At 72.0% G+C, this 91,613-nt stretch carries 72 protein-coding genes (1 of these 72 only partly in view); 45 read left to right on the top strand and 27 right to left on the bottom strand.

Going from position 1 to position 91,613, the window contains the following annotated elements; translation table 11 throughout:
• Positions 1–827: the 5' end (the start) of a beta-galactosidase gene (locus Pta02_RS27190; protein ID WP_203877787.1), read on the bottom strand. Its footprint begins 1,039 nt before the window's first position; 827 of the gene's 1,866 nt are visible here — the first part of the coding sequence; its start codon is at positions 825–827; its stop codon lies beyond the left edge, outside the window.
• Positions 828–1,095: 268 nt separating this feature from the next.
• Between Pta02_RS27190 and Pta02_RS41445 the strand changes: the two genes are divergently transcribed.
• The 10 genes from Pta02_RS41445 to Pta02_RS27240 all read left to right on the top strand — a co-directional run bounded on the left by Pta02_RS41445 (position 1,096) and on the right by Pta02_RS27240 (position 14,819).
• Positions 1,096–3,486 (top strand): glycosyl hydrolase family 95 catalytic domain-containing protein, encoded by a 2,391-nt coding sequence (locus Pta02_RS41445; protein WP_373872418.1) that lies wholly within the window; start codon positions 1,096–1,098, stop codon positions 3,484–3,486.
• 15 nt (positions 3,487–3,501) lie between these two features.
• Positions 3,502–5,829, top strand: a complete 2,328-nt coding sequence (locus tag Pta02_RS27200; protein ID WP_203877788.1) for a TIM-barrel domain-containing protein — start codon at positions 3,502–3,504, stop codon at positions 5,827–5,829.
• Positions 5,830–5,878: 49 nt separating this feature from the next.
• Positions 5,879–7,186, top strand: coding sequence for an ABC transporter substrate-binding protein (locus Pta02_RS27205; protein WP_203877789.1), 1,308 nt, complete (start codon positions 5,879–5,881; stop codon positions 7,184–7,186).
• A 26-nt stretch (positions 7,187–7,212) separates the two neighbouring features.
• Positions 7,213–8,157 carry a carbohydrate ABC transporter permease gene (locus Pta02_RS27210; RefSeq protein ID WP_203877790.1) on the top strand — a complete coding sequence of 315 codons (945 nt, stop codon included), beginning with the start codon at positions 7,213–7,215 and terminating at the stop codon, positions 8,155–8,157.
• Positions 8,154–8,969 carry a carbohydrate ABC transporter permease gene (locus Pta02_RS27215; protein WP_203877791.1) on the top strand — a complete coding sequence of 272 codons (816 nt, stop codon included), beginning with the start codon at positions 8,154–8,156 and terminating at the stop codon, positions 8,967–8,969. The genes Pta02_RS27210 and Pta02_RS27215 overlap by 4 nt, the downstream gene beginning before the upstream one ends.
• A 45-nt stretch (positions 8,970–9,014) precedes the next feature.
• Positions 9,015–11,939, top strand: a complete 2,925-nt coding sequence (locus Pta02_RS27220; RefSeq protein ID WP_203877792.1) for a glycoside hydrolase family 3 protein — start codon at positions 9,015–9,017, stop codon at positions 11,937–11,939.
• Positions 11,940–12,125: 186 nt separating this feature from the next.
• A complete protein-coding gene (locus tag Pta02_RS27225; protein WP_203877793.1) occupies positions 12,126–12,572 on the top strand; it encodes an Hsp20/alpha crystallin family protein in 447 nt (148 codons plus the stop codon).
• Positions 12,573–12,693: 121 nt separating this feature from the next.
• Positions 12,694–13,008 (top strand): MerR family transcriptional regulator, encoded by a 315-nt coding sequence (locus Pta02_RS27230; protein WP_203877851.1) that lies wholly within the window; start codon positions 12,694–12,696, stop codon positions 13,006–13,008.
• 120 nt (positions 13,009–13,128) lie between these two features.
• Complete coding sequence (locus Pta02_RS27235) at positions 13,129–13,947, top strand: hypothetical protein (protein ID WP_203877794.1); 819 nt, start codon at positions 13,129–13,131, stop codon at positions 13,945–13,947.
• On the top strand, positions 13,944–14,819 hold the full coding sequence (locus tag Pta02_RS27240) for a DUF3037 domain-containing protein (RefSeq protein WP_203877795.1): 876 nt from the start codon (positions 13,944–13,946) through the stop codon (positions 14,817–14,819). Before Pta02_RS27235 ends, Pta02_RS27240 begins: the two co-directional genes overlap by 4 nt.
• Positions 14,820–14,901: 82 nt before the next feature.
• Here the strand turns inward: Pta02_RS27240 and Pta02_RS27245 are convergent, their stop codons facing one another.
• The 3 genes from Pta02_RS27245 to Pta02_RS27255 form a co-directional block, all read right to left on the bottom strand.
• Positions 14,902–15,798 carry a carbohydrate ABC transporter permease gene (locus Pta02_RS27245; RefSeq protein ID WP_203877796.1) on the bottom strand — a complete coding sequence of 299 codons (897 nt, stop codon included), beginning with the start codon at positions 15,796–15,798 and terminating at the stop codon, positions 14,902–14,904.
• A complete protein-coding gene (locus Pta02_RS27250; RefSeq protein ID WP_239131268.1) occupies positions 15,795–16,724 on the bottom strand; it encodes an ABC transporter permease in 930 nt (309 codons plus the stop codon). The genes Pta02_RS27245 and Pta02_RS27250 overlap by 4 nt, the downstream gene beginning before the upstream one ends.
• 178 nt (positions 16,725–16,902) lie before the next feature.
• The gene (locus Pta02_RS27255) at positions 16,903–18,579 is read right to left on the bottom strand and encodes a type 2 periplasmic-binding domain-containing protein (RefSeq protein ID WP_239131258.1); all 1,677 of its coding nucleotides are present in this window, start codon (positions 18,577–18,579) and stop codon (positions 16,903–16,905) included.
• 210 nt (positions 18,580–18,789) lie between these two features.
• Between Pta02_RS27255 and Pta02_RS27260 the strand changes: the two genes are divergently transcribed.
• From Pta02_RS27260 to Pta02_RS27270, 3 genes are all read left to right on the top strand, one after another.
• Entirely contained in the window at positions 18,790–19,995 is a 1,206-nt protein-coding gene (locus Pta02_RS27260; protein ID WP_203877798.1) for an ROK family transcriptional regulator, read from the top strand.
• A gap of 303 nt (positions 19,996–20,298) precedes the next feature.
• Complete coding sequence (locus Pta02_RS27265; protein WP_203877799.1) at positions 20,299–23,118, top strand: glycoside hydrolase family 3 protein; 2,820 nt, start codon at positions 20,299–20,301, stop codon at positions 23,116–23,118.
• A complete protein-coding gene (locus tag Pta02_RS27270) occupies positions 23,115–24,134 on the top strand; it encodes a LacI family DNA-binding transcriptional regulator (protein ID WP_203877800.1) in 1,020 nt (339 codons plus the stop codon). Before Pta02_RS27265 ends, Pta02_RS27270 begins: the two co-directional genes overlap by 4 nt.
• Before the next feature lie 169 nt (positions 24,135–24,303).
• On the opposite strand, the gene Pta02_RS27275 is transcribed toward Pta02_RS27270, so the two are convergent.
• From Pta02_RS27275 to Pta02_RS27285, 3 genes are all read right to left on the bottom strand, one after another.
• A complete protein-coding gene (locus Pta02_RS27275; protein WP_239131259.1) occupies positions 24,304–25,677 on the bottom strand; it encodes a hypothetical protein in 1,374 nt (457 codons plus the stop codon).
• 137 nt (positions 25,678–25,814) lie between these two features.
• Positions 25,815–27,578, bottom strand: coding sequence for an acetyl/propionyl/methylcrotonyl-CoA carboxylase subunit alpha (locus tag Pta02_RS27280; protein ID WP_203877801.1), 1,764 nt, complete (start codon positions 27,576–27,578; stop codon positions 25,815–25,817).
• Positions 27,579–27,670: 92 nt separating this feature from the next.
• Positions 27,671–28,405, bottom strand: a complete 735-nt coding sequence (locus Pta02_RS27285; RefSeq protein WP_203877802.1) for an SDR family NAD(P)-dependent oxidoreductase — start codon at positions 28,403–28,405, stop codon at positions 27,671–27,673.
• Between the two features lie 109 nt (positions 28,406–28,514).
• Here Pta02_RS27285 and Pta02_RS27290 point away from each other — a divergent pair, with 109 nt between their 5' ends.
• Positions 28,515–28,835, top strand: coding sequence for a WXG100 family type VII secretion target (locus tag Pta02_RS27290; protein ID WP_373872419.1), 321 nt, complete (start codon positions 28,515–28,517; stop codon positions 28,833–28,835).
• Positions 28,836–28,924: 89 nt separating this feature from the next.
• On the opposite strand, the gene Pta02_RS27295 is transcribed toward Pta02_RS27290, so the two are convergent.
• A complete protein-coding gene (locus tag Pta02_RS27295; protein ID WP_203877804.1) occupies positions 28,925–33,889 on the bottom strand; it encodes an FtsK/SpoIIIE domain-containing protein in 4,965 nt (1,654 codons plus the stop codon).
• Positions 33,890–34,036: 147 nt separating this feature from the next.
• On the bottom strand, positions 34,037–34,399 hold the full coding sequence (locus Pta02_RS27300) for a hypothetical protein (RefSeq protein WP_203877805.1): 363 nt from the start codon (positions 34,397–34,399) through the stop codon (positions 34,037–34,039).
• Positions 34,400–34,730: 331 nt separating this feature from the next.
• Here Pta02_RS27300 and Pta02_RS27305 point away from each other — a divergent pair, with 331 nt between their 5' ends.
• From Pta02_RS27305 to Pta02_RS27365, 13 genes are all read left to right on the top strand, one after another.
• Positions 34,731–35,423, top strand: coding sequence for a hypothetical protein (locus Pta02_RS27305; RefSeq protein ID WP_239131260.1), 693 nt, complete (start codon positions 34,731–34,733; stop codon positions 35,421–35,423).
• Position 35,424: 1 nt separating this feature from the next.
• Positions 35,425–36,198 carry a CpaE/TadZ family protein gene (locus Pta02_RS27310; protein WP_203877807.1) on the top strand — a complete coding sequence of 258 codons (774 nt, stop codon included), beginning with the start codon at positions 35,425–35,427 and terminating at the stop codon, positions 36,196–36,198.
• 31 nt (positions 36,199–36,229) lie between these two features.
• Positions 36,230–37,531: a TadA family conjugal transfer-associated ATPase gene (locus Pta02_RS27315; protein ID WP_203877808.1), complete on the top strand. Its 1,302-nt coding sequence runs from the start codon at positions 36,230–36,232 to the stop codon at positions 37,529–37,531.
• 109 nt (positions 37,532–37,640) lie between these two features.
• The gene (locus Pta02_RS27320) at positions 37,641–38,537 is read left to right on the top strand and encodes a type II secretion system F family protein (protein ID WP_203877809.1); all 897 of its coding nucleotides are present in this window, start codon (positions 37,641–37,643) and stop codon (positions 38,535–38,537) included.
• A gap of 94 nt (positions 38,538–38,631) precedes the next feature.
• Positions 38,632–39,567, top strand: a complete 936-nt coding sequence (locus tag Pta02_RS27325) for a type II secretion system F family protein (protein ID WP_203877810.1) — start codon at positions 38,632–38,634, stop codon at positions 39,565–39,567.
• 2 nt (positions 39,568–39,569) lie between these two features.
• Positions 39,570–39,815, top strand: a complete 246-nt coding sequence (locus Pta02_RS27330) for a Flp family type IVb pilin (protein WP_203877811.1) — start codon at positions 39,570–39,572, stop codon at positions 39,813–39,815.
• Positions 39,799–40,305: a TadE/TadG family type IV pilus assembly protein gene (locus Pta02_RS27335; RefSeq protein ID WP_239131261.1), complete on the top strand. Its 507-nt coding sequence runs from the start codon at positions 39,799–39,801 to the stop codon at positions 40,303–40,305. Before Pta02_RS27330 ends, Pta02_RS27335 begins: the two co-directional genes overlap by 17 nt.
• Positions 40,306–40,478: 173 nt before the next feature.
• Positions 40,479–40,877 carry a TadE/TadG family type IV pilus assembly protein gene (locus Pta02_RS27340; protein WP_203877812.1) on the top strand — a complete coding sequence of 133 codons (399 nt, stop codon included), beginning with the start codon at positions 40,479–40,481 and terminating at the stop codon, positions 40,875–40,877.
• 113 nt (positions 40,878–40,990) lie between these two features.
• Positions 40,991–41,389 (top strand): Rv3654c family TadE-like protein, encoded by a 399-nt coding sequence (locus Pta02_RS27345; RefSeq protein WP_203877813.1) that lies wholly within the window; start codon positions 40,991–40,993, stop codon positions 41,387–41,389.
• Between the two features lie 96 nt (positions 41,390–41,485).
• Positions 41,486–44,431 carry a hypothetical protein gene (locus tag Pta02_RS27350; RefSeq protein WP_203877814.1) on the top strand — a complete coding sequence of 982 codons (2,946 nt, stop codon included), beginning with the start codon at positions 41,486–41,488 and terminating at the stop codon, positions 44,429–44,431.
• A 77-nt stretch (positions 44,432–44,508) separates the two neighbouring features.
• Positions 44,509–45,180 carry a hypothetical protein gene (locus tag Pta02_RS27355; protein ID WP_203877815.1) on the top strand — a complete coding sequence of 224 codons (672 nt, stop codon included), beginning with the start codon at positions 44,509–44,511 and terminating at the stop codon, positions 45,178–45,180.
• Complete coding sequence (locus Pta02_RS27360; protein WP_239131262.1) at positions 45,177–46,151, top strand: hypothetical protein; 975 nt, start codon at positions 45,177–45,179, stop codon at positions 46,149–46,151. The genes Pta02_RS27355 and Pta02_RS27360 overlap by 4 nt, the downstream gene beginning before the upstream one ends.
• A 131-nt stretch (positions 46,152–46,282) precedes the next feature.
• A complete protein-coding gene (locus tag Pta02_RS27365) occupies positions 46,283–47,107 on the top strand; it encodes an NmrA family NAD(P)-binding protein (protein WP_203877817.1) in 825 nt (274 codons plus the stop codon).
• A gap of 121 nt (positions 47,108–47,228) precedes the next feature.
• On the opposite strand, the gene Pta02_RS27370 is transcribed toward Pta02_RS27365, so the two are convergent.
• The 5 genes from Pta02_RS27370 to Pta02_RS27390 all read right to left on the bottom strand — a co-directional run bounded on the left by Pta02_RS27370 (position 47,229) and on the right by Pta02_RS27390 (position 52,457).
• Positions 47,229–47,729: a methylated-DNA--[protein]-cysteine S-methyltransferase gene (locus Pta02_RS27370; RefSeq protein WP_203877818.1), complete on the bottom strand. Its 501-nt coding sequence runs from the start codon at positions 47,727–47,729 to the stop codon at positions 47,229–47,231.
• Positions 47,730–47,856: 127 nt separating this feature from the next.
• A complete protein-coding gene (locus Pta02_RS27375; protein ID WP_203877819.1) occupies positions 47,857–49,446 on the bottom strand; it encodes a DNA-3-methyladenine glycosylase 2 family protein in 1,590 nt (529 codons plus the stop codon).
• Positions 49,447–49,529: 83 nt separating this feature from the next.
• Entirely contained in the window at positions 49,530–50,471 is a 942-nt protein-coding gene (locus Pta02_RS27380) for an NYN domain-containing protein (protein ID WP_203877820.1), read from the bottom strand.
• A gap of 101 nt (positions 50,472–50,572) precedes the next feature.
• On the bottom strand, positions 50,573–50,770 hold the full coding sequence (locus Pta02_RS42355) for an acyl-CoA carboxylase subunit epsilon (RefSeq protein ID WP_203877821.1): 198 nt from the start codon (positions 50,768–50,770) through the stop codon (positions 50,573–50,575).
• 73 nt (positions 50,771–50,843) lie between these two features.
• Positions 50,844–52,457: an acyl-CoA carboxylase subunit beta gene (locus Pta02_RS27390; protein WP_203877855.1), complete on the bottom strand. Its 1,614-nt coding sequence runs from the start codon at positions 52,455–52,457 to the stop codon at positions 50,844–50,846.
• A gap of 210 nt (positions 52,458–52,667) precedes the next feature.
• Here Pta02_RS27390 and Pta02_RS27395 point away from each other — a divergent pair, with 210 nt between their 5' ends.
• From Pta02_RS27395 to Pta02_RS27405, 3 genes are all read left to right on the top strand, one after another.
• On the top strand, positions 52,668–53,447 hold the full coding sequence (locus tag Pta02_RS27395; RefSeq protein WP_203877822.1) for an ABC transporter ATP-binding protein: 780 nt from the start codon (positions 52,668–52,670) through the stop codon (positions 53,445–53,447).
• Positions 53,423–55,036 (top strand): hypothetical protein, encoded by a 1,614-nt coding sequence (locus Pta02_RS27400; protein ID WP_203877823.1) that lies wholly within the window; start codon positions 53,423–53,425, stop codon positions 55,034–55,036. Before Pta02_RS27395 ends, Pta02_RS27400 begins: the two co-directional genes overlap by 25 nt.
• Before the next feature lie 76 nt (positions 55,037–55,112).
• Positions 55,113–57,752 carry a phosphoenolpyruvate carboxylase gene (locus Pta02_RS27405; protein ID WP_203877824.1) on the top strand — a complete coding sequence of 880 codons (2,640 nt, stop codon included), beginning with the start codon at positions 55,113–55,115 and terminating at the stop codon, positions 57,750–57,752.
• Between the two features lie 103 nt (positions 57,753–57,855).
• On the opposite strand, the gene Pta02_RS42030 is transcribed toward Pta02_RS27405, so the two are convergent.
• Entirely contained in the window at positions 57,856–58,311 is a 456-nt protein-coding gene (locus Pta02_RS42030) for a helix-turn-helix domain-containing protein (RefSeq protein ID WP_203877825.1), read from the bottom strand.
• Between the two features lie 65 nt (positions 58,312–58,376).
• Between Pta02_RS42030 and Pta02_RS27415 the strand changes: the two genes are divergently transcribed.
• Entirely contained in the window at positions 58,377–59,642 is a 1,266-nt protein-coding gene (locus tag Pta02_RS27415) for an MFS transporter (protein WP_203877826.1), read from the top strand.
• Positions 59,643–59,766: 124 nt separating this feature from the next.
• Here Pta02_RS27415 and Pta02_RS27420 read toward each other — a convergent pair whose 3' ends face one another.
• Entirely contained in the window at positions 59,767–61,242 is a 1,476-nt protein-coding gene (locus tag Pta02_RS27420) for a hypothetical protein (protein ID WP_239131264.1), read from the bottom strand.
• Between the two features lie 150 nt (positions 61,243–61,392).
• On the opposite strand from Pta02_RS27420, the gene Pta02_RS27425 reads away from it, so the two are divergent.
• Both Pta02_RS27425 and Pta02_RS42035 read left to right on the top strand, forming a co-directional pair.
• Positions 61,393–62,049 carry a response regulator transcription factor gene (locus Pta02_RS27425; RefSeq protein ID WP_203877827.1) on the top strand — a complete coding sequence of 219 codons (657 nt, stop codon included), beginning with the start codon at positions 61,393–61,395 and terminating at the stop codon, positions 62,047–62,049.
• Entirely contained in the window at positions 62,046–63,200 is a 1,155-nt protein-coding gene (locus tag Pta02_RS42035) for a sensor histidine kinase (protein ID WP_203877828.1), read from the top strand. Before Pta02_RS27425 ends, Pta02_RS42035 begins: the two co-directional genes overlap by 4 nt.
• A 113-nt stretch (positions 63,201–63,313) precedes the next feature.
• Here the strand turns inward: Pta02_RS42035 and Pta02_RS27435 are convergent, their stop codons facing one another.
• The 3 genes from Pta02_RS27435 to Pta02_RS27445 all read right to left on the bottom strand — a co-directional run bounded on the left by Pta02_RS27435 (position 63,314) and on the right by Pta02_RS27445 (position 66,469).
• Positions 63,314–64,798 (bottom strand): MFS transporter, encoded by a 1,485-nt coding sequence (locus Pta02_RS27435; protein ID WP_203877829.1) that lies wholly within the window; start codon positions 64,796–64,798, stop codon positions 63,314–63,316.
• A gap of 331 nt (positions 64,799–65,129) precedes the next feature.
• Positions 65,130–66,284 carry an epoxide hydrolase family protein gene (locus Pta02_RS27440; RefSeq protein WP_203877830.1) on the bottom strand — a complete coding sequence of 385 codons (1,155 nt, stop codon included), beginning with the start codon at positions 66,282–66,284 and terminating at the stop codon, positions 65,130–65,132.
• 17 nt (positions 66,285–66,301) lie between these two features.
• The gene (locus Pta02_RS27445; RefSeq protein WP_203877831.1) at positions 66,302–66,469 is read right to left on the bottom strand and encodes a hypothetical protein; all 168 of its coding nucleotides are present in this window, start codon (positions 66,467–66,469) and stop codon (positions 66,302–66,304) included.
• 101 nt (positions 66,470–66,570) lie between these two features.
• Here Pta02_RS27445 and Pta02_RS27450 point away from each other — a divergent pair, with 101 nt between their 5' ends.
• Positions 66,571–68,085: a glycosyl hydrolase family 18 protein gene (locus Pta02_RS27450; RefSeq protein WP_239131265.1), complete on the top strand. Its 1,515-nt coding sequence runs from the start codon at positions 66,571–66,573 to the stop codon at positions 68,083–68,085.
• A 46-nt stretch (positions 68,086–68,131) separates the two neighbouring features.
• On the opposite strand, the gene fdhD is transcribed toward Pta02_RS27450, so the two are convergent.
• The gene (fdhD, locus tag Pta02_RS27455; protein WP_203877857.1) at positions 68,132–68,968 is read right to left on the bottom strand and encodes a formate dehydrogenase accessory sulfurtransferase FdhD; all 837 of its coding nucleotides are present in this window, start codon (positions 68,966–68,968) and stop codon (positions 68,132–68,134) included.
• A 59-nt stretch (positions 68,969–69,027) separates the two neighbouring features.
• Complete coding sequence (locus tag Pta02_RS27460) at positions 69,028–71,244, bottom strand: FdhF/YdeP family oxidoreductase (protein WP_203877833.1); 2,217 nt, start codon at positions 71,242–71,244, stop codon at positions 69,028–69,030.
• A 134-nt stretch (positions 71,245–71,378) separates the two neighbouring features.
• Between Pta02_RS27460 and Pta02_RS27465 the strand changes: the two genes are divergently transcribed.
• The 7 genes from Pta02_RS27465 to Pta02_RS27495 all read left to right on the top strand — a co-directional run bounded on the left by Pta02_RS27465 (position 71,379) and on the right by Pta02_RS27495 (position 77,064).
• A complete protein-coding gene (locus tag Pta02_RS27465) occupies positions 71,379–72,203 on the top strand; it encodes a biotin--[acetyl-CoA-carboxylase] ligase (RefSeq protein WP_203877834.1) in 825 nt (274 codons plus the stop codon).
• An 81-nt stretch (positions 72,204–72,284) separates the two neighbouring features.
• The gene (locus Pta02_RS27470) at positions 72,285–72,809 is read left to right on the top strand and encodes a PH domain-containing protein (RefSeq protein ID WP_203877835.1); all 525 of its coding nucleotides are present in this window, start codon (positions 72,285–72,287) and stop codon (positions 72,807–72,809) included.
• Positions 72,810–72,996: 187 nt separating this feature from the next.
• Positions 72,997–74,007 carry an adenylate/guanylate cyclase domain-containing protein gene (locus tag Pta02_RS27475; RefSeq protein ID WP_239131266.1) on the top strand — a complete coding sequence of 337 codons (1,011 nt, stop codon included), beginning with the start codon at positions 72,997–72,999 and terminating at the stop codon, positions 74,005–74,007.
• Positions 74,008–74,189: 182 nt separating this feature from the next.
• A complete protein-coding gene (locus Pta02_RS27480) occupies positions 74,190–74,369 on the top strand; it encodes a (2Fe-2S)-binding protein (protein WP_203877836.1) in 180 nt (59 codons plus the stop codon).
• A 14-nt stretch (positions 74,370–74,383) separates the two neighbouring features.
• Positions 74,384–74,866, top strand: a complete 483-nt coding sequence (gene bfr / locus Pta02_RS27485; RefSeq protein ID WP_203877837.1) for a bacterioferritin — start codon at positions 74,384–74,386, stop codon at positions 74,864–74,866.
• Between the two features lie 248 nt (positions 74,867–75,114).
• Positions 75,115–75,783 (top strand): response regulator transcription factor, encoded by a 669-nt coding sequence (locus tag Pta02_RS27490; RefSeq protein WP_012888073.1) that lies wholly within the window; start codon positions 75,115–75,117, stop codon positions 75,781–75,783.
• A gap of 3 nt (positions 75,784–75,786) precedes the next feature.
• Positions 75,787–77,064 carry an ATP-binding protein gene (locus Pta02_RS27495; RefSeq protein WP_203877838.1) on the top strand — a complete coding sequence of 426 codons (1,278 nt, stop codon included), beginning with the start codon at positions 75,787–75,789 and terminating at the stop codon, positions 77,062–77,064.
• Positions 77,065–77,135: 71 nt separating this feature from the next.
• On the opposite strand, the gene Pta02_RS27500 is transcribed toward Pta02_RS27495, so the two are convergent.
• Positions 77,136–77,615 (bottom strand): GtrA family protein, encoded by a 480-nt coding sequence (locus Pta02_RS27500; protein WP_203877839.1) that lies wholly within the window; start codon positions 77,613–77,615, stop codon positions 77,136–77,138.
• A gap of 362 nt (positions 77,616–77,977) precedes the next feature.
• Here Pta02_RS27500 and Pta02_RS27505 point away from each other — a divergent pair, with 362 nt between their 5' ends.
• From Pta02_RS27505 to purE, 3 genes are all read left to right on the top strand, one after another.
• Entirely contained in the window at positions 77,978–78,868 is an 891-nt protein-coding gene (locus Pta02_RS27505) for a DUF8094 domain-containing protein (RefSeq protein ID WP_203877840.1), read from the top strand.
• Positions 78,869–79,016: 148 nt separating this feature from the next.
• On the top strand, positions 79,017–80,174 hold the full coding sequence (locus Pta02_RS27510; RefSeq protein WP_275423617.1) for a 5-(carboxyamino)imidazole ribonucleotide synthase: 1,158 nt from the start codon (positions 79,017–79,019) through the stop codon (positions 80,172–80,174).
• 68 nt (positions 80,175–80,242) lie between these two features.
• Entirely contained in the window at positions 80,243–80,746 is a 504-nt protein-coding gene (gene purE / locus Pta02_RS27515) for a 5-(carboxyamino)imidazole ribonucleotide mutase (RefSeq protein WP_203877841.1), read from the top strand.
• 415 nt (positions 80,747–81,161) lie between these two features.
• Here purE and Pta02_RS27520 read toward each other — a convergent pair whose 3' ends face one another.
• Positions 81,162–82,481, bottom strand: a complete 1,320-nt coding sequence (locus Pta02_RS27520; protein ID WP_203877842.1) for a UDP-glucose dehydrogenase family protein — start codon at positions 82,479–82,481, stop codon at positions 81,162–81,164.
• Positions 82,482–82,809: 328 nt separating this feature from the next.
• Here Pta02_RS27520 and Pta02_RS27525 point away from each other — a divergent pair, with 328 nt between their 5' ends.
• Positions 82,810–83,973, top strand: coding sequence for an acyl-CoA dehydrogenase family protein (locus Pta02_RS27525; protein ID WP_203877843.1), 1,164 nt, complete (start codon positions 82,810–82,812; stop codon positions 83,971–83,973).
• Between the two features lie 147 nt (positions 83,974–84,120).
• Here Pta02_RS27525 and Pta02_RS27530 read toward each other — a convergent pair whose 3' ends face one another.
• The 4 genes from Pta02_RS27530 to Pta02_RS27545 all read right to left on the bottom strand — a co-directional run bounded on the left by Pta02_RS27530 (position 84,121) and on the right by Pta02_RS27545 (position 91,451).
• A complete protein-coding gene (locus tag Pta02_RS27530; RefSeq protein ID WP_203877844.1) occupies positions 84,121–87,387 on the bottom strand; it encodes a chemotaxis protein CheB in 3,267 nt (1,088 codons plus the stop codon).
• Positions 87,388–87,720: 333 nt separating this feature from the next.
• Positions 87,721–88,992 carry an RNA polymerase sigma factor gene (locus Pta02_RS27535; RefSeq protein ID WP_203877845.1) on the bottom strand — a complete coding sequence of 424 codons (1,272 nt, stop codon included), beginning with the start codon at positions 88,990–88,992 and terminating at the stop codon, positions 87,721–87,723.
• A 119-nt stretch (positions 88,993–89,111) separates the two neighbouring features.
• Complete coding sequence (locus Pta02_RS27540) at positions 89,112–89,465, bottom strand: YciI family protein (RefSeq protein ID WP_203877846.1); 354 nt, start codon at positions 89,463–89,465, stop codon at positions 89,112–89,114.
• A 120-nt stretch (positions 89,466–89,585) separates the two neighbouring features.
• The gene (locus tag Pta02_RS27545; RefSeq protein WP_203877847.1) at positions 89,586–91,451 is read right to left on the bottom strand and encodes a serine/threonine-protein kinase; all 1,866 of its coding nucleotides are present in this window, start codon (positions 91,449–91,451) and stop codon (positions 89,586–89,588) included.
• Between the last annotated feature and the right edge of the window lie 162 nt (positions 91,452–91,613).

Consider the following 91,613-nt stretch of genomic DNA (forward strand, 5'->3'; position numbering starts at 1 on the left):
TCGGACGGATAGTGGTCGATCGCGACCAGGTCCACCTCCCGCGCCCACTTCCACTGGTCGACCGGGACCCAGTCGCCGAAGACGAAGTTGGTGGTGACGGGGACGTCGGGGGTGAGCTCGCGCAGGATCGCCTTCTGCTCGCGGAAGCAGCCGAGCATCTCCTCGGAGAGGAACCGGCGCAAGTCCAGGACCTGGGCGGGGTTGGGCAGGTACTGGGTGGCGCGGGGCGGCATGACCTGCTCCCACGCCGAGTAGTGCTGGCTCCAGAACGAGGTCGTCCAGGCGTCGTTCAGCGCCTCCAGCGTTCCGTGCCTGCCGCGCAGCCACGTCCTGAAGGCGGCGGCGACGTGGTCGCAGTGGCACCAGGTGCCGTACTCGTTGTGCACGTGCCACATGGCCAGCGCCGGATGGCCGCGGTAACGCTCGGCGAGCACGCGGGCGATGCGGGCGGAGGCCTCGCGGTAGGCTGGGGCGCTGACGCAGTAGGTGTCGCGGCTGCCGTGGCTCAGGCGGGTGCCGTCGGCGGTGACGGTGAGCGCGTCGGGGTGGGCCAGGGAGAACCAGGGCGGCGGGGACGCGGTGGGCGTGGCCAGGTTGACCCCGACGCCGCCCTCGTGGAGCAGGTCGAGCACGCGGTCCAGCCAGCCGAAGTCGTAGGAACCCTCGACGGGTTCGAGCCGCGCCCAGGAGAAGACGCCGACGCTGACCAGGTTGACCCCGGCCTCCCGCATCAGCGCGACGTCCTCCCGCCAGACCTCCTCCGGCCACTGCTCGGGGTTGTAGTCCCCGCCGTAACACAACCCGTCGAGCCCTTTCGGCCAGCGCACTCTGGTTCCTTTGTTCGGATGGAATCTAAACTAATTATCCATGGACAACGGATTCGTCTCAAGGGCCGCGACCGGAGACTGGGAACGGGCCCTGATCACCGGCAACGGCCGCCAGGGAGCCCTGGTGTACGGCGGCCCCACCCGAGATCTCGACGGTGTCACGGCTCCGGACAGCCTGGATCGTGACGGTGTCACGGGTTCCGAAGGTTCTGGCGGTCGCGATGGTGTCATGGGCCCCGGAGGCCTCGGAGGCCCCGGTGAGCTTCGGGTGACGCTCTCGCATGAACGCCTGTTCCTGCCGGTCACCGAGCCACTGCCGCCCCCGCACACCGCGGCCGTCCTGCAGGAGTTGCGGGCCCTGCTGTACGGCGGGCGCTCCGGCGAGGCGGCCGGCAGGGTCGTCGAACTGGCGACCGGCGAGCACCCCGGCTACGCCGGCACCCGCTGGATCGACCCCCTCATCCCCTCGGCGACCCTCGCCTTCACCCCTCACTTCTCCCTCCCCGCAACGAGTCCCATCGTCCCCCCGTCGCCCTCCGCCAGCCCCACCCCGTCCCCCTCCAACGCCCCGCCGTCGCTCCCCGACATCTCGCGCCTCCGTACGGCGGGCGGGTATCTGCGGAGTTGCGACTTCGCGAGCGGCCTGGTGACCCAGGAGTGGGGCGGGGTCCGGCAGGAGGTGTTCGTCTCCCGGCCGGCCGATGCGGTGGTGATCCGATGGTCGGGGGGCGAGGGCTTGCTGCGGCTGGTCCCGATCGAGGAGGAGCCGCCGGTTCCCATCCGGTTCACCACGACCGTGGCGCCCGGCCGCTTGGTCCTGAACGCGGAGTTCGAGGCGCGGTGGCCGGGGGCGATCACGGGTTACACGGTCGAGTGCCGAGCGGTCGGCACCGCCGAAACGGGATCCGGCGGGCTCCTGATGGGCGACGACGCCCTCATCCTCGCCCGAACGGTGATCCGCGGCAGCCGGCCGGATCCTTTGGAGGAGATCCCCGCCGACTTCGACCTTCTCCTCCGCGAACACACGGCCGTCCACGGTGACCTGTTCTCCCGCTCCTCCCTCCGGCTCGGCCGCCGTACACCGGCGCCGCCCACCGCCGTACGGCATCCCGCCGTACCGGCGCCGTGGGAAAACCCGTGGGCACCGGGGAGGCGGGCGGGAGGTGGCGCGTTCGGGCGCGGTGGTGCGGAGGCACCGGCCGGAGGCGTGCGAAGCGGTGATGGCGCGGGGGTGCCGGGTGGGGGCGATGGGGCGTCGGGGTGGGGGGAGGCGGGGGTCGGGCGGTTGTTCGGGGCGGGGCGGTATGCGGTGATCTCCAGCTCGGGGGAGTCGCCGCCGACGTTGCAGGGGGTCTGGAGCGGGACGTACGACCCGCCGTGGCGCAGCGGGTTCACCATGGACGGGAATCTGGCCTCGGCGGTGGCGGGGCTGGCGGTCACCGGGACGCCGGAACTGGCGACGGCGGTGTTCGATCTGGCGGACGCCATGGTGGAGGACTTCAGGGAGAACGCCCGCAGGTTGTACGGCTGCCGCGGGATCCTGGTCCCGGCGCACATGTCCACCCACGGCCTGCACAACCACTTCGGGCCGGTCTGGTGCCTGACCTTCTGGACGGCCGGGGCGGGCTGGCTGGCCCGGCTCTACCACGACCACTACGCGCACACCGGGGACACGGACTTCCTGCGCGAGCGGGCGCTGCCGTTCATGACCGAGGCGGCCGTCTTCTACGAGGACTTCCTCACCGGGGACGGCGACTTCGTCCCGTCGTACTCACCGGAGAACACCCCGGCGGGCGGCGACTCCCAGGCGTGCGTCAACGCGACCATGGACGTCGCGGTCGCCAGGGACCTGCTCCGCAACCTCGTGCACGCCTGCGAGGTGCTGGACCTCGACCACGGCCGGTGGGGGCGGTTGCTGGACCGGTTGCCGGGCTACCGGATCGCGCCGACCGGAGAGCTGGCCGAGTGGATCGGCGCGAGGAGGGGCGCGGCCGGGCATCCGGAACACGCCGCGGGCGGAGAGCCCGCAGGAGCGGTGGAGGACAACCACGCCCACCGCCACGCCTCGCACCTCTACCCGCTCTGGTACGAACGGGACCCGGCCTTCGACGACCCCCGGCTGGAGGCGGCCGCGGCGCTCGCGGTCCGGCGGCGGCTGGAGTGGTGGCGGGGGTCGGACAGCGACGAGATGGCCTTCGGGCTCGTCCAGCTGGGGCTGGCGGCGGCGGCGCTGGGGCTGGCCGGGGAGGCGCACGAGGCGCTGACGCTGCTGGCCACCCGCTACTGGTGCGCCGACAACCTGGTCTCCACCCACAACCGGGACGCGATCTTCAATGTGGACGTCTGCGGCGGACTGCCCGCCCTGGTGGCCGCGATGCTCGTCCGCTCCTCGCTGCCGCCCTCCGGATACGGGCGGGTCGACCTGCTGCCCGCCCTCCCGCAGGCGTGGCCGTACGGCGAGGCGAGAGGGCTGGTCGTGCGCGGCGGGGCCGTCGAGCGGCTGACCTGGGAACCCGGGCGGGTCGAGGCCGTGGTCAGGGCGTGGCGGCCATTGCTGGTCACGTGCGGTCTCCAGCGCGCCCGGGTGCCCGCGGGGGAAACGCTCCCATTGACGTTTGTTGGTTTGGACGCAAAACTAATTCAGGAACTGGAAGCCTGAAGCGCTGGAGCCCCCATGCCGTACCGTCCTCCTCTGATCGCGCACGAGTACTTCGTCGCGGACCCGCCGGAACTGCCCGTGCGCTCGCACGGCGAGGGCGGTCTGTCGGCGCTGACGGCGGCGGAGCCGGTGGCGGCCGACGAGGCGGGGGTGACGCTGAAGGCCTCGACCTCGGCGGGCGAGACCCTCGTGGTCCAGGTCGGTGTGGCGGGCGAGGGGGTGATCCGGGTCCGGCTCGGCCAGGACGCGGACGCCCGGACCCGGTCGGACCGGGCCATCTCCATGGTCACGCCGGGCACCTTCGCCGGGGCGCGGGTGGAGAGCCTGGCGGCCCCGGGAGACGGCGTGCTCACCGCGGAGGTCGCCGGAGGCGGAGGCGTGCTCCGCGCGGACGGCGGCGTTCCCGGTGCCATCGTGGTCGACGCGGGGCCGCTCCGTGCGGAGATCACTCTTTCCCCCTGGCACCTGAGGTTCACCGACGCCTCCGGGGCGACCGTGCTGGAGCAGGATCCGGGCCACACCGACATCAGCGGCCGCCTGCGCACGCTCCCGTTCGGCCGGTCCCTGGCCGGCGGCGAGGTGGCCGGTTACCACGAGAGCTTCGCCGCCCCCGCCGACGAGGCGTTCGCCGGGTTCGGCGAGTCGTTCACCCCGCTGGACAAGCGCGGCCAGCGGCCGGTCATGTGGAACTTCGACGCCTTCGGCGCCGAGTCCCAGCGGGCCTACAAGAACGTGCCGTTCTATCTGTCCAGCCGGGGATACGGCGTGCTGGTGGACAGCGGGACGCCGGTCGAGTTCGACGTGTGCCAGTCCACCCACAGCTGCGTGCAGATCGTCGTCCCGGACGACCTGATCGACTACTACGTGATCGCCGGGCCGACCCCGCCGGAGGTGCTCGACCGGTTCGACCGGCTGACCTGCCGGCCCCTGCTCCCGCCGAAGTGGGCGTTCGGCACCTGGATCTCCTCGGGGTTCTTCGTCGACACCCAGGAGCGGGTGATGAACCGGGCGCGCACCATCCGTGAGCGCGGCATCCCCTGCGACGTGCTCCACCTGGACACCTACTGGCAGACCGACGGGCACTGGTCCGACCTGCGCTGGGACGAGGCCGGCTTCCCCGACCCGGCCGGGATGCTGGCCGAGCTGAAGGAGATGGGCTTCAAGGTCTGCCTCTGGATGAACCCGTACGTCTCCCACCTGAGCCCGGCCTTCCCCGCCGCCGCCGAAGCCGGATATTTCCTGAAGAAGCAGGACGGCGAGGTCTACGTGGCCGACTCCTGGCACGGCTCCTACCCGGCCTGCGGCATCGTCGACTTCACCAACCCGGACGCCGCCGAGTGGTTCCGCGGGCTGCTGCGCCCGCTGCTGGAGCAGGGCGTGCAGGTCTTCAAGACCGACTTCGCCGAGGGCGTGCCGCACGACGCGGTCGCCTTCAACGGGATGACCGGCACCGACCTGCACAACGTCTACACGCTGCTGTTCAACGACGTGGTCGCGGAGGTGACCCGCGAGGTCGCCGGGCACGGCATGGTCTGGGCCCGCTCCTCCTTCCTGGGCGGGCAGCGGCACTCGGCCCAGTGGAGCGGCGACACCTACACCAGTTACCCCGCGATGGGCAGCACGCTGCGCGGCGGCCTCTCCCACGGCCTGTCGGGCATCCCGTTCTGGAGCCACGACGCCGGCGGCTTCACCGGCCGTCCCACCGACGACCTGTACGTCCGCTGGACCCAGTTCGGCGCGTTCTCCCCGCTGCTGCGGCTGCACGGCACCACCAGCCGGGAGCCGTGGGAGTTCCCCGAGGTGGAGGCCGAGGCCGTGGCCGCGCTGAAGCTGCGCTACCGGCTCATGCCGTACCTCTACACCGCCGCCGCCGAGGCCGCGCGCACCGGTGCGCCGATGATGCGGGCGCTGTGCGTGGACCACCCGGACGACCCGGTCGCCTGGCAGGCCGACCTGGAGTACCTGCTCGGCCGCGACCTGCTGGTGGCCCCGATGACCTCCCCGGACGGCGTGCGGCGGGTCTATCTCCCGGCGGGTGACTGGGTGGACCACTGGACCGGCGAGGTGCTCGCAGGCGGGCGGTACGTCACGGTGCGCACGCCGCTGGACCGCATCCCCCTGTTCGTACGGCACGGCGCGCTCATCCCGGTCCTGGCGGAGCCGGGCGGCACGGTCGGCGACGGGCCCTTCGGAGAGATCACCCTGCTCGGCTACGGAACGGTCACGGGCACCGCCGTGATCGCCGACGTCGACGGGAGCAGCACGGTCACCGTGACTGAGGACGGCGTCCGGGTGGACGGTCCCGCCCGGATCACGGGTGTCGAGCGGGCCGGCGGCCGCTGACCGGCCCTTGAAGGAAAGCTCGGGGGACTCCCCACAGGAAGAGAGAACGATGTCCAAGGTGAGAACCGGTGTGGCCGCACTGGCCATGCTCGCGGCGCTGGCCGCCTGCGGGAGCACCGAGCCCGAGGCGGGCGGTCAGGCCGCCTCCGACGGCCCCCGCGTGCTGAAGCTGTGGCACTACGAGAGCGCCGACGGCGCGATGGGCAAGGCCTGGGCCGAGGCGATCAAGCAGTTCGAGTCCTCGCACCCCGGGGTCGAGGTCCAGTTCGAGGAGAAGGCGTTCGAGCAGATCCGCCAGTCGGCGGGCATGATCCTCAACTCGGACGAGGCCCCGGACGTGATGGAGTACAACAAGGGCAACGCCACCGCCGGTCTGCTGTCCAAGCAGGGGCTGCTGACCGACCTGACGCCCGAGGTCGCCAAGCGCGGCTGGGACAAGCTGCTCAGCCCGTCGCTGCAGACCACTGCGAAGTATGACGACCGGGGCATCATGGGCGCCGGCAAGTGGTTCGGTGTGCCGAACTACGCCGAGTACGTGATGGTCTACTACAACGAGGACCTGTTCGAGAAGCACAAGGTCGAGGTCCCGACGACGTTCGACGGGTTCACCGCCGCCATGGACGAGTTCGTCAAGGCCGGGGTGACCCCGCTGGCGGTCGGCGGCGCCGAGTACCCGGCCCAGCAGATCTTCTACCAGCTCGCCCTGTCCAAGGCGCAGCGCCCGTGGGTGGACGGCTTCCAGCTCTACAAGGGCAAGGTCGACTTCCACGGCCCCGAGTTCACCTACGCGGCCGAGACCGTGGCCGACTGGGTGAAGAAGGGCTACATCGCCAAGGACTCGGCCGCCCTCAAGGCCGAGGACATGGGCGTGTCCTTCATCGGCGGCAAGTACCCGATCGTGGTCACCGGCTCGTGGTGGTACGGCCGGTTCGCCTCCGAGATCAAGGACTTCGAGTGGGGCTCGTTCCTGTGGCCCGGCAACACCATGAGCGCCGGGTCGAGCGGCAACATCTGGGTCGTCCCCGAGAACGCCGAGAACAAGGACCTGGCCTACGACTTCATCGACATCACGATGAAGAAGGAGATCCAGAACCTGCTCGGCAACTCCGGCGGCGTCCCGGTGGCGGCCGACCCCGCCGCGATCACCGACGAGAAGAGCAAGGAGCTCATCGAGAACTTCACCAAGCTCTCGGCGGGTGACGGCCTGGCCTTCTATCCCGACTGGCCCGCGCCCGGCTACTACGACGTGCTCGTGGCCGGGGTGCAGAACCTGATCAACGGCAGCAAGACGCCCTCCGCGGTGCTGGACGAGATCGCCGGGCCGTACGAGGAGAACCTCGCCGACATCGGCAACTGACCCGGCGACCGACCCCGGAGGCAAAGATGGCAGTGCACGCTCCGGCCGTGCGGCCGAAGGCGGTCCGCGGGCCGGAGCCGCGCCCCCGGCGCCGCCGTACCGGCGGCTACTGGGTGTTCCTGCTGCCCAGCGCGGTGCTGTTCACCGCGGTGATCCTGGTGCCGTTCCTGATGAACATCGGGATCTCCTTCACCCGGTGGCAGGGGATCGGCGACCCGCGATGGCTCGGGATCGACAACTACACGCGGCTGTTCGCCGACGAGCGGTTCTGGGCCTCCTTCCGCAACAACCTCGCGCTGATCGTCGCCATGGCGATCGTGCCCACGATCGTCGGGCTGGTCCTGGCGGCGACCCTGTTCGACTACGTGGGCAGGAAGTTCGGCCCCCGTACGGCCGGCACGCTGCGAGCCGCCTACTACCTGCCGCAGGTGCTGCCGGTCGCGATCGCCGGCATCGTCTGGGGATGGATCATGCATCCCCGGTACGGCGCGCTGAACGCCTTCCTGGGGCTGTTCGGCGCGGAACCGCGCAGCTGGCTGGGCGACCCCGGCTGGGCGCTGCCGAGCGTGATGCTGATCATGGTGTGGTTCCAGATCGGCTATCCCGTGGTCATCTTCATGGCGGGACTGCAGCGGGTGGACCCGGCCCTGTACGAGGCGGCGGAGATGGACGGGGCGTCGTGGTGGCGGCGGTTCCGGCACATCACGATCCCGCAGATCCGCCCGGAGATCTACGTGGTCCTGCTGACCTGCACGATCGCCGCGCTCAAGGTCTTCGGCCCGATCTTCGTGCTGACCCGCGGCGGCCCCGGCGGAGCCACGCTCGTGCCGTCGTACTTCAGCTACCAGAACTTCTTCGAGAAGGCCAACGTCGGGTACGGCGCCGCGATCGCGACCGTCCTCACCCTGGTGATCATCGTGGTCACGGCGTTCTTCCTGCGGATCCAGGACAACGAGGACGGGCAATCATGATCCGGAAGTACTCGGTCCTGGTCTCGCTGGCCGTGCTGGCCGTCGTGATGCTGGTGCCGTTCGCCATCGTCACCCTCAACGCGCTGCGCTCCCCGCAGGACTACTCCGCCAACGGACCGCTGAGCCTGCCCGACGGCCTCTACCTCGACGGGATCGTGGAGTTCTGGAACCGGGTCGACTTCGGCGGGAAGCTGTGGAACAGCCTGCTGATCAGCGGCTCGGTGGCGGTGCTCGCGGTGATCCTGTCGGTGCTCAACGCCTACGCGCTCGGCATCGGCCGGGTGCGCGGCCGGGTCTGGATCATGGTCGTCTTCCTGGTGGCCAACACGCTGCCGCAGGAGGCGCTGGTCTATCCGCTGTACTACCTGTCGAAGCAGGCCGGGCTCTACGACAGCCGGCTCGGGGTGATCATCATCTTCACGGTGATCCAGAGCGCGTTCGGCACCTACCTGCTCGCCTCGGTCCTCGGCCGTTTCCCGCACGAGATCCTGGAGGCCGCCGCGATCGACGGGGCGGGCAAGTGGCGGGCGCTGTGGCGGATCGTGGTCCCGATCAGCCGCCCGACGCTCTCCGTACTGCTGATCTTCTTCTTCATCTGGACCTGGAACGAGTTCTTCCTGCCGCTGATCTTCCTGATCTCCAACGAGAACCAGACCGTCCCCGTCGCGCTGGGCGTGCTCCAGGGGGACAAGATGATGGACGCCACCATGTCGAGCGCCTCGGCGCTGCTCGGCATCCTGCCCGCGGTCGTCTTCTTCCTGATCTTCCAGCGCACCCTGACCCGCGGCGTGACCGTGGGCGCGATCAAGTAGCGACCAGGTTCTGAAGCGCTTCGAATCCCTGACCTTGGAGGCGCAATGCCCTTTCGCAAGCCCGCCGCGGCGGCGGCCGTATTCGCCCTGACCCTGGGGTTGTGCGCGGCACCGGCGCACGCGGACCCGCAGTATCCCTTCCGTGACCCGGCCCTCCCTCTCCGGCAGCGGATCGACGACCTGCTGGGCCGGCTGACCCCGGCCGAGAAGGTCTCCTGGCTCCACCAGTACCAGCCCGCGGTGGAGCGGCTCGGCATCGGGCTGTTCAAGACCGGGACCGAGGCGCTGCACGGCGTCGCGTGGTCCACCGACATCGACAACGGCGGCGGCGTCGTCACCGCGCGCGGCACGGTCTTCCCGCAGGCGATCGGCCTGGCCAGCACCTGGGACCCGGACCTGGTCGAGAAGGTCGGCTCCGTCGTCGGCGACGAGGCACGCGGCTATCACGCGGAGAACCCCCGGCTGTGGGGCCTGCAGCTGTGGGCGCCGGTGGTCAACCTGCTGCGCGACCCGCGCTGGGGCCGCAACGAGGAGGGCTACTCCGAGGACCCGCTGCTGACCGGGGCGATCTCCACCGCGTACGGCCGGGGCATCCAGGGCGACGACCCCGACCACCTCAAGGCCGCCCCGGTGCTCAAGCACTACATGGCCAACAACAACGAGGTCCGCCGCGACACCACCAACTCCAGCCTGCGGCCGCGGGTCATGAACGAGTACGAGATCCCGGCGTTCAAGACCGCGATCTCGGCCGACGCCGCCACCGGCGTGATGACCTCCTACAACCTCGTCAACGGCCGCCCGGCCACGGTCACCGACCTCAACTCAAGCATCCGCAGGTGGACGGACCGGACGCTGTTCACCGTCTCCGACGCCGGCGGGCCCAACAACCTGACCGGCTCGCAGCGGTACTTCGCCACCAAGCCCGAGGCCGCCGCGGCGATGATCAAGGCCGGGGTCGACAGCTTCACCGTGGACGACACCAACGGCGCCCCGACCGTCGCCTCGGTCAACGCCGCCCTCGACCAGGGCCTGCTCACCGAGGCCGACATCGACCGTACGGTGCGCAACATCCTGGGCGTGCGCTTCCGGCTGGGCGAGTTCGACCCGGACGGCGGGCCGTACGGGAAGATCGCCAAGGCGGTGGTGGACAGCCCCGGGCACCGCGCGCTGAACCGGCGCACCGCCGCCGAGGCGATGGTGCTGCTCAAGAACTCCCGCGGGGCCCTGCCGCTCGACCCGGCCGAGAAGGTCGCGGTCATCGGCCCGCTGGCCAGGACCCTGTACACCGACTGGTACTCCGGCAAGCTGCCCTACCAGGTCACCCCGCTCGACGGGATCAGGGAGCGGGCCGCGGGCACGGTCGACACCGAGGGCGCCGATCGGATCGCGCTCAAGGCCGACGGGAGGTACCTGACCGCCGGGACCGGCGCGGGCGCCGACCTGAAGCTCTCCGGGACCGCGGCCGGCGAGACCGGGCAGTTCGACGTCTTCGACTGGGGCGAGGGCGTCGTGACGCTGCGCAGCGTCGCCAACGGCAAGTACGTCAGCCGCGCCAACTGGTCCACCCTGGTCAACGACCAGGACCAGCCCACCGGCTGGTTCGTCCAGGAGCAGTTCAAGCTGGAGGCGCAGGCCGACGGCACGACGCTGCTGCGCTACGCCGGCTACGAGACCGCCGAGCCGTGGTTCGGCCCGGACGTCTACGTGAGGGCCGCCGCCGACGGCACGCTCTCGCTGGGCACCGCCGCCGAGGCCACCCGGTTCACCAAGGAGACCGTGCGCAGCGGGATCGACGAGGCCGTCGCGGCGGCCGAGAGCGCCGACGTGGCGGTGGTCGTGGTCGGCAGCATGCCGTTCATCAACGGCCGCGAGGCCCACGACCGCACCGACCTGAACCTCGCCGCGGGCCAGCGGGCCCTGGTCGAGGCCGTGCGCGAGGCCAACCCCGACACCGTGGTGGTCCTGGAGAACAGCTACCCGACGACGATCGACGCGCTGCAGGAGAAGGTCCCGGCGATCCTGTGGACCACCCACGCGGGCGCCGAGACCGGCCACGCCCTGGCCGACATCCTGTACGGCACCGCCAACCCGGCCGGGCGCCTGACCCAGACCTGGCCCCGCGCCGGGGCGGAGCTCCCCGACATCCTCGACTACGACATCATCAAGACCGGCTCGACGTACCTGTACTCGAAGGACCGGCCGCTGTACGCCTTCGGCCACGGCCTGAGCTACACCACCTTCGGCTACCAGGGGCTGCGCGCGGTACGCGACGGCGACGGCCACCGGGTGAGCGTGAAGGTGACCAACACCGGCCCGCGCGCCGGTGACGAGGTCGTGCAGCTCTACACCCACCAGCACTCCTCCCGGGTGAGGCAGCCGGTCAGGCAGCTGCGCGGCTTCGAGCGGGTGAGCCTCGCGCCGGGCGAGTCGAAGACGGTGACGTTCACCCTGAAGACCGCCGACCTGGCGCTGTGGGACGTGACCCGGGGCCGCTTCGCGGTCGAGCCGTCCACCCACGACGTGCTCGTCGGCTCGGCCTCCGACCGCATCCGTCAGCGCACCACGATCCGGGTGGACGGCGAGGCCGTCCCCGCCCGCGACCTGGCGAAGGTCACCCGGGCCGCCGACTTCGACGATCACTCCGGCGCCGAGCTGGTCGACGAGACGAAGGCGAGCGGGGACGCGGTGGCGCTGTCCTCCGGCGAGTGGCTCGCCTTCTCCGGCGCCGACCTCGGCCGCGGCGCGACCGGCGTGACGCTGGGCGTGGCCACGACCGCCGCCTCCTCCGTCGAGGTCCGCCTCGGCTCTGCGCGGGGACGGCTGCTCGGCACGGTCACGGTGCCCGCCACCGGCGGCGTCTACCGGTGGGGTACGGCCACCGCCGCGTTGTCCGGGGCGTCCGGCAGGCAGGACGTCTATCTCGTCGCCCGGGGCGAGCTGCGGATCAAGGACCTGGTCCTGACCCGCTGACCTCCCGCCCCCGCCGTACGGCCCGCGTCCCGTCCACCCGGGGCGCGGGCCGTACGGCGTCCGGGCCCGAAAAAATCTCAGGAGGGAGGTTGCATCTTCCGGTGGCGATAACTTATAACTCTATTAAGAGGTTTTCGAGAAGGCAGGCATGAGGAAACCTGCCTGGTACAACGGAGGTGGTTACCGATGCTGCTGACGTCGATCGACCCGTTCGTCCAGGAGTTCGACCGTCAGTTCGACCGGCTCACGCGGCAGGCCCTCGGGTGGCGTGAGGGCAGCGCGGGTTCGGCCATGCCTCTGGACGGCGTCCGCCGCAAGGACGACGTCCTCCTCAAGTTCGACCTGCCCGGCGCCGACCCCGACTCGATCGAGGTCACCGTCGACCGCGGGGTGCTGTCGGTGAGCGCCCGCCGCGAGGAGGAGTACGGCGAGGACGAGCGCGTGTTCGTCCGCGAGCGCCAGATGGGCACCTTCACCCGCCGGGTCTACCTGTCCGAGCACCTCGACAGCGAGAAGATCGACGCCGCGTACTCCAACGGCGTCCTCGCGGTGCGCATCCCGGTGATCGAGAAGGCGAAGCCCCGCAAGATCGAGATCCAGAAGTCGTCCGGCCAGAAGTCGATCGGCGTCTGACGGAGCCGCGACGGGGTGGGCGCCGCGATCACCGGTGCCCACCCCGCCGGCGTTCCGCCGGCCCCCGCTCGGGCCCGCGCCCGGGAAGTTCCGCCGGTCCGCGCCGGGAAAGAGAGTGACCATGGTCCGCCTGCCCTTCGACGACGAGCACGCGCCGCTGTACTCCGTGGGCCAGGTGGCCGAGATGCTCCAGGTCCAGCAGGCGTTCCTGCGCCGCCTCGACGAGCACGACGTCGTCCGCCCCTCCCGCTCCTCCGGCGGGCAGCGCCGCTACAGCCGCCACGAGATCGGCGCGGTCCAGGACGCCGTCCAGCTCATCGGCGAGGGCATGAGCCTCGTCGCGGTCCGCCGCATCTTCGAACTGGAGGCGCAGGTCCGCGAGCTGAAGGCCGAACTCGCCCGCGAACGCGCCGCCCGCCATCCCCGGAAAGAGTGACCGGCGGCCTCGTGACGACACCTTCGGTAGGCCTTATCCGTGATCTACTTCTTCATATTCGAGACACCTTGGATGTCCTGCTCTACGGTTTTCCTGGCATAGCTGCAGGTGCGAGGCAAGGTGGTCGTGTTGGTTGGGTTGGCCGACTGGTCACATACGATTCAAGGACGAACTGACCATTTCGACGGACTGACCGTGACCGCTCTGATCCCGTCGGTCAGCCACTCGTTCGCGAGTCCCATTCAGGTGATTGCCAGCGACGGAAGACGCTACTTCGTCAAGCGACTGGAAGCGTGCCCGAACGATGAGGCCCGAGCCTCTTTGGCCATCGAGTTCATCGTGTCCGGCGTCGGCGGGTTGATCGGTGCGCCGGTCTGTCCGACCAGCCTCATCCGGATTCCGGAGGAGCTCGCCGAGTGGCCATTGAATGGAGGAGTCCTCAAGGCTGGCCTGGCGCATGCAAGTCTGGCGTTGGAGCATGTGGAAGAGCGGCGGCAGGCTCTATCGTTGCGGGAAAGGGATGACAATAGGCGTCGTCATGTCGGAATTTATGCACTTTACGACTGGTGCTTTGGCGACGATGCGCAGTGGTTGTATGACCGAGACGACGACTACAGTATCTATAGCTTTGATCACGGTGTGTACTTCCCCCCGAACAGCGGGTGCTGGAGACCGGCTCTGTTGGAGCAGTCGGTCGACGTGCCGAACGAGTTGCCTGACGGGTCCGATGGGGTGAGCCTGGAGGCGGTTGAGGAGATAGCCGGTGCGCTTGAGAAAATCTCTCGCGGTGCTCTTGCCGACATCCTGTGCGGTGTCCCGGCTTCCTGGCCGGTGAACGATAGGGAACTGGAAGCTCTGGGCTGGTTCCTCGAACGTAGGGCGCCTGCCGTCGCCGGGCGAGTGCGGATGCTCCTTGAAAGGAGGTCGGAGGTCATATGAGCCGATACGTTTATGCGATCGTTCGTTGCCTTCCCGAGCCGCGGACGGGGGAGTTCATGAACGTCGGGGCGATCGCCGGTGATCCGGTCACCGGCGACTGGTCCGTGCGTCAGCTCAGCGCGTTCGATCGCGTGCGCAGGTTCGCCGGCACTTCCGCCATGCAGGTGGCGACCAACTTCCTGCTCCGGGTGGACGCTGAGATCGACCGCAACCGCAGCGACCTGGAAGAGGGCGGGGATCCGCTCACCGAAGCGTGGTTGCGTCAGATGCATCATGACCACCGGAACATCGTCCAACTCAGCCCCCCCGCACCGATCCTGGCAGAGAGCGCGGAACAGGCGCTTGACCTCATCTTCAGCCAGCTCATCATCGATCCTGTCGCTGAGCGTCAGCCCCGGCCGGTGGGTAAACACCTGCTCGTCAGCAGGCTTCGGGAGGCTTATCGAAGTGCGGCGATCGCCGACTACCTGGTCCGGCCTCGGGCGGAGGTGCTCGTCGGCGAGCGTGTCCGCTCCATCGTGGATTTCGCCATCGCCAACGGCACCGCCGTCCAGTTGACGCAGGCGTGGTCGTTCCGCCGGGCACAGATCGACAACTTGTCGACGGAGGTCAAAGCATGGGGATACGCGTTGGAACGTCTCCGCAGCGGTGAGAGCGCACGGGTCATCGACGCCAACGATCAGATCAGTGAGATCAGCGAAGGCGTGGATCTCCAAGTGGTCGTCGTTCCACCGGAGACCGCTGAGCAACGCAACGCTTTTGAGGAGGCGCAGCAGGTTTTCTCGAACCTTCGCGCCGACGTTCACTCACTGGAAGACGTGCAGACCGTCGCTGATCGAGCCGTCGACTTGGTGAGCCGCCTCAGGGCGTAGCTTGGAAACGGGTCTGCCCCGGGAGGCCGCCGGAACGGCGGTGGCTACACCGGGGCTTACGACGTCGAGGCTACCGGCCCCGTCAGCCCTTGACGGCGCCGATGATGACGCCCTTGGTGAAGTGGCGCTGGACGAACGGGTAGATGAACAGCACCGGCAGCAGCGCGAGCACCACGATGGCCATCTGGATCGCCAGGTTGGGCGGGAGCGCGCCGGCGGACGAGGTGTCCACCGCGGCGCCCAGGGTGAGCGACTGGCCCTGCTGGACGTACTGGCGCATCACCAGCTGGAGCGGCCACTTGGCGTTGTCGTTCAGGTAGAGGATCGCGTTGAAGAAGGCGTTCCAGTAGCCCACGGCGTAGAACAGGCCGATGACCGCGATGACGCCCTTGGACATGGGCAGCACGATCCGGGTCAGGATGCGGAACTCGCTCGCCCCGTCGATGCGGGCGCTGTCGGGCACCTCCTCCGGGATGTTCATGAAGAAGGCCCGCATCACCACGAGGTTGAATGCGTTGATCGCGCCCGGCAGGATCAGCGACCAGTAGCTGTCGATCATGCCGAGCGACTTGACCAGCAGGTAGCTGGGGATCATGCCCGGGGTGAACAGGAACGTCAGCAGGATCATGAACAGCAGCGGCCGGTGGAACAGCGAGCCCGGCCGGGACAGTCCGTAGGCCGCGAGCACCGTGCAGACCAGGCTCACCGCCGTGCCCACCGCGGTGATGCCGAGGCTCACCAGCACGGACTGGGTGACCACGCCACCGGAGAACAGCTCCCGGTAGGCGGCGAGAGAGAACCCGTCGGGCACCACCACCAGGCCGCCGGCCTCGTTCACCGCGTCGGCGGGGGACAGGCTGGTGAGCGTCACGATGTAGATCGGGAAGAGGACGACGAGCGCGATGAGGGACAGGGTCAGGCCCTTGGTCAGCCTGCCCGGCAGGCTGGGCCGCTCCTCCCAGACGGGGCGTGTACTCATGATTTCTTGTAGATTCCCTGTTCGCCGAACCGGTGGGCGACCTTGTTGGCCACGAGGATGAGGACCAGGCCGACGACGCCCTTGACCAGACCGGCCGCGGCGCCGTAGCTCCACTCCCCGGTGACGAGCGTGCGCCAGAAGATGAAGGTGTCCAGCACTTCGGCGGCCTCCCGGCCCACCGCGTCACGCTGGAGGAAGAACTGCTCGAAGCCGACGTTGAGCGCGTCGCCGAGGCGGAGGATCAGCAGCAGCACGATGACCGGGCGCAGTCCGGGCAGGGTGATGTGCCACATCCGCCGCCACCGGTTGGCGCCGTCCACCGCCGCCGCCTCGTAGAGGTTCGGGCTGATCGCCGCCAGCGCGGCCAGGAAGATGATCGTCCCCCAGCCGGCGTCCTTCCACACGGACTCCGCCGTCACCAGCAGCAGGAAGGTGTCCGGGTTGGTCATGATGTCGATGCCGTCGTAGCCGTTGGCCCGGAGCGTCTGGGAGATCAGGCCCGCGCCGCCGAGGATCTGCTGGAACAGCGTGACGACCAGCACCCAGGAGAAGAAGTGCGGCATGTAGACGATGCTCTGGACGAACAGCCGGACCCTGGGGCTCATCACGCTGTCGAGCAGGATCGCCAGGAAGATCGGGATGGGGAAGTAGAAGACCAGCTGGAACGCCGTGATGGTGAGCGTGTTCAGTGTGGCGTCCCAGAAGCTCTGGTCGGTGAGCAGCCACTGGAAGTTGGCGAAGCCGATCCAGGGGCTCTCCGCGATCCCGACGTGGGGGGAGTAGTCCTGGAAGGCGATCACGTTGCCGAGCAGCGGGACGTAGTGGAACAGCGCCAGCAGCCCGACCGCGGGCAGGGTCATCAGCAGCAGCTGCCAGTCGCGCAGCAGCCGCTGCCGCAGCGGGCGGGGACGGGCCCTGCCACCGATCCGGGGCTTGCCGCCGGCTCGGACCTTGTCACTGCTCCGGGTCTGGTCACTGCTCCGGATCTTGTCACCGGTCCGGGCTTTGTCGCCGGTACGGCGGGCGGGGGGCGTGGGCGGGGCGGCGGTGCCGGCCCCGGCGGGCGAGGTCAGGTCGCCCGCCGGGACGTTGCTGGTGCGGTTCTCAGGCACGGCCGTTGTCCTGCAGCACCTTCATGTAGAACTCGCGGCTCTCGTCGCCGCCGTCCTTGCGCCACTCGTCGACGACCTGCTTCAGCTCACTGAGCGGGCGGCGGCCGCGGACGACGTCCTGGATCTTGTCCTCGGTGGGCTGCTCCAGGGCGGCGTACTTGGCGGGCCGCTGGATCCGGATGCCCTCGTGCGGGTTGGGCGCCCAGTGGTTGGCGGCCTCGTTGTACCAGGTGGCCGCGGTCTCCACGTACTTGGGGAGCTCGCTCTCGGTGATCGCGTCGGGTCGGCCGCTGAGGAAGAAGTAGGTCGGCGGGGCCTCCTTGAGACCGAGGTCGGTCTTCTTGGGGGCGCCGACCTCGTTCTTGGTGAAGTGCTTGCCCTCGACGCCGTAGACGGACAGCATGTTCTCCTGCGTGCCGAACGGCGCGGCCAGGTAGTTCAGCAGGGACAGGATCTCCTCGGTCTTCTCCTTGCCCAGGCCCTTCTTGATGAAGGTGTACTGCCCCGGCTCCTCGCTCTTGTGGTAGCCGGGAGCACCCCCGTCGTGGCCGAAGTGCGGCAGCGCCTCGATCCAGAAGTCGGGCTTGGTGGGGAGCATCTGCTCCAGCATCTCCTTCCAGCCGCCGAAGCCGTCCTGGGTGATGACGATCTGGCCGGCCTTGAAGAGCTCCTTGGCGTTGGCGCCCTTGCTGCTGACGATGTCGGGGTGGATCAGCTTGTCCTCGTAGAGCTTGCGCATGAAGGCGATCGACGCCTCGAACTCCGGCGTCTCGTACCGGTGGAGCAGCTTGCCGCCGGACAGGACCCACTCCTTGGGGGAGCGGAAGAGCTGGTAGGCCATCAGCTTGATGTCGCCGAAGGCCCAGCGCTTCTTCTTGGGGTCGGTGATCTCCTTGCCCAGCGCGAGCATCTCGTCGGCGGTCTTGGGGGCGGTCCAGCCGTTGGCGTCGAACATGTCCTTGCGGTAGAGGAGGATCACGCCCATCGGGAAGGTGTAGCTGCCGGGGATGCCGATCAGCTTGCCGTTGAAGACCCCCCACTCCCAGGCGTCGGTGGCGATGTTGGCCAGCAGCGGGTACTTCTTGGCGGCGTCGCCCTGCAGGTGGGGGGTGAGGTCCTCGAAGAGCTGGTCCACGGCCTCGCCGAACTGGGGGATCTGGTTGACGGTCCAGCTCGGGATCATCGTGATGTCGACGACGTCGCCGCCGGCGATGACCGCGTTCATCTTCTCGATGATCGTCATGCCGTCGAGGATGTTGAACTCGATGGTCGCGCCGAGGTCGGCGTTGACGGCGTCGAAGTAGGAGTTCTTGCCCAGCGGCGGCGGGAGCGGGCCCCACAGCGGGGTCATCGCCTTGTAGTGGCCGTCCTTGCCGGGCTTGGCGGTGATCGCGTCGACGAGGGTGGCGGGGTATTTCGTGAAGCCTCCGGGCGCGCCGTTCTGCCCGACGATGTCGGCGGTGACGCCCGCGTAGGGGATGTGGGTCGGCGTCAGCGAGGTCAGCTTGTCGAGGGCGGCCGCGGTGGCGCCGCCGGAGCCGGGCCGGGGGCCGGCCGGGGTGGAGCAGCCGGTCAGCAGGCCGCCGCCCGCGACGGCGACCGCGCTGAGCCCGACCAGGCCGAGGAAGCCCCGGCGGCTGGTAACCGCGCCCTCTGGAGAGTTGTTCACGGCGCGTTCCCTTCGTAGGTCTTGGATCGGGGGTGTCGGTTGAGGACGGCTCGCGATAGAGTTAGTTCGTCTTTCGACCAAACAAATTAGTCGAGGGCGACTCCCGCCACAAGGGCCCGCCGATCGCGGGTGCCGGGGCGGGTGGGGCATGATGGGGCCAGCCGGGGGCGTCCGCGGACATCACCTGGGCCGATCAGGACGGGATTGACCTTGATCACATCTACGACGAACCCGCAACCGGCAGACTTCGCCGACGTCCGGGCCACCAACCTCGCCGTGGTGCTGAGGTTCGTGCGTGAGCACGCGCCGTGTTCCCGTGCGGACATCGCGGCCTCCACCGGGCTCAACAAGGCGACCGTGTCGAGTCTGGTCGCCGACCTCATCGACCGCCGCCTGGTCCGCGAGACCGGGCTGACCGAGAACCGGGTCGGCCGTCCCGCCACGATGCTCGTGCTGGACGGCTCGCCGTACGCCGCGATCGGCGTCGAGATCAACGTCGACTACGTCACCGCGGTGGCGGTGGACCTGTCGGGGGAGCGGCTGCTGTCCTGGCGGCGCTCGTTCTCCGGGGCGACCAGCTCGGTCAGTCAGGCCGTCGTGGCCGTGGCGGGGCTGGTGCGCCGGGTGACGAACCGGATGGCCAAGGAGGAGCGCCAGGTCCTCGGCGTGACCGTGGGCGTGCCCGGTCTGGTCGGCACCGACGGCACGGTGCTCATCGCGCCCAACCTCGGCTGGCGTGACGCCGACCTGGCGGGCGACCTCACCAAGGCACTGCGCGACCCGGGCTTCGGGGTGCAGATCGACAACGACGCCAACCTCGCCGCGCTGGCCGAGCACCGCTTCGGGCCGCAGGCCGGTGCGGCGAACCTGGTCTACCTGACCGGCGAGATCGGGGTCGGCGCCGGGATCATCCTGGACGGCCGGCTGCGCCGGGGCGCCCGGGGATACGGCGGCGAGATCGGCCACATCCAGCTCGACCCGCTGGGCGCCGAGTGCCGGTGCGGGCGGCTGGGCTGCCTGGAGGCCGTCGCCGGGATCGGCGCGGTGCTCCAGCACGCCGCGCTCTCGCCGGCCGAGGTCGAGATCGAGATCGAGGAGGTGGTACGGCTGGCCCGCTCGGGTGAGCGCCGCACCCTCGACCTGCTCGCCGCGGTGGGGCACAACCTGGGCAAGGGCGTGTCCGTGATCGCCAACCTGCTCAACCCCGAGGTCGTCATCCTGGGCGGCTACTACGTGCCGCTGGCGCCGTGGCTGCTGCCCGCGGTCGGCGAGGAGATGCGCGGGCGCACCATCGCGCCGGACGGCGGGGGGTGCCGGGTCGTGGCCTCCACGCTGGGGTACGGCGCGGCGGCTCTGGGCGGCGCGGCCCGGGTGCTCGACACGGTCGACTCCGGCCGCCTGCCGCGTCCCTCCTGAGCCCGTCGTCCTGAATCTTTCATCCGGCCGCCGGGATGATCCGCTCCGGCCGGGACCCGCCGCGTCCCGCGCCGTCAGCCCCGGGCCTCCCCTCCCGGCAGGCGCCGCGGATCGGTGATCCGTTGATTGCCCGGCGGCTCTTGACCTGAGCCTCACAGCCGGGCACCCTTCAGGGAAGCTCCGTTCGAAACACGTGTGTAACGAGCGGAGCTTTCCTGGACCGACTATCGAAGCGCTTCGACAAGGAGCGCCGCCCGCCCCATTGTCGAAGCGCTTCGACGCTCTCAGAGGGATGGTCCCCCCATGAACGAACCGTTCCGCGACCCGGAGCTCCCGCTCCCCGCCCGCATCGCCGACCTGCTGGGCAGGCTGACGGCACAGGAGAAGATCGGGCTGCTCCACCAGTACCAGGCCCCGGTCGAGCGCCTCGGCGTGGGCGTGTTCCGGACCGGCACCGAGGCCCTGCACGGCCTGGCCTGGCTGGGGCCGGCCACGGTCTTCCCGCAGGCCGTCGGGCTGGCCAGCACCTGGGACCCCGAGCTGGTCCGCCGGGTCGGCGAGGCGACGAGCGAGGAGGTCCTGGCCTTCCACCACAAGGACCCCTCCGGCGCCGGGCGGAACGTGTGGGCGCCGGTGGTCAACCCGCTGCGCGACCCCCGCTGGGGACGCAACGAGGAGGGCTACTCCGAGGACCCGTGGCTGACCGGCGTCATGGCCACGGCGTACGCCTCCGGCCTTCGTGGGAGCGATCCCACGGTGCTGAAGACGGCCCCAACCCTCAAGCACTTCCTCGGTTACAACAACGAGACCGACCGCTGCGTCACCTCCAGCAACCTGCCGCCCCGGGTGCTGCACGAGTACGAACTGCCCGCCTACCGGGCCGCCCTGGAGCACGGGGCGGCCGTGGCCGTGATGCCCTCCTACAACCTGGTCAACGGCCGCCCGGCGCACCTGAGCCCGCTCATCAACGAGGTCCTGCGGGAGTGGGCCTCCGGCGACCTCCTGGTGGTCAGCGACGCCTACGCCCCGGGCAACTTCACCGGCCTGCAGGCCTACTACGACGACGCCGCCGAGGCCTACGCCCACGCGATCAAGGCGGGACTGGACAGCTTCACCCAGGACGACGACCGCACCGAGGCCACGCTCGGGCACATCCGCGAGGCGCTGGAGCGCGGCCTGCTCACCGGGGAGGACCTCGACACGGCCGTACGGCACGCGCTGTCGATCCGCTTCCGGCTCGGCGAGTTCGACCCCGCGACGCCGTACGACGACGTGACCGAGGCCGTGGTCAACTGCCCCGAGCACCAGGACCTGGCCCGCGAGGCCGCCCGGCGCTCGATCGTGCTCCTGGAGAACGACGGCGTCCTCCCGCTGTCCGGCGTGCGGCGGGTCGCGGTCATCGGACAGCTCGGCGACACCCTCATGGAGGACTGGTACTCCGGCACGCTGCCCTACGCCGTCACCGCCCGCGCCGGGATCGCCGAGCGGTGCGAGACCGTCTTCTGCGAGGCGGTGGACCGCGTCGCCCTGTCGGTCGAGGGCGGGCACGTCGTGGCCGATCCCGGCGGCGGGCCCCTCGGGATCGGCGCGGAGCCCGGCCTGTTCGACCTGTTCGACTGGGGCGGCGGCTCCTACGCCCTGCGGGCGGCGGCGACCGGCCGCTACCTGTCGGTCGACGACGACGGCGTGCTCGTCAACGACCAGCCGGGACCCAACGGCTGGGAGGTGCGCCAGACCTTCCGGCTGGAGGACCGGCCGCGCGGCACCCTGGCCCTGCGCCACATCTCCACCGGGCGCTACGTCGGACTGCGACTCCCGGCGGCGGGCGCGGACGGCGTCGCGCCGGACGCCTCCGGCGCGGTCCTGCGGCTGGTGGACGACGCGGACGCGGCGGTCTGGCTGAGCGTGGAGGTGGTCGTGAGCGGCGCGGAGAGCGCCGCCTCCCTGGCGGCGGGCGCGGACGCGGCGATCGTCGTGGTCGGCGACCACCCCCTGGTCAACGGGCGCGAGACCGAGGACCGGCTCGACCTCGCGCTGCCCCCGGCGCAGGAGGCCGTGGTCAGGGCGGTGCACGCGGCCAACCCGAAGACCGTCATGGTGATCAGCAGCGGTTATCCGGTGACCTGGTCGGCCGAGGGACTGCCCGCGGTGCTGTGGTCCTCGCACGGCGGCCAGGAGTACGGCCACGCGCTGGCCGAGGTGCTCTTCGGCGACGCCGACCCCGAGGGACGCCTCACCCAGACCTGGTACCGCTCGGCCTGCGAGCTGCCCGACCTCCTCGACTACGACATCATCGCCTCCGACGCCACCTACCAGTACTACCGCGGCGCCCCGCTGCACCCCTTCGGCCACGGGCTGTCCTACACGACCTTCGACTACGCGGACCTGGCCGTGTCGGTGGAGGGCGGCAGGGTCACCGCCTCGGCCACCGTGCGCAACACCGGCTCCCGGCCCGGCGTGGAGGTCGTCCAGCTCTACACCCACCAGCAGCGCTCCCGGGTCAAGCAGCCCCTGCGCCGTCTGCGGGGCTTCGCCAAGGTACGGCTGGCGCCCGGCGAGAGCGAGACGGTGAGCTGGACCCTCGACACGCGCGAGCTGGCCTTCTGGGACGTGACCCGCAACCGGTTCGTGGTCGAGGACGCGCCCCACAAGATCATGATCGGCCGTTCCGCCCGGGACATCCGCCTGTGCGCGCCGTTCCACGTCGAGGGCGAGACCATCCCGCCCCGCGACGCGTTCGCCGGTCGGGTCGGGGCGGCCGACCACGACGAGTACGACGGGGTGGAGCTGGTGGACGCCTCCCGGGTCTCCGGCGACGCGGTGCGCTCGGCCGCGGAGGGGGCCTGGATCCTGTTCCGCGAGGTCGACTTCGGGCCGGGCGCGGCCGCCTGCGCGGTCGAGGCCACCAGCACCGAGGGCGGTGTGCTGACCCTGCGCCTGGACGACCCCCTGTACGGCCCCGCCGTCGCGGCCATCCCCGTCCCCCGCGCCGGACGCTACGACCTCGCCCCGGTCCGCGCCGCGCTTGCGGAGACCTCCGGAGTCCACGATCTTTATGTGGTGTTCGAGAACGCCGGAATGACCGTCTCCCTCCTCGTCTTCGAGCCGGCGGAGGCCGCATGAGTGGCCGGGCCGTGACGATCACGGAGGTCGCCAGGCACGCAGGGGTGGCCGTGAGCACCGTGTCGTACGTGCTCAGCGGGAAGCGCGCGATCTCCGCCGACACCCGGCGGCGGGTGCTGGACAGCGTGCGGACGCTGGGCTACCATCCCAACGCCGGGGCCAGGGCGCTGGCCAGCCGGCGGGCGAACGTCATCGCGCTGGTGCTGCCGCTGCGTGTCGGAATGCACGTCCCGGTGCTGATGCAGTTCGCCACCTCCGTGGTCACCGCCGCGCGGCAGTACGACCACGACGTCCTGCTCCTCACCGCGGACGAGGGGCCCGACGGGATCCGCAGAGCCGCCGCCAGCGCGCTGGTGGACGGGCTGGTGCTCATGGACGTCGAGCTCCACGACACCAGGGTGCCGCTGCTGCGCGATCTCGCCGAGCCGAGCGTGCTCATCGGCTTCCCGGCCGACACGGCCGGGCTGACCTGCGTGGACCTCGACTTCGCCCGGGCCGGTGCGCTCTGCGTGGAGCACCTGGCCCAGCACGGGCACCGGGAGGTGGCGCTGCTGGGCGCCCCCGCGGTGGTCTACGAACGAGGCACCGGCTTCGCCAGCCGGACCTGGGAGGGCTTCACCGAGGCGGCGGCCGCGCACGGCCTGACGGGGGTCGCGTTGCCCTGCGAGGAGACCTTCGAGCAGGTGGCCGCCGCGGTCGGCGAGCTGCTCGACGCCCGCCCCGGCCTGACCGCGCTGGTGGTGCACAACGAGGCTGCGGTCAACCACGTGCTCGGGGCGCTGCGCCAGCACGGCAGGCGGGTCCCGCAGGACATCGAGGTGGTCGCGATCTGCCCCGACGACATCGCGGAACGCTCCAGCCCGGCGCTGACCTCCGTGCTGATCCCCGCCGAGGAGGTCGGCCGCCAGGCGGTGCGGCTGCTGATGGACAAGCTCGAAGGCCGCACCGTGCCGGAGGGCACGCTGCTCCGGCCCCGCCTGACCGTCCGCGACAGCACGGCGGCCTCCGGGCGCTGACCGGGCCGGGGAAGACGGCGCCGGCCGGGAGTCCGTGGCGGGGCGCCGCCGACCGGGGAGGCGCGGGCGGATGCGGTGGGAGAGCGAAGGCGGGAAAGCGAAGGCGGGCACGCCCCGGAAGGGACGTGCCCGCCTTCAGCGGGCTTCCGGCCGTGGTGACCCGTGGTGACTACCAGTCGCCTCCGCCGAAGTCTCCGCCACCGAAGTCGCCTCCGCCGAAGTCACCCCAGCCGCCTCCGCCGAAGTCGCCGCCGCCCATGTCGCCACCGGCGTCGGACACGCCCTCCTCGTAGCCGGCGCCGTAGCCCATGCCGTAGCCGCCCATGCCCCAGCCGCCCATCATGCTGCCGAGCATGGTGCCGACGAGCATGCCGGTCATCACGTCGCCGAAGCCGCCGTAGTAGCCGTAGGCGTAGGGCTGGTAGGCCGGGCCCGCCTCGTAGTACGGGCGGGACTGGCCGTTGACCATGACCTGGCGCGACTGCGGCTCGAAGCCGCGCTCGACGGCCTCGGCGTCGGCCGCGCAGGCCGGGACGTCGCGCACCGCGCCGCCGGGCGGGGCCCAGCGCACGTCGCGGGCCGAGGGGCCGTGCTGCGGGTTGAAGAAGCACGGCGGGCGCCGCTCGGGCAGCGGCTCCTTGTTGACGCGCGCCCGCACGCAGGCCAGCGCGTAGCGGCCCTCTTCCAGCGCGGTGGTCACGTTGCGCAGGTCGTCGGGCTGCTTGGCCGCGGTGAGCTCCGTCTTGGCCCGCTCGTAGGCGTCCAGCGCGCGGGTCCAGTCCTCCTGGTGGTCACCGCCGTCGGTCAGCATCTTGACGTCCATGTCCAGCTCGGTGATCTCCTCGCCGAGCTTCGTGACGTCCTCGTCGACGGTCTGCTTGACCGCGGCCAGCTCGGCGGCCTCGCGCGCCAGCCGGTCCTTCTTCTTCTTGCGGGAGTAGAGGAACAGGCCCGTGCCGCCGGCCAGGGCCAGCACCAGGATGCCGACCAGCACGCCCACGCTGGAACCGCCCGAGGAGCCGGAGCCCGAGGAGCCCGAGTCCGAGATGGGGCGGCCGTTGGCGACGTCGTCGGCCAGCCGGACGAAGGTGGCGGCGCCCGCGGTCATGTTGGGCTCGTTGCTCGCCTTCCGGTAGGCCTGGTCCAGCTCCCGCTTCCAGCCCGAGACGCTGGGCCGGTAGAGCAGCTGCTTGCCGCCGTTGACGACCACGACGACGTTGTCTCCGCCGATCTGGTCGTTCAGCGTCTTGAGGAATGTCGAGGCCTCGGAGCTGTTCTTGAGCGACCCCGCGGGCAGGACGGCGAGGTAGACGTTCGAGGTCTCCCCGGCCGCCGCGCGCATGGCGTCCACGGCGCCCTGCGGCGCACCGACCGAGGAGTCGTAGTAGAAGTGGTCACCGCTCTGCAGCTGAGAGGCGATGGGACCGGGATCGGGAGCCGCGGCGTTCGCCGCGGGCGCGAGCATGAAGACGGCCAGCAGCCCGGCGAAGGTCGCGATGATCGCGGCACCGAGACGACCTGGCATGGTTTGTTTGGTGGTCACGGCAAAAAGCCTCCTTCGTCCGATTAGGACGAATGAGCGGACATGGGAGTTCCCTACTACCCGACCGTATCCCCTCAACCCTCGAATTGGCTGCCCAGCTCGGTCATCCGGGTGGAACATTCACCGCGCGCCGGTGCTCATGCGTCCTTGATGTCACAGATCACCGCACCGGCGCTGACGCTCTGGCCGACCGCCGCCGTCAGGCCGGTGACCGTGCCCGCCTTGTGCGCGGTCAGCGGCTGCTCCATCTTCATCGCCTCCAGGACGACGATGGTGTCCCCGGCCGCGACGGCGTCACCGTCGGAGGCGATGACCTTCACGATCGTGCCCTGCATCGGGCTGACCAGCGCGTCCCCGCCGGCCGCGGCCTTCTTCGCCCCTCCGCCGCGCCGCCGGGGCGCCGCCGCGGTGGCGGTGCGGGCCGGGCCCGCCGTACCGAATCCGGCGGGCAGGACGACCTCCAGCCGCTTGCCGCCGACCTCGACCGTGACCCGCTCGCGCTCGACGGGTTCCTCCGCCTGCCCGGCCTCCCCGGAGTAGGGGGCGATCGTGTTGTCGAACTCGGTCTCGATCCACCGGGTGTGCACGGAGAACGGCTCGTTCTCACCGGCCGGGGCGAAGGCCGGGTCCTCGACGATCACCCGGTGGAAGGGCAGCACGGTCGGCATGCCGTCGACCTCGAACTCGGCCAGCGCGCGCCGGGCGCGCTCCAGGGCCTGGCGCCGGGTGGCCCCGGTCACGACGAGCTTGGCGACCAGCGAGTCGAACTCCTGCGGCACGGTCATGCCGGTCTCGTAACCGGCGTCCAGCCGTACGCCGGGGCCGGAGGGCGTGGTCATGCGGGTGATCGTGCCCGGCGCCGGCAGGAAGCCGCGCCCGGCGTCCTCGGCGTTGATCCGGAACTCCAGGGAATGGCCGCGCAGCACCGGGTCGCCGTAGCCGAGCTCCTCGCCCTCGGCGATCCGGAACATCTCGCGGACCAGGTCGATCCCGGCGACCTCCTCGGTGACCGGGTGCTCGACCTGCAGGCGGGTGTTGACCTCCAGGAAGGAGATCGTGCCGTCCTGGCCGACGAGGAACTCGCAGGTGCCCGCGCCGACGTAGCCGGCCTCCTTCAGGATCGCCTTGGAGCTGTCGTAGAGCAGCTCCCGCTGGGCGTCGGACAGGAACGGGGCGGGGGCCTCCTCCACCAGCTTCTGGTGGCGGCGCTGCAGGGAGCAGTCGCGGGTGGAGACGACCACCACGTTGCCGTGCGCGTCGGCCAGGCACTGGGTCTCCACGTGCCGGGGCCGGTCCAGGTAGCGCTCGACGAAGCACTCGCCCCGGCCGAAGGCGGTGACGGCCTCGCGGACGGCCGACTCGTACAGGTCGGGGATCTCCTCCAGGGTGCGGGCGACCTTCAGGCCGCGCCCGCCGCCGCCGTACGCCGCCTTGATCGCGATGGGCAGGCCGTGCTCGGCGGCGAAGGCGACGACCTCCTCGGCGCCCGACACGGGATCCTCGGTGCCGGCCACCAGCGGCGCGCCGACCCTCTGCGCGATGTGCCGGGCCTGGACCTTGTCGCCGAGCGCGATGATCGCGGAGGGCGGCGGGCCGATCCAGGTCAGGCCGGCGTCGATCACGGCCTGGGCGAACTCCGCGTTCTCGGCGAGGAAGCCGTAGCCGGGGTGGACCGCGTCGGCCCCGGTCTCCGCGGCGACCCGCAGCAGCCTGGCGATGTCGAGGTAGGTCTCGGCCGGCGTCCGGCCCGCCAGGGCGTGCGCCTCGTCCGCGACGCGGACGTGGAGGGCGTCCAGGTCCTGGTCGGAATAGACCGCGACGCTGGCCAGCCCGGCGTCCTTGCAGGCGCGGGCGATCCGCACGGCGATCTCACCACGGTTGGCGATAAGGACCTTCTGCACCGACGTGGATCCCTTCAATACGGCGAACGTGGGGGCTGGCGGGCCTCCACCGGAGTGTAAGCGTCATCTGATCACCAGGTCTCCCTGGGGGTCTACCTGCCCAGGTAGGCGCCTCCATTGACATGGACGACCTGTCCGGTGAGGTGGCGGGCCTCGGGGGAGGAGAGGAACCTGACGGTCTGGGCCACGTCGTCGGGCGTGCCGGCGCGGCCGTTCCTGGTGCTCTCGACCCGGCGCCGCACGCCCTCCTCGGTGAGTCGGCCCCGGAAGAACCCGGTGTCCACGATCAGGCCGGGGGAGACCACGTTGGCGGTGATGCCGCGGGGGCCGAGCTCGGCCGCCAGGTCGGCGGTCCAGGCCTCCAGCGCCGCCTTCGCCGCGCCGTACGAGCCCGAGCCGGTGCCCCTGGCCGCGATCGAACCGATCATGACGATCCTGCCGTGGTCGGGCATGCGGGGGACCAGCGCCGTGGTGACCAGGACGGCCGAGAGCAGGTTGGCGTTGAGGTTGGCCCACCAGCCCTCGGCCACGTCCATGAGGTCGTCGTCGGCGGCCGGGCGGTCCAGGTTGGTGTTGCCGCCCGCGTTGTTGACCAGCACGTCCACCCGGGCGGGCAGTCTGCCCAGGGACTCGCCCACGGCGACCGGGTTGGCCGCGTTGAACGCGACGTAGGCGGTGCGGGCGGGGTCGTCCAGCCGGTCGCAGGCCTCCTTGAGCACCTGCTCGCGCCGCCCGGTGATGGTGACCCGGTCACCCTGGGCGACGAACGCCGCCGCGACGGCGTACCCGATCCCGGTGCCGCCACCGGTCACCACGATTTCCCGCATTGGACGCAGCCCTTTCCGTACGGACAAATCCATAAAAGGAGCAACGATATCTAGCGGGGACCATAGCCGATAGGTATAACGCAGATGACAACGGATCCGTACACCTATCGTGAGTGCGTTTGGCGCCCCCCTGACACCGACTCTGAAGGAGACGGGCATGAGCCAGAACTTGCTCGGCGGCAACCCTGCGGAAATGCAGCAGATGGCCACCCAGTTCACTCAGCAGGCCGATCAGGTGCGGGCCACGATGGCGGCCCTGGACCGTGAGGCCGCCAAGGTCGGCACGGCCTGGACGGGCCCCGGCGCCCAGCGTTTCGGCGAGGCCTGGCAGAACTACCGCACCGCATTCCAGCGCATGGCCGAGGAGCTCACCGAGGCCGCGCGGGTCATCAACACCTACCGGGGCAACATCGAGTCGGCCACCCGCTGACCCGCCGGTCCCAGCGCCCCGTCCCGCCGGATCCGGGGCGCTTCGTCATGCCCTCATGAGCCCGCGGGCGCTCTTACGGCTTCGCGCCCTCACGGCATCGCGCTCTGGACCGGGGTGACGGTGCCCAGGGTGACCAGCAGGCCCCGGCCGGGGGGACCGCCGACCGCGCCCCGCGGCAGCCGTACGGTGAACAGGTCGCCGTCGGCGGGGCTCTGCACCGACAGCAGCAGGCCGGTGCGGGACTTGCGGGCCTCGGCGGTGAAGCCGCGGTAGGCCGTGGTCAGGTCGCCGGTGGTGCCGCCGGCGATGAGGCCGTGCTCGCCGTCGCGGCCGGTCCGCAGCACCCGCTCCAGGGCCGTGCCGAGCGGGGAGTCGGCGGAGACCAGCTCGGCGTCGTCGACGATCACGACGTAGCGCTCCTGACCGGCCAGGGCCTCGTCCAGGTCGCCGCCGGAGTCGAGTACGGCCAGCACGCCGGGCTCGTCGACCAGCGTGCACAGGGGGCTGCGCCGCGGGGTCACCAGGACCACGGGGGTGCCGTGCGAGAGCAGGGAGCGGGCGGCCGTCAGCAAGGCCGACGAGCGGCCCGAGCGGGGCGGGCCCGCCACGACCGCGCCGGGGCCCTGGGAGAGCAGGTCGACGCCGAGCGGGGCCAGCGCGTCGCCCCCGGCGCCGAGCAGCGCCCACAGGGGTGAGGGGGGCTCGAAGGACGGCGCCAGCGCCATCGCCTGGGCGGCGGTGATCCGCATCGGCAGCGGGTCCACCCGCAGCGGCGGCTCCCCGTCCCAGATCCACCCGGCCGGTTCCTCCCCGCCCCGGGCGCTCGCGGTCCCCGGGAACCTGGCGGGCACCGTACGGGCCAGCGACTGCAGGGCGGAGACCTGGGCCGGTCCGGCGGGGTCGTCGTCGAGCAGGGCGATCTGGCTCTCGGTCAGGCCGTGCTCCCCCGGGGACAGGGCCCGGCCGGGAACCAGGACGGAGGGCAGGTCCTTGACGGGCAGCCCGGCCAGCCCGTAGTCGGCGGGGTCGGCCAGGCGCAGGATCAGCCGGTCCTCGAAGAGCGTGGAGATCTGCCCGATCAGCGCGGACCGGTCGCCGGTCACCACGGCCCGCAGGCCGACCGCCGGGCCCTCCCGCAGCAGCTGCATCAGCGAGTCGACCAGCCGCCCGTAGTCGTAGCCCTCGAACGCGGCGACGAACCCCTCCCACCGGTCGAGCATCAGCACCAGCCAGGGCGGCCGCGGCCCCGCGCCGTGGGCGCGCAGCTCGGCCAGGGAGGCGTGGCCCGCCTCGGCCAGCAGCTGCTGGCGCCGTCCCACCTCGGCCCGCAGACGGGCCAGCAGGCGCTCCACCCGGTCGAGCTGGTCGCGGGTCACGACGGCGCCGCAGTGCGGCATCGCCACCAGGGGGAGCATCGCCCCCGACCCGCAGTCGATCACGTGCAGGTGCACGTCCTGCGGGGAGACGCCCGCGGCGATCGCCCCCGCCAGCGTGCGCAGCGCGGTGGATCGCCCGCTGCGCGCCGCCCCGGCCAGCAGCAGGTGCCCGCCGTGCGCCGGGTCCAGCGTCAGCGACCGGCGGTCCTGCGCCCACGGCAGGTCGGTCACGCCGAACGCCAGCGGGGGGACCTCCTCACCGCCCGCCCGGTACGGCGCGGTCCAGCCGGACAGGCCGGTCTCCCGGCGCGGCGCGGTCCCGTGCGAGGACTCGCCCACCGGGTGCGGTGCCGTCCTGCGCGAGGACTCCTCCACCGGGCGCGGCGCGGCCTCGTGCGGGGATCCGCCCGAGCGGTACGGCGCCACGCGCCTGGGCCCGTCCGCGACGGGGGGAGGCGGGGAGAGGACGGGGAGGCCGGGCAGGACCACGAGGCCGGGCAGCGGGTCGAGCCAGGGGCTCGGCCGGCGCGCGATCCCCGCCGTCCGGGCGGCCTCGGCCAGGGCGTCGGCGAGCAGGGACAGGTCGGTGACGGGGGAGCCGTCCGTCCCCGTCTCCTGCGCGGTGAGCGGATGGCCCAGGTCACGCCAGCCCAGCTCGGTCACCCTCGCCCTGGCCTCGGCCCGCTCACCGGGACCGCGCCCGCCGACGCGCGCGGTCTGCACCGCCGTGGCCGCCCCGGCGCCCGACTTCACGTAGCACCTTCCGGGGGCGGACTTGGGGATGTGCGCGGCGTCCGGCCGGTCGATGACGTCGGTGGACTCGGAGGACTCGGTGACCCGCAGCGCGATCCGCAGGGACGTGTTGGCCTGGATGTCGGCGGTCACCACGCCGCCGGGCCGCTGGGTGGCCAGGATCAGGTGGATGCCCAGGGAGCGGCCGCGGCGGGCGATGTCCACCAGGCCGGTCATGAAGTCGGGCAGCTCGCCGACCATCGCCGCGAACTCGTCGATCACCAGCACCAGCCGGGGCAGCGGCCCGAGCGGCTCGCCCCGTCCCCGCAGCGGCGTGACCGGCGAGGACCCGCCCGCGACCAGCAGGTCCCTGGAGGCACGGGCCCGCTGGGCGTCGCGCAGCTCGTGGTAGTCCTCGACGTCCTTGGCGCCGGCCGCCAGCAGCAGCCGCTCCCTGCGCCGGATCTCGGCGGCCAGGGAGGCCAGGGCCCGGCGGGTCAGGTGGCCGTCCAGGTCGCTGACCATGCCGACGGTGTGCGGCAGCCGTACGCACTCCTTGAAGGCCGCCCCGCCCTTGTAGTCGATCAGCACGAACGTCATCTCGTCCGGCCGGTTGGCCACCGCGAGCGAGCAGATCAGCGTCTGCAGCAGCTCGGACTTGCCCGCGCCGGTGGTGCCCGCGATGAGCGCGTGCGGCCCGTCGACGCGCAGGTCGACGGAGAACGGCCCGTCCGGGCCTGCCCCGATCACGGCCTCGGTGGACCGGCCCCATCGGGCGGCCACGGCCGCGGCGGAGGGGGCGGGCAGCCGCAGCAGGTCCAGCAGCCGGGCGGAGGGGGGCAGGGCCAGGCCGGGGTCCTCGCGGCTGACGTCGCGGATCGGGGCCAGGGAGCGGGCCAGCCGGTCGCACCAGGAGGAGGGGACCCGGTCGGCCAGGATCTCGCCGAGGCCGTCCAGCCCGCCGCCGCGCAGCCGGAGCCGGCCGTCGGCCGTGGCCTGCGCGACGGTGGCGCACTCCTCGGGCAGCAGCCGCTGGTCGCCGTCTATCGCCAGGGTGTAGACGCCGGCGCGGGGGCCCTGGCGCAGCACCTGCGGCATGCCGGGCAGCGCGCGCAGGACCTGGGCGCCGTCCAGGACCACCAGCACGTCGTGGGGGCGCTCGTCGTAGACCGGGGTGAACTCCCGGGAGCCGCCCGAGCCGTCCCAGCCGCCCGCGGTCGAGGGGCCGGCGTCCAGGTCCCCCCAGCCCGCGGGGGAGCGGCCCGGCTTGGACGAGGGGCCGTCCTCGCCGAGGCGTTCGGCGATCAGCGCGGTCAGCTCGGCGACCCGCCGGGCCGCGGCCTCCGGGTCGGCGCCGACCAGCGCCACGCAGTCCTCACCGCCGTGCGGGGCGCAGTGGGGCAGCCAGCGCACCCAGTTCCAGCGCTCGGCGCCGTCGCCGTGCGCGGACAGCACCACGATCGCCAGGTCGCGCGGGCTGTGCAGGGTGGCGGCCTGGCCGACCAGCCAGCGGGCCAGACCGACGGCGGTCTCGCGCGGCCCGGTGAGCCCGGCCACGCCGAGCCGCCGCATCGCCAGTGCCACGGGCACCGCCCGGCAGGCCGGCGGGCCGGGCACGGCCATGCCCGCGGGGGCGCTGCGCTCGGGCACCAGCTCCAGGTCGGCGGGGAGGTCGGCCAGCCCGACGCGCAGGCGGAGCGCGTCGGGGTCGTGGTCGCGGCGCTCCCACAACCGCCGCCGCGGGCCGGTCGCGGTGAGCAGCACCTCGGCCGGGTCGGGCGCGGCGGCGCGGCGCGCGGTCTCGTCGGCGGCGCGGGCCAGCTCCAGATCGGCCTCGAAGGCCGCCATGCGCTCGCGGTACTCCTTCATCTGCATGCGGTGGCGTTTGCGCCCGTGCCGCCGGTCGCTCCACCACTGGCCGAACATGATCAAAGGGCTCATCAGGGCGAACAGCAGGAAGTACCAGAGCTGGAACGCCCAGGCCAGGACCAGCCCGAGAACCAGGGGCAGGAGGGCGGCCAGGAGCTGCAGCCGCATGGTCTCGGCCCGCACCGGCTCGGCCGGGACCTCCAGGCGCCGCACCCTGTCCGGGGGCCGGAGCCGGGGCGGCCGGTTGTAGGAGAGCCCGCCGTCGGGCTGGGCGTCCAGGTGCGCGTCCGGAGGTTCGACCGCCTTCAGCGTCAGCACCGAGGACCCGCAGGTCAGCAGGGCGTGCTCGGGCCAGTCGGCGACCTCCTCCAGCGGCCGCCCGTCCAGCTCGGGCCCGCCCGGCTCCGGCGGCCGCCCGTCCCGCTTCGGCGGCCGCCCGTCCGGATCGGGTGCGGCCCGCTCCGGTGATCGCCCGCCCGGCTCCGTCGCCGCCCGCTTCGGCGGTCGTCCGCCCGGCTTCGGCGACGGTCCGCCCGGCTTCGGCGACGGTCCGTGCGGCTCGGGTACGGCCGGCCCGGCGGGCTCCACCGTGACGGTCTCGGGGGTGAGCCGGACGACGGCCGCCCGGGCGGGCAGGGCGGGGTCGTGGACGGCCACCGCGCACGCGGGGTCGGAGCCGACGGTGTGGACGCCGATGCCGAGCCGGTGCACCGACCCGGCGGCGGGGCCGCCGACCACCCGGATCTCCACGACGCCCCCGGGCTCTTCGGCCAGCGTCGAGACGGCCAGGCGCCGGTCCAGGGTGACCAGGTCGCCGTCGCGCAGGAGGCCGTTCACGGGGGCGTCCGGCGCCAGCTCGCGGCCGTTCAGCCACAGCGAGGGGGTCTCGGCGGTCTCGCCCAGGCCGTAGGGGGCCTTGCTGCGCGTCAGCCGTACCACGTTGCCGGTGTTTCCCGCCCGCTCTCCCGGCTGCCCGGCGAGCGCCTCGGCGAGCCGCGCCACCGTGGTCGTCTCGTCGCCCTCGACCATGACGTCGCGGTCGGCGTGCTCGCTGAGCACGGTGAGCATGATCCGCATCGCGCTCTCCTCGGGGTCGGACGCCCTGTTTCAACCTAGCGACCGGGAGCGGCCGGGGAAGAGGAGTTCACGGCAAAGACGGGGGTCGCGGAACGGTATGTGGAAAACGTCGCAACCTGTGGATAACTGTCCACCGTGATCCGAGCGTTATGCCGATTCATGTGGGGATATGCGGTGATTCTGGGGCTTCGGGGTGGCTGGGGAGTTCCGGGAGGTGCCTGTGGAAAACTCGGTGGAAATCTGGGGATTGCGCCGGTCACGGGCGAGGTCGCGCAACGCGTCCGTCTTCTCCTCCAGGAGGCCGGCGTAGGCGCTCACCTCGGAGGTGACCTCGGCCAGCCCGCTCGCCGCCCGGTGCAGCCTCTCGACGACCTTCTCGGCGGCGGGGGCGGCGGCGATCCGCTCGGCGCCCCGGCGCCCGAGCCGCCCGGCGGCCGACCGGAGAAAGAGGGCGAGGCGGCCCGTGGAACCCGTGGAGCGTGGCGTGCGGTGCCTGAACCACTCGGTCATGAGACAAGGATGGCATGTTTTGAACGAGTTCAGGATGAAAAGGCACGCATATTCGCGTGGCGAGGGAGTGAAGGGACGCGGGAGAGAGATGTGAATCGGGAGAGAAAAGATGTGACAGGTGGTGCACGGGGTTATCGGGGTCCTTATCATCGAGATAAGGGCCGTGTCATCTCCCTGATTCGCAAGTTCTCAGTAGATCGTCATTGACAGATGTATTGCTACCGAACGAGCATTGGTCCTCGCTTTTCCCGGGCATCCGGCAGGCAGGGTGCACATAATGGCGTAAATTCGTCCGTAATCCCCGAATATGATCTCTGGGAGTCCCCCGCCCATGAGGACCAGCGAGAAGCCAGCGGGCCGCGCCCCGGCGAACGCCGAGCGGCCAGGTTCGGCGGGCGCCCTGTCGGGGCCGGCGTCACGCAAACTCCCCGTCCCCCCGCGCGAACGAAAACCGGCACTCGCGGCACTGGCCGTCCTGCTGATCCTCGGCGGCGCGCTGGCGACCACGTTGCTGGTCCTGCGCAGCGGTGACCGGGTCTCCGCGATCCAGATCGTCCAGCAGGTCGGTTCCGGCCAGCGCATTCCGGCCACGGCGATGCGCGAGGTCCAGATAGCCGACACCGGCGTCGACTTCGTGCCCTACGCCCAGCACCGGAGCATCGCCGAAGGCGAGAACCACGCGCTGGTCACCCTGCTGCCAGGAACGCTCCTGACCCGCCAGATGGTGGTCTCCACCAGCAGGGAGCTGGGCCCGGGCAAGGCGCAGGTGGGCCTGTCGCTCAAGCCGGGCCAGACCCCCGGCACCCTGATCAGGGGAGACCGGGTCCAGATCATCCACGTGCCCGGCCGGGGCGCCACCGCGCAGGGCGAGGTCCTGGCGCAGAACGCGCTGGTCCACCAGGTCGGCGAGGGCCGCGCGTCCGGCCAGATCACGGTGATCGTGGACAGCTCGGTCGCGCCGGAGATCGTCGCCTACGCCTCCAACGGTGAGATCGCCGTGGCCGAGCTGCCGGGAGCGCGCTGACGTGGCGCTCATCGTGCTGGCCGCCGACAAGGGCGCGCCCGGCGTGACGACGGCGGCCACGGCCCTGGGCGCCATCTGGCCGCGCCCGGTGCTGCTGGCCGAGTGCGACCCGGCCGGCGGCGACCTCGCCTACCGACTCCCGGCCGCCGACGGAGGCGTGCTCAACCCCGGCAGGGGCCTGCTCACCCTGGGGGCCACGGCCCGCCGCGGCCTGAGTCCCGCCCTGGTCCACGAGCACACCCAGAAGATCGTCGGCGGGCTCGACGTGCTGGCCGGCCTCACCCACGGCGAGCAGGCCGCCGGGCTGACCTGGCTGTGGGGGCCCCTCGGCCGGGCGCTGGCCGCGATGCCGCACGCCGACGTGCTGGCCGACTGCGGGCGCCTGGGCGGGCATCCGGAGCTGGGCGAGCTGATCGCCGAGGCGGAGCTGACGGTCCTGTTCACCAGGGCGAGCCTCGACCACGTCGCCCACCTGCGCGAGCGGCTGCAGGTGCTGCCCCGCGGGACGCGCGTGGGGGTGGTGACGATCGCCGACCCCCGCCAGTACCGCGCGACGATCGACGAGGTCCGCCGGATCGTGGCGGCCACCGGCAAGGACGTCGCCTTCGTCGCCGGGCTCGCCCACGATCCCAAGGGCGCCGAGCTGCTGCGCGGCCAGTGGGGCGGGCGCCTGGACCGCTCGCTGCTGATCCGCACCGCCCGCGAGCTCGCCGGTCGCCTGGCCGCCCAGGTGGCCCCGGGCCGTACGGCGGCCGCCGCGGAGAGCGCGCCGTGAGCCGCGCGGGCGCCGGACGGCGGGAGGGCGCATGAGCATCGACCACACCCTCGTCAAGCGGTTCCGCCAGGAGGTCGGCGACCGGCTGGCCCACCAGCGCCGCCTGGACCAGGCCTCCGGCCTGCCCCCGATGACCGGGGAGGACGAGCGCCAGTTCGCCCGCGCGCTGATCGCCCAGGTGCTGGAGGAGTTCGCGCGCGGCGAGATCGGCGTCGGCCGTACCCCGCCCACCGCCGAGGAGGAGGAGGCGCTCGCCGCCGGGATCCACGCGGCGCTGTTCGGCGTCGGCCGCCTGCAGCCGCTGCTGGACGACCCCGAGGTCGAGAACATCGACATCAACGGCTGCGACCGGGTCTTCGTCGGCTACGCCGACGGCCAGGAGCTCATGAGCGAGCCCGTGGCCGACTCCGACGAGGAACTGGTCGAGCTGATCCAGATCCTCGCCGCCTACAGCGGCCTGTCCAGCCGGCCCTTCGACACCGCCAACCCCCAGCTCGACCTGCGCCTGCCGGACGGCTCACGGCTCTCGGCGGTCATGGACGTGACGGTGCGCCCCGCCGTCTCCATCCGCCGTTCCCGGCTGGGCAAGGTCTTCCTCAGCGATCTGGTGGGCAACGGCACGCTCAGCCCCGAACTGGGCCGCTTCCTGTCGGCCGCCGTGGCCGCCAGGAAGAACATCATGATCGCCGGGTCCACCAACGCCGGGAAGACGACCCTGCTGCGCGCGCTCGCCAACGAGATCCCGCCGGCGGAGCGGCTGATCACCGTGGAGCGGGCGCTGGAGCTGGGGCTCGACCAGTTCCCCGAGCTCCACCCCAACGTGGTGGCCTTCGAGCAGCGCCTGCCCAACTCCGAGGGGCAGGGCGAGATCACCATGGCCGAGCTCGTCCGCCGCTCCCTGCGCATGAACCCCTCCCGGGTGATCGTGGGCGAGGTCCTCGGCGACGAGATCGTCACCATGCTCAACGCGATGACCCAGGGCAACGACGGCTCGCTGTCCACGATCCACGCCAACTCCTCGATGGAGGTCTTCAACCGGATCGCCACCTACGCCCTGCAGGCGAACGAGCGCCTGCCGGTCGAGGCCACCCACATGCTGATCGCGGGCGCGATCGACTTCGTGATCTTCATCGAGAAGCGCAACGACTACGCGGTCGGGGGCACGCTGCGCCGCTTCGTCTCCAGCGTGCGCGAGGTGGCCGGGGTCGACGGCAGGGTGCTCTCCTCGGAGGTCTTCGCCATCGGGCCGGACGGCCGCCTGCTGCCGCACGCCCCGGTGTCCTGCCTGGAGGAGCTCGCTCCCCACGGTTACGACCCCCGGGGGTGGGCGTGATGACGGCCCCGTCCGGTGCGGCGGTGCCGTCCGGTGCGGCGGCGGTGGTGGCGGTGGCCGACATGGCGGTGGTCCCGCCCGCGTACGGGCCGCGGGGGAGGTGGGACCGGTGACCCCGTTCCCTCCCGGGCTGCTCGACCCGCTGGTGCTCCTGGCCGGGGCGGCGGTGGGCGGCGGCCTGTTCCTGCTGGGCCTGGCGCTGTACGGCATGCGCCCCCGCCCGGCCCCGGCGCGCAGGGCCGGGCGGCGCGAGCTGGTGCGGGCCCTGTCCACCCGGTCCGCGGTGGGAGTGATCGCGGGGGTGGCCGTGCTGGTGGTGACCGGGTGGCCGGTGATGGCGGCCGGCGCCGTACTGCTGGCCCTGGGATGGCGCGGCCTGGCGGGCGGCGCGGCCGAGGAGCGGGCGGCGATGCGGCGGCTCGAAGGGCTGGCCGCCTGGACCGAGTCGCTGCGCGACACCATCGCCGGAGCGGCGGGCCTGGAGCAGGCGATCCCGTCCTCGATCCGCGCCGCCTCACCCATGCTCCGCCCGCACCTGCGCGCGCTGGTGGACCGGTTGCACACCCGCATGCCGCTGCCCGACGCGCTGCGCCTGTTCGCCGACGAGCTGGACGACCCCTCGGCCGACCTCGTGGTCGCCGCGCTGATCCTCAACTCCCGGCTGCGCGGCCCCGGTCTGCGCGACGTGCTCGGCGCACTTGCGGTGTCGGCGCGCGAGGAGCTCGACATGCGCCGCCGCGTCGAGGCCGAGCGCCGCTCCACCCGGCGCAGCGTGCAGATCGTGGTCGGTACGGCCGTCGCCTTCGCGGCGGCCCTGGTGGTCTTCAACCCCGACTACGTCTCCGAGTACGACGACGCCCTCGGCCAGGCCGTACTCCTGGTGGTGGCCGGGTTCTTCGGCGCCGGGTTCGCGTGGATGCGCCGCCTGGCCCGCTTCGACAAGCCCGCCCGCCTGCTCGGCCCGTCCGCGGGCCGGGACGGCGCCACAGGAGGTGGACGGAGATGAGCTCCGGACGTCGCGTGAGGTGCACGGCGGACTCCAGGCGTCGCATGAGGTGGACGGCGATGACCGGGGTTCCGCCGGTGGGAGGTGGACGGCGATGACCGAAGCGCTGCTGGCCGGAGGCGGGCTGGGGCTGGGCCTGTTCCTGCTGGTGCGGGCGCTGTTCCCGGCCCGGCCGGGCCTGGTGACGCGGTTGCTGGCGCTGGACGCCGCCCGCGAGGGCGGCGGCGCTCCGCACCCGCAGCTCGTCCTGCCCGACGAGGAGGTCGGCGCCTTCCGGCGCGGGCTGGGCGTCAAGCTGGCCCGCCTGTACGCCGCCCGGGGCTGGGAGGTCCGTTCGGCCCGCGCGGACCTGGCCCTGCTGGGCAAGTCGTTCGAGGGATTCCTGTCCACCAAGATGCTGCTGGCCGTCTCCGGGCTGCTGGCCTTCCCTCTGCTGGCCGGATGGCTGGCGGTGATGGGCTGGGGGATCTCGCTGACCGTCCCGCTGTGGGCGGCGCTCGCCTTCTCCGTCGTCTTCTTCTTCCTGCCCGACCTGCAGATCAAGCGGGACGCCGCGCGGATGCGCCGTGACTTCCGGCACGTGGTCGGCGCCTTCCTCGACCTGGTGGCGATGAACCTGGCAGGAGGCCGCGGCGTGCCCGAGGCGCTGATGATGGCCGTCTCGGTGGGCACCGGCGGTCCCGACGACGAGGCGTCCCACTGGGCGATGGCCCGGATCCGCGAGGCGCTCGCCAACGCCAGGATCGTCGGCATCACCCCCTGGCAGGCGCTCGGCCAGCTCGGCGACGAGATCAACGTCGACGAGCTGCGCGACCTGTCCGCCGCGCTCGGCCTGGTCGCCGACGACGGCGCCAAGGTCCGCGCCTCCCTGACCGCCCGCGCCGCGACCCTGCGGCGACGCGAACTCGCCGAGGTGGAGGGGCAGGCGGGCGAGCGGTCCCAGTCGATGCTCGTCGCCCAGCTGCTGCTCTGCGCGGGCTTCGTGATCTTCCTGAGTTTTCCGGCCGCTATGAAGATGTTGGGGTCCTGACCATGCTGAACCATCCGTGGATCGTCTACGCGGTCGCCTTGCTGAGCGTCCGGATCGACAAGGCGCGCAACGCCCCCACCCGCGGCGCCTCGGCCGTCGAGTGGGTCATCATCACCGCCATCATCGCCGGGGTCGCCCTCGGCCTCGCCACTCTCATCAGGACTCTCGTCCAGGACAAGCAAACGGAGATCTCCGACCAGTTCGGCGGGGGCGGAGGCGGAGGTGACGGCGGTGGCGGAGAGCCGTGACCCCGAGGATCGTGACGCGGGCAACTGCGGGGTGAAGGGTCGTGGCTCGGGTGACCGTGGCACGGAGGACCGCGCCGCGGAGGGCCGCGACCGGGAGCGGGGCGCCACCGCCGTCGAGCTCGCGATGATCATGCCGGTGGTGCTGATCGTCATCCTGCTCGTCGTGCAGTTCGCCCTGTGGTTCCACGGGCGCCAGGTGGCCGACGCCGCCGCGAGGGAGGGGGCCCGTCTGGCGAGGGTCGACACCGACTCCTGGCAGCGGGACGCCGAGACACGGGCGCGGGAGGTCCTGGAGGCGGTCGGCCCCGAGCTGCTCGGCGGGGCCACCGCCACGGCCTGGGAGGAGGACGACCGGCGCGGTGTGGAGATCACCGCCACCGCGGTCCAGGTCATCCCCCTGCTGCCGGCCACGACGTTCACCATCACCGCCCGCTTCGGCGGCCCCGTCGAGTGCTTCCGGCCCGACGACGGGAGCGAGGGATGCGAATGAGACCTCCGAGCGCCCGCAGGAGCGGGGGGCGGGCCGGTCTCCGGGACGCCCGGGGAGGGAGACGGACCGGTCTTCGAGGCGCCGGGGGAGGGAGGACTCCGGTGGGTCTCCGCGACGATCACGAAGGCGGAGCACCGGTAGGTCTCCGTAACGATCACGCAGGCGGAGGGCCGGTGGGCCGCGGGGACGGCCGCGAGCGGGGCTCGCTCTCGGCGGAGACGGTGCTGCTCGCCCCGGTCTTCCTGCTGTTCCTGCTGTTCCTGGTCGGTGCCGGAAGGATCGTGGAGGCGCAGGGCGAGGTCAACGGCGCGGCCAGGGACGCGGCGCGGGCCGCTTCGGTCGAGCGCACCAGGAGCGAGGCCGAGGCCGCGGCCGCCGAGGCGGCGCAGGCATCACTGCCGGACGAGTGCGAACCGCAGGTCAGCCTCTCGGGCACGACCTGGGAGGAGGGCGGTCAGGTCAGGGTCGAGGTGAGCTGCTCGCTCGACCTGGGATTCCTCGGGTTCGGCGCGGCCAAGGAGATCCGGGGCGACTCCGTCGTCCCGCTGGAGCAGTTCCGGAGAGTCGAGTGAACCGGCCGCCGCACGCCCAGGCGTCCCCTGCTCCCCGGCGGGCGGAGGATCAGCCGTCCCGCGACTCGCGGTGGTCGCGGTCCGGGGCGGGGGGCGGGCGGGAGCGGGGGTCGATGTCGGTCTTCACGGTGCTGTTCTCCGTGGTGGTCTTCCTGCTGGCCGGGCTGCTGGTGGACGGCGGGGCGGCGATCAACGCCCGGTTGCGGGCCTCGGACATCGCCGAGCAGGCCGCGCGGTCCGCCGCCGACCAGATCGACGTCGAGTATCTGCGCGAGACCAGCCGGGCCCGGCTGCTGGAGGGCGACAGCGTCTGCGCCGCGGCGGAGGAGATCGTCTCCGCGCACGCGTCCGGCGAGGTCCGGCTCGTCTCGTGCGAGCCCCGGCCGGAGGAGGTGGAGGTCGCCGTCTCCGTCCGCTGGACGGCGTTCTTCCTGGCGGCCCTGGGCTTCCCCGGCTCGGAGATGGAGGCCGTGGCCGTCGCGGGGCCGGACACCGGAGAGGAGGCCCCATAACCGGTCGGGCCGATTGCGGTGAAGCGCCAGACCGATTAGGGCCGACCACTGGCCGAGTCGGGGACGGAAGACCACGCTGGACATGGAGGGAGACGCATGCCGACGCGACAGCCCATGCGCATCAAGCCCAAGCGCACCGTCGGCGACCTGTTCGCCGGCTTCGGAGCGCTGATCGTGCTGATCGCGCTCGTCGGCGGGGTCCCCTACGCGCTGCTCAGGTTCGCCGGTCCGCCGCTCTCGCCGGAACTGCTCGACCTCGACCTGATGAACAGCCAGGTCGGCGCGGGCACGCTCGTCGCGATCCTGGTGCTGCTGGTCTGGCTGGCCTGGCTCCAACTGGTCGTGTGCGTGATCGTCGAGCTCTACGCCGGGCTCCGCAGGGTCGGCATGCCCGCCAGGGTCCCCATGTCGGGCGGCACCCAGGCGCTGGCCAACCGGCTGGTCTCGGCGGCGCTGCTGCTGTTCACCGTCTCGGCGGTCGCCGTGCCGATGATGCGGACGGCCGGGCCGCCCGCCCGTCCCCTCCCTGTCGCCGCGACCCTGGACGCACCCCCGCCGAGCGTCGATCGGGCGCCGCTGGCCCCGGTGGAGAAGGCCAAGAAGGTCTACGTGGTCCAGCCGCCCCACGGCCGGCACCACGAGAGCCTGTGGGAGATCGCGGAGAAGTGCCTCGGCGACGGCCGCCGCTATCCGGAGATCTACCGGCTCAACCAGCACAAGGAGCAACCCGACGGCAGTCGTCTCCACATGGCCGACCTGATCAGGCCCGGCTGGGTCCTCGACATGCCGGACGACGCCAGGAACATCCACATCGTCCCCGCGACCCAGAGCCGCGCCGCCACCCTCGACGAGCACCCCGGCAAGCCCGCCGAACTCGACGGCCGCACCCAGTACTTCACTCCCGGTGGCGCCGACCCCGTGGAACGCTCCCCGGTCACCGGCCGGGACGGGCGCCCGCGGGACGTCACCGACCTCGGCCGGGTGGGGGACGGCGACTCCGGGACGGCGACCGGCGACGCCCCCCCGGACTCCGTACGGGATCCCGGAGCCGGGCCGGGACAGGACTCCGCCGAGGGCTCCGAAGACGGTTCCGGGCACGGGGAGCACGAGGAACAACACGCGGAGGGGCGGGAAGACGGGGCGGGACCGGCTCAGGGGTCCGGGAAGGACGAGGGGCGGAGTCCCGCGGCCGGGGACGCGGAGGAGGACTCCGGGCCGGGGATGCTGGACTATCTGGCGGGCGCCTCGCTCGCCGCGGCCGGGTTGCTGGTGGCGCTCGGGCGCAGGCGCAGGGAGCAGCTCTGGCACCGGGCGTTCGGGCGCAGGATCACCCGGCCGAGGGAGGACGCGGCCCAGGCGGAGCTGGCGCTCAGGCTGGGCGCCGACGCGCCGGGCAGCCGGATGCTGGACCTCGGGCTGCGGCTGCTGGGCAGGTCCCTGGCGGCCGGGGGACGGGTTCCCCCGACGATCTACGCCGCCCACCTGTCCCCGCGCCACCTCGACCTGTGGATCCACCCGCCGGAGCCGGACGCGCCCGAGCCCTGGGAGGCGCACGACGGAGGCCAGGTGTGGCGGCTGCCCGCGCACGAGGGCAGGATGATCGACGAGCAGGGCCTGGCCGGGGCGCCGGCGCCGTACCCGGGGCTGGTCTCCCTCGGTTCCAACGGCGAGGGGCGGGTGCTCGTCGACCTGGAGGCGGCCCACGGGCTGATCGGCCTCACCGGGGTCCGGACCGTCCCGGCGCTGGCCGCGCTCGCCGTCGAGCTGGCCACCAACCGCTGGTCCGACCGGATGCGCGTCACGCTCGTCGGGTTCGGCGAGGAGCTGACCGCGATCGCCCCCGGCCGGATCAGGTACGCGGCGAGCCTGGCCGAGGTCCTGCCCGAGCTGGAGGCCGAGGCGCGGACGGGGGAGGGCGGACACGGAGCCGAGGTGCTCACCGGGCGGGTCACCGGCCGTGCGGCCGACCCCGCCTGGTCACCGCACTACCTGCTGTCGGCGATCACCCCGAACGCCGAGGAGGCCGACCGGCTGGCGGTCCTCGCCCGCAAGGGCGTCCGTACGGCCCGCGGGTACGTCATCGCGGGCGGGGTCCCGCACGCCACGTGGAACTGGGAGATCACCGAGGACGGCAGGGCCACGATGGACGCGCTCGGTTTCGAGGTGGACGCCCAGTTGCTGCCGCGGCGGCACTACCGGGCGCTGATCGACCTGTTCCTGACGGCCGGGCGGTTCGAGGGCGAACCGCTGCCGGACGAGCCCGAGACGGTCAGCCAGGCGCCCTCGGCCGAGGTGCGGATCCTCGGCCCGGTCGAGATCGCCGGTCCGCCGCCGATGGAGGAGGGCAGGGCCGCGCTCGCCGTAGAGATGGTCGTCTACCTGGCGACCCATCCCGGCGGCGTCCACCCGGTCGTGCTCGGCGGCGTCCTGTGGCCGCGCGGCGTGCAGGCCGTGGTCAGGGACGCCACGATCGCCCGCGTCGCCGCGTGGCTCGGCTCCGACTCCGCCGGGCGGCCCAACCTGTTCGCCGACGAGGACGGCAGGCTCCGGCTCGGTCCCGGCGTGCGCACCGACTGGGCGCTCTTCCGCGCCTTCGTCCACCGGTCGCACACCGACGCCGCGGCGCGCGCCGTACTGCTGGACAAGGCCCTCGGCCTGGTGCGCGGCCCGCTGCTGAACGGGCGCCCGCGCGGCCGCTACGCGTGGCTGGCCGCCGACGACCTCGAGTACGACGTGGCGGCGAGCGTCGCCGACGCGGCGCACCGGCTCTGCGAGATACGGCTGGCGCACGGCGAGCCCGACCGGGCGGTGGCCGCGGTCCGGGCGGGGCTGCTGCTGGCCGCCGACGACGAGGGGCTCTGGCGGGACCTGCTGCGGGCCACCCAGATGACCGGTGACGCCGCCCGGCTGCGGGCGGTGGCCGACGCCCTGCACCGTCGGGCCGCCTCCCACCCGTACGGCGGGGGGATGGCGCCGGAGACGGAGGCGCTCATCGACGAGTTGCTGCCCACGTGGCGGATGAGCTCGGCGCCCTCGGCATGAGCGCGCGCGGCAGAGCGGTCATGCCGATCCGCGCATACCGCTGGTCTCCTGCGGCGCGCGCTTCTAGCGTGATCGGCGTGGGTGCCGTGATCGTGCTGGCGCTGACCGGGCTGACGGGCTGTTCCCCGCCGGCCGACGAGACGTTCGTCCCGGCCGACCGGCCGGCGGGCACGCCGTCCGCGGCGGCTCCGGACGTTTCCTCCAGTCCGTCCGGCTCGCCGTCGCCCGCCGGGAGCCCGCTGAGGCCCGAGAGCGTCCGGGTGGCGCCGGGCGTGCGGGTGACGGTCGAGCCCCCGGCCTCGGCCGACCCCGCGACCGCTGAAATGATCGCCGCCTTCCGCGACTACTACGCCGGGTCCCTGCGGGTGGTCGCCGCCGGGGAGAACGGCCCGGCGCAGGGCGACACCGCCTACCTCGGCCTCCTCGGTGAGGACGCGGTCCGGCAGGACTACGCGTGGGTGTCGGGCTATCGGGACAGGCACCGGGCGCTGCGCGGGACGACGCGGCTGTACGGGTTCGAGGCCGAGCCGCTGGAGCGCGGCGTACGGCTCAACGTGTGCGTGGACATGTCGCGCACCCGCACGGTGGACACGCGCACCGGCCGGACGGTCCCGGGGCGGGACGAGTGGATGCGCAGGCCCTTCCTGCACGCCGCCGACATGTGGGAGGACGGCGACGGCGTGCGACGGATCCAGTACCTGCGCCACGCCCTGTATCCCAGCGAGCGAGCCGAGAGGTGCATTCGATGATCACCAATGGGGTCGCCGTGGGAACCCTGCTGCTCGCGATGGGGACGGCGGGGGCGGTGCCCGCCGTACCGGCCGGGGCGGGTCCGGCGGTGACGGCCGATCCGCCGTCCGGGGAGGGCTTCCAGGACGGCCGTACGGCCGGCGTCCGGCTGCAGAACTCCCAGATCGTCATCACCGGCAACGGCCTGCGGGGCGGGGCCGGCGACGGTTACCGGATCAAGCGTCCGTGCTGGTACGAGCCGGGCAAGGACGCCGGCGGCATGCTGGAGTCACAGGAGAGCCTGCGGGCCTGGTGGTTCCGCTTCACCCCGAACCCGACCGAGGAGAAGTTCCAGGAGTTCCTCAAGCAGTTCAAGGACAAGATCGGCAAGCCGGGGCGATGGTGGGCGCCCGCCTACAACGCGGCCGATCCCGACGGCAACTCCTGCTGGAACGACCTGGAGCCCTTCGTGTGGGTGCCGCCCGGGACCACCCCTCCGGCCGGGATCACCCTGGCCGAGCTCGTCGAGATCGCCCGCGCCGCGCTGACCGTGCCCGAGCCGCGGATCAAGCTCAGCCCGGACGCCAGGAGCTACGTCAACCTGCCGACCTGGGTCTGGCTGGACGGCGTCGGGGCGCCCACCCGGTCGGTGACGGCCACGATCCCGGGCTTCATGAGCGCGACCGTCACCGCCACCCTGGAGGACATCCGGATCGACCCCGGCACCTCCGCGGACCGCGCCGAGGTCAAGGAGGACTGCGGGCCCGGCGGCAGGCCGTACGCCAAGGGCGCCGAGTTCACCTGCGGCGTGCGCTATCTCCGCGCCTCGGCCGACCGGCCCCGGGAGGTCTACGAGCTGACGGTGACCACCGTCTGGCCCGTCGAGGTCGAGGACGACGTGGTCCCCTTCGCCTACGACCCCGTCGAGGTCGAGGCCACCCGGGACGTGCCGGTGGGAGAGGTGCAGAGCACGGTCAGGGGCAACCGCTGACACCCGCCCGCCAGGGCCTGGACGTCGTACGGCTCCGCGGGCCGCCGAACACTGTGGAATGAACCGTTCCGTTCTGGTATATTGGAACCGAACATTCCGTTCTGCAGTGTCCAGCGCAAAAGGAGTCATCCATGACGATCCTCGTGACCGGGGCCACCGGAACCGTCGGCCGCCACGTCGTCGACCACCTCCTCCGGGCCGGCCTGAAGGTCCGGGCCCTGACGCGCGACCCGGCGAAGGCGGACCTCCCCCGGGAGGTCGAGGTCGTCGGCGGCGACCTCGCGGTGACCGACAGCCTCACGGCGGCGATGGAGGGCGTCACCGCGGTCCATCTGATCAACTTCAGCGGGAACGACTACGCGCCGCTGCCCAACGGCCGGGAGATCGTGGAACTGGCCGCCAAGTCCGGCGTACGCCGCGCCACGGTCCTGGGCGGCCGGGCCGGCGGGGGCCTGGAGCGGGCCCTGGCCGGCGGCGACGTGGAATGGACCCTGCTCAACCCGGTCGAGTTCATGGCCAACACGCTCACGTGGTGGACGGAGTCGATCCGCGCCGAGGGGGTGGTGCGGGAGCCGTTCGGCGGCCGGCTGAGCGCCATGATCCACGAGGCCGACATCGGCGCGGTGGCGGCGACGATCCTGGGCCGGGGCGGTCACGGGGGCAGGACCTACGTCCTGACCGGCCCCGAGGCGCTGACGACCGTGCGCAAGGTGGAGATCCTCAGCGAGGCGGTCGGCAGGGAGATCCGCTTCGTCGAGCTCACCGAGGAGCAGGCACGCGACAAGTGGCGGAGCGAGGGCATGGCGGAGGAGTTCATCGAGTTCCTGGTCACGGCGCTCGGCAGCACGCCGGAGGAGGGGTACACGGTGGTCCCGACCGTCGAGCGGATCACCGGCCGGGCCCCGCGCACCTTCGCCCGGTGGGCCGCCGAGCACGCCGACGCCTTCCGCCCCTGAACCGGTCCCGCGGGCCCGGCGACGCCTTTCACCGGTGAGCCCGGGCCCGCGGGAATCCGGCGCCCGGAAGCGGGAACCCCCGGCCCGGGGTTTCCGGGCCGGGGGTTCCGCAGGGCCGGGATCAGCGGGTCTTCGCCTCGTGGTCCAGCAGCCACTGCTTGACCGGGGTGCCGTAGTAGTAGCCGCCGAAGCCGCCGGTGGAGGGCAGGATGCGGTGGCACGGCACGAACGGGGCGATCAGGTTCTGCGCGCAGGCCGAGCCGGCGGCCCTGGCCGCGGTCCGGGGCAGCCCCGCGTGCTCGGCCAGCTCGGCGTAGGTGATCGTGGTCCCCGCCGGCACCTCCCGCAGAGCGGTCAGCAGCCGCTGCCGGGTGGGCGTGCCCGGCTGGCTCACCGGCACACCGTCCAGGGCCTTCAGATCGCCGTCCAGATAGTCCCGTACGGCCTGCGCCGCGTGGCCGAGGTCGTCCACCCGCTCCAGGCCCTCGGCCTGCAGGGCGGGCGAGAGCCGCTCGAACATCTCGTGCGGATCGCCGGTGAACCCGGCCGCGACGAGGACGCCCTCACGGGAGAGCAACGCCAGCGGCCCGGCCGGCGTGGAAAGGATCTGTGCCTCGATCATCGTGGTGTCTCCTTTTCATGAAGTCATGGGATATAGGTCGCGGCCTGACCCGCGAGGGGGCGCCGGTGCACTGGACTGAGGAGCGAAGGAGCGAAGCGGATGAGCGACGAGGGAAGGCATCGGATCCTCACGCCCCCGAGCCAGCCGTGCGCAGCACGGCCATAGACGCAGGCGCCATCCAAAGCTGCAGAGCGGCGTAGGCGCGCCAGGGGCGCCAGCGTTCGACGTGGTCGTCGGGGATGCCCAGGCACGCCATGGCCCGGCGGAGGCCGAGGTCTCCGTCCGGCCAGGCGTCCGGATCCCGCAGGGCCCGCAGGGCGATGTAGCCCGCCGTCCACGGCCCGACGCCGGGCACCTCCAGCAGCCGGGCGACGGCCTCGGCCGGTTCCTGGGCGCCGTCCAGGTCGAGCTCGCCGCCCGTGACCGCCTCGGCCAGCGCCTTCAGGGTGGCCGCCCGCCGGCCGGTCAGCCCGAGCCCGTCGAGGTCGGCCTCCAGGAGGTCGCCGGCGGTGGGGAACAGGCGGGTGAGCCCGGAGGAGGAGGGCTCATCCCGCGCGGAGTCGTCCGTCACGGGCACGGCCGGGCGGCCGGCGCGGGCGACGATGCGGCCGAGGAGGGTACGGGCCCCGGCGACCGAGACCTGCTGGCCGACCACGGCCCGTACGGCCAGCTCGAAGCCGTCGAAGGCGCCGGGGACGCGCAGGCCGGGCCGGGCCTCGACGAGCGGGCCCAGCGCGGTCTCGCCCAGGGCGGAGGAGATGGCCCCGGGGTCGGCGTCGAGGTCGAACAGGCGGCGGCAGCGTGAGACGACACGGGCCAGGTGGCGGGTGTCGGCGAGGCCCACCTCCAGCCGGATGTGGTCGGGGAACGCGGTCAAGGTGACCAGGCCCCCCGGGACGGCCCTGCTGTAGCGCCAGTGGCCCGCCCGCCCGCCGTACGCGGAAGAGGTCCCGTCCGGATCCGCGGCGCCGTCACCCGGACCCGCGGTGCCGTCGGCGGAAGCGGAACCCGAGGCGGGGGACCCGGGGCCGTCGACCCGTTCCAGGCCGGTGATCGCCCGGGCGCTCAGGAAGCGCATCAGGCTCTCGGCGTCGTACGGCTCCCGCCGGTGCAGCCGGAGGGCCAGCGCGTCACCGGTGACGGCCCGGCCCGCCGTGGCCCGCAGCTCGCCGGGCGTGAAGCCGTACGTCTCCTTCATCGTCGCGTTGAACTGCCGCACGCTCCCGAACCCGGCGGCGAAGGCCACGTCCGTGATCGGCAGGCCGGTCTCGGTCAGCAGCTGCTTGGCCAGCAGCAGGCGCTTGGTCCTGGCCACGGCCAGCGGCCCGGCGCCGAGTTCGGCGGTGAACAGCCGGTGCAGGTGGCGCTCGGTGATGTGCAGCCGCCGGGCCAGTCCGGTGACCCCGGTGTCGTCGGCCACGCCCTCCTCGATCAGCCGCAGCGCCCGGCCGATCAGGTCGCCCCGGTGGTCCCAGCCGGGGTCGCCGGGACTGAGTTCGGGACGGCAGCGCTTGCACGGGCGGAAGCCGGCCGCCTCGGCGGAGGCGGCGTGGCGGTAGAAGCGCACGTTGCGCGAGGCGGGCGTGCGGGCCGGGCAGATCGGCCGGCAGTAGATGCCGGTGGAGGTGACCGCCGTGTAGAACCGCCCGTCGAACCGGGCGTCCCGCGCGGCCACCGCACGGTAACAGGAGTCGAAGTCGAGCTTTCCGGCGAACATGCGAACAACGCTATCCGCAGCCCATGCCGGATGACTGGCGGAAATCGGACGTGACCGTCACGCCCTCCGGACGGCCGCCCGGGTCACTTGGAGGAGATGCCGACCCCCAGGTCGAACTCCCGGTAGACGCGCGCCCAGAAGCCGTCGCGCAACCACACGCGGGCCTCGGGGAACGGGCGCAGCGAGTGGCCGAGCTCCTTCTCGGCCTCGATCAGGAGCTCGGTGTCGATGACCGTGGGCAGGATCGGCCCCGGCAGCAGGTCGCGGATGTTGTCGCGGCCGCGGGTGAGGATCCACTTCTGGGCGACGTGCTCGCCGACCTCCTCGACGCGGGGACGGCTGGGGCCCAGCTTGGTGACCTGGCCGGCCGGGACCTTGGGCTTGATCGTGGCGGGGGTACGGCCGGCGAAGACCTGGGCGGGCGAGGGGGTCGCGGGCGGGACGGGGACGGGGACGGGCGCCCTGCTGAAGAAGTCGCGCAGGAAGTCGGCGCTGAGGATCTCGACGGTGTCGGACTCCCACACCAGGCGCTCGGCCTGGTTGGTGCCGTAGGGCGGCTCGACGCCCCACAGGTGGATGCGCACGCCGTAGGCCTGGGCGGCCTCCACGGCCGGGACCATGTCCTCGTCGCCGGCCAGCAGGATGGTGTCGCTGACCGCGTGGTGCCGCGCCAGGGCCTCCAGATCGCTCCTGATCTGCGCGTCCACGCCCTTCTGCTGGCCGCGCGCGTTGAGGTTGCCCAGACGCACCTTGACCCAGGGGAGCTGGGCGATGACGCGCTGGTCCACGGTCGGCACCCGGTCACGGGCGGCGTCGTACCAGTAGATGCGCAGCAGCTCGCCGTGGATGCGAGCCTCGGCGTGCTTCTGCAGCGCCTGGATCAGCTCGTCGGCGGCGACGCGGTACTCCTTGCGCTCCTTGGCGCCGAGCAGCACCTCCCCCGCCGCGGCGTAGAGGTATCCGACGTCGACGAGGACGGCGTACTTCGCGGCGACGGGATGGGAAGTGAGGTCAAGGATGGCCATGTCGTCCTCCAGGCCTCGTGACTAGCTGATCGGCTGACTATATGCGCCCATTTCTTAGATGGTCCCAACTCTCGCGCAACTTGACACCATGTTCTCGGGATCTATCCGGGAAGCCTGCTTGATCGCCATGCGTGTTGCCCGGTTGGGAGTTGCTTTCGCATCTGGTGTGCGGGGTTGCGCCAGTTTTCCGACTTTTGTGGGTCTTTTGCTGATGAGGCGGCCCGTGAGGCGAGGGCGATCACCAGTGCGGCGATCTCCTCCGGCGTCGCGTCTCCACGGACGATCTTCAAATGGCTCATCGGATCTCCTCCACCGGTTCCGCGCGCCCTGACGGCCGTGCCCTCGCACTCATCGAGCCTCCCATCCTCGCACCTACAGCGGGATGTTGCCGTGCTTCTTCGGGGGCAGCGTGGCGCGCTTGTTGCGCAGCGCACGCAGGGCCCTGACGATCTGCACGCGGGTGTCGGAAGGCCGGATCACGGCGTCCACATACCCTCTTTCCGCCGCGAGATACGGGTTGGCGAGGGTGTCCTCGTATTCGGTCACCAGTCCGGCCCGGGTGGCGTCCGGGTCGTCGGCCGCGGCCAGCTCGCGCCGGTAGAGGATGTTGACCGCGCCCTGCGCGCCCATCACGGCGATCTGCGCGGTCGGCCAGGCCAGGTTGACGTCGGCGCCCAGGTGCTTGGATCCCATGACGTCGTAGGCGCCGCCGTACGCCTTGCGGGTGATCACCGTGACCAGCGGCACCGTGGCCTCCGCGTAGGCGTACAGCAGCTTGGCGCCCCGGCGGATGATGCCGTTCCACTCCTGGTCGGTGCCCGGCAGGAAGCCCGGGACGTCGACGAAGGTCAGCACCGGGACGTTGAAGGCGTCGCAGGTCCGCACGAACCTGGCCGCCTTCTCCGAGGCGGCGATGTCCAGCGTGCCGGCGAAGCTCATCGGCTGGTTGGCCACGATCCCCACCGGGCGCCCCTCGACCCGGCCGAAGCCGACCAGGATGTTCGGCGCGAACTGCGCGTGCAGCTCCAGGAACTCGCCGTCGTCCAGGACCCGGGCGACCACCTCGTGCATGTCGTAGGGCTGGTTGGCCGAGTCGGGGATCAGCGTGTCCAGTTCGAGGTCCTCGTCGGTGGTCTCCAGGACCGGGTCGGCCTCGAAGACCGGCGGGTCGTCCATGTTGTTGGAGGGCAGGTAGGACAGCAGCGCCCGGGCGAACTCCAGGCAGTCGGCCTCGTCGCTCGCCTCGTAGTGCGCCACGCCCGACCGGGAGTTGTGCGTGTGCGCCCCGCCGAGCTCCTCGAACGTCACCTCCTCGCCGGTGACCGTCTTGATGACGTCCGGGCCGGTGATGAACATGTGCGACTTCTCCGACACCATGAGCACGAAGTCGGTGAGGGCGGGGGAGTAGACCGCGCCGCCCGCGCAGGGGCCCATGATCAGGGAGATCTGCGGGATCACGCCGGAGGCGTGCACGTTCCGCTTGAAGATCTCGGCGTAGAGGCCGAGGGAGACGACGCCCTCCTGGATGCGCGCGCCGCCGGAGTCGTTGATGCCGACCATCGGACAGCCGGTCTTGAGCGCGTGGTCCATGACCTTGACGATCTTCTCGCCGAAGACCTCGCCCAGCGATCCGCCGAACACGGTGAAGTCCTGGGAGAACACCGCCACCGGGCGGCCGTCCACCGTGCCGTGCCCGGTCACCACGCCGTCGCCGTACGGCCGCTCGCGCTCCAGGCCGAAGCTGGTGGAGCGGTGCCTGGCCAGGGTGTCGAACTCCACGAAGCTGCCGGGGTCCAGGAACGCCAGGACCCGCTCGCGGGCGGTCATCTTGCCCTTGGCGTGCTGCCTCTCGATCGCGCGGGCCGACCCCGCGTGGGCGGCCTCGTCCAGGCGGCGCTCCAGATCGGCGAGTTTCCCCGCCGTCGTGTGAATGTCGATTTCGGCGTGTACGGGCTCAGCACTCACTGGTCGCTCACCGCTCCTCATTCGCTGCGCGGACCGTCCGTTCCTCACGATCCACTCCGCTCACTGCGTCGGGTCCGCCCCGGCTCATAGCGCAGAAGGGTAACCGTCTCCTGGCATTCCGAACCATCGGGGGCCGCCGTTCGTTGCATTGGCGATACGGCGGAGGGGCGCCGGATCGGTGAAACGCAGAAAGGGAGAATCAGGACGCTACGCAGGGGAGAATGGGGCACTATGTCGGATATCGAAGAAGCCGTGCGGACGCGTGGCCTGTTCAAGAGTTTCGGGCAGCAGGTCGCCGTGGGCGGGGTCGACCTCGTGGTCCCCCGGGGCGGCTTCGCCGGTCTGGTCGGGCCCAACGGCGCGGGCAAGACCACCACGCTGAGCATGGTCACCGGCCTGCTCCGCCCGGACGCGGGGACCATCCTGATCGGCGGCGCCGACGTCTGGCGCGACCCCGTCACCGTCAAGGCCCGCATCGGCGTCCTGCCCGAGGGCCTGCGCCTGTTCGAGCGGCTGTCCGGCCGGGAGCTGCTGTCCTACAACGGCCAGCTGCGCGGCATCCCCAAGGGCGAGGTGGAACGGCGCGCCGAGGAGCTGCTGCGCGTCATGGACCTCACCGAGTCGGCCGACAAGCTGGTCGTCGACTACTCCACCGGCATGCGCAAGAAGATAGGCCTGGCCGCCGCCCTGCTGCACAACCCCGCGGTGCTCTTCCTGGACGAGCCGTTCGAGGGCGTCGACCCGGTCAGCGCCAACACGCTGGTGGAGGTGCTGCGGCGCTACACCGCCTCGGGCTCGACCGTCGTCTTCTCCAGCCACGTCATGGACCTGGTGGAGCGGCTGTGCGACTGGGTCTCGGTGATGAACCGCGGCCAGATCGTCGCCCAGGGCCCGCTGGAGGCGGTCAGGGGCGGCCGGAGCCTCAACGAGGCCTTCCTCGGCCTGGTCGGCGCGCACGCGCAGAGCAGCGGGGAGGAGGGTCTGTCGTGGCTGGGATCGACCTCGGCGTGAGCGTGGAGGCCCCCGCCGCGCGGGTCGGCCCCCTGCTCTTCGCCCGGCTCAAGCTGCGGCTGATCGCCGGGAACCTGCGCGGCGACACCACGCGCCTGCTCGGCTTCGTCTTCACGCTGATCGCCGCGATCGTCGTGGCCTTCTTCGGCTTCCTCACGATGGCGATGCTGCGCATAGCGCCCGCCGAGGTCGCGCAGGACGCCGGGATCGTGGTGTTCACCATGTTCCTGGTCGGCTGGGCGGTCGTCCCGCTGCTGGCCTTCGGGCTGGACGACACCCTCGACCCGTCCCGGCTCGCGCTGCTGCCGCTGCGTACCCGGCAGCTGGCGGCCGGCATGTTCGCCTCCTCGGTCACCGGCGTGTGGCCGGTCGCCACGCTGGTCATCGTCTCCGGCGCGATCGTGGGCCTGGCCAGAGGGGCCGGCGGCGTGGTCATCGGCGTCGTCGCCGTGCTGCTCCAGTTCGCCCTGTGCATCGTCGTCTCCCGGCTGGTCACCACCTCGCTGTCGGGGGTGCTGCGCACCCGCCGCGGCCGCGACGTGCTCGCGATCTCGGTGATCTTCGTCATCGTGGCCGCCCAGCTGCCCAACCTCATCCTCAACCGGGGCCTGGGCGGTGATCCGCTGACGCTCCTGCACGGCGCCGCCGCCGCGCTGCGCTGGACCCCGCCGGGCATGGCCGCGCACGCCATCGCCGACGGCGGGGCCGTCGCCCTGGTGGAGCTGGCCGTCCTGGCCGCGCTGACCGTGCTGCTCGGGTGGCTGTGGATCGTCGCGCTGCGCCGGGCCATGGTGACCACGGACGCCTCGACCGAGGCCGCCTCGGTCCGCAACTCCAGGGGTCTGCTGGCCCGTCTCCTGCCCGACGGCCGGCTCGCCGCGGTCGCCACCAAGGAACTCAAGTACGCCCGCCGCGACCCCCGCGGCCGGGTCGGCTGGTTCGCCTCCCTCGCGGTCACCGGCATCCTGGCCTTCTCCCTCGGCGGTCAGGAGGGGGCCCCGCCGGGCCCCGGGCTCGCCGTCGGCCCCGCGTGCCTCGGGGCGCTGATGATCAGCCTGCAGTCGTGCAACTCCTTCGGCATCGACGGCCGGTCGGTGTGGATGAACTCCGTGGTGTACGCCACCGCCCGCGACTGGCGCACCGACCTGGCCGGGCGGCACCTGGCCGTGGCGACGATCGCGGCCCCGGTGCTCGTCCTGCTGGCCCTGCTGGCCGCGACCCTGGCCGGGAACCCGGTCTGGGCTCTGCTCGCCGTGCCCCTCGCCTGGGGCATCCTGGGCGTCGGGCTGGGCGTGGGGGCGCTGACCAGCGCGCTCCTGCCGTACACCGTCCCCGACCGGCTCAACGCCTTCACCGGCGCGGCCCCGGGCCAGGGCGGCATCGCCTTCATGGGGTCGTTCGGCGCGATGATCGGCACCGGCCTGCTGGCGCTGCCCGCGGTGCTGCCCGTGCTGTTCGGCCTCACCTGGGCCGTCCTGCTCGCTCTGCCGTACGGGGTCCTGATCGCCTGGGGCGGTCGCAGGATCGCCGGGAACATCGCGTACGCACGATATCCGGAGATCCTGGAGTCGATTTCCCGGCCCGCCTGAGCCTCTCACCATTGGTCTAGTCCATTAGGTGAGACCGGTCTCCGCCGGGGAAATCGCTCTCGCTACGCTGACATCCATGTCCGCCAGCGCGCCCCATCAGGTAGAACGTTCTTCCGCCGTCACCGAGATGCCCGACGAGCTCCGCGCGGACGTGCGGCTGCTCGGCGGGCTCCTGGGTCAGGTCATCGCCGAGCACGGCGGCGACGACCTGCTCGCCGATGTCGAACGCCTCCGCAAGGCCGTCATCGCGGCACGCCGCAGGGAGATCTCGGTCGACGAGATCACCGCGATGGTCGCCCAGTGGCCGATCGGCCGGGCCGTCAAGATCGCCCGCGCCTTCACCTGCTACTTCCATCTGGCGAACCTGGCCGAGGAGCACTTCCGCATCCGCACGCTACGGGTCCGCGACACCGGCGAGGAGCCGCTGCCCGAGTCCCTGGCCCAGGCCGTCCACGAGCTCGGCGACGAGCGCGTCACCGAACTGGTGGACGGGCTCCGGCTGCACCCCGTCCTGACCGCCCACCCCACCGAGGCGCGCCGGCGCGCGGTGGTCACCGCGATCCAGCGGGTCAGCGCCCAGCTGGCCGCCTACAACAGCCCCGAGCGGGGCGCGGCCGAGCGCGCGGAGACCCGGCGCCGGCTGCTGGAGGAGATCGACCTGCTGTGGCGGACCGCCCAGCTCCGGCACACCAAGCTCGACCCGCTGGACGAGGTCCGCACCGCGATGGCGGCCTTCGACGAGACCCTGTTCCGGATGGTCCCGCAGGTCTACCGCTCCCTGGACGCCGCGCTCGGCGGGGACACCGGCACCCGCGAGCCGCTGACCCGGGCCTTCGTCCGCTACGGCAGCTGGATCGGCGGCGACCGCGACGGCAACCCCAACGTCACCGCCAAGGTGACCAGGGACGCGGTGCTCATCCAGTCCGAGCACGTGCTCATCGCCCTGGAGAACGCCACCTCGCGGATCGGCCGGAGCCTGACCGTCACCGCCGAGTACACCCCGGCCTCGCCGGAGCTGCGCGCCGCCCTGACCGCCGCCGAGAACGACCACCCCGAGATGGTCTCGGAGATGGCCACCCGCTCCCCGCGGGAGCCGCACCGGCAGTGGCTGCTGTACGTCGCGGCCCGGATCGCCGCCACCCGGCAGCGCAGCCTCGACCTGGCCTACCGCTCGCCGGAGGAGTTCCTGTCCGACCTGCGCCTGGTCCAGGCCTCCCTGGCCGCGGCCGGGGCGAAGCGGCAGGCGTACGGCGAGCTGCAGCACCTGATCTGGCAGGCCGAGACCTTCGGCTTCCACCTGGCGGAGCTGGAGGTGCGCCAGCACTCGCAGGTGCACGCCGCCGCGCTGGCCGAGATCGCCGCGGGGGAGACCTCCGAGCGCACGGACGAGGTGCTGGCCACCATCCGGACGATCGGCTGGATCCAGGAGCGCTTCGGCACGACCGCCTGCTCCCGCTACGTCGTCTCCTTCACCCGCTCGGCCGACGACATCGCCGCCGTCTACGAGCTGGCGCGGCACGCCCTCGGCGAGCGGGCGCCCACGCTCGACGTGGTCCCGCTGTTCGAGTCCGGCGCCGACCTGGCCGCCGCGCCGGACGTGCTGTCCGGGATGCTGGGGATCCCCGCGATCCAGGAGCGCCTTGCGGTGAACGGCCGCAGCCTGGAGGTCATGCTCGGCTACTCCGACTCGGCCAAGGAACTCGGCCCGGCCGCGGCCACGCTGAAGCTGTACGAGGCGCAGGAGGCGCTGGCCGCCTGGGCCGCCGAGCACGACGTGCGTCTGACCCTCTTCCACGGCCGGGGCGGCGCCCTGGGCCGCGGCGGCGGACCGGCCAACCGGGCCGTGCTCGCCCAGGCCCCCGGCTCGGTCGGCGGCCGGTTCAAGGTCACCGAGCAGGGCGAGGTCATCTTCGCCCGGTACGGCCACGAGGCCATCGCCCGCCGCCACCTGGAGCAGGTCACCTCCGCGGTGCTGCTCGCCTCCACCCCGGCCGTCGAGGCCCGCACCGCCGAGGCCGCCGCGCGCTTCCGCACGGTGGCCGGGCGGGTCGCCTCCGCCTCGGAGAAGGCCTACCGCTCGCTGACCGAGGCGTCCGGCTTCCCCGAGTGGTTCTCCCTGGTCAGCCCGCTGGAGGAGATCGGCTCGCTGCGCCTGGGCTCCCGCCCGGCCCGCCGCGGGCTCGGCGCCCCCCGCTCCCTGGACGACCTGCGGGCCATCCCGTGGGTGTTCGCCTGGGCGCAGACCCGGGTCAACCTGCCCGGCTGGTACGGCCTGGGCAGCGGCCTGGAGGCGGTGGTCTCCGAGACCGGCATCGAGGAACTGCGCGCCGCCTACCGCGAGTGGCCGCTGTTCGCCTCCCTGCTGGACAACGTGGAGATGTCCCTGGCCAAGACCGACCGCGACATCGCCTCCCGCTATCTGGCGCTGGGCGGCCGGGACGACTTCGTGGAGCAGGTCCTGGCCGAGTACGACCTGACCCGCCGCCTGGTCCTGGAGGTCACCGGCCACACCCGCCTGCTGGAGAACCGCCGCGTCCTGTCCCGCGCCGTCCAGCTCCGCGACCCCTACGTCGACGCGCTGTCCCACCTGCAGTTGCGCGCCCTGTCCGCGCTGCGGGCCGAGGAGGGCCTGCCGGAGGAGGAGCGCGACCGCCTGTCCACGCTGCTGCTGCTGTCGGTCAACGGCGTCGCCGCCGGCCTGCAGAACACCGGCTGACACCGGCTGACACCGGCCGACCGCACGCCCGCGCCGTACGGTCCCCTCACCCGGGGGCCGTACGGCGCCGCGCGTTCGGGACCTGTCCCGTTGCCGTCGACGGTCATCCGGCGGGATGGGCGAGGACGAGCACCAGGGCGTCCAGGAGCCGTTGCCAGTCGCGTTCGGGCATCTCGTGACGGTGGAGGGTGTGGGCGACGGCGGCAAGAGCACTGAGCAGCCGGGTCTGCACGTCGTGTCGTTCCTGCCCGAGGAGCGTGGCCAGGTTGCCCGCCTCGCGGCGGAAGTGGCGGGTGCGGGCGAAGGCGAGGAGCGCGGGCGGCGGGACCGGCCCGCCGTCGCCGGGGCCGTCGTCCGGGCTGGAGAGGGTGAGGGCCAGACGGGTGCCGAGCGCGGTGGCCAGCCGGTCGAGGGCGGACAGGGTGGGGTTGCCCCGGCCGTTCTCCAGGTTGGCCACATACGGCACCGACAGCCCTGCGTCGGCGGCGATCGAGGCGACGGTCCGGCCGAGGGCGGCGCGCCGGGCACGCAGGCGCCGGCCCAGTTCGACGTGATCCATGGTCTTATCTTGACAGAATAATTTGATCGTGTTTCTCTCCTCACAGAATATAACGAGGGGGAAACGTGCTCCGGGTGCTGCGGATGCGGGACTTCCGGTTGCTGTGGGTGGCACGGCTCAACGCCACCCTCGCCGCCGGTCTCCTGGTCGTCGCGGTCCCCGCCCACATGTACGCGGTGACCGGCTCGGCGCTGGCGACCGGGCTCACCTTGGCCGTCGAATACCTGCCGGTCCTGGTGCTGGGGCCGTTCGCCGGGGTGGTGGCCGACCGATGGGACCGCCGGCGCCTGATGGCCGGCACCGACCTCGTCCGCGTGCCGGTGGTCTGCCTGCTGCTGTTCGCCCGGACCCCCGAAACCGTCTGGCTCGTCTATCCGGCGGTGCTCGCGGAAGGTGCGGCGGCGACGCTGTTCCGCCCGGCGGCGCAGGCCCACACCCCCGCCGTCGTCGGCACGGGCCCCGCGCTGACCGGCGCGAACGCGCTCAACGCCGTCACCTCCGGCACCGTCGGCCTGGTGGCGGCCCCGCTCGGCGCCGCGCTGTTCGCCGCCTTCGGGATCGGCGCCGTCGTCACCGCCTCGGCCGCGGGCTATCTGGCCTCGGCGACGGCGATCGCGTTCACCCGGCCGTACTCCCGCGACCGGGGCCCTTGCCGGCGCGTCCCCGCCGAACTGCGCGACGGGCTGAGCCATCTGCGGCGCTCTCCCGTCGCCCGCGCCCTGCTGGCCGCCGGCGGCGTCTACCTGGCGGCGAACGCGGCGCTCACCGCGATGCTGGTGCCGTTCGGGGTGACCTATCTCGGCGGCGGCACGAACGTCGGCTGGCTGCTGTCGGCCCTGAGCGCCGGTTTCCTGCTGGGCGCGCCGATCAGCCGGAGGATCGTCGAGCGGTTCTCCGCCCGGACGGCGATCGGCTGCGGACAGATCCTGGTCGCCGGCGCGTTCTGCGTGATGTTCAACGCCCGGTCGATGCCCGTGGCGCTGATCGCGGCGTTCCTGCTCGGCATCCCCGGTGTGACGGTGCTGGTCGCCGTGCAGACCTGGGTGCAGCGAACCAGCCCGGCGGCGCTTCTCGGCCGTGTCAGCGCGGCCTTCCTCACCGTCGAGGCCGCCGCGACGGTGCTCGGCGCGTTCGCCGGCCCCGCCCTGAGCGAACTGGCCGGCCCGCCCGTCGCCCTGAACGCCGCCTGCGCCACCACGCTCGCAGCCGCGGTCCTGACCTTCTGCCTGGTACCGGGCTCCCTCTCCCGCCCTTCGAGCACGGTTGCCCACGGTGATCGCAAGATGACGGAGTCCGTACGAAGGCCTGCGAGATCAGACGGCTCAACGTGAGAATACGGGGATGTCGACTGTTGAGATCGACGCGAGCGGCAGGACGCTCCACGGGTTTCCCGGTCTGCGCTGCCGATAGCGGTGACGAGCAGCCGGAGCGTGGCTGTACGGGTTCGCCGCCGGGTCATGGAACGCGGGTCGGGCGGCGGGCGCGCAGTGTGCGCCAGAGGGCGGTGGTGCCGAGGGCGGCGGCGATGCAGGCCGCGGGGACGGCCGGCAGGACGTAGCGGTGGTCGAAGTCCAGCGCCGCGATCGGGCCCAGGAACAGGAACACGCCCGCGGCCCAGGGCAGCAGGGCCGTACGGCGGCGCCCGATCGCGCCGAGGCCGCCCAGGAGGAGGAGTGCGCCGAACAGCGGGCCGTGCAGGACGCCGGGATAGCGGTAGGCGGCCAGCAGGCTCCCGTACGGCTCGACGGAGGACAGTCCCCGGATGCCGGGGTCGTACTCCGTGCGCACCTTGTCGATCAGCGGGAACGCGGGCAGGTCCCAGGACCCCTGGGGGAACGACAGGGCCGGGGACACCCGAAGGGGATGGCGGACCGGGGTCGGGGCGAAGGCGAGCGAGGCGTCCCGGGCGATCTCGCGGACGTAGTCCAGCGGCTGCGCGGCGATGGCCCGCAGGGCGAAGGAGCGGGCCAGTTCGTTGTGCGAGAACCGGTCTCCGGGCAGCCGGTTCAGTGACGCTCCCGGGGCCCACACGTACTCCGAGGCGGCGTCCACGACCGTGCCGTTCGGGCAGAGCCTGGCCTCCTCGGCCGGAGGCTTGATCACCGAGCAGTCGGCGAACGTCATCGTGCGCGCCCACAGCGCCACGCCGTCCGAGCCGCTGAGCGCGAACCGGTCGTGGTGGTGCCGGTACCAGCCCGCGTAGGCGGCCAGCGGCAGCAGCCCGGCCAGGGCCAGCGCGACCACCGGGCGCCACCCGGCCCGCCGCAGCACCAGATGGAGCAGGACCAGGCCGAGCAGCGGGACCGCGGCCGTGCGGGTGAGCCCGGCCAGCGCCAGCAGCAGGCCCGCCGCGGCGGCTCCCCGCACCGACAGCCTGGCCCGCCACAGCAGGACCGTCAGGGCGGCCACGATCAGGAAGGTGACCTGGGTGTCGGAGAGGACGGCGTGCTCGAGCCTGGCGAACGCCGGATCGAACAGGACGGGCAGGGTCGCCGACGTCGCCCCCCAGGCGGGCAGCGCGTTGCGGCGCAGCACCAGATAGATCATCAGGCCCATGCCGAGCCCCATGACGTGCTGCACGCCCGCGACGAGTTCCACGCTGTGGAAGGGCCACAGCAGCCGGAGGAACGCGGAGTACCCGGCCGGGTGGAACGCGCCGGCGGGCTTGAGGTGGACGGCCGTGTCCAGGTAGGTGAAGGAGTCGTACCAGTAGAGCTGGGCGGTGTCGTAGCCGAGCATGACCAGGCCGCGCAGCGCCGCGGCCAGGGCGAGCACGACGGCGAACGGCGTGTGGGCCGTGCGCAGGGCCCGGATCAGGGCGTGCCGTACGGCCCGGCGCCCGTCGTGTCGTACGGCCTGGCGTTCGTCATGCGGCGCGCGGTCGGCGGGTGCGGCGGGTCCGGTCTCGATGTCGCCGGATGAGGTGGGCATGGACGGTCCCCCGGTCCGGGGCCGGACGGTTTCCGGCACGGTGGGACGCAGTCCAGCGATCGATCGATAACCTCGCTGTCACCGAATCCGGTTATGTCCGCGTTATGCGGTTCCTGGCATGCTGGCGGACTCGAAGATCATGGAGGCGCTTTGCGAGTTCTGGTCGCCGAGGACGAGCGGATGCTCGCCGACTCCATCGCGGAGGGGCTGCGCGGGGAGGCGCTCGCCGTCGACGTCGCCTACGACGGGGAGGCGGCGCTGGAACGGCTCCACGTCCACGAGTACGACGTGCTCGTCCTGGATCGGGACCTGCCGGGCGTGCACGGGGACGAGGTGTGCAGGGCCGTGGTGGCCGACGGCGCCCTCGTGCGCGTCCTGATGCTCACCGCCGCGAGCGACGTGCGCTCACGGGTGGAGGGCCTGTCGCTCGGCGCCGACGACTACCTGTCCAAGCCGTTCGCCTTCGAGGAACTGGTGGCGCGCGTCCACGCTCTGGGCCGCCGCACGCGCCCGGCCGACCCGCCGATGCTGGAGCGGGCGGGCATCCGCCTGGACCGGGCGCACCGGCAGGTCTTCCGCGACGGGCGGTACGTGCCGCTGTCCCGCAAGGAGTTCGGCGTGCTGGCCGAGCTGCTGCGCGCCGACGGGGCGGTGGTCTCCGCCGAGACGCTGCTGGAGAAGGTGTGGGACGAGCACATCGACCCGTTCACCAACACGGTGCGGACGACGATGATGAAGCTGCGCCGCAAGATCGGTGATCCGCCGGTCATCGAGACCGTCACGGGAGTGGGGTACCGGATCCCGTGACCCGCAACATCCGTCTCCGCACCGCCCTGGCCTGCGGCGGGGCGTTCCTCGTCGCCGGCTTCCTCGTGCTCGTCGCCGTCTCCGGCATCGTCCGGCAGAGCCTGGAACCCCGCGACGGGCTGCGGGAGCCCGAGTGGATCCGGGTCTCGGGAAGTTACTACCCGCCCTGGAGCCAGGAGTACCGCGTGGCCCAGCAACGGGTCGCGCAGGTCCGGCGGATCTATCAGGCCGACACGATCAAGAATGTGCTCACCGTGGGCGCTCTCGCGGTTCTCGCGGGCGCCGGGGTCGCGACGGCGGCCGGTTGGCGGGTGGCCGGATGGACGCTCGAGCCCGTCCAGGCGATGACCGCGAGCGCGCGGCGGGTCGCCGAGAGCCATGATCTGTCCGGGCGCATCGGCCGCGACGGCCCGGACGACGAGCTCAGGGAGCTCGCCGACGTCCTCGACACCATCCTGGCCCGCCTCGCCCGCTCCTACGACGGCCAGCGGCGCTTCATCGCCAACGCCTCCCACGAGCTGCGCACCCCGCTCACCATCAACCGCACCCTGGTGGACGTGGCCGTACGGCGGCCCGACGCGACCGAGGACGTCAGACGGCTCGGAGAGGCCCTGCTGGTGGTCAACACCCGGCACGAGCGGCTGATCGACGGCCTGCTGGCACTGACCGAGGGCGAGCAGGCCGTACTGGACCGGCGGCCCTTCGACCTGACCGACGTGGTCGAGCACGTGCTCGACCTGGCCGCGCAGGAGGCGCGGGAGCGGGAGGTGACCATCCACCGGCTGCTGGACCCCGCGCCGACCGCGGGGGAGCCGGTGCTGATCGAGCGGCTCGCGCAGAACCTCGTGGAGAACGCGATCCGGCACAACCACGCCGGAGGCCAGGCATGGGTGTCCACCCGGTCCCGGGCCGACCGGGTGGAGCTGGTGGTGGCCAACACCGGGCTGCCCGTCCCGGCCTACGAGATCGACTCGATCTTCGAGCCGTTCCGGCGGCTCCACGGCGACCGGCTGCGTTCCGAGCGCGGCAGCGGGCTGGGGCTGTCGATCGTCCGGGTCGTCGCCGAGGCGCACGGCGGCACGGTGAGCGCCAGCCCCCGGGAGGAGGGCGGTCTCAGCATCGCGGTGGAACTGCCCCGGGCCGACGTCTGACCCCGGACAGTCCGGATGCCGGACGGCCGGGCCCGGCGCCGGGCGTGCGAACGCCGTACGGCCCGCACCACGGGGGCGCGGGCCGTACGGCGTCCGGAGCGTCCGGAGGTGGATCAGTGCGCGGCGGATCCGTCCTGGCGGGCCCGCTTGGGGAGCATGAAGGCCAGGACGAAGGTCGCCCCGGTGAGCCCGACGGTCAGCAGCGTGACCAGTCCGGCGGCGTCCAGGAAGCCGTGGATGTGCGGGCGGTGACCGATGGTGCTGAAGAAGACGGTTCCGAGGACGGCGACGCCGAGCGAGGCGCCGAGCTGCTCGAACGACGACACCAGGCCGGAGGCCGAGCCGATCTCACGCTCGTCGAGGTCGGCCAGGATGATGTCGAACAGCGGGACGAAGATCATGCCCATGCCGATCCCGAAGGCGACCATCGGGGCGGCCAGGTCCCACCCGCCCAGGTCGCTCCCGGCGGTGGAGAAGACCAGGTAGAGGCCGACGAGCGCGGCGGTCATCACGGCCAGGCCGATGTGCAGGATGCGCCGGCCGAGCCTGTTCATCATGGTGCCGCCGAAGATGGAGCCGATGAAGGCGCCGGCTGCCCAGGAGATCATCGTCAGGCTGGCGTCCAGCGGCGTGTAGCCCAGGCCGAGCTGGAGGAACAGGCCGACGGCCAGGGAGAACCCGGTGATCGCGCCGAAGAAGATCACCGCGAACGCCACGCCGGAGGTGTAGGAGCGCTTGGCGAGCACGCCCAGCTCGACCAGCGGGGTACGGCCGGAGCGGGCGCGGCGCAGCTGGTGCCAGACGAAGGCGGCGAAGACCGGGACCGAGGCGGCGAGCAGAATGAGCGACCAGGCGGGCCAGCCCATCTCGTGCCCCTGGACCAGCGGATAGACCAGCAGCGACATCCCGGCCGCGGCCAGCAGCGCGCCCACCAGGTCGAGACGCTGCCCGCGGGCCACCGGCTCGGCCTCCGGCAGCACCTTCCAGCCGACGAACAGGGCGAACGCGCCGAGCGGCAGGTTGATCAGGAAGATCATGCGCCATCCGGTGCCGAGCACGTCGGCCTCGATGAGCAGACCGGCGACCACCGGCCCGAGGATCGTGGCCAGCCCGATGACCGGCCCCAGGGCGGCGAACGCCCGGCCGACCTCGCCGCCGAACAGGTCGCGGATGAGGCCGAAGGACTGCGGCACCATGACCGCCGCGAACGCGCCCTGCAGGATCCGGGCGCCGATCAGCGTCTCCGGCGACATCGCCAGGGCGCAGAAGGCGGAGGTGACGAGGAAGCCCGTGACTCCGATCATCATCATCCGCTTGCGGCCGTACATGTCCCCGAGCCGTCCGCCGGTGAGCAGGCCCACGGCCATGGCCAGCGTGTACCCGGCCGCGACCCACTGCAGGGCGGCGAGGGATCCGCCCAGGTCGGCGCGGATGACCGGGGCGGCGACGTTGGCCACGGTCGAGTCGAGCAGGTTGAGCAGGTCCGCGGCGAGTACGGCGAACAGTCCCAGCCACCGGCGCGGGTGCCGTACGGCGACCGGCTCGGCCGGGACGGTGGTCGGAGCGGCGGCCGGGGCGGGAAGAGTCTGGGCGGTCATGGTCTCGGGCCCTTCTGGGAGAGCGGTGACCCGTCTATCGGATCGGAACCATCTATTCCGATACTATCAGAACGGAATGCTTCATTCCATAAGGGTGGCCAAGATTTGTCCGGCGCCGAGTCGGCAGGGGGCACGGCGGGCATGCCGGGTGCCGCCGGCCCGTGGGGATGCGTGCGTGGCGGGCCGCGCACCGCCGTACCCACCCTCGGCCATAGGGCTCACCCGTCAAGGCCGGCGTCGGGTCGGAACGGCTTCGCCGCACCGGGGCCTGGAGAAGGCGCCGGTGCGGCGAAGGGGGATCGGGCCCTGGTGGGAGTCGGCCCGGCGGGGGTCAGCCGAGCTTGTGGAAGAACTGGCGGAGGTCGCCGACCAGGAGGTCGGGGGCGTCGTGGGCCGACCAGTGGCTGCCGCGGTCGAACTCGTTCCAGGAGACGATGGCGGCGTGGTCGCGCTCGGCGAAGCGCCGGAGCGGTGTGAAGTCGTAGGCGAAGGCGGCCAGGCCGATGGGGACGGTGGTGGGCTCGGCCGGGTGCCGGGCGTGGTGGTCCTCGTAGTAGAAGCGGGCCGACGAGGCGGAGGTGTTGGTCAGCCAGTAGATCGCGGCGTTGGTGATGACCACGTCGGGGTCGACCGCCTCCCCGAGCAGCTGGCCGGCCCAGGCGAGCTGCCCGGCGGGCGAGTCGGCCAGGGCGTGCGCCAGGTTCTGCGGCTTGGTCGCCTGGAGCTGCGCGTAGGCCGACATCTCCTCGTTGAAGGACTGCAGGAACGCCAGCAGCTCCATGTCCTTCTGCGACAGGCCCTCGAACTCGGCCGGGTCCCCCGAGGGGAAGGAGAAGATCTGGGTCACGTGCACGCCGATGACGTGCTCCGGATCGACGCGCCCGACCTCGGGGGAGATCAGCGACCCGGCGTCGTTGCCGTGCGCGCCGTACCGCTCGTAACCCAGGCGGTGCATGAGCTCGGCCCACGCGCGGGCGACGCGGTGGCGGTTCCATCCCCGCTCCCGGGTCGGACCGGAGAAGCCGAAGCCGGGGATGGACGGGATCACGACGTGGAAGGCGTCGGCCGGGTCGCCCCCGTGGGCCCGGGGGTCGGTGAGCGGGCCGATCAGGTCCAGGTACTCGACGATCGTGTTGGGCCAGCCGTGGGTGAGGATCAGCGGCGTGGCGTCGGGCTCGGCCGAGCGGACGTGCAGGAAGTGCACGGTCTGGCCGTCGATCTCGGTGATGAACTGCGGGTACTGGTTGATCTTCGCCTCCCAGGCCCGCCAGTCGTACTCGTCGCGCCAGCGCTCGACGAGGCGCTTGACGTAGGACAGCGGGACGCCGTACTCCCAGCCGGGCGGGACCGGGCCGGTCTGCGCCCCGCCCGCGGCGGGGTCGGGCGGCAGCTCCTCGGCCCAGCGGGTGCGGGTCAGTCGATCCCGGAGGTCGTCGAGGTCGGCTTGCGGGATCTCGACGCGGAAGGGGCGGATCTCGGTGCTCAAGGACTTCTCCTCTGCGATCACTGGAGCGGATCGATCTGTTCCAATAATATCAGAACGGAATGATTTGTTCCACAAAAGAGGTCGGCGATCTCGGAGGTGACGGCGATACGGGCACGGCCGGACATGGACATTGAGCCGCCTTGTCCAGATAATTCGGTGAATCTACGGATCGCGACTTCCGTCATCGCGGCTCCCCGTCAACTCCCGGTGATCTCCCATGCCCGGGTGACAGAAGGGCTGCCCCATGAAACGGACCTCCCGCCTCCTGACGCTCACAGTCTCGCTCTTGTTGGCGTTCGCGGGAATCCTCATCACACAGACATCGGCCCACGCGGCCAACCTGCTGCAGAACCCCGGTTTCGAGAGCGGCGCCCTCTCGCCCTGGTCCTGCTCGGGCGGGCTCGGATCGGTGACCGGCTCCCCGGTCCGCTCCGGCACGAAGGCGCTGGCCGGCGCGGTCAGCGGCTCCGACACCGCCCGCTGCTCCCAGACCGTGGCCGTCCGGCCGAACACCGCCTACACCCTGACCGCCTGGGTCCGCGGCAACTACGTGTACCTCGGCGTGACCGGCGGCGGCTCCACCTGGACCCCGTCGGCGACGGCCTACACGCAGCTGACCGTCTCCTTCACCACCGGGGCGAACCAGACCGGCGCCGAGGTCTATCTGCACGGCTGGTACGGCCAGGGCACCTACCATGCCGACGACATCGGTCTCGACGGGCCCGGGGGCACCCCGACGCCCACCGCCACGCCCACGGTCACGCCGACCCCGACGATCACGCCCACGGTCTCCCCGACCCCCACGGTCACCCCGACCGTCACCCCCACGGTCACGCCGACGGGCGACACCTGCCCGGTGAAGTCCAGGCCCGCGGGCAAGGTGCTCCAGGGCTACTGGGAGAACTGGGACGGCGCGAGCAACGGCGTGCACCCGCCGTTCGGCTGGACGCCGATCACCGACGCGCGCATCCGGCAGCACGGCTACAACGTCGTCAACGCCGCGTTCCCGGTCATCCGCTCCGACGGCACCGTGCTGTGGGAGGACGGCATGGACGCCACCGTGAAGGTCGCCACCCCGGCCGAGATGTGCCAGGCCAAGGCCGCCGGCCTGACGATCCTGATGTCCATCGGCGGGGCGACCGCGGGCATCGACCTCAGCTCCGCCGCCGTCGCCGACCGCTTCGTCGCGACCGTCGTGCCGATCCTGAAGAAGTACAACTTCGACGGCATCGACATCGACATCGAGACCGGCCTCACCGGCAGCGGGAACATCAACCAGCTCTCGCCCTCCCAGAGCAACCTCATCCGCATCATCGACGGCGTGCTCGCCCAGATGCCGTCCGACTTCGGCCTGACCATGGCCCCGGAGACGGCCTACGTGACCGGCGGCAGCGTCACCTACGGCTCGATCTGGGGCGCGTACCTGCCGATCATCAAGAAGTACGCCGACAACGGCCGCCTGTGGTGGCTGAACATGCAGTACTACAACGGGAGCATGTACGGCTGCTCCGGCGACTCCTACTCCGCGGGCACCGTCCAGGGCTTCACCGCCCAGACCACCTGCCTGAACAACGGCCTGGTCATCCAGGGCACCACGATCAGGGTCCCCTACGACAAGCAGGTCCCCGGTCTGCCCGCCCAGCCCGGAGCCGGGGGCGGTCACATGTCGCCCTCCCTGGTCGCCCAGAGCTGGAACGCCTTCAACGGCAACCTCAAGGGGCTGATGACCTGGTCCATCAACTGGGACGGCTCGAAGAACTGGACCTTCGGCGACAACGTCAAGGCCCTGCAGGGCCGCTAGGAACCTGAGGGCCGTTCCCGGACGTCCGGGAACGGCCCTCGGGGGGTCACGGCTCGATGCGGTGCGCTCCGGCGTAGACGTTGAAGCGCTCGCCGCGCAGGAAGCCGACCAGCGTCAGGCCGAACTCCCTGGCCAGGTCCACCGCCAGGGAGGACGGCGCGGAGACCGCGCACACGACCGGCACGCCCGCGGTCAGGGCCTTCTGCATGATCTCGTAGCTGGTCCGGCCGCTGACCATGAGGACGTGCCCGGTCAGCGGGAGACGCCCCTCCAGCATGGCCCAGCCGGTGAGCTTGTCCACCGCGTTGTGCCGTCCCACGTCCTCGCGGAGCGCCACCAGCCCGCCGTCCGGGGTGAACAGCCCGGCCGCGTGCAGCCCCCCGGTCCGGCCGAAGACGCCCTGGGCGTGCCTGAGCCGGTCCGGCAGGCCGTACAGCACCTCGGGCGAGACCCTCAGGTCGCCGGAGACCGGCAGGGGGGCGCAGCGGTCGCGCAGGGCGTCCAGGCTCGCGGTGCCGCAGACCCCGCAGGCGCTGGAGGTCAGGAAGTGCCGGTCGAGGGAGGGCAGATCGGGCAGGCTGTCACCGCGCAGCCGTACGGTGACCGTGTTGTAGCGCGCCTCCGGCGCGACGTCCTCGTCGGTGCAGTAGGAGACGGACGCGATGTCGCCCGGCGCCGCGACGCCCTCGCCGTACAGGAACCCCGCGGCCAGCTCGAAGTCGTGCCCCGGCGTCCGCATGGTGACGGCCACGGTCCGGCGCGACGGCGGGGCACCGGGGGCGGTGACGGTCAGGCGGATCTCCAGGGGTTCCTCGGTGGCCAGGTCGTCGCGGCGCTCGCGTACGGCTCCGCCGGTGACCTCCCGGATCCGGACGCGGCTGATCGGACCGGGCCGTCTGAGGGCCTGCGCGTCCCTGGGGTCTCGGGGGAGCGGGCCGGCGGTCACGGGGAGAGCTTCGCGATCGTGGCGAGCGCGTTGTAGTCGGGGATCCTCGCGGCAGGGGACCGGCGGGCCGCGTCCAGCAGGACGTTGCCCTCCGGCCAGTGGATCTGCAGGTTGCCGGGCATCAGCGGGGCGCGCAGGACCCGGCCGCGGAAGGTGCGCCCGCCGGTGACCGAGCGCAGCTCCACGGGGGCGCCGTCGGCCAGGCCGAGCCGGTCGGCGTCGTGCGCGCTCATCAGCACGGCCTCGCGGGTGGCGCCGTTGAAGCCGTCACGCCGCTCGTGGACCATGCTGTTGAACTGTTTGCCCCGCCGGGTGGCGACCATGAACGCCCCGTCCGGGCGCTCCAGGGCGGGCAGGGCGACCGGGGAGAAGCGGCCGTGCCCGTCGGCGGTGGGGAAGCGCCCGTCCGGGCACAGGTGCCGCCCGCCGTACTGGACGTTGTCCCCGAACTCCGACAGGCCCGAGATCCCCGCGTAGAACGGCACGGCCCGCTCGATGTCGGCGCGGATCTCGGCGGTGCCCGTGTAGCCGATCCGGTCGGCCAGCTCGGGGCGGGCGCGGGCGGCCAGCTCGGTGAAGATCCGCCACTCGGGCCTGGCCTCGCCGACGCGCGGGCCGGGGACCTCGGGGGAGAAGATGATCCGCCGCTCGGTGGAGGTCTCGGTGACGCCGCCGGCCATCTCGTAACGGGTCTGGGCGGGCAGCAGCAGCACGTCCCCCTCGCAGGGCACCAGCATCTGCGAGGACAGGACGATGTCGACGTGCACGCGGAGCTTCAGCCGGGACAGGGCCTCGCGGCAGTAGCCCGGGTCGGGCAGGACCTCCAGGAAGTTGCCGCCGCTGGAGACCAGGACGTCCAGCTCGCCCGCGTGCGCCGCGTCGATCATGTCGGTCGCGGTCAGGCCGGGCGCGGCGGGCACCTCGAAGCCCCACAGCTCGCCGAACCTGCGGGCGTTGTCCTCGGTGACCGGCAGGCCGCCGGGCAGGCCGGTGGCGTAGGCGCCCATCTCGGCGCCGCCCTGCACGCCGCTGTGCCCGCGGATCGGCATCAGTCCGCAGTTGTCGCGGCCGACGAAGCCCCGGGCCAGCGCCAGGTTGACGATCGAGCGGACGTTGTCCTCTCCGTAGGTGTGCTGGGTGATGCCCATCGACCAGACCAGCACCGCCGAGCGCGCCTCGCCCAGTAGCCTGGCCAGCTCGAACATGCTCTCCCTGCTCGCCCCGGACAGCGCCTCCAGCGCCTCCCACGACTGCTCGGCGACCGCCTGCCGTACGGCCTCGAAGCCGGTGGTGTGCGCCTGCACCCAGGCCTCGTCCACCCAGTCGTTCTCGATGAGGTGCTTGAGCACGCCGTTGAGGAAGCCGATGTCGCCGCCGACGTTCACGCCGAAGAAGTGATCGGTGATCTTCGTGCCGAACACGGCGGACTCGGCGTTGGACGGCACCCAGTACTTGTCCATGCCGGGCTCGCGGTAGGCGTTGACCATCGCGATCCTCGTGCCGGCCTTCTTGGCGTGGTAGAGGTACTTCATCGCGACCGGCTGGTTGTTCGACGGGTTGGACCCGATGAACACGATCAGGTCCGAGCCGATCCAGTCGGTGTAGGAGCAGGTGGTCGCCGCCGCGCCGATCGTCTCCTTCAGCGCGACGGTCGAGGGCGAGTGACAGATGCGGGCGGCGTTGTCCACGGAGTTGGAGCCCAGCGCCCGGACCGCCTTCTGGGCCGCGAAGTAGTTCTCGTTCGGCACGCCCCGGCTGGTCAGATAGACCCCGAGCCGTCCCTCCCGCAGGTGCGGGGCGGCCAGGTCCAGTGCCTCGTCCCAGCCGATCCGGGTGAAGCCGGGCTCGCCCGCGCGGCGCAGCATCGGGTACGGCAGCCGCCCGAGGTCGCGCAACTCGGCGCTCTTGCGCCGCTCCAGGCCGGAGACGTCCCGCAGCGCCGAGACGTCCAGCGCGGGCATGGTGTTCAGCTGGAGCAACCGCAACCGGATGTTGCACAGGTGGATCTCGTCCATGGTCCAGTCGCGCATGCCCTTGGTGCCCAGCGCGCACCCGTCGCAGGTCCCCTGGGTGAGGATCCGCCAGGCGTAGCGGCGGTTGCCCTTCACCGAGCGGAACGCCTTGACCAGCTCCAGGTAGTTGTTCGGCTTGCGCTCGCCGATCCCGAAGGGCTTCCAGCCTGCCCAGTTGCGCGGGTCGAGACGTCTCTTCATGTGTCCATTTTCGCCCTCCCCGGGGAGTGCGGATAGCCGGAGGGCGTCGATCGGCGCAACCTGTGATCGCGGTATCCGCTGGTCATCGTCCTGTCCGTACCCCGGCCGGTCCCCGCGCGGGGGAAGATAGGGGGGTGCCGGACTCCCCCTTCTCCGATCTCGACCGCCCCCCGCTCTCCCAGGCGGCGCTCAGCCACGCCCTGGTCCGTCCAGGAAGCCTGTGGTCCGACATCGCCGTCGTCGACAGGACGGGCTCGACCAACGCCGACCTCGCGCACACCGTGCGCGACGGCGCCCGCCAGGGCGCCGTGATCGTGGCGGAGTCGCAGTTCGCCGGGCGCGGCCGGCTCGGCAGGAGCTGGTCGGCCCCGCCGCGCTCGGCCCTGACGTTCTCGGTGCTCCTGCGGCCCGACCCGCCGCCGGCCAAGCAGGGCTGGCTGCCGCTGCTGGCCGGCCTGGCCGCCGCCTCGGCCGTGCGCCGGCTGGCGGAGGTCGACGTGCGCCTGAAGTGGCCCAACGACCTGCTGATCGGGGAGCGCAAGCTCGCCGGGGTGCTCGCCGAGCGGGTGGACAGCGCGGTGATCATCGGGATCGGGCTCAACGTGAGCCTGCGCGCCGAGGAACTGCCCGTGGAGACCGCAACCTCGCTGGCCCTGGAGAAGGCCGCCTGCACCGACCGCGACCCGCTGCTGCGGGCGGTGCTGCGGGAGATCGAGACGCACTACCGCGAGTGGTCGCAGGCGCACGGTGACGCGGACGCCTGCGGGCTGCGGGCCGCCTACCTCGCGACCAGCGCGACGGTGGGACGGCGGGTCCGGGTGGAGCTGCCCGGGGAGCGGGTGCTCACCGGGTGGGCCACCGGGGTCGACGCCGCGGGCCACCTGATCGTGGACGCCGACGGGCGGGAGCACACCCTCAGCGCGGGCGACGTCGTGCACGTCCGCCCGGACGTCCCCTGACGCGGGGCGCGCGGCCGTCTCCCGGCGGGGACGCATGGCCGTCTCCTGACGCGGGGCGCGCGGGCGTGCCACGATTTGCCCATGGGTCTCCCCGATCATCACCTCACGGAGGGGGAGCGGCGCATCCGGTCGTTCCACCCTCACTGGAAGCGCCTGGTCATCCCGCTTCTGGCGCTGCTCGTCATCGCCGCCGCCTCCGGCGCCGCGATGTTCTTCATGCCGGCCTTCGCCTACGACCTCCACGCCCGGGTGGCGGTGGGCGTGGTCGCCGTCGGGCTGCTGACCGTCTGGTCGTTCGTGCCGTACCTGCAGTGGAAGAACACCTCGTACGTGCTCACCTCGCACCGGCTCACGATCAGCACCGGCGTGCTGAACAAGTCCCACGACGACATCCCGATGAGCAAGGTCAACACGGTCAGCGCGGACCAGACGCTGATGGAGCGGATCCTCGGCTGCGGCACGCTCATCGTCGAGTCGGCGGGGGAGCAGGGCCGGATCGTCCTGCGCGACATCCCCGACCTGCAGAACGTGCGGGCCGAGCTGTTCCACGCCCTCGACGAGGCCGCCGACGGGCAGCCGGGGGGACGGCCCGATGAGCGCGCCTGAGGGGCGCGGACGCCCGGGAGGGGGCGCCGGTGCGCTCTACTGAGGCGGTGCACTCCACTGGGGCGGTGCGCCGGGTCGGGATGGTGCGCCGGGTCGGGATGGTGCGCCGCGTCGGGATGGTGCGCCGCGTCGGGATGGTGCGCCGCGTCGGGATGGTGCACTGTACTGGGGCCGGGAAAGGACGCCCATGAGCGGAAGGGGGAAGATGGAGCACGAGGAGTCGCCGGGCCGTCCGACGGCGGAGGAGATCGAACGGCTCTTCGTCGGTCCGCCGCCCCGCCACACCCGGATCCAGGTCGCCGAGAGCTCCGGGGTCCCCCAGGAGCTGACCGAGCGGATCTGGCGGGCGCTGGGATTCCCCACGCTCCCGGACGACGCCGTGGCCTTCACCGACGCCGATGTGATCGCGCTGAAGCGGGTCCGGGCGATGATGGAGAGCGGCCTGCTCGACGAGCAGACCGTCATCCGGATGACCAGGGCGCTGGGGCAGACCACGGCCAGGCTCGCCCAGTGGCAGGCCGAGATCATGATCGGCGCGATGCTCGATCCCGGCCGCCCGCCCACCGACGCCGACCTGGCGGCGGTCATGGAGACCGCGCGGGAACTGCTGCCCGACTTCGAGCTGGTCCTGGTCCACGTCTGGCGGTCCCAGCTGGCCGCCGCCGGCACCCGGCTGCTGACCATCACCGACATGAACGAGGAGGTCCTGCCCACCCGGCTGATCCTCGCGGTGGGCTTCGCCGATCTGGTCTCCTTCACCCGGGTCTCCCGCGAGCTGGACGAGTTCGGCCTGGCCGAGCTGGTCGAGGGGTTCGAGTCCCAGGCCGCCGACGTGGTGGCCGCGCACGGGGGCCGGCTGGTCAAGACCCTCGGCGACGAGGTGCTGTTCACCGCCGCCGAGCCCCGTACGGCCGCCGCCATCGCGCTGGACCTCGTCGACGCGATCGGCAGGGACGGTCCCCAGGTCCGGGTGGGGCTGTCCTACGGCCCGGTGCTGCCGATGATGGGCGACGTCTTCGGGACCACGGTCAACCTGGCGGCGCGCCTGACGGCCGTCGCCCGGCCCGGGACGATCGTCGTCGACGGCGGGCTGGCCGACGCCGTGGAGGAGGCGCCCGGGCTGGAGACGCACCGCATCCGGCGCCGCCCGGTGCGGGGGCTGGGCGTCGTCCAGCCGTACGTCCTGCGCAGGGCCTGAGCGTGCCCGTACGTCCCTGGAAAGGGCTGGTAGGCCATCTAACGTCTCGTTCGTCCTGAAAGACCTTTCCCTTCAGATGGATCCATGTGGCCCAGGTCACGTAGGCAAGCCTTACCAAACTGGGTTACCTTAGGTGTGCCTTACCTATGTGTTAGTCTTTCTCGAGAGGTCCCTCCCTCGCCATGTATGTGTGTGTCTGCCGCGCGGTGACTGAGAACGAGGTGCATGACTGCATCGCCGCAGGAGCGAAGAGCGCTCGGCAAATCCGCGACACCACCGGCGCCGGGAGCGACTGTGCTTCTTGCGTGCGCAGAATCTGTGCGATCCTGAAGCGGTCTGAGGATTTGACGACCGCCGCATAACAAGGAGCCCGCCGATGCAGGGCGACAAGCAGATCATCGAAATGCTGAACGAGCAGCTCACCGCCGAGCTGACCGCGATCAACCAGTACTTCCTGCACGCCAAGATGCAGGAGAACTGGGGATATACCAGGCTGGCGAAGCACACCCGTGACGAGTCCATCGACGAGATGCGCCACGCGGAGAAGCTGACCGACCGGATCCTCTTCCTGGAAGGCCTGCCGAACTACCAGAGGCTGGGCACTTTGCGCATCGGCCAGACGGTGCAGGAGCAGCTCCGGGCCGACTTGGAGGTCGAGCTGGAGGTCGTCCGGCGCATCAGTCCGGCGATCGGTGTGATGAGGGAGAAGGGCGACATCACCTCCGCCCGCCTCTTCGAGGACATCCTCGCCGACGAGGAGCACCACATCGACTATCTCGAGACGGAGCTGTCGCTCATCGAGAGCCTCGGCGAGCAGTTGTATCTGGCCCGCTACGCGGAACCGCCGTCGGCTTCCTGAGAGAACCGCCCAGACACGCCCATCGGATCCCTTCCGGTCGGGCGTGTTCTTTTTGTCCGAGGGCGATCGAGGAAGCCCTGACCGTTCGCGGGGTTCCCGCGGCGGGAGCCGTACCCCTTCTCGGGGACCGGTGCGGGATGACTAACCGGGATTTATCAGTGTTTGCCCAGGTCAATAGATAGGTCAACGGCAAGTCAAACCGCGCGCTATGCCCGGGAAACGATCGCCTAAGGTCCTACGCTCTCAACATGACCTGCGTACTTCTCGCCGAGGATGACACCTCGATCTCCGAGCCGCTGGCGCGCGCACTGCGCCGTGAGGGCTATCAGGTGGAGGTGAGCCCCGACGGCCCACAGGCCTTGGAGAGGGCTCTGTCGGGTGGCATCGACTTGATCGTTCTTGACCTGGGCCTTCCCGAGATGGACGGCCTTGAAGTGGCCCGTCGCATCCGCGCCGAGGGCCACGGCACTCCGGTGCTCATACTCACCGCCCGCGTCGACGAGGTGGACACCGTGGTCGGTCTCGACGCCGGGGCCGACGACTACGTCACCAAGCCGTTCCGCCTGGCGGAGCTGCTGGCCAGAGTCCGCGCCCTGCTGCGGCGCGGCACGTCCGAGACGCCCGTGGTCCAGGGCGTCCGCATCGACGCCGACTCCCGGCGCGCCTGGATGGGCGACAAGGAGCTGCACCTGACCACCAAGGAGTTCGACCTGCTCCGCGTGCTCGTGCGCGACGCCGGCAAGGTCGTCACCCGCGAGCAGATCATGCGGGAGGTGTGGGACACCAACTGGTGGGGCTCCACCAAGACCCTGGACATGCACATCTCCTGGTTGCGTCGCAAGCTCGGCGACGACGCCGCCAAGCCGCGCTACATCACGACGGTTCGAGGGGTCGGCTTCCGGTTCGAACGCGAGTAGGCGATGCGCCGCCGCCTGCTCTCCTCCACGCTGCTCGTCGCGGCCATCGCGGTGCTGCTCCTCGGCATCCCGCTGGGGGTGCTGGTCAACCGCCTGATCCAGGAGGAGGCCATCCAGGGGCTTTCCGGGGAGGCCAAGAGCCTTCTCAACGAGGTCGACTACGCCCGGACGCAGGACCAGCCGATCGATCCCGAACAACTCAAGAGGAAATATCCCGACCGCCACATACTGATCTACGCCAAGGGAACCCCCCCACAGGTGACCCAGGTGGGCACGGAGCCGGCGCAGGAGCGCAGGCTCAACGCGACCGCCGAGTCGGAGAGCGGGATCTACGTCTCCGTCAGCCGTGACAAGACCCAGATCGAGCAGCAGATCCACGCCTGGCTCCTGCTCATCGTGGTGCTCGCCGCGGTCGCTCTGGCGGTGGCGGTGGGGCTCGCCGTGGTGCAGTCACGCCGGCTGACGCTTCCGCTCCGCGACCTGGCCATGATCGCCGAACGGCTCGGCTCGGGAGAGGCCCGGCCGAGCAGGCACCGCTACGGCATCCAGGAGCTCGACCGGGTGGCCGAGGTGCTGGACCGCAGCGCCACGCGGATCGCCGACCTGCTGGCCAGGGAGCGCGAGTTCGCGACCGACGCCTCCCACCAGCTGCGCACACCGCTCACCGGCCTGACGATGCGCCTGGAGGAGATCGTGGCGGCCGCCGACGACCCCGTCGTCGTCAAGGAGGAGGGCGAGGCCGCGATCGTGCAGGCCGAGCGGCTGACCGCGGTGATCGACGAGCTGCTCGCCGCGGCGCGCAGGCAGCGCCACGCCCAGACCTCGGTGGTCGAGCTCGACGCCCTCCTGGACCAGCAGTTCATCGAGTGGGGCCCGGCCTTCAGCCGGGTCGGCAGGAGGCTGGTCCTGTCCGGCACGCGGGAGCTCAAGGCCCTGGGCACCAGCGGCGGGATCAGCCAGGTGGTCTCCACTCTGCTGGAGAACTCCCTGAAGCACGGTGGCGGCCCGGTGACGGTGACCACCAGCAACACCGACAAGTCGATCGTGATCGAGATCGCCGACCAGGGCGACGGGATCTCCGAGGAGATCGCCCCCCGCGTCTTCGAACGGAACATGAGCGGCGCCGGGGGCACCGGTCTGGGACTGACCCTCGCACGGGCGCTGGCCGCCGCCGACGGCGGACGTCTGGAGCTCGTACGGCCCCGCCCGGCGGCCTTCGCCATCTTCCTGCGCCCGGTGGGCGACTCCGGCCGGAACCGGGTGGTCAGCGGACCCGCCTGATCGGGGTGGCCGGCGTGTGCCGCCGCAGGATCGGCGTGGTCAGGCGGCCGGGGGACCGGCGCGACCGGGGGTCAGTGGACCCGCGTGGTCTCGTCGGGGAGCTCCCGGGGGATCTCCTCCGTGGCGGCCAGGAAGACCCAGCGCTTGTAGGACCAGAACCGGAACAGCGTGCCCAGCACCGTGCCGACCAGCAGGGCGGCGTTGTAGCTCAGCGGGTCGTGCAGGCCGAGCGTGTAGGTCACGAAGCCGATCACCAGCATCGAGATCAGCAGGCCGATGCCGTTGAGCAGGAAGAACAGGAAGTACTCGCGGGCGAGTCCCGACTGCTCCCGGTGCCGGAACGTCCAGAAGCGGTTGCCCGCGTAGGCGAAGGTCGCCGCGATGATCGTGGCCACGACCTTGGACGTCAGCGGGCCCCAGCCGAAGCCGAAGCGCAGCAGGTTGGTGGAGCCGAAGTCGATCACGAAGGCGATGGCTCCGATGGTCCCGAACTTGGCCAGCTCGCGCGCCAGACCGGCGAACCGCTCGTAGGCGTGTCGAAGGAACTGCACGTCTGCTGCACGGTCCTTTCCTGGGTCGGCTGCGGATCCGCCGCGGGGGATTGTCTGCCAGTGGATCTCCGGCACTTCTGCCAGGCTACCGGTGGTGCCGCGGGCTCCGCGCAGAGGTCGGCCGGGTCAGTGCCCTTCGGTGCTCAAGAACATTTCTATAAATGTCATACAACGGCGGATAAATCGGGGCATCTGACGTTACCCTGATCGGGTAGATCGCGGGAGACCTCCGGGGAGATCCGCTCTCCGCGATCGGTCCAGACGGATCGCCGCACGTGACGGCCACGACCCCTCGGAACCGACCTTTGCCCCGCCGACTGCTCATCCTGCTCCTCGGCCTGTGCGCCGTGGCCGGTTGTGGCGTGCGGAACGACGGTCAGGTCGCGGTGCCCGAGCCGGGGCCGTCGTCGGAGGCGTCCGCCCGCACGGTCGAGCACGCCGAGGCCGCCCAGGCCTTCTCGTTGCTGGGGAAGCTGAGCGACGCCTGGCGGGACCGTGACTGCGCCGCGGTCGACCGCCTGACCGCCTGGGCGGAGAATACGCTGGGCGGTCGTGCCTGCGAGGCGACCCGGAACGGCCGCTCAGCTCCCGCCGGTGCGGACTACACCGACCCGGAGTTCTTCCTCCCGGCCGCCGCCGGGCAGGAGCGCTGGTTCGTCGCCCTGGCCCGCAAGCCCGAACCGGCCTACTTCCTGTTCACCGACGAGGCCGGCACCTGGCGGCTCGCCGCCGGTCCCATCCCCGTGGACGGCGACGACGCGCCGGAGACCTCCGGTGAGGCCGTGCCCACCGACGACCCCTCCATCGGCGTGAGGGCCCGCCTGGTGCCGCAGCGCTATCTCGCCTACCTCACCGACCCCGCCGGGGTGAGCGGGGTGACCTTCCCCAAGGGCGACGTCGCCGCCGACCTGCTCAGGGAACTGGTGGAGCGGCCGCAGAAGGTCCGCCCCGACCGGCTCACCTCCGACGTCCGGCTGCTCATCGGCCCGCAGCGGGCCCTGCGGCTGCCGGACGGGGGCGCGCTGGTGATCCACGCCCTGGAGGTGGAGTACCGGCAGCGGCCGGGGTCCGGCCGGTCCTCGCTGGCCCGTCCGATCTACGGCAAGGACGACCTGCGCGGATTCACCGGGAGTGACAAGGCCGCCGAGCTGACCGGCACCGAGACGGTCCTGCTCGTCACCAAGGTCACCCGGCAGGGGAGGCTCTCCACCGTGGCCGTCCGCCGCGACCTGACCACTCTGACCACCGGCTGACGCGACCGGACCGCCCCGCCCGGCGGTCGACGCGACCCGAGCACCTTGACCGCCGGCTGACCGCGGTCTTCCGTCCGGGCTCCGCCGCCCGGCCCAGCGGCTGACCACCGCGCGGGCACCGTACCCGGGGCCGGTAAGCTCAGCGGACGTGAACAGCGCTTCCCCGGCCGGTCCCCTCGGCCCCGTCGTCGGCATGATCGGAGCGGGCCAGCTGGCCCGGATGACCCAGCAGGCGGCCATCGCCCTGGGTGTGGAGTTGCGGGTGCTGGCCGAGTCCGCCGGTGACAGCGCCGCCCGGGTGATCTCCGACGTGCGCGTCGGCGACTACCGCGACCTGGCCGACCTGCGCGACTTCGCCAAGGGCTGCGACGCTGTCACCTTCGACCACGAGCACGTGCCCACCGGGCACATCGCCGCGCTCGCCGCCGACGGCGTCGCCATCCACCCCGGGGCAGCGGCGCTCGTGCACGCCCAGGACAAGGCCGTGATGCGCGAGCGGCTGACCGCGATCGGCGTCCCCTGCCCCGCCTGGCGGCGGATCGCCACGGCCGCCGACGTGGAGGCCTTCGGCGGGGAGAACGGCTGGCCGTTCGTGCTCAAGGCCGTGCGCGGCGGCTACGACGGCCGCGGCGTGTGGGTCTGCCGGTCCGCGCAGGACGCCGAGGAGGTCCTGGCGAGCGGGGTGCCGCTGATGGCCGAGGCGTTCGTGACCTTCGAGCGGGAGCTGGCCGTGCTCGTCGCCCGCTCCCCGCACGGCCAAGGGGTCAGCTACCCGGTCGTGGAGACCGTGCAGCAGGACGGCATCTGCGTCGAGGTGCTCGCCCCCGCGCCCGGTCTCGACCCCGAGCGGGCCGCGGTCGCGCAGGGGATCGCCCTGAAGGTCGCCACCGAGCTGGGCGTGACCGGGCTGCTGGCCGTGGAGATGTTCGAGACCTCCTCCGGCCTCGTGGTGAACGAGCTGGCGATGCGTCCCCACAACAGCGGCCACTGGACCATCGACGGCGCCCGGACCTCCCAGTTCGAGCAGCACCTGCGCGCCGTACTCGACCTCCCGCTCGGCTCGCCCGCGCCGGCCGCCCCCGTCGTCGTGATGGCCAACCTCCTCGGCGGCGAAGACCCGGACGTCTTCTCCCGCTACGAGCACGTGATGGCCCACGACCCGGACGTCAAGGTGCACTTCTACGGCAAGGAGGTACGGCCCGGCCGCAAGATCGGGCACGTCACCGCCCTGGGCACCGACCTCGGCGAGGTCCGCGCCCGGGCCCGCCACGCCGCCGCCTACCTGGCCGACGGCGTCTACACCTGACCCGCGCGACCGCGCACGACACACCCGGACACCGCATGATCGGGCAGGCGCCCGGCGAAGGAGATCGAATGGCCACCGTCGGCATCGTGATGGGTAGCGACTCGGACTGGCCGGTGATGCGGCCGGCCGCCGAGGCGCTCGCCGAGTTCGGCGTGGAGTTCGAGGCCGACGTGGTCTCCGCGCACCGCATGCCCCAGGAGATGATCGAGTACGGCACGCGGGCGGCGGAGCGCGGCCTGAAGGTCATCGTCGCCGGTGCCGGGGGAGCCGCCCACCTGCCCGGCATGCTCGCCTCGGTGACCCCGCTCCCGGTGATCGGCGTGCCCGTCCCGCTGAAGTACCTCGACGGCATGGACTCCCTGCTGTCCATCGTCCAGATGCCCGCCGGCGTCCCGGTCGCCACCGTCGCCATCGGCGGCGCCCGCAACGCCGGCCTGCTGGCCGTGCGGATCCTCGCCGCCTCGGACGCGGAGCTGCGGGCCAGGATGGAGCGGTTCCAGGAGTCCCTGAAGGAGCAGGCCCACGCCAAGGGCGCCCGCCTGCGCGCCGAAGCCGCCGACCTCGGAGCCTGACCGGCCGGATCCGGGAGAACGGAGGGATAGACGGCGCCTGCCGGGGAAGAGGGTGATCTCCACTGGCATCAGAGGTGAGGATCATGAGATATGCGATACGCGCCGTTCTCGGTGGACTGATAGCCGTCCTGGCCGTGCTCGGAAGCGTGGGCGCGGGCGACGACCATAACCCGGCCACGCATACCGGAAGCTCCCACACGTCCCGCTGACCCGAGGGTTCACCCGGACAGGTGAGGGGCGTTGCGGCGAGCGGCCCCGCACGCCGCAGGAGCGGGCCGACGGGAGGGGGCCGCGGTCGGCGGGTGGCGCCGTGCGGGCGGGGCCGTACGTCGAAAAGCCGGATGAGGCCGTTACCGGAGGCCCGGTGAGGCCGTTGCCGGCAGCCGGGCGGGGTTCCGGGGGCCGAGGCGGGCCGTCACGGGCGGCCGAGGGCGCGGTAGTGCCAGCCGGCGGCGCGCCAGGTCTCGGCGTCGAGGGCGTTGCGGCCGTCGACGATCTTCCGGGAGGCGACCACGGCGCCCAGCTCCTCGGGATCGAGATCGACGAACTCCTGCCACTCGGTCAGCAGCAGCACGACGTGGGCGTCGCGGGCGGCGTCGAGGGCGGAGTCGCCGTAGTGGAGCTCGGGGTGGGCGCGGCGGGCGTTCTCCTGGGCGACGGGGTCGTAGACCGTGACCCGGCCGCCCTGGCGGCGGATGTTGACGGCGACGTCCAGGGCGGGGGAGTCGCGGATGTCGTCGGAGTTGGGCTTGAACGCCGCTCCCAGCACCGCGAGCCGGCAGCCGGTGAAGGAGCCGCCGGTCAGTTCGCGGGCCAGGTCGACCATGCGGGCGCGGCGGCGCATGTTGATGGCGTCCACCTCGCGCAGGAAGGTCAGCGCCTGGTCGGCGCCCAGCTCCCCGGCGCGGGCCATGAAGGCGCGGATGTCCTTGGGCAGGCAGCCGCCGCCGAAGCCCAGACCGGGGTTGAGGAACCGCCCGCCGATCCGGTCGTCGTAGGACAGCGCCAGCGAGAGCTGCTTGACGTCGGCGTGCGAGGCCTCGCAGACCTCGGCCATCGCGTTGATGAAGGAGATCTTGGTGGCGAGGAAGGCGTTGGCGGCGACCTTGACCAGCTCGGCGGTCGGGTAGTCGGTGACGACCAGCGGGGTGCCGGAGTCGAGCATGGAGGTGTAGACCTCGCGCATGATCTTCTCGGGTTTCTCCGAGCGCACGCCCAGCACGATCCGGTCCGGGTGCAGGGTGTCCTCGACCGCGAACCCCTCACGGAGGAACTCGGGGTTCCAGGCCAGCTCGGCCCCCTCGCCGACGGGCGCCAGCCGCGTCAGCCTGTCGGCCAGCCGCTGGGCGGTGCCGACGGGCACGGTGGACTTGCCCACGACCAGGCACTCGCGGGTCAGGTGGGGGGCCAGCGAGTCGATCACGGCGTCGAGGTAGGAGACGTCGGCGGCGTACTCGCCCTTCTTCTGGGGGGTGCCCACGCACACGAAGTGCACGTCGCCGAAGGCCGCGGCCTCCTCGTAGGAGGTCGTGAAGCGCAGCCGGCCGTTGGCGAGGTTGCGGCGCAGGATCTCTTCCAGCCCGGGCTCGTGGATGGGCAGATCGCCGGCCTGCAGGCTGGCGACCTTGGCGGGGTCGACGTCCAGCCCGAGCACTTCGAAGCCCAGCTCGGCCATGCATGCCGCATGCGTGGCGCCCAGGTATCCGGTCCCCAGCACAGTAAGGCGGTAGGCCACTGCGGATCCTTTCGGTTCTACCCAATCCATCGCGGACAGGGTACCGGCATCCTTGACTCTTTCTTTTAGTACCCAGGCCCTGTCCTCTTGACAGGAGGGCCTGCAGCCGGTTTCCGGTCCGATGTCCGACATAAGCGTCATGGGAGGGTCTACTGCGACCCAAGAGTCCCAGGGGGCGGGGACGACGGTCGCACGCGGGGCGGACGGGAAGCCTGGCCGATCAGGCTCGGAGGGTTCCATGCCACGCTGCCACCTGCGTAAACACACAGCGGCGGATATCACACCCGTGGAACGGTGCATACTTTGTTGGACGTCCTACTATTTTCTCATGAGCTTCCCTCTCTACGCGCTGCCCGAAGAGCACCAGATGCTCCGGGAGACCGTCCGCGCCCTCGCCGACGAGAAGATCGCCCCTCGGGCCGCCGAGGCCGACGAGACGGGGGAGTTCCCCTGGGACGTCTACAAGGCCCTGGCCGCCGCCGACCTGCACGCCGTGCACATCCCCGAGGAGTACGGCGGCGCCGGCGCCGACGCGCTCGCGACCGTGATCGTCATCGAGGAGGTGGCGCGGGCCTGCGCGTCGTCCTCGCTGATCCCGGCGGTCAACAAGCTCGGCACCGTGCCGCTGCTGCTGTCGGCCTCGGAGGAGCTCAAGCAGCAGTACCTCGCGCCGGTCGCGCGGGGCGAGGCGATGTTCTCCTACGCCCTGTCCGAGGCCGAGGCGGGCAGCGACGCCGCGGCGATGAAGACCCGCGCGGTGGCCGACGGCGACCACTACGTGCTCAACGGCGCCAAGATGTGGATCACCAACGCCGGGGTGTCGGAGTACTACACGGTGATGGCCGTGACCGAGCCCGGCGTCGGCGCCAAGGGCATCTCCGCGTTCGTCGTGGAGAAGTCCGACGAGGGCGTCAGCTTCGGTCCCAAGGAGAAGAAGCTCGGCATCAAGGGCTCCCCGACCCGTCAGGTCATCATGGAGGACGTCCGCATCCCGGCGTCCCGGATGATCGGCGAGCCCGGCACCGGCTTCAAGACCGCGCTGGCCACCCTGGACCACACCCGCATCACGATCGCCGCCCAGGCGCTCGGCATCGCCCAGGGCGCGCTGGACTACGCCATCGGCTACGTCAAGGAGCGCAAGCAGTTCGGCAAGGCCATCGCCGAGTTCCAGGGCGTGCAGTTCATGCTCGCCGACATGGCGATGAAGCTGGAGGCCGCCCGTCAGCTCACCTACGCCGCCGCCGCCAAGTCCGAACTGGCCGCCCACGGCGAGCCCCAGGCCGACCTGACGTTCTTCTCCAGCGCCGCCAAGTGCGCCGCCTCCGACGCCGCCATGGAGATCACCACCGACGCGGTCCAGCTCCTGGGCGGGTACGGCTACACCAGCGAGTTCCCGGTCGAGCGCATGATGCGCGACGCCAAGATCACCCAGATCTACGAGGGCACCAACCAGATCCAGCGCATGGTGATGGCCCGCCAGCTCCTGAAGTAGGCCCCTGAGCAGGGGAAGCTCTCTCCTTCGTGGAATCGTCCGTCAGTCTTCGTGACCTGCGGATGATCTGCCGGACGGTCCTGTTCCGTCCCTGTTCCGTGAGACACGGTGCAGGGACGGGACATCCAGCCCTCTGAGGGGCCCGGATCAGCCGGGTGCGCGGGCGGTGGGGTCATGGGGCGGTGCCGTCGCGTCCTGCGGGTGTTTGAGGTCGCTGATGTCGATGCAGAATTCGGAGATCGTCCCGTCGCCGAGGTCGCGGCCGGCGAACAGCATCCACCGCCGCGTCCCGTCCTTGCAGATGTACTCCTTCTGGTAGGGGCCGATGTAGCCGGTGGCGGCCAGCTGCTCCATCTGCTGCTCGCTGACCGTGGCCCACTCCGGCGGGGTCATCCACTGCCAGTTCAGCCCGCCGCTTTCGACGTCGGCCCGGGTGTAGCCGCTGATCCGCAGGAAGGCGTCGTTGGCGTCGATCAAGGTGCCGGTGTCGTCGAAGTGCAGCACCCCGACGTTCTCGGTCTCCAGGATGCGCCGCAACCGCTCCTCGCTGACGTGCAGGGCGCGCTCGGTGGCGCGGCGCATCCGGGACAGCTCCAGCTGGGCCCCGACCCGGGCGAGAAGCTCGCGGGCCGAGAACGGCTTGACGATGTAGTCGTCGGCGCCGGCGAGCATCCCCTCGATCGCGCTCTGCTCTCCGGCGCGCGCCGTGACCAGGATGAACGGTGTGGGCGCCAGCACCTCGTGGGCGCGGATCTTCTGCAGCAGTGCGAAGCCGTCCATGCCCGGCATCATCACGTCCGCCAGGATGAGCTCGGGCGGTTCGCGGCGGGCCAGATCGAGCGCCTCGGCGCCGTCGCGCGCCTCGGTCACCCGCCAGGTCGTGCCGAGCAGGCGGACCAGGTAATCGCGCATGTCCGCGTTGTCCTCGGCGACGAGCACCCGGGCCCCGGCCGCCTGCCCGGTGTCCAGGTCGCGGAGCGGGGTCTCGTCGTCCAGCCCCATCGCGGCGTGGTTCCGCTCGCGGACGGGATTCCAGTGCACGGCCTCCTCGGCCATCGCCGCCATCACCTGCCCGATCCGCGCGGCCGGGGCCGGCGGGCCCTCCGGGCCGGGCCGTCGGCCGAGCGGCAGCCAGACGGTGAACGCGGTGCCGGCGCCCTCCTCGCTGGTGACCCGGATCCTGCCGTGGTGGCGGCGGACGAGCTCGTGGACGAGGGCCAGCCCGATCCCGGCTCCCTCGTGTGTGCGCCCGCGGGTCTCCGGCACCCGGTGGAAGCGCTTGAAGACATACGGCAGCTGGTCGGCGGGGATGCCGACGCCGGTGTCGCGCACGGTCAGCTCCGCGTGCTTGGGCAGCGCCCGCAGCCCGATCTCGACGGATCCCTCCCAGGTGAACTTCAGCGCGTTGGACACCAGGTTGGAGACGACCTTCTCCCACATCTCCGCATCCACCCACACGGGCTCGGGCAACGGCGGTGCCTGCACGGTCAGCCTCAGCCCCGCGCTCTCCGCAGCGCCGCGGAACATCGACGCGACCTGCGTGGTCAGCGTCGCCAGGTCGACGGGTGCGAACCGCGCCCGCAGCCGGCCGGCCTCGACCTGGGAGAAGTCCAGCAGCGTGCCGACCAGCCGCAGCAGCCGCCGGGCGTTGCGCTGCACCAGCTCGACGTCCGACCGGCGCGCCGGGATGGGATCCCCGGGGTGCCGGAGCAGCTCCTCCAGCGGGGCCAGCATCAGCGTCAGCGGGGTGCGGAACTCGTGGCTGACGTTGGAGAAGAACTCCGTCTTGGCGCGGTCCAGCTCGGCCAGCCGCTCCAGCCGCTGCCGCTCACGCCGGCGGGCGTGCGACTCGGCGACCTTCGCAGTGATCGTCTCACCGGTCAGCGCCAGGAACTCGCGGTAGCGGTCGTCCAGCGGCAGGCGGGGGTGCGCGCCGAGCACCAGCACCCCGACGATCTTCTCCTCGGCCTTGTCCAGCAGCGGGTGCAGCACCGCGGACTCCGGGGCGAGCTGTTCAGGCCCGGCGAGGTGGCCGCGGAAACGCATGCCCACGTCCTCGACCGGCACCGGGCGGCGCGTCTCGACGGCCTGCTGCAGAGGCCAGGCGGCGCCGGGAACCAGCCGCAGCTCCCACGGCGCCAGTCCGACGCCCTCCTCGGCCCCGGCGGCGCCGACCAGGCTCGCCCGCCTCCCGGACGCGTCGAGCAGGTACGCCGCGGCGAACAGGACGTCGGCGGCCTCTCCGAGCACCGCCAGCGCCCCCTTCAGGACCTTCCGCCGGTTGTACGAGGCCGGTGCCGCCGCGAGGCGGTTGAGCGTCCGCAGTCTCCGCGCCGACAGCACCTCGGCGGTGCGCTCGTGGGACGACTGGAGGATCCCGGCGATGTCGCCGTGATCGTCCCACACGGGCGAGAACGTGATGTCGAACCACGCATACTGCGGCTTGCCGAGGCGGCTGAGGAGCCAGCGGGTGTCGGGCAGGTGCACCGACTCTCCGCTCATCGCGCGGTCGTACAGGGGTTCCGTCGTCGGGCGGGCCTCCGGCCACATCTCGAAACCGGGGCGGGCGAAGTGTTCCGGGTGCTTCGCCCCGCCCTGTTCCATGCTGCCGTCGTTGTAAAGCATGATGTGCTGTTCGCCCCAGAGCAGGACGAGCGGCATGGGCGAGGCCATGATCAGCCGCACCGTCGTCCGCAGGATGGGCGCCCAAGTGGTCACCGGGCCCAGAGACGTGCGCGCCCAGTCGACCTCGCGGGCGATGCCCTCCATGACCGACGGACCGCCGAAGATCTCCCGGACCGCTTCGATCTCGCTCTTCGGACGCGGGAGCGGCCCGCCGTGCACGACCTCGGCGACGAGGCCGCCGATCTCGTGCAGCGGCAGCACCAGGTCGGCGCCGGCCTCGGCGGCCGCCTGCGGCATCGCCGGGAACTCGGCGGTTTCCTCGTCCTGCGCGAACACGATCCCGTCGGCCGCCTTGAACGCCGCGGTGCCCGCCGAGCCGTCGCGGCCCATGCCGGTCAGCACCACGGCCAGCGCACGCGGGCCGAACGCGTCCGCCAGCGACCGCAGCAGGGCGTCGTGAGGATAGTCCAGGGCCCCGCCCGATGCGATGAGCGCGCACCTGCCGTCCGGGAAGACCTCCAGCCGCATGCGCGGCGGGCAGACCACCACCACGCCCGGCGTCAGGCGTGCGCCGTCGACCGCCCACATCACGGGGCGCCCGGTCCGCCGCTCGAGAATCGGCACCAGGCCGTGGCCGCTGCCCAGGTGCTGCTGCACCACCACCGCCGCCGGCAGGTCCGCCGGGAGGTCGCGCAGCACCGTGGTCAGCGCGTTCAACCCGCCCGCCGACGTCACCATCGCGACCACGTCGACGACCGTTTCCCGGCCGGCCCGCTTCTGATCGTTCATGCTGGACCACCTCGACCGACGGCGGCACACGGCGACGTCGCGCCGGTCAGATCGAGTCCGGCTCCGCCATCTGGTCCCCGGCCGGAGCGGCCCCGGTCACCCGGCCTCCGAACCGGTGCGCGCTGAACCCGCAGCACGGACGTGCACGCCAAGTCTCCACCCGCGGGGCAGCGTGCGCGAGGGCCGGGGACGCCATGCTTGCGGGAACCGGCCGGGGACCGGCGCCGCGTACGGGCCCCGCGGGCCGGCCGGATGCGTGTACGGGCCCCGCGGGCCGGCCGGATGCGTGTACGGGCTCCGCGGGTCGGACGGACATGCAGGCGGCGGTGCGGGTCAGCCGGAGGCGCAGGCGGCGGCGCGTTCCAGCAGGAGGTCGCGTTCGGGGGCGTTGCGGGTGAGGGAGGCGGCGCGTTCGAACTCCTCGCGGGCCTCGTCGAGGCGGCCGAGCCTGGTCAGCAGGTCGCCGCGGACCGAGGGCAGGAGGTGGTAGTCCTTGAGCGACGGTTCGGAGACGAGGGTGTCGACGAGTTCCAGCCCGCGCTCGGGGCCGTACGCCATGGCGAGCGCGACCGCGCGGTTGAGCTCCACGACGGGTGACGGGGCCACCCGCGCGAGCACCTCGTAGAGGGCGCAGATGCGTGCCCAGTCGGTCTCCTCTGCGGTGACGGCCTGCGCGTGGCAGATGGCGATCGCGGCCTGCAGCACGTACGGACCGGGCGGGACGCCGAGCTTCTCGGCGCGCAGCAGCGCCTCGACGCCGCGCCTGATCAGCAGCCGGTCCCACAGGGCGCGGTTCTGGTCGAGGAGCTGGACGGGCTCGCCGGACGGGCCGGTGCGCGCCCGCGAGCGCGAGGCCTGGATCTCCATGAGCGCGACGAGCCCGTGGACCTCGGACTCCTCCGGTGCCAGCTCGGCCAGGATGCGGCCCAGGCGCAGCGCCTCCTGGCACAGGTCCAGGCGCATCCACTCGGTGCCCGCGGTCGCGGCGTACCCCTCGTTGAAGATCAGGTAGATGACCTCCAGGACCGAGGCCAGCCGTCCGGCGCGCTCGGCGCCCTCGGGTACCTCGAACGGCACGCCCGCCTCGGAGAGCGTGCGCTTGGCGCGGACGATCCGCTGCGCGACGGTCGCCTCCGAGACCAGGAACGCCCGCGCGATCTCCTCGGTCGTCAGGCCGCCGAGCATCCGCAGGGTGAGCGCGGCGCGGGCCTGCGGGGACAGGATCGGGTGGCAGGCGGTGAACACCAGCCGGAGGATGTCGTCCTCGATGGGCTCGTCGTCGACGGCATCGAGGACGGCGTCGAACTCCGGCGCCGGGTCCTCGGTCTCCAGCCCGTGCCCGATCTCCTCCAGCTTCTGTTCCAGCCGCTGCTGACGGCGGATCCGGTCGACGGCCCGGCGTTTGGCGATGGCCATGAGCCATGCGCCCGGGTTGTCCGGCACGCCCGACTCCGGCCACTGCTCGAGCGCCGCGACGAGCGCGTCCTGCGCCAGCTCCTCGGCGAGACCGATGTCGTGCACCATCCGTGCGAGACCGGCGATGATCCGGGCCGACTCGATCCGCCAGACCGCGTCGATCGCCCGGTGGGTGTCAGAGGCCGTCACGCGGACGATCAGAGCATCCGCACCGCCTCCCGCGCAAGCCGGACGGGCTCCCGGGCGGGACGACCCGCCTGGTCGGGAGCCCGTCAGCGCTCACCGCGCACGCGGTCCGGTGCGGCCGGTCACTGGCCGGGAGGCACGTCCCCGGGACCGAACACCTGCTGGATCACACCCTCGCCGTCGCCGACGATCTTCCAGAAGCGCTTGGACAGCTCGATCGCCTCCTCCTTGGTACGCGTCTCGATGAGCGCGAACCCGACGACGACCTCCTTGGCCTCGGTGTACGGGCCGTCGGTCACAGTGATCTTCCCGCCCGAGGACGTGATGCGGGTGGCCCGCGGGTCCAGCCCGCCGGTGGCCAGCAGCACCCCCGACTTGCTCATCTCCTCGATGAACTCGGCCATCTGGGCCATCATCGCCTCGTCCGGGGGGTTGTCCGCGGAGCGGTCGTCCGTGGTCATCATGAGGAACCGCATCGGGGTCTCCTTCCGTCGCCGGCCGGGTCCGTCCCGGCCTCCGCTGACGCGTCGAACGGAGGGACGTCCGATCGACACGGGTCACGGAATTTTTTCTCAGAACTTCCGGAGGACTCGCAATCACCGGGCCCGGTGGAGTGCGAAGTCGTCGAAGGACACCGTGAGCGGGCCTCCTCCGCTCGGCTTCACCTGCGCGATCAGCCCGGACTGGGCGGTGGAGGACACCGGCGCCTGGGGGTCGGTGACGTCGATCACCTGGGTGCCGTCGACCCAGAAGGTGAGGCGGGTGCCGGTGCCGCTCGAACGGCAGGCGGCCTGCAGCCGTACCGGCCGGTCGGCGGACGGGGCGGCGGCCTGTCCGGACCCGAGATCCCGGTGGATGCCCTGGACGGCCTTGGTCACCCGGGCGGCGCCGTCGAGGCCGAGCAGGAACCTGTATCCCTGGGGGATGTCCTCATCCCACCGGCACATCAGGCCGAACTCCCCGGGCCCGACGGAGTCCGCGCTCATCCGGGCGGTCACGCCGATCAGCACATCGGGCGCGGCGGACGAGATCGCGCCCGGGTCCTTGAGCGGGACCGGCGACAGGGCCGCATTGGACGGATAGGACTGGTCGGCTCGCAGCGAGAAGACGCCGCGTTCGATCTCATGGCCTCTGTAGGTGCGTTCGCCCTCCGGAGCGTCGGGGTTGAAGGTGTAGCCGTCCCAGCCCCTGCGCTCGCTGAAGTCGTCGGAGAACAGCAGCTCGCCCCCCGCCTCGGCGACCGGATCGGCGGAGCCGGGCCGCAGCAGCATGACCGCGGCCGTGACGGCCAGCGCCACCAGGACACTGAGCGCCCCCCAGAGCCACCGTCGCCGGGACGCCCCGCCCGGCCGCCCTCCGCGGCCGGTCTCGAACCGGCGGGTGGCCTCCGGCGCGGTGAGGGTGGCGGGCGGTACGGCGGCGGCCCCGGCCGGTGGCCCGCCCGCCGGGAGAGTCGGAGCCGGTACGGCCGACGCTCCTTCCACCGGGAGGGTGGGAGCCGGTACGGCGGTCGTCCCGGCCGATGTTCCTTCCGCCGGGGAAGCCGGGAACGGTGCGTTCCCCACCGCGAGAGCCGGGGACGGTGCGGCGGACAGCCCGGCCGGTACCGCCGGCGCCGTCGGCCTCTCCCGCCCCGTTCCGAGAGTGGTCCCGTCGCCCGTGCCGTCGTCCCCGATCAGGCGCAGCAGCACCTCCCGGGCGGACGGGCGCCGGTCGGGATCCTTGGCCAGGCAGGCCTCCACCACCTCGGCCAGGTCGGCGGGCAGCGCCGGGAGATCGGGCTCGGAGTGCAGGATCCGGTACATGATCGCCGGAACGCTGTCCTGCCCGAAGGGCGGTCGCCCGCCCGCCGCGTAGGCCATCGTGGCGGCCCAGCCGAACATGTCGGAGGCGAACCCGACGCGGGAGCCGGACACCTGCTCGGGTGACATGTACGCGACGGTGCCGATGACGTTGCCGGTCGTGGTGGTGGCGGTGTCCAGCAGCCGGGCGATCCCGAAGTCGATCACCCGGGCCCCGTCCGGGCCGAGCAGGACGTTGGGCGGCTTGAAGTCCCGGTGCACGATCCCCGCCTGGTGGATCGCGGCCAGCGCGGTGACGGTGCCGATCGCCAGGCGCCGCAGCGCGCCCCCCGTCCGCGGTCCTGCGGTGGCGACGGCGGCCCGCAGGGAGGGGCCCTCGACGTACTCGCTGACGATGTAGGGATGCTCGCTGTCGAGGTCGGCGTCCAGGACCTCCGCCACGCAGAACGAGGACACCTGGCGGATCAGCGAGGCCTCGCTGGCGAAGTAGCGCCGCCGTACCGGGTCGGAGCTCGACGCGGCGTTCAGGGTCTTGACCGCCACCCGCAGCCCGGACGCGTCCTCGGCGAGATAGACCGTCCCCTGCCCGCCCTCGCCCAGACGGCCAAGCAACCGGTAGCCGCCCACCCGGTCCGGATCCCGTGGCTGCAGAGGGTCCATCGTGCTCCCGTCGGTCCCGCGGAGCGGTCGTGCGAACGCTCCATCACGAAGCGTTGCAGGAAACGCTCCCTGCGGGAAGCGGGAGGGAGGGGAAAGCACGACGGCCCCGCGGGCCGTACGGCTCAGACGGACCGGGCGACGGGCCGCTCAGACGGGCCGCCC

The organism is Paraplanobispora takensis, from assembly GCF_016863195.1.
GTDB classification, from domain to species: domain Bacteria; phylum Actinomycetota; class Actinomycetes; order Streptosporangiales; family Streptosporangiaceae; genus Planobispora; species Planobispora takensis.

Excerpts from the sequence above, each read along its gene's own strand:
- Pta02_RS27215 (WP_203877791.1), top strand. The coding sequence starts at position 8,154 with ATGATCCGGAAGTACTCGGTCCTGGTCTCGCTGGCCGTGCTGGCCGTC.
- bfr (WP_203877837.1), top strand. The coding sequence starts at position 74,384 with ATGCAGGGCGACAAGCAGATCATCGAAATGCTGAACGAGCAGCTCACC.
- Pta02_RS42355 (WP_203877821.1), bottom strand. The coding sequence starts at position 50,770 with ATGAGCCATTTGAAGATCGTCCGTGGAGACGCGACGCCGGAGGAGATC.
- Pta02_RS27480 (WP_203877836.1), top strand. The coding sequence starts at position 74,190 with ATGTATGTGTGTGTCTGCCGCGCGGTGACTGAGAACGAGGTGCATGAC.
- Pta02_RS27245 (WP_203877796.1), bottom strand. The coding sequence starts at position 15,798 with ATGAGTACACGCCCCGTCTGGGAGGAGCGGCCCAGCCTGCCGGGCAGG.
- Pta02_RS27395 (WP_203877822.1), top strand. The coding sequence starts at position 52,668 with ATGTCGGATATCGAAGAAGCCGTGCGGACGCGTGGCCTGTTCAAGAGT.
- Pta02_RS27200 (WP_203877788.1), top strand. The coding sequence starts at position 3,502 with ATGCCGTACCGTCCTCCTCTGATCGCGCACGAGTACTTCGTCGCGGAC.
- Pta02_RS27530 (WP_203877844.1), bottom strand. The coding sequence starts at position 87,387 with ATGAACGATCAGAAGCGGGCCGGCCGGGAAACGGTCGTCGACGTGGTC.
- Pta02_RS27330 (WP_203877811.1), top strand. The coding sequence starts at position 39,570 with ATGCTGAACCATCCGTGGATCGTCTACGCGGTCGCCTTGCTGAGCGTC.
- Pta02_RS27405 (WP_203877824.1), top strand. The coding sequence starts at position 55,113 with ATGTCCGCCAGCGCGCCCCATCAGGTAGAACGTTCTTCCGCCGTCACC.
- purE (WP_203877841.1), top strand. The coding sequence starts at position 80,243 with ATGGCCACCGTCGGCATCGTGATGGGTAGCGACTCGGACTGGCCGGTG.
- Pta02_RS27295 (WP_203877804.1), bottom strand. The coding sequence starts at position 33,889 with ATGCGGATCATGCTCACCGTGCTCAGCGAGCACGCCGACCGCGACGTC.
- Pta02_RS27495 (WP_203877838.1), top strand. The coding sequence starts at position 75,787 with ATGCGCCGCCGCCTGCTCTCCTCCACGCTGCTCGTCGCGGCCATCGCG.
- Pta02_RS27460 (WP_203877833.1), bottom strand. The coding sequence starts at position 71,244 with ATGAAGAGACGTCTCGACCCGCGCAACTGGGCAGGCTGGAAGCCCTTC.
- Pta02_RS27435 (WP_203877829.1), bottom strand. The coding sequence starts at position 64,798 with ATGACCGCCCAGACTCTTCCCGCCCCGGCCGCCGCTCCGACCACCGTC.
- Pta02_RS27230 (WP_203877851.1), top strand. The coding sequence starts at position 12,694 with ATGGTCCGCCTGCCCTTCGACGACGAGCACGCGCCGCTGTACTCCGTG.
- Pta02_RS27525 (WP_203877843.1), top strand. The coding sequence starts at position 82,810 with ATGAGCTTCCCTCTCTACGCGCTGCCCGAAGAGCACCAGATGCTCCGG.
- Pta02_RS27350 (WP_203877814.1), top strand. The coding sequence starts at position 41,486 with ATGCCGACGCGACAGCCCATGCGCATCAAGCCCAAGCGCACCGTCGGC.
- Pta02_RS27315 (WP_203877808.1), top strand. The coding sequence starts at position 36,230 with ATGAGCATCGACCACACCCTCGTCAAGCGGTTCCGCCAGGAGGTCGGC.
- Pta02_RS27545 (WP_203877847.1), bottom strand. The coding sequence starts at position 91,451 with ATGGACCCTCTGCAGCCACGGGATCCGGACCGGGTGGGCGGCTACCGG.
- Pta02_RS27210 (WP_203877790.1), top strand. The coding sequence starts at position 7,213 with ATGGCAGTGCACGCTCCGGCCGTGCGGCCGAAGGCGGTCCGCGGGCCG.
- Pta02_RS27285 (WP_203877802.1), bottom strand. The coding sequence starts at position 28,405 with ATGCGGGAAATCGTGGTGACCGGTGGCGGCACCGGGATCGGGTACGCC.
- Pta02_RS27205 (WP_203877789.1), top strand. The coding sequence starts at position 5,879 with ATGTCCAAGGTGAGAACCGGTGTGGCCGCACTGGCCATGCTCGCGGCG.
- Pta02_RS27265 (WP_203877799.1), top strand. The coding sequence starts at position 20,299 with ATGAACGAACCGTTCCGCGACCCGGAGCTCCCGCTCCCCGCCCGCATC.
- Pta02_RS27420 (WP_239131264.1), bottom strand. The coding sequence starts at position 61,242 with ATGCCCACCTCATCCGGCGACATCGAGACCGGACCCGCCGCACCCGCC.
- Pta02_RS27380 (WP_203877820.1), bottom strand. The coding sequence starts at position 50,471 with ATGGCCATCCTTGACCTCACTTCCCATCCCGTCGCCGCGAAGTACGCC.
- Pta02_RS27445 (WP_203877831.1), bottom strand. The coding sequence starts at position 66,469 with ATGACGGAAGTCGCGATCCGTAGATTCACCGAATTATCTGGACAAGGC.
- Pta02_RS27225 (WP_203877793.1), top strand. The coding sequence starts at position 12,126 with ATGCTGCTGACGTCGATCGACCCGTTCGTCCAGGAGTTCGACCGTCAG.
- Pta02_RS27540 (WP_203877846.1), bottom strand. The coding sequence starts at position 89,465 with ATGCGGTTCCTCATGATGACCACGGACGACCGCTCCGCGGACAACCCC.
- Pta02_RS27470 (WP_203877835.1), top strand. The coding sequence starts at position 72,285 with ATGGGTCTCCCCGATCATCACCTCACGGAGGGGGAGCGGCGCATCCGG.
- Pta02_RS27360 (WP_239131262.1), top strand. The coding sequence starts at position 45,177 with ATGATCACCAATGGGGTCGCCGTGGGAACCCTGCTGCTCGCGATGGGG.
- Pta02_RS27370 (WP_203877818.1), bottom strand. The coding sequence starts at position 47,729 with ATGATCGAGGCACAGATCCTTTCCACGCCGGCCGGGCCGCTGGCGTTG.
- Pta02_RS42030 (WP_203877825.1), bottom strand. The coding sequence starts at position 58,311 with ATGGATCACGTCGAACTGGGCCGGCGCCTGCGTGCCCGGCGCGCCGCC.
- Pta02_RS27345 (WP_203877813.1), top strand. The coding sequence starts at position 40,991 with ATGTCGGTCTTCACGGTGCTGTTCTCCGTGGTGGTCTTCCTGCTGGCC.
- Pta02_RS27375 (WP_203877819.1), bottom strand. The coding sequence starts at position 49,446 with ATGTTCGCCGGAAAGCTCGACTTCGACTCCTGTTACCGTGCGGTGGCC.
- Pta02_RS27390 (WP_203877855.1), bottom strand. The coding sequence starts at position 52,457 with ATGAGGAGCGGTGAGCGACCAGTGAGTGCTGAGCCCGTACACGCCGAA.
- Pta02_RS27490 (WP_012888073.1), top strand. The coding sequence starts at position 75,115 with ATGACCTGCGTACTTCTCGCCGAGGATGACACCTCGATCTCCGAGCCG.
- Pta02_RS27325 (WP_203877810.1), top strand. The coding sequence starts at position 38,632 with ATGACCGAAGCGCTGCTGGCCGGAGGCGGGCTGGGGCTGGGCCTGTTC.
- Pta02_RS27365 (WP_203877817.1), top strand. The coding sequence starts at position 46,283 with ATGACGATCCTCGTGACCGGGGCCACCGGAACCGTCGGCCGCCACGTC.
- Pta02_RS27240 (WP_203877795.1), top strand. The coding sequence starts at position 13,944 with ATGAGCCGATACGTTTATGCGATCGTTCGTTGCCTTCCCGAGCCGCGG.
- Pta02_RS27270 (WP_203877800.1), top strand. The coding sequence starts at position 23,115 with ATGAGTGGCCGGGCCGTGACGATCACGGAGGTCGCCAGGCACGCAGGG.
- Pta02_RS27220 (WP_203877792.1), top strand. The coding sequence starts at position 9,015 with ATGCCCTTTCGCAAGCCCGCCGCGGCGGCGGCCGTATTCGCCCTGACC.
- Pta02_RS27475 (WP_239131266.1), top strand. The coding sequence starts at position 72,997 with ATGAGCGGAAGGGGGAAGATGGAGCACGAGGAGTCGCCGGGCCGTCCG.
- Pta02_RS27300 (WP_203877805.1), bottom strand. The coding sequence starts at position 34,399 with ATGACCGAGTGGTTCAGGCACCGCACGCCACGCTCCACGGGTTCCACG.
- Pta02_RS27305 (WP_239131260.1), top strand. The coding sequence starts at position 34,731 with ATGAGGACCAGCGAGAAGCCAGCGGGCCGCGCCCCGGCGAACGCCGAG.